The following is an 82009-nucleotide window of genomic DNA, read 5'->3' as shown; positions in this document are numbered from 1 at the left end:
GGCTCGTCCACACAGGTGGTCAGCAGCGTGGTCCGGGCACGGGCCGCGGTCAGCGAACTCCACGCCCGCTCACGCAGTACGTCGACGTCGAGATGCGGTGGAGTGGCGGTGTCCTCGGTGGCGTCGGTCATGGACGGCTCCTCCTTGGGTTCAGGGACCGGCGTGCGCCGTCGGGTGTGTCCAGCAGGTCGTCGGCAGGACACCGGCCCCGGCGGACGTAGCGCTCCAGGTACCCGGCGACGGTGTCCGCGACGTGTGTCGTGGCGCCGAGCCGGGGCAGGGCGGCGAGCGCCGCCTCGAAGCAGGTCACGGCCGCCTTGTGCAGGTCAGGGTCGGCCAGGGCGACACGCGCGGCGTCCCGGTACAGCGGGTTGTGCGGCGCGGGCAGCCCGAGGGTGCGCGCGGCCAGGGGTTCGACCGCGTGGCAGGCGGTCTCGGTGGCCTCCAGATCGTCGAACAATGCCGCCGTCACGGCCAGCGGCACGATCCAGCCGTCGTCACCGGGCTGCGCGTCGATCATCCGCAGCTCCAGATGGCCGCGCGGCCTGACCGGCGGGAACAGCGTGGTCAGGTGATAGCCGGTGTCGTCCCGCGTCGGTGGTCTCGGCGTCCGGTGCCGTGCCCACTGCCAAAAGGGCATGGGTTCGGGGACGTCCCACGGTCCGTGGTGCCGGCGTATGCACATCACCGGTGCGTCCAGGGCGTGCCGTGCCCAGGCGCCACGCGGATCGGAGGTGAGCGCGGGGCCGCCGGCCCGGCCGGGGCCGATCTGCATCCACCGCAGCTGCCGGGTGGAGCGCCAGCCGGTGGAACAGGCTTCGGCGAGCGGGGAGTTGGCGAACGCGGCCAGCAGGACCGCGCCGAGGTGATGGGCCAGCCACCACCGCCGCACATACCCCTGCGGGCCGGGTTCCTCGTACCCGGCGTCCACGCACACCTGCACCGAGGCCGAGCTGCACATCATGTAGCGTCCGCCGGGACCGGTGCGGTCGAGACACACCTCCATGGCGTCGTAGCGGGGCTGCCGCAGCAGGCGGCGAGGAGCATGCCAGGGGTCGTGACCGAGGCCCACGAGGGCGAGGTCGTGGTCGCGCAGGACCGCGCGGACGGCGTCGAGATCGGCGTGCACGACGTGGACACACTCCATCAGGGAAGCGGAGGGAGGGGAACTCAGCTCCAACTGGCCGCCGGGCTCGACGGTCAGCGCGGACGTCAGGGGCAGGGCCCGCAGGGCGGTCCAGGCCGCCGCGAGTCGTTCGGGGCTCACCGGACGCCGGGACGCCCGGATGTCGTGGACGAGCCATTCCACCTCGACGCCGATGCGTCCGGGCGGACCGGTCTTGAAGCAGATGCCCCGTATCAGTGCCTCGGCTTCGGCCTCGTCGACCGCGGCACGGGGCCGGGTGCCGGCAGGAACCGGATCAATCATCGACCCATCCCTTCTTTTCGTACGGCTTTTCACGGCTCTTCTCGTACGGCGTGCGCCGTACCACTCAACGAGGGCCGCGGGACGAGGAGTCGGCCGCAACCGGGGAGCACTGCCGGCGGGGTGCCGGACGGGGCGCGCAGGTGCTCGCGTGCTCTCGCACTTCGATGTCCCGCCCGGTCGAGCACGGCCGGGACGAGACATCCAGCTGCTCAGCGGCCGTACACCTCCAGCAGTCGCAGCCACACCTCGCTGATCGTGGGGAACGCCGGGACCGCGTGCCAGAGCCGGTCCAGCGGAACCTCCCCGGCGATCGCGACGGTCGCCGCGTGCAGCAGTTCCGCGACGTCCGGTCCGACGAGCGTGAAGCCCACGACGACCTTCCGGTCCTCGTCGACGACCATGCGGGCCTGCCCCTGGTAGCCGTCGGCGTGCAGGGCCGCCCCCGCGACCGCGCCCAGGTCGTAGTCGACGACGCGGATGGTGATCCCGGCGGCCTCGGCGGCGGCCGCGGTCAGCCCCACCGAGGCCACCTCCGGCTCGGTGAAGACCACCTGCGGCACGACGCGCTCGTCGGCCGTGGCCGTGTGCCGGCCCCACGGGCCGTCCTCGACCGGCTCGCCCTTGGCGCGCGCCACGATGGCGTCGCCCACGGCACGGGCCTGGTACTTGCCCTGATGGGTCAGCAGCACACGCCGGTTGACGTCGCCGACGGCGTACAGCCACCGTCCGGCCAGCGCCTCCGGGTCGCCGCCCACCACGCGCAGCGTGTCGTCCACGGTGAGCCAGCTGCCCGCGGTCAGGCCGACGGAGTCCAGTCCGATGTCCTGGGTGTTGGGTGTACGGCCGACGGCGACGAGCAGTTCGTCGGCTTCCACCTGCTCACCGCTGGTGAGCGTGATGTGCACCGTGCCCTCGCCGTCCCGCTTGACGGACCCGGCCTCCGCGCCGAGGAGGACCTGGACACCGGCCTTCCGCAGCGACTCGGTGACCCGTTGCCCGGCGAACGGCTCGGCGAGCGGCAGGACGCCGTCCCGGGCGAGCACGGTCACCGACGACCCCAGGGCGGCGAACGCCGTCGCCATCTCGGACGCCACCACACCGCCGCCTATGACGGCGAGCCGTTCGGGAACCGCCCGCGCGGCGGCCGCCTCGCGGCTGGTCCACGGCTTGGCCTGGAGCAGGCCGGGGACGTCGGGCAGCAGCGCGCTGCTTCCGGTCGCGACGACGACCGCGTGACGCGCGCTCAGGGTCGTCGTCCAGCCGTCCGGTGCGGACACCTCGACGACCCGGGGGGAGCCGATGCGTCCGTGCCCCCGGTACAGCGCGATGCCGGCCGACTGCAGCCAGGAGACCTGTCCGTCGTCCTCCCAGTGAGAGGAGAAGGAATCGCGGCGGGCGAGCACGGCGGCGGCGTCCAGACCGCGGGTGACGGCCTCGCGCGCTCCCGGCAGGTGGCGGGCGGCGCGGAGCGCGGCCTCGCTCCGCAGCAGCGCCTTGGTCGGCATGCAGGCCCAGTAGGAGCACTCGCCTCCGACGAGTTCCCGCTCGACGACGGCGGCGGTCAGGCCTTGCCGCACCACCCGGTCGGCGACGTTCTCCCCGACCGGCCCGGCCCCGATCACGACCACGTCATAGGTGGCGGTCCTCATGTCAGGCGCCCTTCGAGGTGCGGCCCAGACGCAGGGCCGAGAGGAGGAAGAAGACGGCGCCCGGGACGGCGTACCCGATGGCGCTGGTCAGCGCGGGCTGCTCGGCGCCGGCCGAGGCGATGAAGGACCCTCCGGCCAGGACCGAGATGCCGCCGCTGAGGATCATCGGCCACTGGCCGCCCATGCTGCGGCGGGGGACGGCCACGATCAGCTGCACCAGGCCGGCCACGATCGCCCAGGCTCCCCACACGCGCAGCACCGCGGGGACACCGGACGCGCAGGCGATGGCCACACCGACGGCCGTGGCGAGGCTGACCGCGATGTTGACGTACAGCAGTGCGGGTGAGCCCGTGCTGCGCGAGACCCTCGCGTCGTAGATGGCCGCACCGACGTCGAACAGCGGGTACAGGACCAGCAGCACGGCCCCGAGGGGGGTGATCCTGGAGGCCATCGTGAACATCACGAGAGCCCAGACGATCGCGAACGCGAAACGGATGAAGTACAGCCGCCGCAGAGCAGAGGCGGTCCCGGCGATGCCGGACGGGGCAGCGATGGTGGTGCTCACGATGATCCTTTCAATGGTCGAGAACAGAAGGCGTCGGGCGTCCCCGCGGTCACCTGCTTCGCGGGTGAAACGCGGGCCGGTCGGGTGGGCCCACCTCGCGACGATGGGCGAGGCCGTCGCTGCGGGACCTGATGTGTCTCGCCTGCGGGGCGCCTGCCGGGCGGTGCGGTGGCGACGTCCGCCTCGGAAGGGCGGCCCGGACACCGGGTGTTCCGGACCCGACCCCCGACAGAACGACCGTTCTGTCACATCAGCATGGCCTCCCGGGACCCGACTGTCAAGACGGAACGTTCTACCTACCGCGCATCGATACCGGGACTCGACACGCAGAGTCCGGGCCGTGCGGGATTGACAGGCCTCGCCCCCGTCGCCAGACTTCCAGGAGAAGGAACGTTCTCCCTATTGCTTGCGGCACCGGCCTGCCATCACCAGGGCATCACTCCGAGATCTCTTCCGCCGGCCCGTGCGGCCCGGCGGCGTGTGCCGATTGCCACGGCCGCCGCCGGTGATGCGGGCATGAGGCCGGCAGCGCCACGCCTCCCTGGAACAAGGCGGCCCGCCAGCGCACGAGACCGATCGTTCTACCGTTTGATAGGGTGGCACAACATGAGTCGGACAACTACCGAAGGCGTCAGCACATCCAAGGCGCGCACGCGCCTTCTGAACACGGCAACCCGGATCTTCTACACGGAAGGGATCCACTCGGTCGGCATCGACCGGATCATCGCCGAAGCACAGGTGACCCGGGCCACGCTGTACCGTCACTTCACCGGCAAGGAACAGCTCGTCCTCGCCTACCTGGAGCAGGCCGACCAGGCGATCCGCGCCCAGGTCGCCGCCGCGGCGGCGGACAACGCCACCCCTGCCGACCGGATCCGGGCCATCGCCGCGGGCATCGCCGACAACATCAAGTCCCCCGGTTTCCGCGGTTGTGCCTTCCTCAACGCCGCCGCGGAGTACCACGACCCCGCCCACCCGGTGCACCAGGCGGTCCTCACCCACCGGCAGTGGTTCCTCGACACCGTCACGGATCTGCTGGCGCAGGCGGGCGGCACACCCGCCGACGCGGCGGGCCGTCACTTCGTCATGCTCCGCGACGGTGCCATGGCGGCCGGCTGCCTTTTCGACCCGGAACTGATCACGCAGACCTTCCTCGACGGAGTCGAGGGAATGCTGAAGCTGCGCGGCGCCTCCGCGGCGCAGAAGTAACCGGCAGCACCTTCCCGGGGCGGGCAGGCCGAAGGCCGTGCCGGGCGCCCGCCTTCCGGTCCGTCCGCACCTGGCACAGGTCCACCGCGGCTCCGGGCTCTCGGCGGAAGACGGCGATCGCAGGACGGACTGGCGGCCATCGCTCATGCCGAGGCTCCTGCGTGCGGACGGAAGCTTCCACCCCCGTGCGGCGCGGTGGCACGCACGCGGACCCGGGAGCCGAACGGCACATCCTCACGGGGACGGCTCCCCGGCTCTCGGCGCCGCCCGGCTCGCGGCCGGTGCGCGGCACCGGATCGTCGCTCCGCATGGCTCGCCGGACTCCCGGCGAGCCATCGAACGTCACGACGACGACTTCTCCGTCTCCCACCGTGTCTCCGCCTCCCACAGCGGGTGTTCCCGCCGCGCCCAGCTGCGGGCGACCCACCCGGTGCGCATGCCGTGCCGGGCCTCCGGGTCCGCCATGGCCATACCGATGTGACCGGCGAGGACGACGCCGAGGGTGAGCGCCAGCCAGTCGTGGACAAATGTGGCGCCGACGCGCCACTGCAGCGGGACGAGGTGCGTCTGCCACATCATCAGCCCGGTGCCGAGCATGACGAGCGTGGCACCGGCGCTCCAGGAGGCGTACAGCTTCTGGCCGGCGTTGAACTTGTGCGCCGGGCGTGACGAGGGCCGCTTGTCCCGGCGCAGAGCGGCGGCCAGCCAGCGGCGGTCGTGCGGGCCGAATCGGTTCAGCAGGCCCAGGTCGGCGCGCAGGGCACGCGAACCCAGCGCGGCCAGGACGGGGACCGGCAGAGCGATGCCCGCCCATTCGTGGACGGTCACCACCAGCGTGCGCCGGCCGACGAGTTCGGCGAGCACAGGGACGTACAGGAAGGCCGCGGTCACGACGCACACACCCATCAGGGCGGCCGTCGAGCGGTGGGCCCAGCGTTCGGCCCGGCTGAACCGGTGCAGGTGTGCGCCGTCGGGCGAGACGTCAGGCCGTGGGCTCATCGTCCCGTCCGTTCGACCGGCCCACCCAGGCGTCGATGTCGTAGCCACGTTCCTCCCAGTAGCCGGGCTGGACCTTTTCCGTGACCGTGATGCCCAAGAGCCACTTGGCGGATTTGTAGAAGTACATGGGTGCCACGTAGAGGCGGACGGGACCGCCGTGGGTGTGGCCGATGTCCTTGTCCTGCATGCGCAGGGCGACCAGGACGTCCGCGCGGCGCGCCTGCTCCATGGTGAGGCTCTCCGTGTACGCCCCGTCGAAGCAGGTGAAGTGCACCGCGCCGGCCGACGGGTGCACTCCGGCGGCGTCCAGCAGGTGGGACAGGCGGACCCCTTCGAACGGAGTGCTCGGGACGCGCCAGCCGGTCACGCACTGGACGTCCCGGACCATGCGTGTCTGGGGCAGCGCCCTGAGGTCGGCCAGGGTGTAGCTCCGGGGACGGTCGACCAGCCCGTCGACGGTGAGACGGTAGGTGTTCTCGTCCTTGTGCGGCACGGAGGAGGTCACCGTGTAGTAACGGAAACCTCCTCCGTTCGGGAGCAGCCCGGTCAGGCCGGACGGGTCCAGCTCGGAGGCACCCCCCAGGAACGCCTCCACCCCCCGTTGCAGGTGGGGACCGGCCGCGACACCCACCGCACCGAGTGCGAGTGTGCCGAGAAACACACGCCGCCCCACGGGAGTGCCTCGCTCCTGGGGTGTTTCTGAGTTCACGCTCGACTCCTCCGCGTTCACCGGACCGGCCGCCGGCCCCCTGCGCACTCAGGCGCGTTCGTCGACAGCACGACCGAAAGAGGGAACGGACTGCTCGTCAGCATCGCAAAGACGCCCGGAAGAGTCAAGACAGAACGTTCTACCTTGGCCGGGTGGCCCGCGGGATGCTCCTGTGGATGTCAAGCGGCTTCAGTGAGGTCGCTTCGAGTGGTTTTGGCGGGGCATGAGGGTCTCGCCGTGCGTGCCGACGCCGCCTGTGACTTCCGGGCGCTGGTTCGTCATGCTGGTCACTGCCGTCCTCTCGCTGATCCCGGTGGGGCGGCACGCGCCGGCGGGCGGGGGGAATAAGACAGTGGCGGGGCTTCTCGACCAAGCTCCCACAAGGTCACGAACGCCCGTCCGGTCGCGTGCGAGGCGGCTCCTCCGCGGATCGACACATCCCGAACAAGACAGTCGAGACGTCGGTCAGTCCGTGAGTCAGACCCGTCGGAGAAGCCACGTCACATCCTCACTGTCAGTCCTCGGCAGCCGGGGGCCACCACCGCCGCACCGCCTCGACGGTCTTGTCCGGCCCCGTGTTGAAACAGAGCACGGACCGCGGGGAGTGGACCCGGGCGATGTTGATGAGCTGCTCGAACAGCGGTGTCAGCGACGGCTCGAGGCGCACCCCGGCGCCGATCACGATCACGGCATAGTGTTTCCGGGTCACGGCGGCGCGGAACGTCTCCGCCGCTGCGGCGCTCCGGTCGAGACGGCAGATCTCGAAGCCGAGTCCCATGCGCTCGAGCTCCTTCTCCGCCTGCGCGAGACCCGCTCGGACCTGGGCCGCGTCGACCTCAGGGAACGCCTCGCTCGGCGCCGCGGGGTCACCGACGACACGCGGGTCGAGTCCTACGCTGAGCACGGTTTCCATCTGAACTTCCTTTCGTGGCGTAGCGACACAGTGCGGACCGTTCGCATCGAGGGCTGGCCGGCTCCGGCGAACGTCCGGTGCAGTGGTGTCCTGGAGTGTGCGGCAGGCGCAGCGTGAGCCACCGGCCACGTACGCTCGGCGCGTCGTGCACCCGGATTCCCCACGGCGCGGTACGGCGAGGTGGGCGGTCCACCGTCACAACTCGCCGTGCCGCCTCATCGCCCGGCGAACCTCGCCACGGCAGCCGGAGTGACGGGGGTGAAGAAGTTGACCAGGTTGCCGTCCGGGTCACGGAACAGCAGGGAGCGGTTGCCCCACGGCATGGTGGCGGGACCGTTGACCCACTCGGTGACGACGTCGGCCAGTTCCTTGTGCACGCGGTCCACGTCGTCGACATGGAACTCGATCACGGCACTGTGGTTGGCCGCCGGACGGGCGGACCCCTCGGCGAACAGCGGGACGGTGCGCTCGGATGCGATGGCGAGGGTTCCGTGCGCGGTGACGAGTTCGGCGAAGTCATCGGTGGACCAGGTGGCCTCCACCCCTGTGACCCGCTCGTAGAACGCGACGAGGCGGGCGACGTCGGCGGTGATGATCCGGGTCGACATGAAATCCATGGGGCTCTCCTGCCTGTGGTGCGAGCTGCGTGCTGCACGTTAGGCGATATAGAGGACAGAACCGGTCCGGTATTTCGATTACGGTGTGGTCATGTCCCGACCGACTGGCCGCGTGCTGGCCCTCCTGGAACTGCTGCAGTCGGGTGGCACCCGGAGCATCGCCGAACTCGCCGACCGGCTCGGGGTCGAGGGACGCACCGTGCGGCGTTACGTGACCCACCTCATCGACCTCGGTGTCCCCGTGGAGTCGGTGCGCGGCCGCTACGGCGGCTACCGGCTCGCGCCCGGGTACCGTCTGCCCACCCTGATGTTCAACGACGACGAGGCGCTGGCCGTCCTGATCGGGCTGGCGACCGGCCGCACGGCAGGTCTGACACCACAGCAGCGCACCGCCGGCGAGACGGCGGCGGCCAAGATCCGCAGGGTGCTGCCCAGGCACCTCGCGGACAGGTTCGACACGCTGCTGCGATCCGTGACCTATACGCACCGGCCCGGCGCGCTCACCACCCCGAACCCGGAATCGTTCCTCACCCTCGCCGACGCGGCGCGGCACCGCCGGCCGGTCTCGATCCGCTACACCGACCGTCTGGGACGGCACAGCGAACGCGTGCTGCACCCGTACGGCATCGTCGGGCATGCCGGTCGCTGGTATGTCACCGGCCAGGACGCCGGGATCGGTCAGGACCGCATCTTCCGCCTCGACCGCATCGCGGACGCGCGCACGCTTCCCGGCTCGTTCGACGCACCCGACGGCCAGGATCCGGCCGCACGTCTGCTGTCCCATTTCGCCAGGGATGAGTTCCGCTACGCGGTGAAGCTGCGGATCCACGGGACGGTGCAGCAGATCCGCGCGTGGCTCCCGGCCGACGCGCCGATCACGGAGGTGCACGGCGCTCCGGCGGACGCGGACGTGATGACCGAACGATGGCTGCGGGTCGAGATACGCACCGACCGGCTCGACTGGCTGCCTCCCCTTCTCGCCGCCCTCGACCGGCCTTTCGCCATCGAGCATCCCGAAGAACTGCGCGATCTCGTCCTCGCACTAGCGCAACGTATCGGCAGCAGTGCCAGGCGGAGGTGATGTTCCTGCCCTGTCCTGTCCAGGTTGGCGGCGGCAGGGGACGGAAAGGCGACGGACGGCCGCAGGCCGCCGCGCCCCGCAGGCGATCAGCGGCCAGGCACAACACTCGATGTGCCTCGTCAGGCCGTCATCACCTTGCGCCAGATCTCGATGACGGTCGCGCTCGCCCGGCCCAGGTCCCCGTCCGGGGTGCCGGCGGCACGGTAGAAGGTGCGCTCCGTCATCCAGCACAGGGCGTCCGCCAGGGCCTGAGCACTGCCGGGGCCGTCGCCGTCGGGGAGGCCGGCGCTCTGCAGGACGTGCGTCATGGTCCGGGCGAACCGTTCGACCGTCTGCCTCCAGGCGTTGCTGATGACCGGGTGGAGCGCCGAGTACTCGACGGCGGCACGCATGACGGTGCTGTGCTCCCGCCACACCTGTTCGGTCGCGCGGACGGCTCGCTCCATGGCCTCGACCGGCGGCACGGACTCCTGCTGGTCCGTGGCGTCGGCGTACGCCCGGATCGTCCGCATGGTCCGCTCGACGAGGGCCGCCAGCACCTCGTGCTTGTTGCCGAAGTAGAAGTACAGGGATGCCCGGGAGATCCCGGCCTTCTGCGCGATCGCCTCGACGGTCAGGTTCTCCGGACTCGTGTGTGCGAGCAGCGCTTCGGCGGCATCCAGAAGAGCCTGCTCACGCAGGTCTCCCTTTCGGGGGGCATCACTGCGCCTTCCCACGGTCTTCTCCCCTGTGTTCGACTCCGCAGCACTTTACTTCGGCGGCGGGGCGGCCCGGCCACTGATCGCGGCACCGCCCGGGCCGTCCTGCCGACGGGCCCGGCCGGTGTGTCAGTTGCTCGTGATCTGCGCTCCGTCGGAGAAGTCCGTGGTGCGCGACAGGGCTTCCCAGGTACGGATGTCGTCGTCCACTGCCTTTCGGGCCTGCCGGACGAGTCGCAGGGCGTCCGAGCCCAGAACCAGGTGGGCGGGCGGCTCGGGCACGTCCAGGATGTGCAGCAGGGCCTCGGCGGCCTTCTGCGGGTTCCCCAGCTGGTTCCCGCTGGCCTTGAGGCGCGCGGCGCGGATCGGCTCGAACAGCTCGTCGTAGTCGGGGATCGATCGCTCGGCCCGGGTCATCGACCGGCCGGCCCAGTCGGTGCGGAACGAACCGGGCTCGATGGCCGTGACATGGATGCCGAAGCCCGCCACCTCCTTGCGCACGCTGTCGAGCATGCCTTCCAGGGCGAACTTGCTGGCGCAGTAGGCGGACATGCCCGGCACGGCCATGAGGCCGCCCATCGAGGTCACCGCCATCAGGTGTCCCGAACGGCGCGCGCGCATGTGGGGCAGGGCCGCCTGCAGCGTGGCAGCGGCACCGAACACGTTGGTCTCGAACTGGGCGCGGACTGCGCCCATGGGGGTCTCCTCGAAGACGCCCTCCAGGCCGTAGCCCGCGTTGGCTATCACCACGTCCAGCGGGCCGACGGCCGCCTCGGCGTCGTTGATCACGCTGAAGACGGCCTCGTCATCGGTCACGTCGAGAAGACGCCCGTGTGCCCTGCCCGGCGCCAGGGCCTCGAACGCGGTCAGGTCGGCGTCCTTGCGGACCGTGCCCACGACAGTGTGCCCGGCGTCCAGGGCTCCCTGGGCGAAGGCCCGGCCCAGTCCGCTGCTGACCCCGGTGATCAGGAAGGTTGTCACGCCACATTCACATCCTTTGTCCATGGCGGCGTGCCGCCATGACGGGTGTCCCGCCACGTCTTCGAATCTACACCATGTCGAGTTTTTTCAACGCTACGACGATTCTTCGCGTCGTCCTGCTGAGCGGTGTAGCCGCCGACGAGTGCGTCTGCTCCGGGGATCGCGTGCACCTCGGCGCGCAGCCGCTCGACGGCCCTCTTCGCCGCGTCGCTGTGCGCCGCGTCCTCCACTACGGCGTCGACGCGCACCCGGCCGTCGACGACCAGCGGCTCACCGCCGCCGGGCCGCCCGGAGGCGGAGACCGCGTCGGCCGAGTCCACGCCCCTCGCGCGGGCGACGGCCGTCACCTCGGCACGGCGGTCGGCGTCGGCGTGATGCCCGCCGGGTTGCCGGACCCGCCGGGGAAGTGCTCGCCGAGCGTCTGCTGTGCGGCGACCGAGGGCACGTCGTCGGCGAAGATGTCGTCGAGCGGTACGCCCGATCGCCGGCGAGCAGCGTCAGCGGGCCGAGTGCGGTGGCGGCGCCGGCGGTGACGGCACCGAAGGACCGGCGCACGGCGGCCCGGGCGGCCGCGAACCGGTCGATGAGCGGCTCCATGCCCCCGCACCACCCGTGCCGGAGGACTGCCCGACGGACCAGCGTCGTTCGCCGTTCAACTGCGGCGTATGAACAGCGAGTTCAATCGCATCGTCCAGGAGTTCGCTCAGGCGCACGGCCTGCATCTCACCGACATGCAGGCCCTGGTCGCGATCCTCGATACCGAGGCCCCGGACACACCCATGACCCACGGACGTCTGCGCAAGCAGCTCAACCTCACCTCGGGTGCGACGGTCGCCTGCCTGGTCCGGCTGGAGCGCGCGGTTCACATCCGGCGCGCCCGGGCGGCCGACGACCGCCACATGGTGCACCCAGCGTACGCGGACCGGGCGAAGGACCCCTGTCCCGTGGCCGTCGCATGGTGTGCGGCACGGATCGACGAACCGTCCGCGCGCACGGGGTGTACCCAGAGGGTGCGCGTCGCGCGACAAGGTCAGGAACGTGGGCGCGTCGCGTCGCGGACGAGGTCGGCCAGCACACGCCGGCGTACGAGGGGCCCTTCCTCGGCCGCCCGCCCCAGCATGAGTGCGGCCGTGGAGGGGACGGCCAGCCACCAGGCCGCGAGCGCACGGGCGAGATACAGCAGGTATCCGGGGCTCACATCGTCGCGCAGCGCCCCGGCTCGCTGGGCGCGCACCACGGCGGCGATGTCGTCCGCGTAGTGCGCCGCCCGCTCGGCAGCGGCCGCGACCGGACCCGGCTCGCCTCGTCCGGGGTGGGTCTCCAGCCCCTCCCACAGCAGCAGCCGCAGGTAGTGCGGGTAGGTGCGGTGGTAGTCGTAGACACGCCCCGCGAACTCCCCCAGGTCGTGCGCCTGCTCGCCCGTGAGCGGCACCGCGGCGGCGAGCTTGGTCATCTCCTGTTCCAGCACCGCGGCGAACAGCTTCTGTTTGCTGCCGAAGTACTGGTATATGCGCTCCTTGTTCACTCCGGCCCGCTCGGCGACCCGGTCGACGCGCGCCCCCAGCGGTCCGTGCTCGCTGTACTCGTGCACCGCGGCGTCCAGGAGCCGCTGTTTCGTCCGCTGGGTGTCCCATGCCATGAGGCCCATTGAAACAGATTCCAACTGACCGGTTGCGGTTGCGGACGGCCGGTGACAGACTCCAACTTGTCAGTTGGATATCTTGTGGAAGGACTCCCATGCCGCCCGACACACTCGAAGCCCGTCTGCGGGCGGTCGAGGACCGTCTGGAGATCTACAACCTGCTCGCCACGCACCCGCTCAGCGGCGACACGGGCGAGCGCGACCTCATCGAGGCCATCTACACCGACGACTTCGTCTTCGACCGCGGCCCGGAGCTCGACGGCGCCCGGGGGCGTGAGGCGATGGTGCAGCTCGTCCAGCGCGACGAGCACTGGACGGCCATCGCCGGCGGCCTGGCACACTTCGGCGGTCTGCCGCTCGTGGACATCGACGGCGACACGGCGGTCGCCGTCTCCTATCTCGCGCTGATCACTCCGGACCCCGGCGGCGAGACCCGGGAGCTGGCCAACCACGGCACGTCGCAGGGTTACCGCATCCACCGAGTGCTGGCCAACCGCTGGACGCTCGAACGCGGCCAGGACGGCTGGCGCGTCGCATCGCGCATCCTGATGCCGATGGACGGCTCGGGACCCGCCGTGGAGCTCCTGCGCGACGCGGGCAGGGCACATCTGCACCACGCCCGTCAGGGACAGGGGACCTGACCGGCGTCCCCGGCCGGCACGCAGAAGCGTGCCGCACACCTTGGCGAACCGGCCGAGAGGGCCTGCGGCCCTGCCGGTCACGACCGTTCGCCTCCAGTACGGCCGCTTCTGCACGTACGGTCGCGGCGGTTCAGGGGTGACCCGCGGGGTGCGTCGGCGACGCGGTGTCCAGGCCTGTGGTCAGGCGCCGGTAGGCGGCGCGGGCGTGGAGCAGGCGGGCGAGTGCCGTCCCCGTGAAGGCGGCGCCCAGCAGGCAGGAGAGCCACAGCAGGTCACGGGGCCCGGCCCAGGTGAGGGTGCCCGCGGGCGGGACGGCGAAGCCGTTCAGGAACAGCCAGCAGAGCACGGCCGTGCCGGGGGCGGCGGTGAAGCGGGCGCGCCGCCCCAGCAGGGCGGCGAGCAGGGCCAGGACGGTGAGGGCGAGCACGGGCCGGTTCGGGCCCACGAGGACGTTGAGGACGGCCACCAGCAGCAGCGCGCCGCCGGAGGCGGCGGCCCACACCAGCGGCGTGGCCACGGGCCTGGGAACGGGTCTGGCTCCGGCACCGAGTGACGTCCACTCAATCATGCTGTTTTCCTTCCGGTGCTCTCCGTCCCGGGACAGGCACGCGTCGACCACCAGGGTGGATCTTATGGCGGGGCGGCGGATCACGGCTCGCCGCCGGCCGGGGCGGGGACAGAGCAGGCGTGGCCGGGTGCCGGACGCCGTCACGCTAGGGTGTCATTAAAGATTGTCCAAAGAAAACACCCGAATCAGACAGGGAGAAAGCCGTGGGCGCTGCGCGTATGAGCAGTACGCCGTTGCCTGGGATCGGGGTCCGTTACGACCTGACCACGCGGGAACAGCGTCATCTGTCCGTGGTCGCGCACCGGGACGGATCTCGGACGTTGAGCGCGTACGGCCAGGACGACCCCGATGCGTGCGCTCTGTCGGTGCGGCTGTCCGCCGGGGAGGCGGAGGCGCTCATCGACGCGCTGATGCCCGCGCATCACAGTCCGAGTCTGCTGTCGACGACGGAGTTGGGGCTCGTGGCCGAGCGGATCGGACTGCCGGCCACGTCCTACTGGAACGGGCGGGTGCTGGGCGAGACCCGGATGCGCACCGAGACCGGTGTGTCGATCGTGGCCGTGCTGCGCCGGGCCGAGGCGATCCCCTCTCCGGGGCCGGACTTCCGGCTGGCCGGCGGTGACACCCTGATCGTGATCGGGACCCGCGAGGGCGTGGAGGCCGCGGCCGGGATACTCGGGCGAGAGTGACCGTTCCGTGCACTCGTCCGCCACCTTCCTGATCGAGTTCGGCGCGATCATCCTCTGTCTGGGACTCCTGGGCCGGCTCGCCGGACGCTTCCGGTTCTCCCCCATCCCCCTGTATCTGCTGGCGGGGCTGGCCTTCGGCCAGGGCGGCCTGCTGACCCTCGGCACGAGCGAGGAGTTCGTGGCGATCGGCGCCGAGATCGGCGTGATCCTGCTGCTGCTCATGCTGGGTCTGGAGTACACCGCCAGCGACCTGGTCTCCAACCTCAGGACCCAGTACCCGGCCGGTCTCGTCGACGCCGCGCTCAACGCTCTGCCCGGGGCCGCGGCGGCGCTTCTGCTGGGCTGGGGGCCGGTGGCCGCCGTCGTGCTGGCCGGCGTGACCTGGATCTCGTCGTCCGGAGTGATCGCTAAAGTCCTCGGTGACCTGGGGCGGCTCGGCAACCGGGAGACACCTGTGATCCTCAGCATCCTGGTGCTGGAGGATCTGTCCATGGCGGTCTATCTGCCGATCATCACCGCCCTGCTGGCCGGGACCGGGCTCGCGGCCGGCAGCGTGACGCTGGCGATCGCGCTCGGTGTGGCCGGTCTCGTGCTGCTGCTCGCGGTGCGCTACGGGCGGCACATCTCCCGGCTCGTCTCCAGCGACGACCCGGAGAAGCTGCTGCTGGTGGTGCTGGGCCTGACCCTGCTGGTGGCCGGCATCGCCCAGCAGCTCAAGGTTTCGGCCGCAGTGGGCGCCTTCCTGGTGGGCATCGCTCTGTCCGGTGAGGTCGCCGAGGGGGCGCACAACCTGCTCGCCCCCCTCAGGGATCTGTTCGCCGCCGTGTTCTTCGTCTTCTTCGGACTGCGCACGGATCCGTCCAGCATTCCGCCGGTGCTGCTGCCCGCCCTCGCGCTGGCTGTCGTCACCGCACTCACGAAGATCGCCACGGGTTACTGGGCGGCGAGGCGGGCCGGTGTCTCCCCCAAGGGCCGGTGGCGGGCGGGCGGCACGCTCGTGGCACGCGGCGAGTTCTCCATCGTGATCGCCGGGCTGGCGGTCACCGCGGGGATCGAGCCCTCGCTGGGCCCGCTGTCCACCGCGTACGTGCTCATCCTGGTGATCCTCGGTCCCCTGACGGCCCGTTTCACCGAGCCGGTGGCGCTGCGCCTGACCGCTCGGTGGGGCTCGTCGGGCAAGACGGCACCGCAGCCGCAAGCCCAGGACGCGGTGGTGGACCCGGAGACGGTCGGCTGAACGAGGGCGGCGGGGCGGCACCGGCCGGACGGGGCCTGTTCCCGCCCGCACCGCCCCGGCCGTCCGCCGACCGGGCCGTGTCCGTGACCTCGTGTCACCGGGTGTCCGCCCCGCCGCTCCGGCAGGGCTCTTCCCGGCGCAAAGGCGCGGCTGTCGCCGCGCGGTGACGTCCGCGGGCTCCCCCTCTCCTGCCGACGGGCTCATCCGGCGCGGGAGATGCCCTCGCGGCCTTCCGGCCGCCGAGCCGCAAACCGGCGTGCGTCGGGAGCACACGGGAGCGGCAGGCTCCGGCGACCGGCGGCAGATGCGGCAACAGCCCCCGGACACCTGAGGGCTGCCGTGCCTCAGACCAGCGTCGCCGTGGCCGCGCGCAGTTCCTCCAGCGCCGCCAGGGCGTAGGGCGCGAAACCTTCCGCGTCGTCACGGTCGCCCGCGCACCACCGTTCGTAGCCCCGCCTGAACGCGAGGACTCCCAGCTCACCCGCGAGATGAGCAGTCGTCTCCGCCACACCGCGGGCCATCAACGCATCCCTCATGGCGGTCGACAGACCGACGCTCTTGAGCGCGTCACGCTCCTGCAGTTCGGTGCTGGCGGCCACGGCGGCCTTGAGGCGGGGGCCGAGTCTGCGGTTCTCCGGGCCCATGGCGTCGGAAGCGCACCGCAGACCGGCCGCGACCGCCTCCAGCGGGCCGGCGTCGTCGGGCGCCTCGGCGATGCCCTGCGTCAGCAGCCTGCTCAGGGTCTCCTGGCCGGCGACCAGCACCTCGCGCTTGTCGGAGAAGTGCCGGAAGAACGTGCTCTTGGTCACGCCGGCGCGCTCGGCGATCTGCGCGACCGTGGTCGCGTCGTATCCCTGCTCGGTGAACAGGTCGACTGCCGCGACGACGAGACGTTCGGTCGCCCCCGGTTGCCATCTAGCCATGGCAGAAGGATAGGCGATGGGACTTTGGTCTCATGGTGGGCGAGTGATGGGACTCTTGTCCCATCACGGTGTACTGTCGGGTGACGGGACAAGAGTCCCATCACTGTGAGGAGAGCCATGCATGTTTTCATCACCGGCGGTACCGGCACCGTCGGCTCCGCCGTCGTCGCCGAACTGCTCGCCCATGGCCACACCGTGCTCGCGCTGGCCCGCTCGGACGCCTCGGCACGCACGCTGCGGGAGGCGGGTGCCGAGGTGCTGCGCGGAGACTTCGCGGATGCCGGTGTGCTGCGGTCCGGCGCCGCACGGTCCGACGGCGTGATCAATCTGGCGTTCGGACGCGACTACAGCAGTCCGGACGCGATCGCACGGTCCATCGCCGAGGAACGCGCCGCGCTCACCGCACTGAGCGAGGAACTGCTCGGCAGCGACCGCCCCCTCGTGACGTCCTCCGGCACCCCCGTGGCGTCGGGCCGTGCGTCCACCGAGAACGATCCGCCGGAGACGCGGGGAGTCGTCGGCGAGCGCGGCCGCAGCGTCCTGGCCCTGCTGGACATGGCCTCGCGCGGTCTGCGCAGCACGGCCGTCCGCCTGCCGCGCACGGTGCACGACCAGGGCCGGGGGGGATATGCCGGCATGCTGGCCGAGACGGCGCGCCGCACCGGGGTGGCGGGCTACCCGGGCGACGGCACCCAGCGCTGGCCGGCCGTGCATGCGCGCGACGCGGCCGCCCTGTTCCGGCTGGCCCTCGAGTCGGCGCCGGCCGGGACGTCCTGGCACGCCGTGGCCGACGAAGGAGTCCGGGTGCGGGACGTCGCAGACGTCATCGGCCGGCGCCTGGGCCTGCCGGTCGAGCAGGTCCCGCAGGAGGCCTTCGGCCCGTTCGGCCCGTTCTTCGCCACGGACCAGCCGTCGTCGAGCGCCCACACCCGCCATGCCCTCGGCTGGCAGCCCACCGGCCCGGGTCTCCTGGAGGACCTGGAGAACATCCGGCCCTGACCGGGCCTTTCACCGGAGGCTGCCCGGGCCGGCCCGGCGGGTCGCCGCCGGCGTGCGGGCACGCCGTCGGTGCGCGCACCGTGGCCGGGTCGCCCGGGTGCGGCCGGCGGGCGCCGGGCCGGAGGGAGACGACGGCAGGCGGCGCAGGTGCCGGGCCCGCGGCTCCTTCAGGGCCGCGCCGGTGTGCCGCCGGACGCGCTCCACGTCGTCGACCGGGCCCAACTGGCCGGCAGGGCAAAGCGTTCGGCGGTGGGCGAGCCCGGTTCGACCGTGGCCGGTCCGAGGGTCTGCCCGGGGTCGTCGACCGGGGTGAACGCCTCGTGGCCCAGCACCAGGTCACCGACGACCGGGTGGTGCGGGTGTGTGGTCCACCTCGCCGGCGCCGACGTCGAACTCGGCGACGACCTGCTCGACGCGATCGACGCCGTCGTTCCGCCCGGCGTCGACCTGCACTCCATGGACTTCTGCATCGAGCCCACCCCCGCCGTCACCGGAAGACGTCCGCGGCGCCGCTGGGAGCGGCGGCCGCCTCCGTGCGTGCGCGGTAGCGGCCCGGGGGCAGACCGAAGTGCCGTTTGAAGGCGTGGGCGAAGGCGAAGGGCGAGCCGTAGCCGACCTGCCGGGCGATCGAGGGCAGCGGCCGGTCGGTCTCCCTGAGCAGGTGGGCCGCGGTGATCATGCGCCACCAGGTCAGGTAGGCCATGGGCGGCTGTCCGGTGAGGGCCGTGAACCGCCGGGCGAGGGTCGCGCGCGACACCCCGACGTGGGCGGCCAGGTTCTCCAGCCGCCACGGGGCGGCCGGGTCGCCGTGCAGGGCCTGGAGAGCCGCGGCGACCTCGCTGTCGTGCAGCGCCCGGGGCCAGCCGGTCCCCGGGTGCTCGTCGAACCAGGCCCGGACCATGTACACCAGCAGCAGATCGAGCAGCCCGGGGATCACGCAGTCCCGGCCGGGCCGTTCGCCGGTCGTCTCACCGGCGAGCAGGTCGACGGCGGCCCGCAGGTCGGGGTGCCGCCCGAGGCGGCGCGGGAGGTGGACGACGTCGGGCAGCTCCGTCAGCAGCGGGTGCGTGCGCCCGCGGTCGATGCGGTACTTGCCGCACAGGAACTCGGTGCGGCCCTCCGGGTCGTCCACCGCGGCGTCGAAGGGCACCGCACCCCGGTCTCCGGGCGAGTCGGACAGCACATGGGCACTGCCGTGCGGCACCAGGACGACGTCCCCGGCGTCCAGCGGCACCGGTGCGCCGTGCTCCGGCACCAGCCAGCCGGTGCCGCGCAGCAGCACATGGAAGCCGGCGCCGTCGTAGCGGTCGAACCGGAAGCACCAGGGGCCGGACACCCGGGCCCGGCTGGCGGCCGGCCGGCCGGTGCGCATGGCGGTGATCACGTCGCTGAGCACGTCCATGCTCGTACTGTACGGCGCGCTCGCTGAGACGAACACGCATACAGATGACCCTGTCACGTATTGGTCTGCGCGGTGCCTGACCCTAGCGTGGTCGTATGCAGCGTTTTCAGCTCGGCAATGTCGAGATCACGAAGGTGGTCGAGTGGCAGGGGGAGATCGCCCCCGCCCGGTCGATCGTCCCGGACAGCACGGACCGGGTCTGGAAGGAGCACGAGTCCCTCCTCGTGCCGGATCACTACGATCCGCGGACCGGGATGTACCGCGGGGCCGCGCAGACCTGGGTGCTGCGCAGCGAGGGGAAGACCGTCCTCGTCGACACGGGTGTGGGCAACGACCGTCACCGGCCGCAGATGCCGCTGTTCGACCACCTGTCGACAAACTTCCTGGACCGGCTCGCCGAGGCCGGTGTCCGCCCGGAGCAGGTGGACGTCGTGATCAACACGCACATCCACTACGACCACGTGGGCTGGAACACCCGCCTGCGCGACGGCGTGTGGACGCCGGCGTTCCCGAACGCCACCTATCTGATCCCGAAGACCGACCAGATCTATTTCGATCCGCGCAACGCCCATCGTCGCCGCGCGCCCCGCGACGAGCACGAGCGGCGTCGCTTCGAGGGCAGCCGCTTCGTCTACGACGACAGCATCGCACCCGTCCTCGGCCAGGCAGTGCTCTGGGAGGGCGCCTACCGGATCGACGGCAACCTCAGTCTGGAGCCCGCGCCGGGTCACACCCCGGGCTCCTGCGTCGTGCGGCTGTCCTCCGGTTCCGACCGCGCCGTGTTCGTGGGCGATGTGCTGCACAGCCCGGTGCAGATCGTCGAGCCGGACTGGAACAGCTGCTTCTGCGAGGATCCACGTCAGGCCGCGGCGACCCGCCGCGCGCTGCTGGAACGCGCCGCGGACGCGCGCGAACTGGTGGTGCCCGCGCACTTCGGCGGTGCGGGGGCGGTGTGGGTTGGGCGTGAGGGCAGCCGGTACACCGTCGGCCCCTGGGCGCCCGCGGCCCTCTGACGGGTCCGGGCACGGGCCGGGGCCGGCGCACCGTGCCGGACGGACGTGTGACCCGCATCGACCCCGGGGCGCTGGGGCGATGCGGGTCACACGTGTTCAAGACGGCCGCCGCCGGTGTCGCGTCCGCGGCCGGTCACGCCGTCCGGGCCGGCCGGACGCGGCGCTCAGGAGTCCTCGGGCTCCGTCACGGACAGCACGAGCTTGCCGCGGGTGTGACCCTGGCTGTTCAGCCGCCAGGCCCGGGCCGCCTGTGCGAGCGGGAACACCCGGTCGACGAAGACGGTCAGCTTCCCGTCGGCGGCCAGCTCCGCCAGGTCCGTCAGGTCCGCCGAGTCGGGGCGGACCCAGACGTAGTGGCCGCCCTTCGCGGCGGCCCCGGGGTCGGCGATGGAGGCCAGCCGCTCCGGGCTGTGCACCAGCCCCAGCGAGACGTCCACGGCGTCCCCGCCGACGAAGTCGAGGACCGCGTCGACGCCCTCGGGGGCCAGCCGTGCAACGCGCTCGGCGAGTTTGTCGCCGTAGGCCACCGGCTCCGCGCCGAGCCTGAGCACGAAGTCGTGGTTGCGCGGGCTCGCCGTACCGATCACCCGGGCGCCGAGCGCGGCGGCGATCTGGACGCCCAGCGAGCCGACGCCGCCCGCGGCCGCGTGCACCAGGACGGTGTCACCGGCGCGGACGCCGACTCTCTTGACGGCCTGATAGGCGGTGAGTCCGGCGAGCGGGACGCCCGCGGCCTGTTCCCAGGACAGAGCGGCGGGTTTGCGGGCCAGCATGCGCACATGGGCGGAGACCAGTTCGGCGTAGGCACCGAGCTGGGCGGTGTCCTTGCGGATGTAGCCGAAGACCTCGTCGCCGGGCGCGAACTCCTCGACGTCGAAGCCGACCCGCTCGACCACCCCGGCCACGTCCCAGCCGGGGATCAGCGGGAAGCGCGTCTCCATGATCGCGTCCAGACGTCCTTCGGCGAGCTTCCAGTCCACCGGGTTGACGCCGGCCGCCTTCACCCGGATCAGTACCTCGCCGGGGGCCACCTTGGGGTCGGGGACCTCGGTCAGCCGCAGCGCGTCCGGGCCGCCGTATCCGTCGAGTGCGATCGCCTTCATGCCGCCATCACCACCGGTGCTCGCACGGCTTCCACGGCTCGCACCAGCGGGCGGAGCCGGGGGTCGCGAGCGGCCTGAGCGAGTGCTTCGCCCAGGGCCGCCTCGTTCACCGGGCGTGCCGCATCGAGAAGCTGCAGGCCCGCGTCGGTGACGTTGGTGTAGATGCCCCGCCGGTCGGTGGGGCACAGGTACCGCGAGAGCAGGCCGCGGTCCTCGAGGCGGCTGACGAGGCGGGTGGTGGCGCTCTGGCTGAGCACGACGGCGTCGGCGACCTGCTTCATCTGCAGATGGCCCCCTTCCCCGTCGTGCTGGCGGCTCAGCACGTCCAGCAGGGAGTACTCGCGCACGCTCAGACCGAACGCGGCCTGCAGCCGGCGCTCCAGGTGCGACTCGATCCTGTCGTGCAGCAGGGACAGCGCACACCAGCCATGAGCCAGGGCGGTGAGCGCCGGGTTGGTTGCGGTCATCGGGGCCTCCTTCGTCGGGCCGTTCCCCAATGATTGCACACGAAGGCAAACTCATCGCGCTTCTTTTGATTTTGACGTTAGACAGCGTGTGCAACTATTGTCGTCGGACGTAAGCGCCTCACGCAATCTTTTGAAGGGTGGCTCCCCATGCCTCTCGCGCTCCTGGCACTGGCCATCGGGGCCTTCGGGATCGGCACCACCGAATTCGTGATCATGGGCGTGCTGCCTCAGGTCGCGGACGACTTCGGCGTGTCCATCCCGGCGGCCGGCTGGCTGGTCTCCGGTTACGCCCTCGGCGTCGTCATCGGCGCGCCGCTGCTGACCGTGCTGGGCACCAAGGTGTCCCGCAAGAAGATGCTCATGTTCCTGATGGCGTTGTTCGTCGTCGGCAACGCGCTGTCGGCCCTGGCGCCCGTCTTCGGCCTCATGCTGACCGGCCGGGTCGTCGCCTCCCTCGCGCACGGCGCGTTCTTCGGCATCGGCTCGGTGGTCGCCGCCGACCTGGTGGCTCCGGAGAAGAAGGCCTCGGCCATCTCGCTGATGTTCATGGGCCTGACCGTGGCCAACATCGTCGGTGTCCCCGCGGGCACCTGGATCGGGCAGGTGGCCGGCTGGCGTGTCACCTTCCTCATCGTCGCCGCCCTGGGCGTCGTCGGCCTGCTCGGCGTGGCCGGGCTGGTGCCGGAGAAGGGACGGCCCAAGACCCCGGACGTGCGCAACGAGTTCGCCGCGTTCCGCAAGGTGCAGGTGTGGCTGGCCATGGCGATGACGGTGCTCGGCTACGGCGGTGTCTTCGCCGCGATCACCTACATCACCCCGATGATGACACAGGTCGCCGGCTACACCGAGTCCGCCGTGACCTGGCTGCTCGTCCTGTTCGGCATCGGAATGTTCCTGGGCAACCTGCTCGGCGGCAAGTTCGCCGACCGTGCCCTGATGCCGATGCTGTTCACCGCCCTGGGCGCCCTGGCGCTGGCCCTGCTGCTGTTCACCGTGACCGCCCACGACAAGGTGCCGGCCGCGATCACTCTCTGCCTGATCGGCGCGCTCGGCTTCGCGACCGTACCGCCGCTGCAGAAGTGGGTGCTCGACCAGGCCTCGGCGGCACCGACCCTGGCCTCCGCCGCCAACATCGGCGCGTTCAACCTGGGCAACGCCCTGGCCGCGTGGCTCGGTGGGGTCGTCATCGACGCGGGCCTGGGCTACACCTCCCCGAACTGGGTCGGCGCCCTGCTGTCCGGCACCGCCCTGCTCCTCGCCTTCCTCGCCGCACACCTCGACCGCCGCTCTCGCGCGGCCGGCCGTGTCGTCGCACGGTCCGCGGCGGACACGAGCACCCCGGCGGCCGCCCGGCACTGACCGCGCCCGCCGAGCACTCCGTTCCTGTTTGTCCCTCTGCTGTGAAGGAACCCGTGATGACCACATCCGCCGCCACCGCCGTCGCACCGCTGACCACCCAGGAGGCGGACATCCTCGTCACCGCCGCCCGCAGGGCCGCCGCGGCCGCCGGCATCGCCGTGAGCGTCACCGTGCTGGACGCCGGCGGGCACCTGCTGGCCTTCCGCCGGGACGACCGGGCCGTGTTGATCTCCGGCGAGACCAGCACCCGCAAGGCCTACACAGCCCTCCAGCTCGACACTCCGACCGCCGACCTGGTGGACCTGGTCAAGCCGGAGGGGCCGTTCCACAGCCTGCCCACCGCGCTCGACAAGCCGCTGCTGTTCATCGCCGGCGGTCTGCCGATCCACCGCGACGGCCGCCTCGTCGGCGCCATCGGCGTCGGCGGCGGCGCACCCGAGCAGGACCACACCGTGGCCGCCACCGCGCTCAGGGAGCTGTCCTGATCGCCCGTACATCCCAGCAGGTCGTCACCGACCAGGCATCCGCCGCGGCACCGCGCCGGATCCGAACCGACCGCACCGTGCGAAGGAGACACACACCATGACCACCATCCCCACCGTCCGGCTCAACAACGGCGTCGAGATCCCCCAGCTCGGCTTCGGCGTCTTCCAGGTACCCGACGACCAGACCACCGACGCGGTCACCGCCGCCCTCGAGGCCGGCTACCGCAGCATCGACACCGCCGCCGTCTACGGCAACGAGACCGGTGTCGGCCGTGCCCTCAGCGCCTCCGGCCTCCCCCGCGAGGAGCTGTTCGTCACCACGAAGCTGTGGAACACCGACCAGGGCTACGACGCCACGCTCAAGGCCTTCGACGCGAGCCTGAGCAAGCTGGGCCTGGACTACGTCGACCTGTACCTCATCCACTGGCCCACCCCGGCCCGCGACCTGTACCGCGAGTCGTGGAAGGCCATCGCCAAGCTGGCCGAGGAGGGGCGGATCAAGGCGGCGGGCGTGTCCAACTTCCAGCCGGCGCACCTCAGGCGCCTGCTTCAGGACAGCGACCTGGTGCCGGCCGTCAACCAGGTCGAACTGCACCCCGGCCTGCAGCAGAAGGAGCTGCGCGGCGTGCACGCCGAACTCGGCATCGCCACCGAGGCGTGGAGCCCGCTGGCGCAGGGTGCGGTGCTGAAGGACGAGGCGATCACCGCCATCGCCGAGCGGCACGGCAAGTCGCCCGCCCAGGTCGTCCTGCGCTGGCACCTGCAGCTCGGCAACATCGTCATCCCGAAGTCGGTGACGCCCGCCCGCATCCGGGAGAACATCGACGTCTTCGACTTCACCCTCTCCGACGACGAGACGGCCGCCATCGCCGCCCTGGACCGGGGCATGCGCACCGGCCCCGACCCGGACACCTTCAACTGAGTCCGTCCGGCGGATCACGTCGCCGCGCCCGCGCCCCGGCGCGGTGAGCGGGGTCCGGTGCGCGCGGCCGCACGGCGCGGCAGCGAACCGGCGCGAGGCGCCGGCGAGCGACGACGCCGCGGCCGGCGGCCGGGCCCCGCCCTTCACGCCGTGCTCCAAGACCGACCCGGCGAACGGCCCCGTACGCCCCCTGCGGCCCCGACGACCGCGCCGCATACCTGGTGACACCCCACCGAAAGGTGTGACAGCACATGTCCCCCGCCCCCACCGCCCTGGACCGGCTCGTGAGCCGCGCGCCCCTGCCGACCCTGGGCCTCGAACTGCCGCTGGACAACGACTGGGGCGGCACCCGGCTGCGTGCCGACCGGGCCGCCGGACGCCCCTTCGGCGTCCCGGACCTGACCCGCCACGCCGGCCTGGCCCGGCTCGCCGACGAGCTGGGTTTCGCGGCTCTGTGGGTGCGGGACGTGCCCCTGTACGACCCCGACCGGTTCGGGGACGCCGGTTCCGTCTTCGAGACGTTCACCCACCTCGGGCATCTCGCGGCCGTCACCGAGCGGACCGTGCTCGGCACCGCCGCGGTGGTGCTGCCGCTGCGGCAGCCGCTGCTGGTCGCCAAGGCGGCGGCCACGGTCGACGTCCTCTCCGGCGGCCGGTTCGTCCTGGGTCTGGCCAGCGGGGACCGGCCGGTGGAGTACCCCCTGTTCGGTGCGGACTTCCACAGCCGTGGCGCCCGGTTCCGGGAGGGCGTGGAGATCCTTCGGGCCGCGTGGGCCCACCGGCGAGCCGGCGAGGGCATGAGCCTTCCCGGCCTCGGGCTCGGCGCCGACCGTCATCTTGAGGTGCTGCCGAAGCCGACGGGGCCGTCCGTCCCGATCGCCGTCGCCGGGCACGCGCAGCAGTCCGCGGAGTGGATCGCGGAGAACGCCGACGCCTCCTTGAACTATCCCCGTCCCCTGGGGGCGCTCCGCCTGGCGACGCGCAGGTGGCAGGAGCTGACACAGGGGTCGGCCAAGCCGTATCTGACGCCCATGCAGCTGGACCTGACCGAGGCCCCGTCCGTCCCGGCCACCCCGATCCGGCTCGGCCTGCGGACAGGGCGTGAGGCGCTGGTGGAGCATCTGCGGCAGATGGGCGAGCTGGGTGTCGCCCATGTCTCCTTCAACCTCCGTCCCGGTGACCGCCCGGTCGAGGAGGTGCTGCACGAGCTGGCCGAGACGGTCCTGCCGCACTTCCCCTCCCCCGGCGCGGGGACCTGGGCGGGGGCGGACACCCTCGCCGCGTCCTGACCGCCGCGCCGCGGTGCGGCACCTCGACATCCGGCACCGCGCACACGCACGGTGCCGGACCGTTCACACAGTGACGTCCGCTCGTCCGGTGACCTGGTGTGCATGCCGGTCACCGCGAGCCGGGCGCCCGCCGTGTTCCGGGTCAGCGGGCCGGCGGCGGCACGGGGCGGTCACCGGCCCGCCCCTCACCGGCCGGTCCCCAGGTCCGCCCACACGACGTTCCCTCCCGCCCGGGTGGAACGGGCCGATCCCCAGCAGTCCGCGATCTGCTGCACGAGGAACAGGCCCCGTCCGTGCTCCTCACCGGGGTCGACCCGGCGCTCGGTGGGGTGCAGCGGTGTGTCGCCGTCGTCGTGGACCTCGATGTGCAGGCTCTCGCCGCCGGTCATGACGATGCCGCACAGGAAGTGGCCGCTGCGTGTGTGCCGTACGACGTTCGTCGTCAGCTCGGAGACGAGCAGCACGGCGTCGCAGCAGAGGTCGCCGGGTACGTCCCAGGCCACCAGCTGATCGCGCACCATGTCGCGAGCCGCCTTCACATGGGTGCGCAGAGCGGGAAGACCGAACCAGAATTCCCGGTCCGGCACGGTGGTGGCCAAGGCCTGGGCGGTGGTCGCGTGGGGGATCAAGGTGTCGCCTTCCAAGGGAGACGGTGCGCGGTGACAGGGGCGGGAGGCTGTCGGCCCGGATGGGGAGCGGCGCGCACGGGGGTCGGCCCGCGCGGTGTGGAGCCGTCCGGATCGTCAACCTCGTGCATTTTGCACGGAGTTGATGACCCACCCATCACAGATGTGGGCGCGAGTGCTCACAGGTCAACTATGCTCGCGACCGCGTTCATGCTGCAACCAGCTCCCTGATATTTTCAGCGCGACGGTATCGCTCTAGCGTGTTCATCAACTGGCTGCCAGAATCAGCCTGGTGACAGATCATCAGGAGGTAGGGCGTGAGTGAGGCCCGTTCCGGCTCCGGCACCAGCGCGCCCACGGTTCTGCGCATGATCCTCGGCCGCAGATTGCAGGACATGCGGCAGAACGTGGGCGCCTCCTTGGAGGAGGCCGCAAAGGCACTGCGCGTGACGCCTCTGACGATCCGCCGGCTGGAGAAGGCCGAGGTCGCGCTGAAGCCTCTGTATGTCGAGAAGCTTCTGCAGACCTATGGCGCGGATCAGCAGGAGATCGACGAATTCGTCGCCATGGCGGAAAGGGCGAACAAGCCCGGTTGGTGGCACGCCTACCGAGATGTCGTCCCCAGCTGGTTCACCGCTTATGTGAGCCTGGAGACGGGCGCCAAGACCCTGCGCACCTATGAACCGCACTATGTCACGGGACTTCTGCAGACCCGCGACTATGCGCGGTGTGTGCTGCGCGGCGGCTTCCCCAACGACAGCGAGGAGGAGCTGGAGCGCCGCGTGGAACTGCGGCTGCGCCGCCAGAGCCTGCTGGAGAGAACGGACGCGCCCACGCTGTGGGTGGTCATGGAGGAAGCCGTGCTGCACCGGGCGGTGGGCGGTCCGGATGTGATGCGCGAGCAGATCGACCGGCTCCTGGAGGCGAGTGAACTCGATCACGTCAGCCTCGACATCGTTCCGTTCTCGGCGGGCGCGCACGTCGGGGCGTGTGCGCCCTTCACCTACTTCCGGTTCGAGGAGCCGGAGCTGCCCGACATCGTCTACAGCGAACTCCTGACCGCTTCCGTCTACCTGGACGATCGCGCGGACGTGGTCGCTCACCTCGAGGCGCACTCCCGCATGGCACTGCTGACGTCGTCCCAGGAGAGCAAGGCGATCTTGACCCGCATGCGCAAGGAGTACTCATGACCGACGTACGCGTCTACAACGGCATGCCCGCCTCCGATCTCGGGGAGCAGGGCTGGGAGCGGCCCTGGAGCGGCCCCAACGGCGGTCAGTGCGTGGAGACGAAGCAGCTCGCCGACGGCCGTGTGGCCGTGCGGCAGTCGACCGATCCCACCGGACCCGCGCTGATCTACACACCCGAAGAGATCACCGCCTTCGTCCGCGGGGTCAAACAGGGACTGGCCGACCATCTCACGGCCGGGTGACACCGACGGCAGCCGGGCGGACCTGACCGGTCCCGCTCCCGGCCTGCGGGCACACAGTTCAACACCTTCGAAGGGGACAGCATGACCAACAGCCAGGCCGGCCGGGATCTCGACACGAGCCGGCCGCACTCGGCCCGGATGTACGACTACTACCTCGGTGGCAAGGACCACTTCGAAGTCGACAAGCAGGCAGCCGCCGCCGTCGCGGACGCCTATCCCGGCATCTTCGTGTGCGCCCGTGAGAACCGTGCGTTCATGCACCGGGCCACCCGGGTCCTGGCCCAGGAGTACGGCATCCGGCAGTGGCTGGACATCGGCACCGGCATCCCGACCGAGCCGAACCTGCACCAGGTCGCCCAGGCCGTGGCGCCCGAGGCCCGGATCGTCTACGCCGACAACGATCCGCTGGTCCTCAAGTACGCCGAGCGCCTGATGCGCAGCACGCCACAGGGGCGCACCACGTACATCGAGGCCGACGTCAACGAGCCCGAGGCGCTGCTGGAGGCCGTGGAGGCGTCGGGGGTCCTGGACTTCGGCCGCCCTGTCGCGCTGTCCCTGAACGCGCTGATGCACTTCATCACCGACGAGCAGGACCCGTACGGCATCGTCGCCCGGCTCCTCGCCCCGTTCCCCGCGGGCAGCGCCCTCGCCCTGAGCCACTGCACACCTGATTTCGACCCGGACACCTGGGACAAGGTCACCGCGATCTACACCGATGGCGGCACTCCGGTGCAGCTCCGTGCGCAGAAGGACGTGGCGCGGTTCTTCGACGGGCTCGAACTGATCGACCCGGGTGTCTGCCTGGGTCACCGCTGGCGGCCGGACACCCGCGCCGACGAGGGCCCGGAGCCCACGGACGCCGAGGTCAGCCTGTGGGCGGGCGTGGGCATCAAGCGCTGATCCGTTCGCCGGCACACGCGGGTGCCGCCGCAGGGCGTGTGCGGGCACCCGCGTCGTGCTCCACGGCCTGGTGTGCCCCGGGTGCGCCGGGGAGACCTTCGAGGGTGGGCGGCACATGTGCCCGCGGGTGCCGTCCACCCGCCGGGGCGGGGGCAGGTGTCGGCGGGTGTCACCGGAGGCGGGGCACCTGCCGGGTTTCGTGGTGTCCGGCACGACGTGCCTACAGTGGGAGGAGATCCGGGTCGGTCACCGTCCTGAACCGGCACCCGCCCGTCCCCGCCGTCTCCTTCCTCCGGAGCCCTCATGACCCGACGGTCCGCCGCACCGGCCGACGGCTCCGACGCCCTGTTCGGCCTGGAGGCGCTGCACGCGCCGGACCAGCAGGGTGCCCCCACCCCCGCCACGGACCATGCGCCCGGCGACACGTTCCGTGACAGCGACACGGCCCGGCGGCTGCTGCCCGTGCGGCACATCTACGCCGAACCGGCCGCCGCCGCGTCGCCGCGCGGCCGGCAGATCCTGCGGCGTTTCCCGGACGCACAGGTGACCGAGGTCCCCTCGCACTGGGGGATCCCCGGCCTGCACGGCAACGAGGGCAATGTGGAGCGCTGGGTGCGCATCAAGGGCGAGACCCTGGTGCTCGGGGTGCGGAAGAACCTCACCGCACGTCCCAACGGCCGGTCCGCGGACTGGATCGCCCCGGGCCCGTCCAACGGGTGCGCGCTGTCCTGCGCCTACTGCTACGTGCCGCGCCGCAAGGGGTACGCCAACCCCATCACCGTCTTCACCAACATCGACCGGATCATCGGCTACCTGGGCCGGCACATCGCACGCCAGGGCACCAAGCCGGAGCCCAACCAGTGCGACGACACGGCGTGGGTGTACGACATCGGGGAGAACGGCGACTGCTCGGTGGACGCCCTGATCTGCGACAACACCGCGGATCTGGTGCACGCCTTCCGGCACTGGCCCACGGCCAAGGCGTCCTTCGCCACCAAGTTCGTCAACCCCGACCTGCTGGGCTACGACCCGGGCGGCCGCACCCGCATCCGGTTCTCCCTCATGCCCCCTCAGGACGCACGCCTGCTCGACCTGCGCACCTCGCCGGTCGCCGAGCGCATCGCGGCCGCCGCCGACTTCCTGGACGCGGGATACGAGGTCCACTTCAACCTCTCCCCCGTCGTGCTGCGTCCCGGCTGGCGCGCGGCGTGGGCCGAGCTGCTCCGGCACCTGGACGACGTGCTGCCGGAGCAGGTCAAACGCCAGGCCGCCGCCGAGGTGATCATGCTGACCCACAACCGGGGCCTGCACGAGGTCAATCTCGGCTGGCATCCCACGGCGGAGGAGGTGCTGTGGCGCCCGGACATCCAGCAGGCCAAACGCTCGCAGAACGGTGCGGTCAACGTCCGCTACCGCAACCGCGTCAAGGGCGAGGCCGTGGAGGAGGTGCGCCGGCTGATCGCCGCGCATGCGCCCTGGCTGCGCATCCGGTACGCCTTCTGATCCGCCCGGCCGGGCCGGCCGGACGTCTCACCGCTCGGGCCGGTGTGCCGCCCATGCCGCGTCGGGCACCTCGCGGGCGGCCCAGGCCGCGAAGCCGGTGGCCGGGCGTCCCAGGACCTGTGTGACGCCGTCGGAGAGGTAGGCGTCGGCTCCGGTGCGGACGGCGTCCAGCATCGCCATCCGCCACCGCACATATCCCTCGGGTGTGCCGGCCGCCCGCAGCCGGGCCGCGTGCGCCTCCGGTTCCTCGGGCCGGAAACGGACCGGGACACCGGAAGCGGCCGTCAGTGCGTCCGCCGCCTGTGCGAAGGTCAGCGCGGCCGGGCCCGACAAGGCGATCCTCTCTCCGGTGAACGTCCGGTCGGCCAGCACCCTCGCGGCGACCTCGGCGATGTCGAGCACGTCGACGAACGGCACGGCTCCCGCGTCCACCGGCGCGCTGATCACCCCGTCGACCGGGACGAACATCGCCTCGGTGAAATTCTGGGCGAAGTGCGTGGGGCGCAGCACCGTCCACGGGACCGGTCCCGCCTCCAGTGCCCGCTCGGCGAGGCCGACCGCGCCGCCGGGAAGGAACTCCACGGCCCGTGCCGACAGCAGGACCGCGTGTCCTACCCCTTCCGCCGCGGCGACGTCGAGAAAGGCGGCCAGCGCGTCGCTCCAGTCGCGCGCGGATCCGGGGCCGACGACGAACACCCCGTCCGCTCCCGTGACCGTCTGCCGCCAGGTCGAGGTGTCCTGCCAGTCGAACCGGCAGACCGAACGCCGCCCGGCCGGCACCGCCTGGTGTCCGTGCCGCTCCAGCGTCCGGGTGAGACGCCGGCCGACTTTTCCGCTGCCGCCGAGAATCACAAAACGTGCCATGCCGTCGACACTAGGAGGGGAGGCGCCGAGAATCGATGAGCGTTCGGACAGGACCTATTCGCCATCGTCCAGGGCTCGGTCCGCACGGCAGGCCCTACCCTGACGAGATGGATGTGCTCAGCTATCAGCTCACCCGGGCCCGGGCACGCGGTGCCGTGTTCTCCTCACTGCGGCGTGTCGCCCCTTGGGGTCTGGCGTTCACCGGGCTGCGTCCCCTGACCGCGCACATCCTCCTCGACGGCTCCGCCTGGCTCACCACCGCCGGGCAGGAACCGCTCCGGCTCGCCGCCGGCGACGTCGTCCTCGTCAAGGCCGGGGAGCCGTACCGGATCGTCAGCGAGGCCGGCGCGAGCAGCGAGACCATCACCGAGGCCCGCCGGCGGGGCAGCGACCAGGGGCCGGGCGAGGCCGCCCATGTGCTGTGCGGCGCGTATGTGCTCCAGGGCAGCGTCGGCAGGGACCTGCTGGACTCGCTGCCCCGCGTCGTCCGCGTCCCGGCCCACGCCCAGAGCGCCTCGCACCGCGGTGCGATCGGTCTGCTGGCAGCGGAGGCGGACGGGACGCGGACGGGGCAGCAGGTGCTGCTGGACCGGCTGCTGGACCTCAACCTGGTCTACGCGCTGCGCGCCTGGTGGCAGCTGGACGAGGACCGGGCGCCGGGCTGGTACCGGGCCCTGGGGCATCCCGGTCTCGCACGGGTGATCCAGGCCGTCCATGAACGGCCGGAGCACCCGTGGACGGTGGAGACCATGGCGCGGACCGCGGGCATGTCCCGGGCCGGTTTCAGCGCCTCCTTCAAGGAGGTCGTCGGGCAGAGCCCGGGCGCCTATCTGACCGGGCTCAGGATGGGGCACGCCGAGGACCTGCTGCTGCGCACCGACGCCACCCTCGCCGCTGTCGCCGCCCAGGTCGGTTACGGCAACCAGTTCGCGTTCGCCACTGCCTTCCGCCGTGCCCACGGTCTCCCGCCCGGCCGGTGGCGGGACGCCCACCGTCGGGTGTCCCGCACCGAGCCGGCCGGCACCTCCACATGAGCGGGCACGCACGCCACGGCGGGGGGCGGCGGCTTCGTCACGGCGTGCCGCCGTGCCGCATCGCTCGGAGCCACCGGCGGGCGGAGGCTCACTCGGCGAATCCGGTGAGGGTGGTCTTGCCGATGGCGGTGCCGGACTCCTGGATGCGGTGTGCCTCGCGCAGGCTGGCCGCGGTGACCGGGCCGAGGTCGCGCGTGGCGGTGGTGGTGAGGATGCCGGCGTCGGCCAGACGGGCGACCTGGGTGAGGATGTGATGCTGCACCGCCTGGTCGGCCGTGCGGAACATGGAGCGGGTGAACATGAACTCCCAGTGGAAGGAGATGCTCTTCGGTTTGAGCAGGCCGACCGGCAGGGAGTCGAAGTCGTCGATGGCGACGATGCGCCCGAAGGGCTTCAGCGCTTCGGCGTAGGCGGCCATGTTGCGGTCGGTGCCGGTGGTGGAGAAGACGTAGTCCAGACCGCCGGGTGCCACCTCGGCGAGCTGCGGGGCGAGCGGCTTGTGGTGGTCGACGACGTACCGCACCCCCATCCGGCGGGCGAATTCCTCGGTCTCGGGGCGCGATGCGGTGCCGATCACGGTCAGGCTGGTCAGGGCTCGCGCCAGCTGGGCGGTCATGGAGCCGACGCCGCCCGCGGCGGCCGTGATCAGCAGGGCGCCGGTCTGTTCCAGGGCGCCGGTGTGCAGGCCGAGCCGCTCGAAGAGGCCCTCCCAGGCGGTGAGCGCGGTCAGCGGAAGCGCCGCGGCCTCGGTGAAGGACAGGGAGGCCGGTTTGCGGGCCACCAGCCGTTCGTCGACCACGTGGTACCGGGAGTCGGCACCGGGCCGGTTCAGATCTCCGGCGTAGTACACCTCGTCGCCCTCGGAGAACAGCGTGACCTCGTCGCCGGCGGCGACGACGACACCGGAGGCGTCCCAGCCGAGCACGCGGGGCTCACCGCCCGGGTCGGCGTTCTTGCGGATCTTGTAGTCCACCGGGTTGACGGCCACGGCCTCGACGCGGACCAGGACGTCCCGGGGGCCGGGCCGGGGCACGGGCAGTTCGAGGTCGACGAGGCTCTCGGGATCCTCGATCGGAAGGCTCTTGCGGTAGGCGACGGCGGGCATCGTCCTGGGGATGTCGGTCATGGATGCTCCTCGCAGTGCTGTGGATGCCGAGGGACGCAGGAACCGTACGCATCGGATACCGGTTACCCGCAAGGACCATTGGTACCCGACGGATACCATGACCGCATGGCGACTTCCTCCGCGCCCGCCGGCGCCTGCGACGACCGGAAGAGCGTCTACCTCGCGGCCTGCCCCTGCCGCGAGATGCTCGACCTGCTCGCCAACAAGTGGAGCGCGCTCACGCTCGGCGCCCTGGAGGACGGGCCGCAGCGGTTCGGGGCGCTGCGCGCGCGTCTGCAGGGAGTGAGCCCGAAGGTGCTCACCCAGACGCTGCGGCGCCTGGAGGAGCACGGTCTCGTCCATCGTGAGGTCTTCGCCGAGGTCCCGCCTCGTGTCGAGTACAGCCTCACCGAACTCGGTGCGGACGCCTGCGTTCCCCTGGCGCACCTGCGCAGCTGGGTCGAGCAGAACATCGACCGCTTTCCCTGACACGACGCGGCCGAGGCCCGACCGGACCCGGGTTCCGGTCAGGCGTCGACGTGTGCGGACTCGGTCACCTCCTCGTCTGCGGGGGCGGCGGTCCGCTCCGCGGGCCGGCGCATGAGGAGGCGGGCCAGCGGTTCGGTGCAGCGCGCGGCCAGCGGGCCGAGGATCACGAGGATCAGGACGTAGGCGGTGGCCAGCGGCCCGATGCGGGGCTCGACACCGACGGCGAGACCGGCGATGACGATGGAGAACTCGCCGCGGGCCACCAGGGTGCCGCCGGCCCGCCAGCGGCCCGCGCCGTGGATCCCGGCGCGACGGGCGGCGAACCAGCCGGTGGCCACCTTGGTGAGGGAGGTGACGAGGGCGATCAGCAGGGCGGGGACGAGGACCGGCGGGATGTCGGCGGGGTCCGTGGACAGGCCGAAGAAGACGAAGAAGACGGCGGCGAACAGGTCCCGCAGCGGGGTGAGGAGGTTGCTGGCGCCTTCGGCGACCTCGCCGGACAGGGCGATGCCGACGAGGAAGGCGCCGACGGCCGCCGAGACCTGCAGTTCCTGTGCGATGCCGGCGACGAGCAGGGTGAGGCCGAGGACGACGAGCAGCAGCATCTCGGCGTTGTCGGAGGAGACGGCGCGGCTGATCAGCCGTCCGTGCCGCAGGGCGACGTACAGGACGGCACCGACCGTGCCCAGGGAGATCAGCAGGGTGACCGCGCCGCCCGCCAGGCTGACGCCGGCCAGCAGGGCGGTGAGGATCGGCAGGTAGACGGCCATCGCCAGGTCCTCGATCACGAGCACGCCGAGGACGACGGGGGTTTCGCGGTTGCCGAGGCGGCGCAGGTCGCCGAGGATCTTGGCGATCACCCCGGAGGAGGAGATCCAGGTGACGCCGGCCAGTGCCACGGCCGCGACCGGTCCCCAGCCGAGGACGAGTGCCGCGACGCCCCCGGGAACGGCGTTGAGGACGAAGTCCACCGCGCCGGAGAGGTACTGGGTCTTGAGGTTGGTGACCAGTTCGGAGGCGCTGTACTCCAGGCCGAGCAGAAGCAGCAGGAGGATGACGCCGATCTCGGCGCCGGTGGCGACGAACTCCTCGCTGGCCTGCAGGGGCAGGATGCCTCCCCGGCCGAAGGCGAGTCCGGCCAGCAGGTAGAGGGGTATCGGTGAGGAGCCCACGCGTCCTGCGAGGCGGCCCAGCAGGCCCAGGGCGAGGATGATGGCGCCGAGTTCGATGAGCATGGCTGTGGTGTCGTGCACGGGCGTCGGTCCTCCGGTTCGGTGACGGCGGTTGCGCCTTCGCGGCGGGTGACGTTCGGTTACGGGTGGTGAGGCCGGCGATGCGGGCGGGCGTACGGACGTGCTGGGTCAGGTCGGTGTGCGGTCGTGCGCAACCAGGCAGAGGCGCGTCGGCGTGCAGCCGAGGACAGCGGACGGTGGCCGCCGGTGTTCAGCCCCGCACCCGTGAACCGGGCCGCCCGGTCATGACGGGGCAGCGTGCGCGGGAGAGAATCGCTGGTGCGTGCGGTCGCTCAGCAGATCAGAGGCCGGAAGCGGTGGTGCCAGGATCAGGAACGTGGTCACGAGCCGTGTTGTCGATGCGGACAGGTCGTTCCATGTCACGTCCCTCCCATCGCACCTAGATCCGGCAGCACCGCACACGCAGTCCCCACACAATGAGCAATGAGCCGCTCAATGGAGCATTTAGGCTCGGTAAAGAAGTTTAGCGCACGATAAAAGACACTTATGCCGCATTCAAGGGCTTACGGGGGTGAACAAAGTATCGAGTGACGGCACGTCACCTGTGTGCGCACCGGGCCCGCCGACCGCGACGGACAGCGCGACAGCGACAGGAGGCGACCGGCAGCACCCCCTTGCGGCCCATCACCGGCCGTCGACCGGCACCCGGCCGTGACCTGCGTGATTGCTGTCTTCTGAGGCCGTGTCAACGGCTCCGGCACGGCGTGTCCGCCGACAGGTGCACCCCCTCAGGGGTGATTCCGTTCGCCCGTCGCGGTGGCACCTTCGCTGCCACCGCGCCGCCGTCCGGCCCGGCCTCGTCGGCGCGGCGGAAGGCCGCGACGGGTGATGAACGACACATGATCAGGTGCGTGTGCGACATCGGCCGGCCGGGTGGTGCACGGCGGCCCTCGGCGCAGGTGCGACCACCGGCATGTACCCCCCACCTGACGGCTCGTACGCCGGCACCGGGCCGGCGGTTCGGCAGCGCCGGGACCGGACGCGCGAGGGCCGCCGGCGGACGCGCACACCTGCGCCCTGTGCCCGTCCCGGTCCGGCGGCATCTCCCCCGGCCCGGCGGCCGCCCGCGCCGCCGGCCGTCCTCCGGCACGTCAGGTGCGGTGCAGCAGCGCGGTCAGCCGGTGGTTGGTCTCGGTCACCGCGTCGGTGAGGTCCCGGTAGGGCTCGTCCCAGGGGTCCTTCAGCCCGAAGCCCCGGTGCGGGTTCTCCAGCCAGCTGCACCAGTGCCAGCCCAGACACCACGGCCGGGCGGCGAACGCCTCGGCCGAGGCGACGTATCCGGCGCCGCGTTCGCGTTGGTCACGGGCCGAACCGGTGCGCCGGGGGTTCATGACGGTGGGGCACCAGTTGCCGGTGTCGGCGATCAGCACGGGCCGTCCGGTGCGCCGGTGCCAGCGCTCGATCAGGCCGAGGGCCGCGTCCAGGCGCGCCGGGTCGGGGCCCGGGAAGGTCTGCACCGACAGCACGTCGACGTGGGGCGCCATCGCGTCGAGCACCGCGTCGGGCACGCCGGTGCGGGTGCCGTAGCGGTCGCCCAGGATCAGGTGGTGCGGGTCGTGCCGTCGGACAGCCTCGGCGGCGACCCGGTAGTAGGCCTCCGCGATCTCCGGGAGGTCCTCGGGCGGGTAGCCGGCTCCCGTCGGGTGCCGGTCCCAGCAGGGCACGTCCACGAGGAAGTAGCCGAGCAGGCGGGGGTCGTCCGGGCGGCACAGCGTTCTGGCCAGATGGTCGCACCACTCGGCGAAGGCGGGTGTCCGCGGGTCGCGGTAGGCCGGGACGCCGTTCCAGTGCTCGATCTCGGCGACACGCAGCGACAGCGTGTACGGGATGCCGGCCGCCGCGAGATCGTCGGGCGGCAGCCCCTCCGAGTGCCCCAGGTCGACGACGCCGCCGTCCGTGGCCAGACCGGTGCCGCTGACGTATTCGGAGGTCCAGCCGAGGGTGTTGAAGCCCCAGGAGGTCATCTCCGGCACCAGCCCTTCGCTCAGCCAGCGCCGGCGCGAGCCCCCGTACCGCTGCCGGTAGACGCCGATGTTGTGCGGGTAGCGCAGGTTGGTGTCGTCGGCGTGCACGACGCCCACGGAGAGGAACGGGCTGCCGTCGGGTGCGCGGAACAGCCATCGGCCGTCGTCGTGACCGACGGTGAAAGCGGGGCCGGCGGGGCGTGCCATGGTGGGGCTCCTTACCGACGAGACACGGTGCCTCGTCACGGCCCTCCAGGTAACCACCGAGCACCCTCGCGGGCAAGACGAGGCATCTCGTCTCGGCACTCGGGTACGCTGGCACCCATGCTCGCCCCCGATCCCGCCCGCCGCAGCCAGGAGTCCTGGCGCGCCATCCTGGACGCCGCCTTCGCCATCCTCGACGAGGAGGGGTACCAGGCCGTCACCATGAGCCGTATCGCCGCCCGCGCCGGGGTGGGGCGGCAGACCCTGTACCGGTGGTGGCCCTCCAAGGCCGCGGTGGTCTTCGAGGCTTTTCTCGACAAGGTGAACACCGGGCCCTTCCCCGAGGAGGGTGCCTCCTTCCCCGAGCGGCTGCGTGCCCACGTCCACGGGTTCCTCGCCCTGTACGTGGACGGCAGCGGCGGGCACCGGCTCCGGGAGCTGATCGGCGCGGCCCAGACCGATCCCGAACTGGCGCGTGCGCTGAGCGAGCAGTGGTTCGAGCCTCGCCGGGCCCCCGTCCGGCAGGCGCTGCTCGACGCCCAGCGCGCCGGGGACGTCCGTGCGGACGTGGACCCCGACACGGCGCTCGACCTCGTCTTCGCGCCGCTGCACTACCGGCTGCTGGTCTCGGGGGAACCGGTCGACGCCGCCTATGTCGACACCGTGGTCGACCTCTGTCTGGCCGCGCTGGCTTCCTGACAGGTTCCTCGTGCGGCGGCCGGCCGTGCGCACCGCCCGGCCGGCCGCGCGGATGCCGCCCCGCCACGGATGTGCCCCGCGCTGCGTGGGCCGGGCGTACCGGTGCGCACGGTCAGCCGGCCCGCAGCGGGGCGGTGGCGAACTGCGTCATGCCCTCCGCGAAGGAGACCTGCGCTTTCCACCCGAGTTCGTCGCGCAGCCGGTGCGAGGAGGCGGTGATGTGGCGGACGTCGCCGAGCCGGTACTCTCCCGTGACGACCGGCCGGGGCCCGCCGTACGCCTCGGCCAGGGCGGCGGCCATCTCCCCCACCGTGTGCGGTTCGCCGCTGCCCACGTTGTAGGCGCGTCCGGTCCCCTCCGCGAGGCCGGCCAGTCCGCGCAGCGCCGCCACGTTGGCCTGGGCGACGTCCTCGACGTGCACGAAGTCGCGGCGCTGGCCGCCGTCTTCGAACACACGCGGTGCCTCCCCGCGCTCCAGTGCGGACCGGAAGAGGGAGGCGACACCGGCGTACGGGGTGTCGCGCGGCATCCCGGGACCGTACACGTTGTGGTAGCGCAACGTGGCCACCCGCCCGCCGGTCGCCCGCGCCCACGCGGCGGAGAGGTGTTCCTGGGCGAGCTTGGTGGCGGCGTACACGTTGCGCGGGTCCACGGGGGCGTCCTCGGCCACCAGGCCGGGGACGAGTGCCGCACCGCAGTGCGGGCAGGGCGGCTCGAAGCGTCCGGCCTCCAGATCCGCGACCCGGCGCGGACCCGGGCGGACGACGCCGTGGGAGGGGCACTCGTAACGGCCCTCCCCGTACACCACCATGGAGCCGGCCAGGACCAGCCGCCGGACCCCGGCCTCGGCCATGCCGGCGAGCAAAACCGCGGTGCCCAGGTCGTTGCATCCCACGTAGTCGGGGGCGTCGGCGAAGTCCTTGCCGAGGCCCACCATGGCGGCCTGGTGGCAGACCGCGTCCACACCGCGCAGCGCCTCGGCCACGCCGGCCGCCTCCCGCAGGTCCGTCCGGTGGAACTCCACCCCCTCGGGGACCGGGGGGTCGGTGCGGTGGGCGGCGGGCAGCAGCGCGTCGAGGATGCGTACGTCGTGCCCGGCGTCGGTGAGGGCGGTGACGATGTGCGAGCCGATGAAGCCCGCACCTCCGGTGACCAGGATCAACATGATCCCGACCGTACGGGAGCCGCCCCGGCCGGCGGCCGTACGGCGCCCGGACGTCAGGAATCGGTAACCCGGGCACCCCCGTCGGCCGCGCGCCGGACGCCGTGACGGCCGGTTCGCCGCCACGGCGGGAATGAGAGGGAAAGAGCGGACGGCAGGCCGGTCATCGCCCGTCACCGTGCATCCCACGGGCCGCACGACCCGGACGGACCCTGCGACGGCCGTGGCCGCCGGCACCGCACGCGGCCTCCCGGGTGCCGGCCCTCCCTCCCGGGCGGCGGCGGACGTCAGCACTCCGTAAGATGACGAAGTCCCTTATGCGCCTTTTGTTCTCGTAGGGTGAATGGGGTGATCGAAACGACCTCCTCCTCCACCGTGCCTGTCGACGTGGTGCTGCCCTGCCTGAACGAGGCCGAAGCGCTGCCGTGGGTGCTCGAGCGCATTCCCGCGGGCTGGCGGGCGATCGTCGTGGACAACGGATCGACCGACGGTTCGGCCGAGATCGCCCGCGAGCTGGGTGCGCAGGTGGTCCACGAGGCACGGCGCGGCTTCGGGGCCGCCTGCCATGCGGGACTGACCGCCGCCACCGGCGACGTGGTGTGCTTCTGCGACTGCGACGCCTCCCTCGACCCGTCCCTGCTGCCGCGGGTCGCCGAGCCCGTCCTCGCCGGCACGGCCGACCTGGTGCTGGGGCGCCGCCGGCCCGTCAGCCGGCGCGCCTGGCCCCTGCACGCCCGCGTGGCCAACTGGGAGCTGTCCCGTCTGATCCGCCGGCGCACCGGGGTGCGTCTGCACGACCTCGGCCCGATGCGCGCCGCCCGCCGCGCGTCCCTGCTCGCCCTGGACCTGACGGACCGCCGGTCCGGCTATCCGCTGCAGATGGTGGTCCGTGCGGCGGACGCCGGCTGGCGGGTGGCGGAGACGGATGTGCCGTACCGTCCGCGCGCCGGCCGCTCCAAGGTCACCGGCACCTGGCGCGGCACCTGGCAGGCGGTACGGGACATGCGTGCCGTCCTCACCGAACCGCCCGCGGCGGACCGGAGGCAGACGGCCGGTGCCTCGGGAGGCGGACGGTGAGCGCCGCATCCGCGGCCACGTTGCTGGTCATCGCGAAGCAACCCGTGCCCGGGCGGGTCAAGACCCGGCTCACGCCCCACTACACGCCCGAGGAGGCGGCCGCTCTGGCCGAGGCCGCGCTGCAGGACACCCTGCACACCGTCGCACGGGCACCCGCGCGGCGGCGCGTGCTGGTGCTGGACGGTGTTCCGGGGGCGTGGCTGCCCCCGGGTTTCGACGTCGTCCCGCAGGTGTCCGGCGGGCTGGACGAGCGGATCGCGGCCGCCTTCGGCCTCTGCGACCGGGGACCTGCGTTCCTGGTGGGCATGGACACCCCGCAGCTGACCGCCGACGTCGTCGCGGACGCCGTCCGGGAGCCCCACGACGCCTGGTTCGGGCCGGCCGCGGACGGGGGGTTCTGGGCGCTGGGCCTCGCCGACCCGGCCTGTGCTGCGGCGCTCGTGCGCGGCGTGCCGATGTCCACCGGCCGCACCGGCGCCGTCCAGCGCCGCCGTCTGGTCGAGGCGGGACTGGACGTGAGGGATCTGCCGGTGCTGCGGGACGTGGACACCCCCGCCGACGCGCGGGAGGTGGCCGCCTGCTGCCCGCCCGGCTCGCGTTTCGCCGCCGCCGTCTCCTCGCTCGCCCGGGCCGGGCGGTGAACCGCCGGGTGCGGTGATCCGCCGGGGGAGGGCGCCGCATCCGTCCGGCAGCCGGTGACACCGGCCTCGGCCTCCCGCCGCATCGGAGGTGTCGCGCATCGCGTCCCGCGGCACGGGCGCGGCACACCGCGGCCGCCGTCGCGCACCCGGCCGTGCGGCGTCCGCATGTCTTACGATTCCCTTTCCCCTGCCACCAGGAGCGACGCCGGCCTCGGGCCGGTGCGACACTCGGTCGGTGTGAAACGTGTACTCGTCGTGGACGACGACCCGACCGTCGCCGAAGTGGTCGCCGGATACCTGGGCCGGGCCGGCTTCGCCGTGGACGTGGCCGCGGACGGTCCCACCGCCCTGGCCACGGCCACGAAACAGCAGCCCGACCTGGTGGTACTGGACCTGATGCTGCCCGGGATGGACGGACTCGAGGTGTGCCGCCGCATCCATGAGCAGGGCCCCCTGCCCGTCATCATGCTGACCGCACGCGGTGACGAGGAGGACCGCATTCTCGGCCTCGAGGTGGGCGCCGACGACTACGTCACCAAACCCTTCAGTCCCCGGGAACTGGTCCTGCGGGTCGAGTCGGTGCTGCGCCGGGCGGCTTCCGCGGCGCGGGAGGCGCCGGCCGGGCAACTGCGCGCAGGCCCCCTCACCCTGGACCGCACCGCCCGCCGCGTGACCCACCGCGGCCGTGAACTCTCCCTGACCCTACGGGAGTTCGACCTGCTGGAATACTTCCTGCGCAACCCGGGACGGGCCACCAGCCGTGAGGAACTGATGCGGCGCGTGTGGGGCTGGGAGTTCGGCGACCTGTCCACCGTCACCGTCCATGTGCGGCGGCTGCGCGAGAAGATCGAGGACGATCCGGCACGGCCCCGTCTGATCAGCACCGTGTGGGGCGTGGGGTACCGGTTCGACATGCCGGTGGAGGACGGAGCCGCCGGTGCTGCGTGACACCCTGCTGATCGTTCTGTACGCGGCCGTCGGCGCCGCCGCTGCCGGGGTGCTCGGCACGGCGGCCCTGAGACTGCTGCGCGACCGCTCGGTCACGCTGTCCCTGGCCGTGGTCGCGGGCGTCACGGTGGCGGCGATGCTCGCCGGGACGATGCTGGTGTGCTGGGCGATGCTGCTGTCCGACCACGATCTGTGGGTCGTGACGACGGTCTGTCTCATCTCGGCGGTCGTGTCGCTGCTGGTCGCGTTCGTGCTGGGGCGGAGCGTCGTCCAGGGCAGCCGGGCGCTGGCGGCGGCCACCCGGGCGCTCGGTGACGACGGCACGTTCACTCCTCCTCCGTCCGCACCCACCGCGGAACTCGCGGCGCTGACCCGCGAACTGACGGAGACAAGTGCCAAGCTGGCGGCGTCACGGGAGAGGGAGAGAGCCCTGGAGGAGTCCCGCCGGGAACTCGTCGCCTGGATCTCCCACGATCTGCGGACCCCGCTGGCCGGGCTGCAGGCGATGACCGAGGCCCTGGAGGACGGTGTGGTCAGCGATCCGAGCGTGTACCACGCCCGTATCCGTGCCGAGGTGGAACGTCTGGGGGAGATGGTCAGCGACCTGTTCGAACTCTCCCGTATCCAGGCGGGTGTGCTCGCCCTGAACACCGCCCGGATGTCCGTGTACGACCTGGTGGGCGACGCCATCGCCGGGGCGGGTGCGCTGGCCAGGGAACGGGGGGTACGGCTCGTCGGCGACGGGGTCGAGCCGGTGCCGGTCGAGGTCGACGGCCGCGAGATGTCCCGGGTTCTGGCGAACCTCCTGGTCAACGCCATCCACCGGACGCCGGCCGACGGCACCGTGGCCGTGTCCGCGCGGCGGGAGGAGGACAGCGTGGTGGTGTCGGTGACCGACGAGTGCGGCGGCATCCCGCCCGAGGACCTGCCGCGTGTCTTCGACACCGGGTGGCGCGGCACCGACGCCCGTACCCCGCCCGCCGGGGCGGGGCTGGGCCTGGCCATCGTGCGGGGCATCGTCGAGGCCCACCAGGGTCGCGCCGCCGTCTGCAACGTTCCCGGCGGCTGCCGGTTCGACATCCGCCTGCCCGCGGCGGCTTGAGCGGTTCACGGCCGGTGTGCGGGCGGAGCCCGGGCTTTGTACACCGGGCGCGCCACGCACCGGGTGTGCTTCCGGCCTCCGGACGCCGCCGTGGGTGACGGACCGGCGGTACACCCGGGGTGCCCGGGCGGCCGCGGAACGCCGGCCGCCGACGGTCGGGGGCCGAACCCCCCGCGCGGCGGGCCGATTCCGCCGCCCCGCCTGGTGTCCCGCAGGCGCCGGGCGAGGACCTCGGGGAACGGTCCTCGCCGGGCGCGGACGCCTGCACGGCAGGCAGTGGCTCAGGACGCCGGCATCCGGCGCCGTCGGGCGCGGCGGACCGCCCGCGCGGCGGCGTACACCACGGTGACCGCGGCCACCGCCGCCAGGGTGATCAGCCAGTTGCGCGGATAGTCCAGCGGCAGCACCGAGGGGTTGGCGCGGGGGCCCGGACGCAGCAGAGGCGGCAGGGCGACCAGGGTCAGCGCGCCGGCGACCAGCAGAGCGCCGCGCACCGGGCCCCGCAGGCCGCCGCGGACCAGCAGCCGGCCGATCAGCAGCACCAGCGGGGCGATCAGGGCGTCGTGCAGGGCGACCGCCCCGGCCAGCCACACCAGCACGTCCCCCGGGCCGGGCACGTCCCGCAGCAGGGACACCCCCTGGCCCAGCAGCGCCAGACCGGCCGCGCCCGCCACCATGCGGAACACCGTCACACCCGCGCTCACGACAGCACCTCCAGCCGGCCGACCCACTTCGTCTGCAGCGCGCCCGGCCGGTTCGGGGCGATCAGGCGCACCGGGTAGCCGTGGTCGGGGCTGAGTTCCTCGCCGTTCAGCGTGAGAGCGAGCAGCGTCAGCGGGTCGCGGGCGTGTTCCCGGCCCAGCTCCGACACCCGGTAGCCGCCGCGGGTCTGCAGGGAGACCACCCGGACCCGGGCGTGGGCCGGGGCGTTCGCCCGCTCCAGCAGGTCGGCCACCCGCACACCGGTCCAGTGGGCCGTCTTGCTCCAGCCCTCCACGCAGGCGATGGGCAACCGGGCCTCGTGCTGGGGCAGGGTGCGCAGGTCGTCCAGGGTGAGGGTGAAGGACCGCGGACCGGTGACCGTCAGACGGTACCGCTCGGGACGGATCGTTCCCACCGCGGCCGCGGCGGCGGTCCGGTTGACCGGCAGACCCTGGGGACCGTGGTCCGGGCTGCGCGGTGCGAGCAGGGCGAGATCCTTCAGCGGGGTGAAGGACTGCCCGACCGTGGTCAGGGTCACCGCGCCGGTCGCGGCCGCCACCGCGGTCAGCAGCGAGCGCCGGTCGGTGCCGTCCGCCGCCGGAAGCGTGAGGGTGCCCGGCGAGCGCCGGCTCCAGTGGTCCCGTATCTGCGGAGCCTTGACGGCGATGTGCAGGATCAGCGCGCCGGTGACCAGCCAGGCCACGGCGTAGTGCACCGGCACGAAGGAGAACGGCCACGGGTACCACTGCGCGATGTTGAGCAAGCCGGTGGCGACCTCGAAGACGGCGCCCGCCACGAGGAGGGCCACCGACAGCCGTTCCAGCCCGTGCCGCACCGAACGCACCGGCGGCCAGGTGAACAGCCGGGGGTACACCGCCCACAGCTTGGCCGTCAGCAGCGGGATCGCGGCGATGCCGGAGGCGACGTGCAGTCCCTGGGTGAGCCGGTAGCCCCACACCGGACGGCTCGGGATGCCGTCGGCGAGCCACCCCGGCGGATGCTGCATGACGTGACTGATCAGGCCGGTGACGAAACAGACCGCGAAGGCCGGTCCCAGCCACCGCCCGATCACGGTGGCCGTGCGGGCGTCGTGCAGTCCGCCCGAGAACCCGGGCGGAAGGAGACGTGATCTCATGACGTCCATCCCACCGCCGGGAAGCCCGCGGCGGAACATGCCGGCCCCTTACGAAACACGTACATGAGCGGTGGACGGCCCGCGGCGACGGCGGGTGCGGGTGTGTCCGCCGGGGTGGCCGGGGTGGGTGCCGTGGGCACACACCCGGCGGCCCGCGCCGAGGCGGCACCTCGGATCGGGCCGTGGCCGGCGGGGCACGGGAGCGGTCCGGGCCGGGGGCGGCCCGGACCGCGTGCGTGGTGATGTGCGGCTTCTCGCCGGCCGTACACCCCCGTGCGTCACGCCCGCGCCCGGAAGGCGCCGGTGTACCGTCCCAGGAACCGCCGGGCCGGCTCGGCGCGCAGGACGGCGCCGACGACGACGCACGCCGCGGCCACGCCGTACGACAACGCCTGGACGGGGATGCCGTGCGGCCGCGGGCCGCACAGGTAGAGCACGGTGCCGGCCAGTATGACGGTGAGCCATTCCCAGCGGCCGTCTAGGGCGACGAGGCCCACGAGGAGCAGCGCGTACCACGGGTAGTTGGGGGAGATCAGCAGCAGGGCGGTGCCGGTCAGCAGCAGGGCGCCTCGCCACGGGCGGGCGGGGTCGCCGCGCCAGAACACGTACAGGGCCGTCAGCGCGAGCAGCACCACGACCGTCACCTCGGCCGCGGAGTCCGGCAGCACCAACCGGACCAGGGCGAAGCGGTGCACGTCGCCGGGTGAGTACCCCTCCTCGTGGAGGTAACCGGGCAGGTATCCCAGGACGCCCGCACCGGAGGCGACGACGTAGGGCACGTAGACGAGGGCCACCACGGCGAGCAGGGCCGGCACCACCCGCGCCACCCGTGCGGGGCCGCGCACACCGGACAGCGCACCGGGCAACGCCAGCACGGGCAGCAGTTTGACCGCGACCGCCGCACCCAGCAGCGCACCGCGGCGCACACCCGCGGTGGCCGTGCCGAGCGCCAGCACGGTCAGCAGGACACCGAGCGTGTCGACATGTGCGTTGTTGACCGCCTCGACCGGAACGGCGGGGCACCACCCCCACAGGGCGGCGCGGCCCGCGGCCCGGTCGGGGTCACCGCGGCGGCGCCCCACGGCGAGCAGGGCGGCCGTGGTCCCGACAGCCAGGACGGCGCCGCCGGCCTGGAGCGGCTTGTGGCGGCTGTCCGCCGGCGACAGGAGGTGGACCGCGAAGAACCAGCCTTCGGCGACGGGCGGGTAGATGGTGGGCACGCCGGGGCGGTTGATGCGTGTGCACTGGCCGCGGTCCGTCCGGGTCAGTCCCCAGCCCCGGCAGTCCCCGTTGTCCGGGAACAGCCACTCGTCGCGCAGCCGGTCCAGCTGCGGTGCCGCGGGAGGGTACGCGTACGGGGAGATCCCGGCGGCCTGGACGCGGCCGTCCCAGGCGTAGCGGAACATGTCGGTGCTGGTGCGGGGCGGCGCGGCGAGCGCGGCCACGGCCACGGCGGCCGAGCCGGCGAGGACCAGCGCGGTCGCCGCCCGTCGCGGTGCCCTGCGCACGGCCCGCACCGCGGTGGCGAACAGCAGCCAGGCGATGCCGTAGCCGGTCAGCAGCGGGCCCAGGCGGGAGCTGTCGTCGCCGGTCCGTACGGTGACCGCGACGACGGCGGTGAGGGCGGTGAGCAGGAGCGCCGTGACGATCACTGCGGAACGGGCCGTGGTGCGGCGCGACGGCGCGGCGGGGCGTTCGGTGCCGGAGCGCGCCGAGCCGGACCGGCGCTGCGGGAAGGCCGTGTCGCTCATGGGTGCGTGCTCCTTCCGGTGGCCGCCGGGTGACCGCCGGGCGGGGTGGTGGCCTGCTGCCGCAGTTCCACGAACCGGCGCCCCCCGGCCTGCCAGTGCTCGACGGGTGCCCATCCCGCTTGCTCGGCGGCCCGGAGCAGCGCCGTGGTGCCGACGCGGGCCCAGGGGAAGGGTCGTCCGTGCCGGCCGTGGGCGTCCTCGAGGCGGACCATGAGACGTTCGTCCACGTCCGCGCGGAACGCCTCCGCCAGCAGGCGGCTGCCGGGCGCAGCGGCCGCGCGCAGACGGCGCAGGAGGGCGACCGGGTCGCCGCCGATGCCGATGTTTCCGTCCATCAGCAGCACGGTGACCCACCGGCCTTCGCCCGGCAGGCGCTCGAAGACCGAGCGGCGCAGCGCACTGCCGCCGCGCCGCCGGGTCAGGGCGACCGCGGCCGGGCTGACGTCCACGCCGAGGCAGCGCACCCCCCTGGCGGCCAGGGCCCCCACCAGACGGCCCGGTCCACAGCCGACGTCCAGGACGGGCCCGCAGCAGCGGTCCAGGACGTCGAGGTCGACGGCGTCGGCGGCGGCGCACCAGCGCTCGATGTCCAGCGTCAGCAGGTCGCCGTCCTTGTCGGCCGTGTCCCCGTGCGCCGCGGGCGTCAGGCGGCGCAGGTACAGGGGGCCGTGGCCGAAGAGCAGGGCGTCGGCGTAAGGGTCGGCCAGCCACGGGTCGACGGTCCCGCGCCGGGCGGAGCGGCCCGTGCGCCGCTCGGGGCCGGCGGGCCGGGGCAGCGAAGGGAGCGTGTCCGGCAGGGCCGCGGTCCGCGGCCACGGAGCGGATGCGATGCCGGTTCCGTCCGCCATGCCGGTCACCGCCCGGACCGGGCGAGCGTGCCGCCTGCGGCGGTACGGGCACCGGACGGATGACACGGCGCCGCCTGCGCCGGATCGCCGGCCGGGTCCTCGTCGTGCACGGCGGGCGGGTGCGTCACGTTCCGTCCCGCCTCGGCGTCGAGCAGCCGCCCTCGTGTGCGCCGGCGGATCGGACGGGCCTGCTCCGGGGCGGCCGGGCGGTGGTGCGAGGGCCGGGCGCGGCGCAGGGCCTCGCGACGGGCCGGTGCCGCGTCCAGGGACACGGAGGGAGAGGAGGTCGTTGCGATCACCCGTCTCACCCTACGGAGATGAACCGGACATAAGGGGTTCAGTCACCTTACGGAGTGCTGACATCCCCGCCCGGCGGCGCTCCCCCACGACCCGCCGGCCGTGAGCACCTCGCACGTTCTCAGCCTGGAGGCGCTCGCGCGCCGAAGGGCCGTGCGGGGTGCCCGTTCACCCGTCCGCCCGGCGGAGGACACCCGCACGCACGCCTGGGGCGGAACACAGATGCGATACGTGCCACCGTGGATCCGGGTTGCCGGGCCGGGAGGTGACGGCATGCCATGCAGGCGCCGTGGCACGGCAGGACGCATCCACCACAGCGCAGGAGGTGCCGATGGACGGCGACGGCAGCCCGTCGCCCGCGGGTCCCGCCGGCCCGGGACGCCCGGACCACAAGGGCGGGTCCCGCGGGCGGCCCGCGCACGGCATCCTTTCCGGGCTGTCCTCCCGGGCCCGGTATCTCGTGCGACGGGCCGAGCACACTCCCCCGCCGCCCGGTCCGTTCCGGCCCGGTTTCTGGCGCAGTCCCTTGCGCGGGCCGTGGCTGACGTCCGTGTTCGGGCTGGTGCTGCTGATCGGCATCCCGCTGATGTTCGTCACCGGGATGCTCTCCTACGCGTCCTACAACCCGGACCTGGGGCGCCTCAACGACCAGACCCCGGACAAGGGGGCGCTGGGTTTCTACCTCTTCGCCTGGCCCACCCACCCGTACTGGCTGTACCGGCTGACCCAGGGTGTGCATGTGACGCTCGGCGTGGTCCTGGTGCCCGTGCTGCTGGCCAAGCTGTGGTCGGTGATCCCGAAGCTGTTCGCCTGGCCGCCGGCCCGCGGCCTCGCCCACGCGCTGGAACGGCTGTCGCTGCTCCTGCTGGTCGGCGGGGTGATCTTCGAGTTCGTCACCGGCATCCTCAACATCCAGCTGTTCTACGTGTTCCCGGGCTCCTTCTACACCCTGCACTTCTACGGCGCCTGGGTCTTCATCGCGGCCTTCGCCGTCCACGTGTGCCTCAAGCTCGGCCGGATGGTCAGCGCCCTGCGCTCCCGCAGTCTGACCGCCGAACTGCGCACGTCCCTCGCGCACACCCGGCCCGAACCGCCCGACCCCGACGGCCTGGTCCCGGCCGGCCCCGCGCCGCCGACGATGACCCGGCGCGGCGTGCTCGCCATGGTGGGCGGCGGATCGCTGCTGCTCCTGCTGGTCACGGCGGGGCAGAGCATCGGCGGCCTGCTGCGCGGCACCGCCCTTCTCGCGCCCCGCGGCCGGGAGCCGGGCAGCGGCCCGAACGGCTTCCAGATCAACAAGACCGCCGCGTCCGTCGGTGTCACCCCCGCACGTGTGGGCCCCGGCTGGCGGCTGGAGATCCACGGGGCGGGGCCCGCGCACGTGTTCACCCGCGCACAGCTCCTCGCGATGCCTCAGCACACCGCCTCCCTGCCGATCGCCTGCGTGGAAGGGTGGTCCACGCCGGACCAGCTGTGGAGCGGCCTGCGGCTGGCCGATCTCGCCGCCCTGGCCGGACTTCCGGACGCCGGCAGTGTGCTGGTCGAGTCCGTCCAGCCGCCCGGCCCCTACGCGTCCGTGCTGCTGCGCGGCAATCAGATCCGCGACCCCCGGTCGCTGCTCGCCCTGCGGGTCAACGGCGCGGACCTGTCGCTCGACCACGGCTATCCGGCCCGCGTCATCGTCCCGGCCAACCCGGGTGTGAACAACACCAAGTGGGTCCACCGGCTCACCTTCAGGAGGTGACCATGGGCCGTTTCGTCCGCTGGTACGGCTCCGGCCCGCTGCATCTGCTCGTGCTGATCGCCTCGTTCGCGCTGACCGGCTACGCCATGGTGCGCCTGTTCGCCCTGCGCCCGCTGGGGGTCGTGATCTGGTTCGTCGGCGCGGCGGTCGTGCACGATCTGATCCTGCTGCCGCTGTACTCGCTCGCCGACCGGTCGGCGCAGGCGGTGCTGCGGCACCGGGCCACCCGTATGCCGCACCCGCCGTGGATCAACCACCTCCGCGTGCCCGCCTTCCTCTCCGGTGTGCTGCTGCTCGTGTGGTTCCCTCTCGTCTTCGCCCTGTCCAGGCCCTATCCGGGTGCCACCGGGCTGTCCATCGACGTCTACCTGGGCCGGTGGCTGGCCATCACGGCCGTGCTCTTCCTGGCGTCCGCCGTCGCGTTCGCCGTCCGGCTCCGCCGCCTGCGGCGCGCCCACCGCGCGGGTGGGGAGCGGCCCGCGCCGGATCACGGTGCCGGGCCATGACGACCGACGGACACCGATCGTCCCGCGCGAGCGACGATCCCTACGCCTTCGCCCTGCGGGCCGGCCACGGGCCGGTGTACCTGAGGCTGGCGGAGGGAAGGCGGATCGCCATGCCCGTGCACCGCTGGTTCGCGCATCCGACCGTGGCCGACGAATCGGTGCTCGACCGCTGTGTCGGCCCCGTTCTCGACGTCGGCTGCGGACCGGGCCGGCTGTGCCGGGCGCTGCTGCGCCGCGGAGTGTTCGCGCTCGGCGTCGACGTGACCCCTCGCGCGGCGGCGCACACCGTCGCGCTCGGCGGAATGGCGCTGTGCCGGTCGGTGTTCGACCGGCTGCCGGCCGAGGGAGGCTGGCAGACCCTTCTGCTCATCGACGGCAACATCGGCATCGGCGGCGACCCGCGCGCCCTGCTGCGCCGATGCGTCCAGCTCACCGCCCCCACGGGGCTGCTGCTCGTCGAGGCCGACCCGGAGGACGTCGAGGAACACGGCACCGCCCGGTTCGAGGACGCCCACGGGCACGAGGGCCCGCCGTTCCCGTGGGCGCGTCTGGGAGCGCCGGCGCTCCACCGCATCGCGGAGGATCTCGCCCTGGGTGTCACCGATCAGTGGGTGCACGGCCACCGGCGCTTCCTCGTCCTCGGTCGCCGCGGCCCGGCGCGGTGCGGGTGACCGTGCTGCCGTCGGGGTGGTGACGGCGGTGACCTCGGTCAGGTGGGCGACCCGCCGGGCGAAGACGATCATGCCGTTGATCGTGCCGACGACGACCCCGATGGAGAGGTTGCCGGTGGCGACGACGATGACGGTCACGGCCATGACGGCGGTCTCACCGACCGGCATGCGCGTGAGCGTGGCGGGCTTGACCGAATGCCAGTCGAAGGTGCCGACGCGACCAGGACCATCACGGCCACGAGCGCGGCCATGGGGATCCGGGAGACGACCGGGCCCAGGGCGATGCACAGCACGAGCAGGAAGAAGCCGGCGAGGAAGGTCGACAGACGGGTCCGTGCCCCGTTCTTGCCGTCGATCATGGTCTGGCCGATCATCGCGCAGCCGCCCATGCCGCCGAAGACACCGGCGGCGATGCCGGCGATGCCCTGGCCGACGGCCTCCCGGGTCTCGTCTAAGCGGGTGTCGGGGCTCTCGTCGGCGAGCTTGGCGGTCATCATCGTCTCCATCAGCCCGACCAGCGCCATGGCCAGGGCGTAGGGGGCGATGACCGTCAGGGTGTGCATGTCGAGGGGCACGTCGGGCAGGCCGGGGACGGGCAGGGAGGACGGCAGCCTGCCCTTGTCGCCGACGGTGCGGACCGCGATCCCGGCGGCGACGGTGATCACGGTGAGGACGACGATGGACACCAGCGGTGCGGGCACCTCCTTGGTGATCCTGGTCGCCGCGCGCCGTACTGCCGATGTTCCACTGCGCCCACCGGCCTGCGGACGGACATGCGGAAGGCCCGCCCCCCGGTGATCAGCGGATCAGCGGGGCGCGGGCCCTGAACGGGCAGCCCACCGCCCGGTGTGCCGTGCGCCTGCCTTCTGCCTGTGCCGGGATCCGGCCGGTGCGGCCGTGACGGAGACCCGCGTCACAGTGCTCCGGCCGGACCTCAGCCTCGGACGGCGACGGGTGCGGGTCCGCCCGACGCGGCGGCGGGCGCCCCGGTGGCCATGTGCAGGTCCTCGCCGCGCAGCCGGCCGGTCGCCCACACGCTCACCAGACCCGTCAGCGCGAGGTAGCCGCAGGCCCACCAGGGGCTGCCGGACCCGGCGGCGAGCAGCGCGGTCATGATCAGCGGGGTGATGCCGGACGCGAAGATGCCGGACACCTGGTAGACGAACGACATGCCCGTGTACCGGACCGGGGTGGCGAACAGCGCGGCGAACAGGGTGCCCTGCGCGCCGTAGAACCAGGCGTGCACGATGCCCAGGGTGACCACGAGGGCCGCGGCGAACGCCGCCGTCCCGCCGGTGCCGAACAGCCAGAACGCGGGGAAGACCGAGCAGGCGAAGGCCGTCATCCCGGCGCGGTAGACCCGGCGGGCTCCGCGGCGGTCGACCGCGGCTCCGCTCACCGGTATCAGCACGGCCATCACCAGCGCCGCAGCCGTGACCGCGAGCAGCACCGGTGTGCGGTGCAGACGCAGGGTGTCGGTGGCGTAGGTGATGGCGAAGACGCCCCAGGTGTTGAAGGCGGCTCCCTCTCCCCACCTGGCCAGCATGCCGAGCAGCAGGTGACGGCGTGCCACGGGCTCCCGCACCAGCTCCACCAGCGGTGCCGAGCGGGGCAGCTCCCGCAGCCGGCGCACGGCACGGAAGGCCGGGGTCTCCTCGATCCTCAGCCGGACGGTGAGTCCGACGACGACGAGGACGAGGCTGACGAGGAAGGCGATCCGCCATCCGTAGTCGACGAACGCCGCTTCGCTGAGCGCGTCGCTGAGCAGCGCGAACACGCCGGTGCCCAGCGCCAGCCCGAGGGCGAGCCCGATCTGCGGGTAGCTGCCGAACCGGCCCTTGCGGCCCGAGGGCCCGTACTCCACGGCCAGCAGGACCGCCCCGGCCCACTCCCCGCCGAGCGCCACGCCCTGGGCGACCCGCAGGACGAGGAGCAGCGCGGGGGCGAGGACGCCGACCTGGTCGTAGGTGGGCAGCAGGCCGATGAGCGCGGTGGACAGCCCCATCATGCCCATGGTGAAGGCGAGGGTGTGTTTGCGGCCGATGCGGTCGCCGATGTGTCCGAAGAGCAGGCCGCCCACGGGGCGGGCGACGAAGCCGACGGCGAACGTCGCGAACGACAGCATCGTGCCCACGGTGCCGTTGGCCGTGGGGAAGAACAGCTTGTTGAAGACCAGGCCCGCGGCGGTGCTGTAGAGGAAGAAGTCGTACCACTCCACCGTGGTGCCCAGCAGGCTGGCGAGCACGACGGTTCTCAGCTGCCGCTGGTCGACCGGCTCCGGTGCGGGCGTGTGGACCGTGGCCTGCGAGGGGGCGGACGCGGCGCTCATCGGGCGGCGAACGGGACGGTGCCCGCCTCGACGGTGCGCGGACCGGCCGGGTGCTGCCACAGCCCGCGCTTCTCCAGGACCGGCAGGACGCCCTCCCCGAACCAGTACGCCTCCTCCAGGTGCGGCACCCCGGACAGCACGAACTCCTCGATGCCGAGGCGGTGGTACTCCTCGATCAGGTCGGCGACCTCGGTGTGGCTGCCCACCATGGCCGTGCCCGCGCCGCCGCGGACGAGGCCGATGCCCGCCCACAGGTTGGGGTAGACCTCCAGGTTGCTGGTGTCGCCGCTGTTGTGCAGCTCGCGCATCCGCCGCTGGCCCTCGGACTCGCTGGTCGCCAGGCCCTGCTGCACCGCCTTGATGCGCTCGGGGTCCATGGCCTTCAGCAGCCGCTCCGCCTCGGCCCAGGCCTGCTCGGAGGTGTCCCGGCTGATGGTGTGCAGGCGGATGCCGAAACGGACCTCGCGGCCGTGGGCGGCGGCCAGGGAGCGGATCCACTCGATCTTCTGCTTCACCTGCTGCGGCGGCTCGCCCCAGGTCAGGTAGACGTCCGTGCAACGCGCCGCGACTTCGCCGGCCGCGGGCGAGGAGCCGCCGAAGTAGATCCGCGGTGTGGGATCGGGCAGCCGGTTCAGCCTGGCCTTCTCGACCCGCAGGTGTTCGCCGTGGTGGTCGACCGTCTCACCGGCCCACAGCCGCCGCACGATGTCGAGGAACTCCCCGGTGCGAGCGTAGCGCTGGTCCTTGTCGAGGAAGTCGCCGTAGGCGCGCTGCTCGGCGGACTCGCCGCCGGTGACCACGTTCAGCAGCAGCCGCCCCTGGGACTGCCGTTGGTAGGTGGCGGCCATCTGCGCCGACAGGGTCGGGCTGATCTGGCCGGGGCGGAAGGCGACCAAAAACTTCAGCCGCTCGGTGACCTGCGTGAGCATGGCGGTGGTCACCCACGCGTCCTCGCACCAGGCGCCGGTGGGGGTGAGGGCCGCGACGAAGCCGAGTTGTTCGGCGCTGCGGGCGATCTGGCCGAGGTATGCGATGGAGGCCGGGCGGTCGGCCGCGGCGGCGCCGGGCTGGGAGCCGTGGCCGCCGCCGACGACGTGCCGGCTGTCTCCGGTCGTGGGCAGGAACCAGTGGAAGGTGAGGGCAGACATGTGTTGCTCCGGGGTGAGTGGGGACGTTCGGCTGCCGGGCGTGCCGGGTGTCGGGCGGCAGGCGGGACTTTCCGGGGGCACGGCCTGGGCGCGGAAACCTTGTGGCGTGCGTTCAGAGCAGGCCGTGGCGTGGTGGTCTGGTGCCGTTGAGGACGTACCGTCCGATGTGCTGGATCTTCCAGCGTGTCGGATCGTGCAGGGTGTGGGTGCGGGCGTCGCGCCAGTACCGGTGCAGGTTCAGCGACCGCAGGGCCGACCGGGTGCCGGCCGCTTCGAACAGGGCGCTGGAGACCTCCACGGCCGCCTTCGCCGCTGTCACCTTGGCGGCGGCGACCGCGATGGACGCCGCGGCCGCGGAGTCGTCGGTGAGGTCGTCGCGGGCCGCGTCGACGGTGCGGGCGGCCTCCCGCAGCAGTGCCTCGGCGGCCCTGACCTGGAGGGCGAGTTCGCCGAACCGCTGGATGAGCAGCGGGTCCTCGGCGGCGGTCTCGACCCCGGCCTCGAACCAGGGCCTGCTCCTGGTCCGGACGAACGCGGCCGCCTCGTCGAGGGCCGCGGCGGCGAGGCCCGCGTCGATGGCCGCGTGCAGCACCTGGGCGAACGCGCCGTGCAGTTGCGGTCCGCGGAAGGTGAGGTGGTGCGGCAGGACCCGGTCGGCGGGGACCACGACGTCGGTGAGGCGGACGGTGCCGCTGGCGGTGGTCCGCTGGCCCATTCCGTCCCAGTCGTCGACGACCTCCACGCCGGGAGCGTCCCGCGGGACGTAGGCCGCGTGCAGGGTGCCGTCCTCGGCGCGGGCCAGCACGGGGATCCAGTGGGCGAACAGGGCGCCGGTGCTGTAGTGCTTGACGCCGTTGAGCAGGTACGAGCCGTCGGGACGGCGTTCCAGGCGGGTGCGGATGTCCTGGACGTGCCGGGTGCCGGCTTCCGACTGGGCGTTGCCGAAGCGGCGCCCGGCCAGCAGCTCGGCGAAGAAGAACTTCTGCTGCTCGGGTGTGCCGTGGCGGCGTATGACGCCCACGTACACGAAGTGGCTCTGCGGGATCTGGGCGAGGCTGCCGTCGGCCGTGGCGAGCAGGCGGAAGATCTCCGCGAGGGTCTCGGTGCGCACGTCGGCGCCGCCGTGGTCCGCGGGCACGGTGACGCCCAGGAGACCGGAGGCGGACAGCCGGTCCAGTTCGGCGCGGGGCAGGGTGCGTTCCGCGTCCCGCCGGGAGGCGTGTACGCGGAACTCTCCGGCCAGGTCGGCGGCGACGGCGAGGGCCTCGGCGTCGTCGGTGATCACATGGGCGGTCATGGGGTCAGCTCGCAGCGGCCAGGAGCGGGGCGGAGCCGAGCGCGGCCGAGAACTGGTCGACGACGCGGGCCAGTGCCTCCTCGGCTGCGGGGGCGACGGTGAGGGAGCCGTCGTCGTCCACCGTCAGGTCCTTGTCCAGGGTGAACCAGCCCTGGACGATGTGCGCGGCGCCCATCGAGGTCAGCACCGGGCGCAGCGCGTAGTCGATGGCCAGGACGTGCGCCAGGCTGCCGCCGGTGGCCAGCGGCAGCACGGTCTTGCCGCTGAGGGCGTACTGCGGCAGCAGGTCCAACAGCGCCTTGAGCACGCCGGAGTACGCGGCCTTGTAGACCGGTGAGCCGACGACGACGCCGTCGGCGCGGGCGAACAGCTCGGTGACCTCGACGATGGCCGGGTGCCGGAAGTCCGCGCCGAGCAGGGCCTCGGCGGGGACGGTGCGCACGTCGAGCGGCACCACGTGGTGGCCGTGCGCGACGAGCCGTTCGTCCAGGTGGCGCAGCAGGCGGTTGGTGCGCGAGGAGGCGGAGGGACTGCCGGAGACGGACAGTACGGTGGCCATGGGGTTCCCTTTCGGCCTCGGGGGGGCGCCTCGGGTGACAGGCGCCCGTGTCGGGTGGGGGGTGGTCAGGAGTACCAGGTGGGTTCGGGCAGTTCGCCTTCCAGCACCCAGCGCCCGACCTCACGCCGCTTGTAGGCGACCGGGTCGTGCAGGGTGTGCGTGCGCACGTTGCGCCAGAAACGGTCCAGGCCCAGGGCGCTCGCCGTGGCACGGGCGCCGGTGACCTCGAAGATGCGGTTGGTGACCTCCAGAGCGACGTCGGTGGCGCGTGCCTTGATGGCGGCCACCCGTACCTCGAAGTCGCCGCGAGCCTGCTCGGTCACCGCGTCGGGGTCGTCGTGCAGCTTCTGTCCCTCGTCGGCGACGGCGTCGGCGAGCGCCTCGGCCGCCCAGAGTTTGGCGGTGAGGTCGCCGTAGGTGTCCACGATGTACGGCTCGTCGACGGCGCGCTCGTGGCCGCCGTGCAGCCAGGGACGGGTCTTGGTGCGGGTGTAGGCGGCGGCCGTCTCCAGCGCGCCGCTCGCGATGCCGAGGTAGAGGTTGACGAAGACGAGTTGGATGGTGGGGACGTTGAGCGTGTTGTAGACACGCGGCTGGAACTGCTTGTTCACATAGCCTGCCGCCGAGGACCAGGGGGTGCGGACGCCGTCGATGGTGACGCTGCCGCTCTCGGTGAGCCGCTGGCCGATGTTGTCCCAGTCGTCGTGGAAGGTCAGGCCCTCGCTGTCGGAGGGGACGATGGCGAAGACGTGCCGGTCGGTGCCTTCGAAGACGCCTTCCAGGACGGTGACGTCGGAGACCTTGCTGCCGGTGGAGAAGGTCTTGCGGCCGGTGAAGACCAGGTCGTCGCCGTCCTCGGTGACGACCACGTCCTTGTCGCGCGGGTTGACCGCGCCGCCGAAGAACCAGCTCTTGCGGGCGGCCTCGGCCTCGATGTGCTCCCACTGTTCCCGGGTGCCGACCAGGCGGGCGGCCCAGTTCCACAGGTAGTGGTAGCCGAGGAGCTGGCCGATGGAGCCGTCGGCCTTGGAGATCTCGCGGACGACCCGGTAGGCGGTGCGCCAGTCCTGTCCGGCGCCGCCGTGGGCGACGGGGCCGAGCAGGGTGACCAGCCCGGAGTCCTTCAGCAGCTGCACTTCGGCGTAGGGGGTGGCGCCGGCCCGGTCGCGTTCGACGGCGTCGGTGGCGAGGACCGCGGCGACCTCGGTGGCGCGGGCGATCCAGTCGGCGGCGGTGCGCGGGGTGGGGCGGGTGGTGAAGTCGGTGGGCGTGGCGGTGCTCATGCGGGAATGACCTCTCTCACGGTGCGGTGCGTCGGGCGGGCACGGTCAGGCGTGAGCGGGGACGGGTTCGTCCTCGGCGGGCAGCTGGGCCTCCAGCTCCCGCACGAGGGGCAGCACACGTGTGCCGAAGTACTCGACCTCTTCCTTGTAGTGGAGGAACCCGAGCAGGAAGAGGTCGACGCCGAGCTTCTTGTAGGCGACGATGCGTTCGGCGATCTGCTCGGGGGTGCCGATCAGGCCGGTGCGGAAGCCGTCGTTGTACTGGACGAGGTCCTCGAAGGTGGAGTCCTCCCACATGCCTTTGCCGTCCGCGGTGGACCGGCCGGCCTGCTCGACCGCGGCACCGAAACCCTCGACGGCCCGGGTGTCGGCGCGGGCGACGATCTCCCGGAGGGTGTCCCGGGCCTCGGCCTCGGTGTCGCGGGCGATGAGGAAGCCGTTGAGGCCGAACTTCGGCGGCATCCGCCCGGCCTCGGCCGCGGAGGCGCGGATGTCCTCGATCTGCTCGGTCACTCCGTCGAAGTCCCGGCCGTTGGAGAAGTACCAGTCGGACACCCGGCCCGCCATGCGCCGGGCGGCGGTGGAGTTGCCGCCCTGGAAGATCTCCGGATGCGGCCGGCCGGGGCTCCGCACGGGCTTGGGTTTGAGGGAGAAGTCGCGCAGCCGGTAGAAGTCACCGGCCAGTTCGGCGTGGTCCTCGGTCCAGATGCGGCGCAGCGCGGTGATGAACTCCTCGCTGCGCCGGTAGCGTTCGTCGTGTTCCAGCCAGGGTTCGCCGAGAGCGGTGAACTCCTGCTTGAACCAGCCGCTGACCACGTTGACGGCGAAACGGCCGTGGGACAGGTGGTCGGCGGTGGCGCCGAACTTGGCGAGGACTCCGGGGTGCCACAGTCCCGGGTGGACGGCGGCGATCACCTTCAGGCGCTCGGTGGCCAGCAGCAGGGCCAGGCTGAAGCTGGTGGACTCGTGCTGGTACTCGGCGCCGTAACTGGCCATGTACCGGACCTGGGTGAGGGCGTACTCGAAGCCGTTGTTCTCGGCGAGACGGGCCAGTTCGCGGTTGTAGTCGTACCCCCAGTCGGTGCGCTGTTCGATCGTGCTGGTGACCAGTCCCCCGCTGACGTTGGGGACCCAGTAGGCGAAGTGCAGGGGCTTCGCGGGGTGCGCGGGCATGCGGAACTCCTGTTGCGGAAACGGGCGGGTGTGCCCCGGCACCGCGGGCTCAGGGCATGCCGGGACTCCCGGCGGACGCAGGCGGTGCGGGGATGCGCGGCACACACCCGTGCGTCGACGGGCGCGGCGTGGGAGGAAAGCGGCGGATCAGGTGTCAGGCCGCGAGACAACAGGAGGCGCTGGAGACGCGGGCGAGGTCGACGTGGCGTCGCCGCGTGAGGTCCAGTCGCATCTTCATGACGATGATGCTGACAGCCTCCCTGCGCAGCCGTCAAGGTAAACCCGACCGGTCTCGTATCCCGGACCACTGTTTTTAGCGAAGGTGTGACAGGGAAACCCTTGAACGCGCCGCCCGGAACGCCGCAGCCTGCGGGGGTGCGAACTGAACAACTGGAGTACATCGCGGCCGTCACCCGGCTCGGTTCGCTGCGCCGGGCCGCCGAGGAACTCAGGCTGTCGCAGCCCGCGTTGAGCGAGACCGTGCGCAATCTGGAGCGGGAGCTGGGAGTCGAGCTGCTGGAGCGCAAGCGCACCGGGGCCACGATGAGCGCCGCGGGCCGGGAACTGCTCCCCCATGTCCTCGGCGTGCTGGAGGCGGTCGACCGGCTGCGGGCGGCGGCGGGCGAGCAGCACCGCATCAGCCGCATGGTGCGGGTCGGCACGGTGAACGCGGCGACCGTGCCGCTGCTCATACCGGTCGTGCGGGCCTTTCGCGCCGTGCATCCGCTCACCCAGGTCGAGGTGGTGGGCGCGCAGCAGTCCGACATCCACCGGGCGCTGTCGGAGGGCGGCTTCGACCTGGGTCTGGTCAACCATCTGGAAGGGGACGACATCCCCGCCGACTTCGAGTCCACCGAGCTGCTGCGGGGCCGGCCCGTGGTGTGTGTCCGCCCCGACAGCCCGCTCGCCTCCCGCCCGGCGGTGACGGTGGAGGAGCTCCTCACCGCGCCGTTGATCGCCATGCGCACCGGGTATGTGATGCACCGCTATGTGCACCGGCTGCTGGGCGGTCGTGCGGCGTCGTTCTCGTACTCGACCGACGGGGCGGAGATGGGCAAGCTGATGGTCGCCGAGGGTCTGGGGGTGACGGTGCTGCCGGACTTCAGCGTGTCCGGTGATCCCCTGGAGCGCGAGGGCCTGATCACGTACCGGCCGGTCGCCGGGGACACCACGCAGGTGCTGCTGATGCTGCAGCGCCGCAAGTCGGGGTCGGTGCCGCAGGCCGCCCGGGATCTGCACGAGGTGTTCGTGCGCACGGCCCGGGACCTGGGCGGCTCGCTCTCCGGCGACGGCACCTGACCGGGCCGGGTCGTGCCCGCGGCCGTGACCGGAGCTGCCGGGCCGGGGAATGATCAAAAGGCCGGTGCGCTGCGCGCGACGGTCGGGGACGGATGTCGCCGGCCCCGCGGGTCGTCGCCACGGAACGCGGCGCAGCCGCACCGTGGGGACGGTGCGGCTGCGCGAGGATCCCCGGACGGCCGTTCAGGCGCGGCCGTTGTAGTAGGTCACGTCCCAGTGGTTGCCCTCACGGGCGTAGACGTTGCCCGACGGGGACGTGTAGAGCTTCGCGCCGTCACTGCGGGTGCCGGCCTTCTTGAAGTGGCGCGTGATGTACCGGTCCAGGCAGCCGCCCCTCGTGGACATGTCCACCTTGTAGCCGTTGCGGTGGGAGTACTTGCCCGAGGCGTGGCCGACCTCCGTTCCTGCGGTGATCACCACGGGGCACTTGCTCAGCTTCTTGAAGGCGATGACACCTGCCACGGTCGTCCTGTTGATGTTCGTGAAGGAGGTGCAGCCCCGCTTGTTCCAGTCGGAGCAGCCCTTGCTCGACACCCAGGAGATGCCCGCCTTGCGGAACTGGGCCGCCGCTTCGCTGTGCCGGTACTTGGCGGGTGCCGCGTCCGCCACACCGGACAGCAGGACCGTACTCATCGCCGCGACGGCCAGGGCACACCTGATCTTCTTCATCCGACATCCTCACGGGTGTGCTGCGCGGTTGCGCAGACTGTGCGATCACGTGGCAATCGAGTGTTGTCATAGGCGCATGAGCAGAGAATCCCCCGCACGTGTGAGGATCAGCAGAGCAACGTTTCAGCTGTTGACGGTGTCACTCGTGTGGGTAACTCAGGGTCGTGAGACGGCCGAGGCGCGGACGTCGTCGAGGGCTGCCCGTCCGTCGAGGCGGTCGACGACGATCATCGCCGCGTCGTCCCGCAGACGATGGTCCGTGTGGACGATCAGACGGCGGTGCAGCTGTTCCAGGAAGTCCCGCGGCGGGCCGGCGTGCCCGATCGCTTCCATGTGGTCCGGCAGGGGGAAGAACTCGTCGTGCTCGTCGCGGGCCTCGACGACTCCGTCCGTGTGCAGCAGCAGACGGTCACCCGGCAGGAACGGATAGCTGTCCGGCTGGGCGGGCGGGGCGGCGACGAGATCCTCCAGGCCCAGGGGCGGCTGCGGCGACGCGGGCTCCAGGGCCTGCGCCGTGCCCCGGCGCATCAGCATCGGCGGCGGATGGCCCCGGTTGACGACCTGGACCACGTGGTCGTCCGGGACCTGGGCCACCAGTGCGGTCACGAAGCACTCCGCCTCCTCAAGCGGGTCGGACGCCTCCGCGGCCGTGGACTCCCTGCGCAGTGCGGCCGCGCAGTGGTTCATGACCTCCGTCAGGTTGTGGTCGTAGTGGGCGGACTCACGAAACGCGCCCAGCACCGCCGCGGCCGAGCGCACGGCGGGGAGTCCGTTGCCCCGCACGTCCCCGACGATCATGCGGACCCCGAACCGGGTGTGCACCGCCTCGTAGAGGTCGCCGCCGATCTGTGCTCCGGTCTCGGCCGCGAGATACAGGCTCGCGGCCCGCACCGGACCCAGCCGGGCGGGCACCGGGCGCAGCAGCACGCTCTGCGCCGCGGCGGCGATCCGGCGGATCTGGTCCAGTTCGCGCTGTCTGCGGCTGTGCATCGCCCTGCTGGTGGTGACGCTGGCCAGGGAGACCACGAGGATGCCCAGGATGTTGCTGTAGACCGCCTCGCCCCGCCATCCTCCGTGCAGCGTGGCGGTGATCAAGGTGACGGCGAGGGCTCCGGCCGCCGCGGCCAGGGTGCCCCTGGGCCCCATCGTCAGGGAGGCCAGGGCAGGCATCGCGGTCAGCAGGGGCCCGGTGTACATCTCGTGCAGGGGCGAGAGCTCGATGGCGAGCCCGATCAGCACGATCGCGAACGGCACGCACCGGGCGAGCCCGAGAAGGACCACCGAGTGACCGCCCGGTCCGCGTTCCTGGGCTGATCCGGAGAGCGACCGCATGGATACAGCCTGCCTCGCCGACGGGCGATGCTCCACTCAAGGCCCCGCGGCGGCCCCGGGCGGTCACCGTGACCGGTTCGTGGTCCGTTCCTGCCTGCGGTAGTGGTCGAGGACGTCCTGGCGCAGCAGTGCGCCGACGCCGGCGGACTCCCGGCGCAGACCCAGCTGCCACTCGCGCCAGGTAGCCCTCCACCGCCAGGTGGACGCCGGCACAGTGCTGCCGGTCGTCGTCCCGGCGCCGGACGGCCGCGCGGCGCCGGCGCAGTCCCGCCGTGGCGACGGGCACGAAGGTGCCGTCGGCGGAGAGCTGGGTGCCGTGGGCGGCCGCCGGTGTGCCGTCGTCCGTCCAGGTGGCGACGATTCCGTGCGGGACGGAGAAGACACCGGTCCGGTCTCGCCGGGATCGGCCACGTCCAGGTGGAGCCGCACGCGCAGGCGGACGTCGCGTCTCAGTCCCGCGGGCGGCGGCATGCCCCTGACAGAGCACGCCAGGCGCCGTCCAGGGATGTGACGAGCCGTCCGGGGGCCGGGCGCCGGCCGTCGCGCACGGTCGGTCGCGGCACGTGTCACGAAGACGGCTCGGTGTGTCGTGGCGGCGTGCCGGGCCCGGGACGGCGTGCAGGCCGTCCGGGCCCGGTGCCGGATGTGCGGGCGGCGAGGAGCGTCCGCGTCACCCCTTGCCCATGGCCTTGCGCGCGGCGTCCTTGGCGCGGTCCATCAGAGCGGCGAGGGGACCGAGCGCCACGTTGGCCCCGGCGGACTCGACACCGGGGTGCGGGCGGGTGGGTGCGATGGCCTCGGCGGCCTTGACGGCCCGGGCCATGGCGGCGAGAGCGTCGGCGTCGGCGTGCCGGCGGATGTGGGTGAACTCGTAGCGCTCCTCCGCCCGTGCGTGCTGCTGCACCGCGGTGCGCAGCCTGCGCAGTTCCGGCAGGAAACGCTGGTCGTCGATGTCCATCTCGTCCAGTGCGGAGAGGGTCTCCTTGGCCTCCTTCTCCTCGGCGAGTCGGTCCTTGACGACGCCCTCGCCGCCCGGCACGGAACGGCGGGCCCACGGGTGGACGACCTCCTCCTCGGCGGTCTCGTGCACGGCCAGCAGCCGTACCAGGCGGCGGAAGGCGTCGCGGCGTTCCTCGCCCGAAGTCTGCTCGACCTCGTCGAAGAGGTTGCGGATGTCGCCGTGCTGGCGGATCAGCAGGGCCACCACATCGGTGTCGGCGGCCCGGTCGTCACCGGCGTGCGGGGTGTAGGTGTCGGACATCGCTGCTCCCCCTCAGATCTCGCGCATCGCGGGGTCGGGGTGCTCGCCCTCCGACACCACCCGGTACTCCCGGCCGAACATGTCGTCGTGTTCGGCCATGACACGGTCGCTGGGGGGTGCCTCGCCGCCGTGGATCTTCTCCTGCATCTTCTCGAACCGCTCGTGCGCGTCGCGCACATAGCCGGCGCCGAGGGTGGTCAGGTCCATCTGGGTGGCCAGCAGTTCCCGCAGATACTGCTTGTTCGGCTCGAAGGTGAGCACGTTCGGCAGCTCGGGAGCGAGGATCTCCTGCGGATCGCGGCCGTCGTGGCGGCGCATCAGGTCGCAGGCGGTGTGCAGGTGCTCCAGCTCCATGTTCAGGTGCAGCTCCCAGATGGCCTTCACCTTGGGATCGCTCTCCTGCTCCAAGAAGGAGTAGTACAGGTAGCACTCGTTGTACTCGTGGTTGACCAGCTGCTCCCACCAGGTCTCGCCCGGGTCGACGAGGGACTCGTAGTGAGTGACGTGCTCCTCCTCGATCAGACCGATCTCCTGGTAGAGCTGCCGGGCGATCGGCTCCATGTAGGTGGGGCCGGTGTTGATGTAGAAGTTCATGGTCTGCTGCTCGGCGGCCATGATGGTCAGCGCGTGCAGCTTCGACAGCGGATTGACCGTGGTGCGGTCGTAGGGGTCGCGGACGTTGTCGTAGGGGTCGCGGTGGTGGTACCGGGTGGGCCGGCCCGGCATGACCTCGGTGAGATTGTCGACGATCGACTCCGCCTTGCGGTGTTCGATCATCTCGTACAGGTTCGCGTACCGGTACAAGTGATCGAAGTCCTCCAGCACCCCGAACTGGTACGCCTGCTGCAGATACGGGTCGGGCTCCATGCGCGCCACCCAGGCCGTCAGGTCCACCGCGACCTGCTCGTAGGCGATCGTGGTCTCCAGCACCGATGACACACCCGGCAGCAGCCAGTTCACCGCCTTCTGCTGCTGCGCCTCGATGTACCGGGTGCGCGCGAGCTGGCGTTTGATCTCCGGGTCGTGGGTGTGGCGGGCGAGGTGGTGACTGAAGAGGACCGCCTCCACCTCGATGCCGTTCATCGTGATGATCCGGCAGCGGGTGTACGGGTCGCATCGGTCCGGGTCGATCGGTTCCACGTTCAGCTCACGCCAGTTGCGCAACTGGCGGTCCAGCGGGATGCCCCGCTGCTCCAGCGGATTGAAGGGCATGGAGGAGCGCTCCTCTCGTGATGTCGGCCGGCCTGGGTGCCCACGGGCCGGCACGGCCGCGGGCAGGGCACCTCCCGGTCATCTTTCGGTCGCCCCGGCGGCCCGGCCACCGCACACGCCCGATCGCCCGCCCACTTCCTCCGTTCGCGCGGCCCTGTGGGCTGTTCGGCCCCGCACGCGGCGGACGAGGAGGTATCTCCTTCCGGGTGAAACGGGCGCGGACCGGCCGCCGGGCCGTGCCGGGCACCCGCCGGGGGACGGCTCGCCGGCCACGGCCGGAAATCCGTCGCGCCCCGCCCGTCGGACCCGCTACGGTCACCGACGGGTACGCACCGTCGGGGGATCCGTCCACTGGGGCGTGCTCGGTGCAGCCGTCCCCGAGTGAAAGCAGGTGCTGTCCATGGCATGCCGTGTCAGCGAACTGGTCCTGGAATGCCGTGACCCCGAGGCCCTGGCCAGGTTCTGGTGCCAGGTCCTGGACTTCGTCGTGCTGGACCGGGAGGAGGGCGCGGTGGAGATCGGCCCGCGCGAGGGGTTCGGCGGCCCGCAGCCGACGATCGTCTTCAGCCGCAGCGAGTCGCCGCGGCCGGGCACGTCGCGGCTGCACATCGACGTCAACCCCACCGACCGTGACCAGGATGCCGAGCTGGAACGTCTGCTGAAGCTGGGGGCGCGCCCGGCCGACATCGGCCAGACCGGCGAGGAGCCCTGGCACGTCCTCGCCGATGTGGAGGGCAACGAGTTCTGCCTGCTGAGGTCCCGTATCGCCCCGGTGTGACGACGACGCGACGCGGCCTTGAGCATCGTGGCGCCCGCACCGGCGGTCGCCCGCCCGGGCGGGGCTCCGGCGCGTCGGGTGTGCGGATCGGCACGTCCGCGGTGCGCCTCGCGTAAGGAGTCAGGCATGTACGCCTCCGAGTGTCACGGCTCTGCGTGCCGGTGGCTGCCTCACCCCGGCGGTACCTGTCCGGCTCCGCGGCCCCGCCCTGCGGGGACCCGCCGGTGACCCGGGTGTTCCGGCGGCCCGCACGGGGGCGGCTGCTGCGTTTCGAGGGGTGGATCGCGGGCCTGGGCACGTCCTCCGGGACGCGTATCGTGCTCGGCCACTGGCAGCGGTCGCCGTACGGCCCGTTCAGCGACGTGATGCTGGAACGGCCCGACGGCGAGCGGCTGCTGCTGGCCCCCACCCGGCCGGTCGCCGAGTTCATCGCCGCCACCTACACCTTCGACACCGTGCGTGTCGCACCCGTGCGGGTCACGGTGGCGCACCGCACGTGGACGGTCGTCGCCGGGCCGCTGCGGCTGCGGTTCGTCACGCTGCGGCGCGGGCCGCTGGGCCTGTGTCTGCGGGCGGTGCCCGGCGTGCTCGCCCGGCAGCCCCTGTGGAGCGCGCTCACCGACCGGCCGGCCCGTCTGCTGCTGCCCGGCGTACGGACCCGGGGCAGCGCCGGCGGAGGACGCCGTGAGTGGTACGGCACCCGGGATCTGCGGCCCGTGCGTCTGGTCTCGGCGTCGTTCGACGGCACCGATCTCGGCGCCCCGGCACGGGTGCGGCCGCCCGTGCATTTCGGATTCGGGTCGGTGCCGGCGAAGCCTTCGCTGGTCCGTGTCACGACGACGGTGGCGCTCGGGCTCGAGTGACGCACGCGGCAGGTCTCCCGTCGTTCCCGGGGGCCTCGATGCCCGGGTCGCGCAGCGGGCCTCATGCTCACGACTGCGTGCCGTCACCACCGCGGCCGCCCGGTTCCGGGAGGCCGCGGGGGCGGGGATGCCGCCGGCGGATCTGCGCGCACCCACGACCCTGGCTCTGTGAAGCGGGCGGCGCGGGCTTCCCGCGGGTTGCCGTCGGAGCGTCAGGGCCGGACACGTCCAGACGTCGCAGGGTCTCCTGCCGCCAGGCCTCGGTCTTTGCGACCTCGTTGAAGGTGAAGACGTGGAACGTGCTCAGCGGGCTCGTGGGCGAGTCGACGTCACGGCGCAGCCCGTTCATGATCCGGTCGGAGTTGTAGCCGCCCGGTACGAAGAAGCGGTACAGCAAGTCGCGCTGCTTGCGCAGGAAGCGGGCCGAGTTGCCGATGCCGATGTTCGCCGTGACCCGCAGCAGCTTCTCGCGGCTGACCGCGCCGGGGATGCCCACGCGGACCGGCAGGGTGATCCCGCTGCGGGACAGGGCGTCGGCCCACCGGGAGATCGCGCCGGGCGAGAAGCAGATCTGCGTGACGATGTAGTCGGCGTAGGCGGCCTTTTCGGCAAGGGCGCGGCTGAGCGCCTCGTCGTCGATCAGGGCGTGTCCTTCGGGGTAGCCGCCGATGCCCACGGCGTCGAACTCGAAACCGATGTCACGTATGTCCCGCAGCAGTGACAGGGCGTCGCCGTAGGGGCCGGCCTGCTGAGCGTCTCCGCCGACGACGAAGACCGAGTTCACCGGCGAGTCGGCGAGCCGTGCCCCGATCTCCTTCAGCTCCGCCTGGCCCGGCACCATGCGCGCGGCCAGGTGCGGCGTCACGGAGTATCCCTTTTCCGCGAGCGCGATGGCGAGGTCCACGGTGGTGCTGATCGTCTTCCCCGGGGACGCCGTGACCGACAGCGGGACGGAGGTCGGGACGAACGAGGTCACCTTGTCGACGGTGGACTTGAACGGCAGGACCTCGTAGCCCATGGTCCTGAGGGCCTGCGCGTAACCCGCGCGTGCGGTCGGCGATGTCTCATCGACACTCACGGAAATCCTCCTGGAGGCGGTAGAGGCCGGGGGCCGGGGCGAGGGTACGGCCTCGCCCCGGCCCCCCACATGATCAGGCCATCGGCGAGCGGGTGGTCACCGTGGCACGCGCCCGGATTAGGGTGTGCGGTGCGGTCGAGGGCCGCGAGGCCCCGCCGTCCGCCTCGCCCCGGAGGATCCCGGCCTGCTTGCGGTCGGCCGCGGCGTCCCTGTCGAGCCGGGCGAGGACGACGACCTCACCGATGTCTACGGTGGAGCCGTGCAGCAGGGCGGTGCCGATGCGGCGGTCGCCGTCGTGCACGGCGTCGAACTCGACCTTCGACGTCGGCAGCGCGCGGTGGAGCCGACCGTCGTACGGTCAGGCTCCACCGCTCCTCGGTATGTGTCCGAGAGGTATGTGTCTCAGGCGTAGGCGGGGATGTTGTGTGCCGCCCAGTCGGCAAGAGCGCGGGCGCACTCCCCCACGGTCTCCCGCCAGGTCCTGGCGGCCGACTCGTCGGCGTCGTCGCTGACGTGCTTGACGATGCGTATCGGCACTTTGGCCCTGTGCGCGGCCGCCGCCAGGGCGTAGCCCTCCATGTCGACCAGCGACGCGTGCTCGGCCAGGCGCAGCCGGTCGGCTTCGTCGGCTATGAAGGAGTCCCCGGTGGCCAGGACGGTTCCGTCCGGGTCGCCTGTCGTCAGGGGCGCGCCGTAGGTTTCGCCGGTCAGGGTGCGCAGGGTGTCGCTGTCCAGGTCGTGCTGCACGACCGTACCGACGAGGTGTGTCCCGTGCCAGCCGGGGCGCAGCGCACCTGCGGTACCGAGGTTCACGACCTCGCTGGGCAACGGTCCACCAGCCAGTGCCGCGGCGAGGGCGGTCGCGGCGTTGACCTTGCCCATGCCGGTCAGCAGGACGGGCAGGGTCGTGTCGAGGTGCTGCGCCTCTTCCGCGACCGCCAGAACGAGCAGGGGACGGTCACTGGTGATGTTTCCCGTGAGTTGCATGTGGCCAGGGTACGGGGGTGGCGGAGGGCCGCTGTCCGTGGGAGGGGAAGCACAGGCGACTGGGTGCGGGAAGCGGCGGCACGGACAGTTCGACCGCATGCCCAGGTGCCTCGTGGAGCGTGAACGCCACGGCCGTGTCAGCGGGCAAAGGTGCGCCGGTAGGCGGTGGGGGTGGTGTCGAGGCTGCGCCGGAAGTGCAGGCGCAGGTTCGCCGCGGTACCGAGACCGCAGGCCCTGGCCACCTGCTCCACCGAGTCGTCCGTGGTCTCCAGCAGTTCGCGCGCTTTGCCGAGGCGGGCGCTCAGCAGCCACTGCAGGGGCGTGGTTCCTGTCTCCGCGGCGAAGCGCCGCATGAAGGTGCGGGGTGAGACACCCGCGTGCCGGGCGAGCATGCGCAGGGTGATGGGCTCGTCGAGGTGGTGCAGCGCCCAGTCCCGGGTCTCGGAGAGGGACGTCTGCCCCGCCGTGGTGACCGGCGCCGGTATGTACTGAGCCTGCCCGCCGTCGCGGTGGGGCGCGGCCACCAGACCGCGGGCGATGCGGTTCGCCACGGCCGCCCCCAGGTCACGCCGCACGAGGTGCAGGCACAGATCGATGCCGCAGCACACTCCGGCCGAGGTGAGCACGTCCCCCTCGTCGACGTAGAGCACGTCGCGTTCGAGCGTGACGGACGGGAAGTCGCGTGCGAGCTCGTCGATGTGCAGCCAGTGGGTCGTGGCCCGCAGGCCGTCCAGAATGCCCGCCGCGGCCAGCACGAAGGCTCCCGTGCAGATCGACACCACGCGCCCGCCCCGCTCACGTGTCTCGACCAGGGCGTCGAGCACCTCGTCCGGCGGTGTGGCCGGCGGATCGCCGCCCGGCTCGTATCCCGGGACGATCACGGTGTCGGCGGTGCGCACCCGGTCCAGGCCGCCCCCGGTCGTCAGGGAGAAGCCACCGCTGGTCGCCACCATGTCGCCGAGCCCGCACACGGTGGTCTCGTACGGGGTCTCCGGGCGGGTCTTGAAGATCTGCGCGGGGATCGACAGGTCGAGCGGCGTCACACCGTCCAGAGCGAGGATCGCGACACGGTGTTCCGGTGCGGCAGACATGGCAATATTCTAACGACACTCGGCAATGTTGCCTCTCACCTGGTCAAAGGCGTGGGTGCCAGCCTGGTGGACATGACGGAACCCATCCCCGGCCAGGTGGACCCCGAGGTGGCCACCGGCCTGATCGCACTGCCGGGCACGCCCCTGACCGATGCTGTCGTCCAGCTCGTCGAGCCGGCGCTCTCGCCCTCCCTGTTCAACCACAGCATGCGCACCTACCTGTTCGCTCGCCTCGTGGCGGCACACCTCCGGCTGAGCGCCGGCCAGGACTACGACGACGAGCTGCTGTTCACTGCATGTGCGATGCACGACATGGGCGTGGCCGCGGACGGCCCGCACACCCAGCGGTTCGAGGTCGAGGGCGCCGACCGGGCCGCCGCGTTCCTCGTCGGACACGGACGGTCCGCGGCGGACGCCGACGAGGTCTGGCAGGCCATCGCCCTGCACACCTCCTCGGGGATCGCGGAGCGCCGCGGCACGCTGTGCCTGCTCGTCCGCGAGGGCGTCGCGCTGGACTTCGGCGGACCGATGGGCAACACCTACGCCGACGCCCTCGGTGACGCACAGGCCGGCATCGTCCACGCCGCCTATCCGCGGCTGGACATGATCCGCACCCTCACCGACGCGATCGTCGCGCAAGCCGCCAAGAGCCCGAAGAACGCCCCGCGTTACTCGGTCCCCGGTGAGTTTCTGCGTGAGAGGCAGACCTACGGCCGGACCCGGATGGAGCACGCCTTCCGCTCCTCCCGGTGGGGCAACTGACCCGCGCCGTCCGGTCCGCCGACGCCGTGGACCCGAAGCAACAGACACCAGAGAACAGGACGGATCACCACCATGGCCATCCATCACATAGAGGTCCCCGACGGGTCACCGGTCTTCGGTGACACCACGAGCGCCTTCGCACGTTTCGGTCACGCTCCAGCGGTCCGTGCGAACGGGCTGCTGTTCATCTCCGGGCAGATCGGCCGCCGCCCCGACGGCGTCCCCGGAGAGACCGCCGAGGAGCAGACCGAACTCGCCCTGCGGCGCCTGGAGGAGATCCTTCGCCTGGAGAACCTCACCTTCGCCGACCTGGTCGACGTGACGAGCTACCACGTCGGCATCCGGGAGAACATGGCCGGCTTCCTCGCCGCCAAGCAGCGCCTCGTCAAGGCTCCCCATCCCGCTTGGACGATCATCGGCGTCAGCGGCCTCGCCAGCCCCGAAATCCTCGTCGAGATCCAGGCGACCGCCGCCTACCCCGGCCACTGAGGGCGTCGGTGAAACCGCTGAGGGGCCCGGGGTCCGCGGTCACGCACGCCCCGGGCCCCTCGGCACTGGCCTGGGGTGCCGCGGCAGCACGACGCCGTTGCCCGGCGTCGACGGGTGTGCCGACGGAGCCGGGCCGATGCCGCGGGCGATGCGAGCGGTTCGTGTGCGCGGTGCGCTGCGGCTGAAGGGTCCTGCTCGTCGACGACCGCCCGCAGTGCGCCGCCAGGCCGTGTCCGGAGCGTCCCGTCTGCCGGCGGGTGCTCAGGCACGCACGAGCCGCAGCACCTCGTCGCGCAGCGCCCGCACGGTCTGCGCGTCGCGGGCCTCGACGTTGAGGCGGAGAAGCGGCTCGGTGTTGGACGGGCGCAGGTTGAACCACCCGTCGGGGCCGCTGACGGTCAGGCCGTCCAGGTCGTCGACCGTGACGCCGGGGCGGTCCTGCCAGGCCGCGCGGACGGCGGCGAGCCGTGCCGTCGGGTCGTCGACGGAGGAGTTGATCTCTCCGGAGGCGGCGTACCGGGTGAAGCGGCGGGTGAGAGCCGACAACGGCTCCTGCTGCGCGCCGAGTTCGGCCAGGACGTGCAGGGCCGCGAGCATGCCGGTGTCGGCGTTCCAGAAGTCGGCGAAGTAGTAGTGCGCGGAGTGCTCTCCGCCGAACACGGCGCCGGTGCGGGCCATCTCGGCCTTGATGAAGGAGTGGCCGACGCGGGTGCGCACGGGGGTGCCGCCGGCCTCGCGGATGATCTCCGGTACGGCGCGTGAGGTGATCAGGTTGTGCAGGACGGTGGCGCCCGGCCGGCGGCGCAGTTCGCGCAGGGCGACGAGTGCGGTGATCGCGGAGGGGGACACGGGTTCCCCGCGTTCGTCGACGACGAAGCACCGGTCGGCGTCCCCGTCGAAGGCGAGCCCGAGGTCGGCGCCCTCCGCCCGGACGCGCTGCTGGAGGTCCACGATGTTCGCCGGGTCGAGCGGGTTGGCCTCGTGGTTCGGGAAGGTGCCGTCCAGCTCGAAGTACAGGGGCACGATGTCCAGCGGCAGGCCGGCCAGGACGGTGGGCACGGTGTGGCCCGCCATGCCGTTGCCCGCGTCGACGACGACCTTGAGCGGGCGGATGCCGGTCAGGTCCACGAGGGTACGCAGGTGGGCGGCGTAGTCGGGCAGGGTGTCGCGGTGGGTGACCGTGCCGGTGCGTGCGGCGGGCGCGGGCGGTCCGCCGGCGTCGGTCCACTGCTCGGCGAGGGTGCGGATGTCCGCCAGTCCGCTGTCCTGGCCGATGGGCACGGCTCCGGCCCGGCACATCTTGATGCCGTTGTAGCGGGCCGGGTTGTGGGAGGCGGTGAACATGGCACCCGGCAGGCCGAGTGCGCCGGAGGCGTAGTACAGCTGGTCGGTGGAGCACAGGCCGGTGGCGACGACATCCGCGCCCTGGGCCGTGGCTCCGCGTGCGAAGGCTCGTGCCAGGTCCGGGGAGGAGGCCCGCATGTCGTGACCGGTGACGAGCGCGTGTGCGCCGGTGATCTGGACGAACGCGGCCCCGAACAGTTCAGCCGTGCCGGCGTCCCACTGGTCGGGCACGGTGCCGCGCACGTCGTAGGCCTTGACGAGGGCGGACAGGTCGGTGCGCGGGGCGCGGTCATCGGGGGCGGTCATGGCTGTCTCTTTCGTGATGCTGTGCAGCGGGCGTGTCCGCCAGCCACAGGGCGGTGTCGGGCGGCAGCCGGTCGCCGTCGGTGGGCCCGCTGGCCAGGACGGGGCGGCCCGTCAGGCCGAGGGCGGTCCAGCGCAGGGGCCGTTCGCCGAGGTTGACGACGCAGGTCAGCCTGCCGCGGCGGAAGGCGAGATGGTTGTCGCCGGGAGCCGAGTACCAGTGGGGCGGGGCCGTCGGATCGGGCGCGGGGTGGGCGCGCCGCAGCCGGAGGGCGGCGCGGTACAGGGCGAGGGTCGAGTCGGGGTCCTGACTCTGGGCGGACACGGTGTGCGGGGCCCAGCCGTCGGGTTGCGGCAGCCAGGTGTCGTCGGGACCGGCCGTGGTGAAGCCGTACGGGGGACGGTCGCCGGACCAGGGCAGGGGCACCCGGGAGCCGTCGCGGCCCCGGTCGGTGTGTCCGGAACGTTCCCACAGCGGGTCACGGATGCGGTCGTCGGGGACGCGGGCCTGCGGCAGGCCGAGTTCCTCGCCCTGGTAGACGTAGGCGGAGCCGGGCAGCGCGAGCATGAGCAGGGCGGCTGCCCGGGCCCTCGCGGCCGAGCCGAGGCGGGTGACCGGGCGGACCGCGTCATGGCTGGACAGCAGCCAGGTGACTGCTCCCCCGCCCGGCGCGGACAGGGACGTGTCGATGACCTCACGCAGCGCCACCGCATCCCAAGGTGCCTCCAGAAACGCGAAGTTGAACGCCTGGTGCATCTCATCGGGGCGGGTGTACCGGGCGAGCCGGGCCGGGTCGAACACGGCGGCCTCGGCGACCATCACCCGCTCCCTGGGCGGCGCCGCGCCGGGCGGTGCCGGATGGGTGTCCAGCAGGGTGCGCCACTCGCGGTACAGCGGGTGCAGTTCCTCCTGGTCGTAGTACGGCATGAGGTGGTTGCGCAGCGGGTCGGTGTGCTGCCCGGGTCCGGCGTCGGGCAGGCCTTCGGCCTTGAACAGGGCGTGGGCGACGTCGACGCGGAAGCCGTCCACACCCCGGTCCAGCCAGTGCCGCAGGATGCCGGCGAAGGACGAACGCACCTGCGGATCGCGCCAGTTGAGGTCGGGTTGTTCGGGAGCGTGGAGGTGGCAGTACCACTCGCCGTCGGCCACCCGGGTCCAGGCGGGGCCGCCGAACGCCGACTGCCAGTCGTTGGGCGGCAGTTCGCCGTTGCGGCCGCGTCCGGGCCGGAACAGGTAGCGCGCCCGTTCCGGCGATCCGGGCCCGGCCTTCAAGGCCTGCTGGAACCAGGGGTGCTGGTCGGAGGTGTGGTTGGGTACGAGGTCGACGATGAGCTTCAGGCCGAGGGCGTGGGCACGAGCGGCCAGCCGGTCGAAGTCCGCGTCCGTACCGAGGTCGGCGGCGACACCGGTGTGGTCGCTGATGTCGTAGCCGCCGTCGGCCAGCGGCGACGGGTAGAACGGCGTGATCCATACGGCGTCGGCGCCCAACTCGGCGATGTGGTCGAGCCGTCCGGCGGCTCCCGCGAGGTCTCCGATGCCGTCGCCGTCGAAGTCCGCGAAGGCGCGCGGGTACAGCTCGTAGCACACCGCGTCCTGCCACCAGCTCACGCCGGCTCCTTCGTGCGGAAGCCGGGCACGGTCTGTTCGGCGCCGGTGTCGGCGGCCAGCGTGGCGGCCTCGGCGACGGCGACGGAGGTGAGGCCGGCGAGCGCACCGGCGACCGGGGTGCCGCCATCGCGGGCGACACGGAGCAGATCGGCGGCGGCCGCCCGCACGCTCTCCCGGTAGACGTACGGTTTGCGCGCCTCGCCGCCGAGATCGAGCACGGCGCGCACCCGGTGCGGCACGGCGCGCAGCTCACCGCGTCCGCGCGCCGGGTCGGGGCTTGCGGCATTGCGTTCCACGGTGACGGTGACGCGCTCGCCGCCGTGCGGGCGGAAGCCGTCCACGTGCAGCAGGGCGCCGGTCCGCTCGGGCAGCCGCTCCCAGGCGCGGGCGCCTTCGTCGTCGGTCCAGACCGTGATCTCGGCGTGGACCGGGATCCAGCCCTCGATCCTGGTTTCGGCGAAGCCGTGGTCCAGGCGCATCAGCTGGCGTTCGCAGCGGTGGGCGTGGGTGAAGGAGTGGAGGTGGGAGGCGAGGACACCGCCCGGGTGAAGCACGTCCGCGCTGACCATGTCGACGAGGTCGCCGCCGGGCCGGCGCACGGCGGTCGCGCGCACGCTGACCGGGTCGGAGCCCAGCAGGGCGCGCGCCGCGTCGAAGAAGTGCACGCCGTGCTCGACGAAGATGCCGCCGCTGTGCTCGCGGTCCCAGAACCAGTGGTCCGGGCCGAGGTCCTCGTCGGAGGCGTCGTTCTCGAACAGGAAGCGGCACGGGCGCGCCAGCAGTCCTTCGCCGGTGAGGCGTTCCACGGCCCGCAGCAGCGGGTTGTAGCGCAGCACATGGTCGACGACGAGGGCCCGGCCCGACCGCTCGGCCTCGCCGGCCACGGCGGCGGCGTCCCGCGCCGTGGTGGCCAGCGGCTTCTCGCACAGCACGTGGCGGCCGGCGCGCAGTGCCGCGGTGGCCATCGCGGCGTGCGCGGCCGGCGGGGCGGCGATGGCCACCACGTCCACGTCCTCGCGGGCGAGCAGGTCGTCCAGGCCGGCGAGGGCGAGGACGGCGTGGCGCTGTCCGAGTGCCCTGGCCCGCTCCGGGTCTGGGTCCGCGACGGCGACCGGGCGCAGTCCCGGCAGGCCGGCCACGGCGTCCAGGAGGAACGCGCCGAAGCCGCCGCAGCCGACGAGGCCGAGACCGAGGGGGGTGGTCGCCCCGGTCATGCGGTGCGCTCCAGCAGGGCGACACCGATGTGGGCGTCGGCCATGCCGTAGAACACGTACAGCCGGCCGTCGATCGCCTCGATGGCGGTCGGGAAGACGACGTTGGGGACCGTGCCGGCCCGCTCCTGCTCGGTCTCGGGCGCCATCAGCGGCTCCTCGGTGCGGGCGAGGACCTTCGCGGGGTCGGCCGGGTCGAGGAGCATGGCGCCGGCCGCGTAGGAGACCCGCTGGTTCTGCTCGAAGGGGTCCTCGATGTGCCCGGAGACACCGTGGTGCAGCAGCAGCCAGCCCTCGGGTACGCGGATGGGGGCGGGGCCGGCGCCGATCTTCAGCGCCTCCCACGGGTGTGCGGACAGGGCGACGAGCCGGTGGTCGCGCGGCCGGGTCAGGGCCCGGATGTCGGCCTGCGCCTCGGCGACGGGGACGTAGGAGATCCAGATGCCGGGCCGTTCGTCGTCGAGGCCGGCGGGCAGGTGGACGCCTTCGCCGGGCCGGAACCAGCCCAGGTCCCACATCGGGCGGTGCAGCATGGCGTAGGCGGGTTCGCCGTCGGGTCCGGGCACCGGCTCGGGGAAGTGGACGACGTCCTTGTTCGGGAAGAGGTTCAGGTCGGTGTCGAGGTCGGGCTGGTAGGCGAACTGGACGGGGCCGAGCCGGGTCCAGTCGGTGAGGTTGTCGGAGACGGCGAGGGCCGGCTTGGGGCCGAGCGGGCCGTAGGCGACGTACGACATGACGTGCTTGCCGAGGGAGGGGATCCAGGTGATGCGCGGGTCCTCCACGCCGGCGTTGTTCTTGCCGCGTTCCCAGCCGGCGTCGGGCGCGAGGACGACGCCGCGCCGCTCCACACCGCTGGGGACGCCGTCGGTGAAGGTGACCTCGGCGAGGCCGACGCGGGAGACATTGCCCTCGGCGACGAGGCGGGGCAGCAGGTGCAGGCGGCCGTCGGGGGTGCGTCCGGAGGCGGGGTTGAGGACGCCTTCCGCCTCGTTCGGTTCGCCGGGCAGCGGCGACATGACCACACCCTTGCGAACCAGGCGGTAGGGGATGCGCGCAGCGGCGCCGGTGGTGCTCATGAAGGGAATCAGCCCTTTACTCCGGAGTCGATGTCGGTCGAGGTGAAGTGGCGTTGGAACAGAAGGAACAGCGCCACCGCGGGGGCGGCCAGCACACAGGCGCCGGCCAGCAGGGCCCCGGTCGGGTTGGGGACCGTGCCCTGAAGATTGGACAGGAAGCTCGCCAGGGAGACGGCCAGCGGCTGCATGCCGGCGTCCTTGGTGACCAGGAACGGCCACAGGAACTCGTTCCACGGACCGATGAAGGTCAGCAGCATCGCGGTGAGCACGGCCGGGCGTGCCATGGGCAGCGCGACCTGCCATAGGATGCGCAGCTCGCTCGCCCCGTCGAGGCGGGCGGCCTCGAACAGGGACCGCGGCATCTGCAGGAAGAACTGCCGGAACAGGAAGACGGCCGTGGAGTTGACCGCGAACGGCAGGATCATGCCGAGGTAGCTGTCGCCGAGACCGTAGTCGCGGACCACCAGGACGTACAGCGGCAGGGTCAGCAGCTGGAACGGCACCGTCTGCACCAGCAGCAGCGTGGCGAACACAGTACCGCGTCCGCGGAAGTGCAGCTGGGCCAGGGCGTATCCGGCGAGCAGGCCGAAGACCAGGGTGCACAGCAGGACACCGATGGTCACGATCCCGGAGTTCAGCAGGGAACGCCCGAGCGAGATGGCGCCGTTGACGGCGGTGTAGTTGGAGCCGGTGATCCCGCGGGGCACGGCGGAGGACAGGTCTCCGGTGGTCGTCTTCCGCAGGGAGCCGACGAGCATGTAGAAGAAGGGGAACAGGAAGGCGACCGCGCCGAGGGCGAGCAGCAGGTAGGTGACGGCCGTCGCCCAGGGGTTGCGGCGGCGGGCCGTGCGGGGCCCGTCCGCGGTGTGCCCGGGGGTGCCGCTCGGGGCGGGGGTGGAGACGCTCATGTCAGTTGCCCCTCTCGGTGAGCTTGCGGGCCGCCAGCGAGATCACCAGGACGAAGCAGACCAGCACCACGCCGAGCGCGGCGGCGAAGTCCGGGTGTCCCTGCTCGATGCCCTTCTGGTACATCAGCAGCACGGGCGAGACGGAGGCGTGGTCGGGTCCACCGCCGCCGGTCAGCAGGTAGGGCTCGCTGAACAGGTTGGCGCCGGTGATGATCGCGTAGATGACGACGAGGGTGGTCGCCGGCCGTACCCCGGGCACGGTGACCGAGAAGAACTGCCGGATGCGGCCCGCCCCGTCGACCGCGGCGGCCTCGTACAGCTCCTTGCTGACGTTCTGCAGGGCGGCGAGGTACAGCATCACGAAAAAGCCGAGCTGCTTCCAGGTGACGAAAAACGCGATCATCGGCATCGCAAGGTGCGAGTTGACCAGCCACGAGGGGTCCGGCGCCAGCGAGCCGAGGGCGTGGTTGACGAATCCGTCCGTGCCGAACAGGAACTGCCAGACCGCGACCAGGGCGACACTCGCCGTGATGTACGGCAGGTAGTAGGCGGCGCGGAAGAAGCTACGGAAACGTATCTTCGCGTTGAGCGCGGAGGCCAGCACCAGCGAAAGGATCACCGTGAGGGGCACGTTGATCACGAGGAAGACCGCGATGTTCACGAAGGCGCGGCCCACCACCGGATCGGTGAACACGTCCCGGTAGTTCGCCAGCCCCACCCACGGGGCGTCGACGTGGGTGCCGGGGGCGGTGAAGTAGAAGCGGTGGACGGAGATCCACACCGTGTACACCAGTGGAACGGCGAACACGGCGAACACGAACAGCACGTACGGCGAGACGAACAGCATGCCGGTCAGGGAGCGGATCCGGCCGAGGCGGGCGGCCGCGCCCTTGCGGGAGGTGCGACCGCCGTCGGCGGTGGGGGTGAGGTGTGTCATGCCGGGTCCCCGTACTCGTCGAGCAGCTTGCCGATCCTGTCGGAGGCCTTGCGCAGCGCGGTGCCGGTGGACTCCTCGCCGAAGACGACGGACTTGGTCCACGCGTCACGGAAGGCCTGCCAGATGTCGATGGATCCCGGCACGTTGGGAACCTCGACGATGTGCTCGGCCTGCAGGGCGAACGGCTTGTAGAGCGGGTGCTTCGCGAAGAAGTCCGGGTAGCTCGCGAGCAGGTTCTCGCGCAGGGGCATCTGCCCGGTCTCGTCGAGGAATGCCTCGTCCTGCTGCCCGGAGGTGGCGAACTTCAGCAGGTCCCAGGCGGTGGCCCGGTTGCGGCAGGCGCTGAACATGGCCACCGACTTCTCGTCGCTGAAGGAGTAGGTGTCCTGCGGCGGCGTGCCGTGAGAGGTGGGCACCGGGACCACCCCGATGTCGACGCTGTCCTTGTAGGCGGCGACGGCCCACGGACCGACGGTGGCCATGGCGGCCTTCCCGTCGTTGAGCGCGTCACCCGGGTACGTCTCCTGCGGGGCGAGCTTCTCGGCGTACAGGGTGCGCCAGAACGCGGCGGCCTTGCGGCCGGCCGGCGAGTCGAACTGCGGCGTGCCGTTCTCGACGAGCTGCTTGCCGCCGCTCTCCGCGGCGAAGGCCGGGTAGAAGTCGAACCAGGACTGGAAGAACTCGCTGCTGGGCGCCGGCCAGATCGCGGCCTTGGCGGCGCCGCTGTGCACCAGGGTGCGGGCGGTCTCCAGGAACTGGTCGTAGGTCGCCAGCCGGGGGTGCTCCGGATCGAGCCCGGCCTGTTCGAAGATCTTCTTGTTGTAGAGGATCATCACCGGGTTGCTCTTCCACGGCAGCTGGTAGAACGTGCCGTCCGGGGAGCGGTACTGGTCGGTGAGGGCGCCGCCGCGCGCCGTGATGTAGGCGTCGCCGTCGGGGAAGTCGCTGAGCGGCACGAGGCCGTTCTGCTTCTGGAAGGTCGGCACCGACGCCGGTGAGGTGTTGAAGACCAGGCACGCGGTGCTGCCCGCGATGATCGAGGCGCTGATGGCCTCCTCGGAGGTCTTGCCCGCGGGGATCTGCTGGGCTGTGACGTGCTCGTCGGGGTGGCGTTCGTTCCAGGCGGCGATCATCTTCTTCCCCCAGGCCACCTCCTGGGCGTTGTTCGACAGCCACACCGTGATGGGACCGCGGCTCGATGCGGCGACCTCGGCATCCGGGGCCGCCCGGCCGCACGCCGTCGCGGCACCCGCGACGGCGAGGACCAGCAGTGTGTACGCCGTTCTCCTCAGCATGAAGATCTCCGTACTGTGCACACCCGGCCTCGTCGCCGGGCGGAACATCGGTGCCACGCCCTCGGGCGTGGTCCCCGTCCTCAGGGACGGGGCGCCGGGCCGATCGAGGCACGGGGGACGAACTCGGCCGGCGGCAGCACCACATGTGCCACCTCCTCACCGGCGAGGACCCCGTCCAGGGCCCGTGCCGCCGCCTGTCCCCAGGCCCGCGCATCGGCACGGGCGGAGGACAGCGGCGGATGGGTGTAGCGGGTGAGCGGCGTGTCGTCGTAGCCGATCACCGACAGGCGTTCCGGTACCGGAACACCGAGTTCTTGGGCCACGGACAGACCCGCCGTGGCGGCCAGGTCGTTGCCGTAGACGATCGCGGTGGGCGGCTCGGCCAGGCCCAGCAGTTCGCGGGTGGCCCGCGCACCGCCCTCTGCGGTGAACCCCCCCGGGAGCACGGGGCCCACCGGCAGTCCGAGGTCGCGCAGGGTTTCTTCCCAGGCCATGCGGCGCCGGTGTGCGTGGCGGAAGGTCCGGGGGCCTTCGACGTGTGCGATACGGCGGTGGCCGAGTTCGGCCAGGCGGCGTACCGCCGCGACGTAGGCGGGACGGTCGTCCAGGCTCACCGAGGTCAGCCCGTCGCCCCACTCGCTCTGGCCGACCACGACCGCCGGCAGCCCGAGCCGGCGCACCAGGCCCGGGCGGGGGTCGTCGTGGCGCAGGTCGGTCAGCAGCACTCCGTCCACCCGGCGGTCCGCGGCGAGCCGTTCGTAGACGGCCTGCTCCCGGTCCGGGGTGGTGACGTGCACCATGAGCCCGTCGCCCCGCTCGCCGAGGGCCGCCTCGACCCCCGCGATGAACGCCGGGAAGAACGGGTCGGCCCCGATGTCCTCCGGTTCACGGGTGAGCACCAGCCCGAAGGCTCCCGCCTTGCCCAGGGACAGGGCGCGGGCGGGACGGCTCGGCTTCCAGCCCAGTTCCGCGGCCGCGGCGAGGATGCGCTGCTTGGTCTCCTCGGCGATCCCCGGACGGTTGTTCAGCGCGAAGGAGACGGACGTGCGTGAGACACCTGCGAGCCGCGCGACATCGGCGATGGTGGGCTGCTTGCGGACCATGACGCAATTCCGTTCTCCGCGGGCCCGAGGAGGCCGCACGGCCGTTCAAACCGGTTTAGGCGACCGGATCGACGTCTACTGAACCGGTTCACCCGGAGGGCGTCAATGGCTGGATGCGTGTGCTCTGCGTCACAAGCGGAGACAGATGGTCCGCATACGGTCCCCTCCTCCGCTGCCGTGACACCTGCCGGAGCCCTTCCGCACGTCGCCCGAGCAGCCACCGCCGCACCCGCACCGCAGCGGGTGTGACCAGCCCGTTCGCCGATGCCCGCGCACCTGGTTCCGGATGCCGGCGGGTGGGTGCAGCACACCCACGCCCCGGCGTGCGACAGCGCCTAGCGTGGTGTGCGCGAGGCGGGACCGCGATGCCCGCACCGCGCCGGCGCCGTCCGCCCAGCTCCGCCCGACAACGCTCCTCCGCGTCCGAGAAAGCCGAGAAAGCTCCGCGACCATGATTCTTCCGTTCGACGAGGCCGGCCAGGGACAGCCGGTCGTCCTGCTGCACGCCCGGCCCACCGACCGCACCATGTGGCGGGCCCATCTCCCGCTGCTCGCCGCAGCCGGCGTCCGGGCCGTCGCACCGGACCTGCCGGGCCACGGCGACGCCGCCACACCCCGGCACGACGAGGCGGCCCCGTGGGCCGATGTCCCCCGGACATCTCGCCCCGCTGGAACGCCCCGAGGCCTTCTGCGCGCTGCTGCTGGATTTCATGCGCCGCCTTCCCGCCGAACAGTTTCCCAGCCACGCCTGAACCGGCTCCGCCCGGCCAGAGGAAGACCGGCCGTTCCGGGTGAAGAAAGCCGGGCGAAGAAAGATGGTGAAGAGTGCCGGATACAGAAAGCCGGACGAAGAGAGCTGGACGAGGAAGCCGGACGAAGAGAGCTGGAGAAGAACGCCGGATGAAGTAGGAAAGCACACAACGACGACGACTGTCTTCGTGGCCTACCCCTCGACCGGCGCGCCCTACCGCTTCGATCGTGACTACTACGTCTCCCGTCACCTCCCACTGTTCGCAGGACCGGGGAGCCGTACGGCCTTGAATCGATCACCGCACTGTTCCCGCCGGACGGCGGGACCACCGTGGCCGCCGCGGTGTGCGAGTTCCGTGACGAGGATTCCGCGAGAGCGTCGTTCGGCGCACCGGAGAGCGGGGGGGGTGATGCGTGACGTCGGCCGTTACTCCGACCTCTCCCCCGTCCAACTGCTCAATGCTCCCTTGGGGTCGGATTCCGGCGCACCGCACTCCTGAGCCGAGCTTCACCCCCTCGACGATCCGCACCCGTGAGCAGCCTCCTGCGGGTAGCTTGAGAAAAGGCCGCCGACGCCGACGGCCACCAGGGATTGCTCTGTCGTCGCCCTTGTGAACGGGATACGGATGCCGACCGAAAAGCCTGGAGAGGAAACCGACACCGCAGATCTTCCGGCACGGCTGCGGCACGTCTACTGGATCGGGGGTGGAAGCGGCGCGGGCAAGTCGACGGTCGCGCGCCGCCTGGCCGACCGTCACGGCTGGGGTCTGTATGCGACCGATGACGTGATGCACGAGCACGCACGGCGGACCACCCGCGAAGAGGCGCCGCTGCTGCACGAGTTCATGGCCATGGACATGGACGAGCGGTGGGTGAACCGGAGTCCCGAGGTCATGCTCGAAACCTTCCCCTGGTTCCACGGCGAGGCCTTCGGACTGATCGTCCAGGACCTTCTTCGCCTGCCGGCGAAGCCGTGCACCGTCGTCGAGGGATTCCGGCTGCTGCCCCGCCTCGTCGAGCCTCTGCTCGCCGCGCCCGAGCGTGCCGTCTGGCTGCTCCCCACACCCGCTTTCCGCCAGGCGGTCTTCGACCGTCGTTCGGCTTCAGGGGAAGGGTTCGTCCGGAAGACCAGCAACCCTTCACGGGCGGCCCGCAACCTCGCCGAACGCGACCGCATGTTCACCGAACGCGTCGAGAAGGAAGCCGGACGCCTCCGACTGCGCACCGTGCTGGTCGAGACGTCGATGACGGAGGACGACCTCGTCGAGCAGGTGAGCACGGCGTTCCGTCTGCGCCGGTACGGACGCCCGGCGACGTGACGTCCCGTGAGGGTCACAAGGGCCACACGGATGAGATAGAACGATCGGTTTGACACGAAGCGCGGAGGAGTCTCCAATGAGGAGTACCGATCGTTCTATCTCATGGAGCGGGGCGGCCCCGTAACGGGCTGCCCGACCGCTCCTGCCCGCTGACCGAACAGGACACCTCATGCGCATTCCTCTCTCGCGTCGTGTCGCACTCGTCGCCGGCGCCCTGACCCTTCTGGGAGCCGCCACCGCTCCGGCCGTGGCCACGGGGAAGACCGACCAGACCGCCTCCCCGAAGCCGACCGTCGTG

82 protein-coding genes and 6 pseudogenes (1 of these 88 only partly in view) are annotated in these 82009 nt (G+C 72.1%); 34 read left to right on the top strand and 54 right to left on the bottom strand.

Going from position 1 to position 82009, the window contains the following annotated elements:
• Positions 1-127: 127 nt before the first annotated feature.
• The 3 genes from egtA to IE286_RS17120 all read right to left on the bottom strand — a co-directional run bounded on the left by egtA (position 128) and on the right by IE286_RS17120 (position 3643).
• Positions 128-1429, bottom strand: a complete 1302-nt coding sequence (egtA, locus tag IE286_RS17130) for an ergothioneine biosynthesis glutamate--cysteine ligase EgtA (protein WP_189797615.1) — start codon at positions 1427-1429, stop codon at positions 128-130.
• A gap of 209 nt (positions 1430-1638) precedes the next feature.
• On the bottom strand, positions 1639-3078 hold the full coding sequence (locus IE286_RS17125; RefSeq protein WP_189797614.1) for a dihydrolipoyl dehydrogenase family protein: 1440 nt from the start codon (positions 3076-3078) through the stop codon (positions 1639-1641).
• Position 3079: 1 nt separating this feature from the next.
• The gene (locus tag IE286_RS17120; protein ID WP_189797613.1) at positions 3080-3643 is read right to left on the bottom strand and encodes a hypothetical protein; all 564 of its coding nucleotides are present in this window, start codon (positions 3641-3643) and stop codon (positions 3080-3082) included.
• Positions 3644-4249: 606 nt separating this feature from the next.
• On the opposite strand from IE286_RS17120, the gene IE286_RS17115 reads away from it, so the two are divergent.
• Positions 4250-4852 carry a TetR/AcrR family transcriptional regulator gene (locus IE286_RS17115; RefSeq protein ID WP_189797612.1) on the top strand — a complete coding sequence of 201 codons (603 nt, stop codon included), beginning with the start codon at positions 4250-4252 and terminating at the stop codon, positions 4850-4852.
• 342 nt (positions 4853-5194) lie between these two features.
• On the opposite strand, the gene IE286_RS17110 is transcribed toward IE286_RS17115, so the two are convergent.
• The 4 genes from IE286_RS17110 to IE286_RS17095 all read right to left on the bottom strand — a co-directional run bounded on the left by IE286_RS17110 (position 5195) and on the right by IE286_RS17095 (position 8090).
• Positions 5195-5851, bottom strand: a complete 657-nt coding sequence (locus tag IE286_RS17110) for a cytochrome b/b6 domain-containing protein (RefSeq protein ID WP_189797611.1) — start codon at positions 5849-5851, stop codon at positions 5195-5197.
• Positions 5835-6560, bottom strand: a complete 726-nt coding sequence (locus tag IE286_RS17105; RefSeq protein WP_189797610.1) for a molybdopterin-dependent oxidoreductase — start codon at positions 6558-6560, stop codon at positions 5835-5837. The genes IE286_RS17110 and IE286_RS17105 overlap by 17 nt, the downstream gene beginning before the upstream one ends.
• A gap of 514 nt (positions 6561-7074) precedes the next feature.
• The gene (locus IE286_RS17100; RefSeq protein ID WP_189797609.1) at positions 7075-7473 is read right to left on the bottom strand and encodes a hypothetical protein; all 399 of its coding nucleotides are present in this window, start codon (positions 7471-7473) and stop codon (positions 7075-7077) included.
• Positions 7474-7688: 215 nt separating this feature from the next.
• The gene (locus IE286_RS17095) at positions 7689-8090 is read right to left on the bottom strand and encodes a VOC family protein (RefSeq protein ID WP_189797608.1); all 402 of its coding nucleotides are present in this window, start codon (positions 8088-8090) and stop codon (positions 7689-7691) included.
• 91 nt (positions 8091-8181) lie between these two features.
• Between IE286_RS17095 and IE286_RS17090 the strand changes: the two genes are divergently transcribed.
• Entirely contained in the window at positions 8182-9171 is a 990-nt protein-coding gene (locus tag IE286_RS17090) for a helix-turn-helix transcriptional regulator (protein ID WP_189797607.1), read from the top strand.
• Positions 9172-9290: 119 nt separating this feature from the next.
• Here IE286_RS17090 and IE286_RS17085 read toward each other — a convergent pair whose 3' ends face one another.
• The 3 genes and pseudogenes from IE286_RS17085 to IE286_RS17075 all read right to left on the bottom strand — a co-directional run.
• Positions 9291-9887, bottom strand: a complete 597-nt coding sequence (locus IE286_RS17085; RefSeq protein ID WP_189797606.1) for a TetR/AcrR family transcriptional regulator — start codon at positions 9885-9887, stop codon at positions 9291-9293.
• Positions 9888-9998: 111 nt separating this feature from the next.
• Positions 9999-10850: an oxidoreductase gene (locus tag IE286_RS17080; protein ID WP_229863002.1), complete on the bottom strand. Its 852-nt coding sequence runs from the start codon at positions 10848-10850 to the stop codon at positions 9999-10001.
• An 80-nt stretch (positions 10851-10930) separates the two neighbouring features.
• Positions 10931-11328: pseudogene (locus tag IE286_RS17075) on the bottom strand (MMPL family transporter); the annotation flags it as partial.
• A gap of 187 nt (positions 11329-11515) precedes the next feature.
• Between IE286_RS17075 and IE286_RS27225 the strand changes: the two are divergent.
• Positions 11516-11782 (top strand): annotated as a pseudogene (locus IE286_RS27225) (winged helix DNA-binding protein); the annotation flags it as partial.
• A gap of 98 nt (positions 11783-11880) precedes the next feature.
• Here the strand turns inward: IE286_RS27225 and IE286_RS17070 are convergent.
• Positions 11881-12489 (bottom strand): TetR/AcrR family transcriptional regulator, encoded by a 609-nt coding sequence (locus tag IE286_RS17070; RefSeq protein WP_189797604.1) that lies wholly within the window; start codon positions 12487-12489, stop codon positions 11881-11883.
• A 98-nt stretch (positions 12490-12587) separates the two neighbouring features.
• Here IE286_RS17070 and IE286_RS17065 point away from each other — a divergent pair, with 98 nt between their 5' ends.
• On the top strand, positions 12588-13133 hold the full coding sequence (locus tag IE286_RS17065) for a nuclear transport factor 2 family protein (RefSeq protein ID WP_189797603.1): 546 nt from the start codon (positions 12588-12590) through the stop codon (positions 13131-13133).
• Positions 13134-13263: 130 nt separating this feature from the next.
• Here the strand turns inward: IE286_RS17065 and IE286_RS17060 are convergent, their stop codons facing one another.
• The gene (locus tag IE286_RS17060; protein ID WP_189797602.1) at positions 13264-13701 is read right to left on the bottom strand and encodes a hypothetical protein; all 438 of its coding nucleotides are present in this window, start codon (positions 13699-13701) and stop codon (positions 13264-13266) included.
• Positions 13702-13919: 218 nt separating this feature from the next.
• Between IE286_RS17060 and IE286_RS17055 the strand changes: the two genes are divergently transcribed.
• Positions 13920-14390 (top strand): cation:proton antiporter regulatory subunit, encoded by a 471-nt coding sequence (locus IE286_RS17055; RefSeq protein WP_189797626.1) that lies wholly within the window; start codon positions 13920-13922, stop codon positions 14388-14390.
• Positions 14391-14397: 7 nt separating this feature from the next.
• A complete protein-coding gene (locus IE286_RS17050) occupies positions 14398-15627 on the top strand; it encodes a cation:proton antiporter (protein ID WP_189797601.1) in 1230 nt (409 codons plus the stop codon).
• Between the two features lie 344 nt (positions 15628-15971).
• On the opposite strand, the gene IE286_RS17045 is transcribed toward IE286_RS17050, so the two are convergent.
• Positions 15972-16550 carry a TetR/AcrR family transcriptional regulator gene (locus tag IE286_RS17045; RefSeq protein ID WP_189797600.1) on the bottom strand — a complete coding sequence of 193 codons (579 nt, stop codon included), beginning with the start codon at positions 16548-16550 and terminating at the stop codon, positions 15972-15974.
• Positions 16551-16667: 117 nt separating this feature from the next.
• On the opposite strand from IE286_RS17045, the gene IE286_RS17040 reads away from it, so the two are divergent.
• Positions 16668-17549, top strand: a complete 882-nt coding sequence (locus IE286_RS17040) for an SDR family oxidoreductase (protein WP_189797599.1) — start codon at positions 16668-16670, stop codon at positions 17547-17549.
• Between the two features lie 167 nt (positions 17550-17716).
• Here the strand turns inward: IE286_RS17040 and IE286_RS17035 are convergent, their stop codons facing one another.
• Both IE286_RS17035 and IE286_RS17030 read right to left on the bottom strand, forming a co-directional pair.
• Entirely contained in the window at positions 17717-18019 is a 303-nt protein-coding gene (locus tag IE286_RS17035; RefSeq protein ID WP_189797598.1) for an MmyB family transcriptional regulator, read from the bottom strand.
• A 17-nt stretch (positions 18020-18036) separates the two neighbouring features.
• The gene (locus IE286_RS17030; RefSeq protein WP_189797597.1) at positions 18037-18951 is read right to left on the bottom strand and encodes an AraC family transcriptional regulator; all 915 of its coding nucleotides are present in this window, start codon (positions 18949-18951) and stop codon (positions 18037-18039) included.
• Between the two features lie 95 nt (positions 18952-19046).
• Between IE286_RS17030 and IE286_RS17025 the strand changes: the two genes are divergently transcribed.
• On the top strand, positions 19047-19964 hold the full coding sequence (locus tag IE286_RS17025; protein WP_189797596.1) for an MBL fold metallo-hydrolase: 918 nt from the start codon (positions 19047-19049) through the stop codon (positions 19962-19964).
• A gap of 164 nt (positions 19965-20128) precedes the next feature.
• Here IE286_RS17025 and IE286_RS17020 read toward each other — a convergent pair whose 3' ends face one another.
• Together IE286_RS17020 and IE286_RS17015 are read right to left on the bottom strand one after the other, a co-directional pair.
• The gene (locus tag IE286_RS17020) at positions 20129-21067 is read right to left on the bottom strand and encodes an NADP-dependent oxidoreductase (RefSeq protein WP_189797595.1); all 939 of its coding nucleotides are present in this window, start codon (positions 21065-21067) and stop codon (positions 20129-20131) included.
• Positions 21064-21534 (bottom strand): MarR family winged helix-turn-helix transcriptional regulator, encoded by a 471-nt coding sequence (locus IE286_RS17015; RefSeq protein WP_189797594.1) that lies wholly within the window; start codon positions 21532-21534, stop codon positions 21064-21066. Before IE286_RS17015 ends, IE286_RS17020 begins: the two co-directional genes overlap by 4 nt.
• A 147-nt stretch (positions 21535-21681) precedes the next feature.
• Between IE286_RS17015 and IE286_RS17010 the strand changes: the two genes are divergently transcribed.
• From IE286_RS17010 to IE286_RS16995, 4 genes are all read left to right on the top strand, one after another.
• Positions 21682-22893 carry an MFS transporter gene (locus IE286_RS17010; RefSeq protein WP_189797593.1) on the top strand — a complete coding sequence of 404 codons (1212 nt, stop codon included), beginning with the start codon at positions 21682-21684 and terminating at the stop codon, positions 22891-22893.
• Between the two features lie 56 nt (positions 22894-22949).
• Positions 22950-23378 (top strand): GlcG/HbpS family heme-binding protein, encoded by a 429-nt coding sequence (locus tag IE286_RS17005; RefSeq protein ID WP_189797592.1) that lies wholly within the window; start codon positions 22950-22952, stop codon positions 23376-23378.
• A gap of 97 nt (positions 23379-23475) precedes the next feature.
• On the top strand, positions 23476-24300 hold the full coding sequence (locus IE286_RS17000) for an aldo/keto reductase (RefSeq protein WP_189797591.1): 825 nt from the start codon (positions 23476-23478) through the stop codon (positions 24298-24300).
• A gap of 251 nt (positions 24301-24551) precedes the next feature.
• Positions 24552-25589 carry a TIGR03571 family LLM class oxidoreductase gene (locus IE286_RS16995; RefSeq protein WP_189797590.1) on the top strand — a complete coding sequence of 346 codons (1038 nt, stop codon included), beginning with the start codon at positions 24552-24554 and terminating at the stop codon, positions 25587-25589.
• A 185-nt stretch (positions 25590-25774) separates the two neighbouring features.
• On the opposite strand, the gene IE286_RS16990 is transcribed toward IE286_RS16995, so the two are convergent.
• Entirely contained in the window at positions 25775-26218 is a 444-nt protein-coding gene (locus IE286_RS16990; protein ID WP_229862999.1) for an ATP-binding protein, read from the bottom strand.
• A 314-nt stretch (positions 26219-26532) separates the two neighbouring features.
• On the opposite strand from IE286_RS16990, the gene IE286_RS16985 reads away from it, so the two are divergent.
• The 4 genes from IE286_RS16985 to IE286_RS16970 all read left to right on the top strand — a co-directional run bounded on the left by IE286_RS16985 (position 26533) and on the right by IE286_RS16970 (position 30050).
• A complete protein-coding gene (locus IE286_RS16985; protein ID WP_189797589.1) occupies positions 26533-27405 on the top strand; it encodes a Sco1979 family transcriptional regulator in 873 nt (290 codons plus the stop codon).
• Positions 27402-27647, top strand: a complete 246-nt coding sequence (locus IE286_RS16980) for a DUF397 domain-containing protein (protein WP_125498131.1) — start codon at positions 27402-27404, stop codon at positions 27645-27647. Before IE286_RS16985 ends, IE286_RS16980 begins: the two co-directional genes overlap by 4 nt.
• Before the next feature lie 81 nt (positions 27648-27728).
• The gene (locus tag IE286_RS16975) at positions 27729-28547 is read left to right on the top strand and encodes an SAM-dependent methyltransferase (protein ID WP_189797588.1); all 819 of its coding nucleotides are present in this window, start codon (positions 27729-27731) and stop codon (positions 28545-28547) included.
• Positions 28548-28850: 303 nt separating this feature from the next.
• Positions 28851-30050 (top strand): spore photoproduct lyase family protein, encoded by a 1200-nt coding sequence (locus tag IE286_RS16970; protein WP_189797587.1) that lies wholly within the window; start codon positions 28851-28853, stop codon positions 30048-30050.
• A 27-nt stretch (positions 30051-30077) separates the two neighbouring features.
• Here the strand turns inward: IE286_RS16970 and IE286_RS16965 are convergent, their stop codons facing one another.
• On the bottom strand, positions 30078-30914 hold the full coding sequence (locus IE286_RS16965; protein ID WP_189797586.1) for an NAD(P)H-binding protein: 837 nt from the start codon (positions 30912-30914) through the stop codon (positions 30078-30080).
• Between the two features lie 107 nt (positions 30915-31021).
• On the opposite strand from IE286_RS16965, the gene IE286_RS16960 reads away from it, so the two are divergent.
• Positions 31022-31948: an AraC family transcriptional regulator gene (locus tag IE286_RS16960; protein ID WP_189797585.1), complete on the top strand. Its 927-nt coding sequence runs from the start codon at positions 31022-31024 to the stop codon at positions 31946-31948.
• A gap of 88 nt (positions 31949-32036) precedes the next feature.
• On the opposite strand, the gene IE286_RS16955 is transcribed toward IE286_RS16960, so the two are convergent.
• On the bottom strand, positions 32037-33074 hold the full coding sequence (locus tag IE286_RS16955; protein ID WP_189797584.1) for a zinc-binding alcohol dehydrogenase family protein: 1038 nt from the start codon (positions 33072-33074) through the stop codon (positions 32037-32039).
• 105 nt (positions 33075-33179) lie between these two features.
• On the opposite strand from IE286_RS16955, the gene IE286_RS16950 reads away from it, so the two are divergent.
• The gene (locus IE286_RS16950) at positions 33180-33542 is read left to right on the top strand and encodes a winged helix-turn-helix transcriptional regulator (protein WP_229862989.1); all 363 of its coding nucleotides are present in this window, start codon (positions 33180-33182) and stop codon (positions 33540-33542) included.
• A gap of 38 nt (positions 33543-33580) precedes the next feature.
• On the opposite strand, the gene IE286_RS16945 is transcribed toward IE286_RS16950, so the two are convergent.
• On the bottom strand, positions 33581-34795 hold the full coding sequence (locus tag IE286_RS16945) for a cation:proton antiporter (RefSeq protein ID WP_189797583.1): 1215 nt from the start codon (positions 34793-34795) through the stop codon (positions 33581-33583).
• 1091 nt (positions 34796-35886) lie between these two features.
• Entirely contained in the window at positions 35887-36966 is a 1080-nt protein-coding gene (locus tag IE286_RS16940; protein WP_189797582.1) for a glycoside hydrolase family 113 protein, read from the bottom strand.
• Positions 36967-37083: 117 nt separating this feature from the next.
• Here IE286_RS16940 and IE286_RS16935 point away from each other — a divergent pair, with 117 nt between their 5' ends.
• Positions 37084-37662, top strand: a complete 579-nt coding sequence (locus IE286_RS16935) for a TetR/AcrR family transcriptional regulator (RefSeq protein WP_189797581.1) — start codon at positions 37084-37086, stop codon at positions 37660-37662.
• A gap of 112 nt (positions 37663-37774) precedes the next feature.
• Here the strand turns inward: IE286_RS16935 and IE286_RS16930 are convergent, their stop codons facing one another.
• The gene (locus IE286_RS16930) at positions 37775-38827 is read right to left on the bottom strand and encodes an NAD-dependent epimerase/dehydratase family protein (protein ID WP_189797580.1); all 1053 of its coding nucleotides are present in this window, start codon (positions 38825-38827) and stop codon (positions 37775-37777) included.
• Between the two features lie 345 nt (positions 38828-39172).
• Here IE286_RS16930 and IE286_RS16925 point away from each other — a divergent pair, with 345 nt between their 5' ends.
• From IE286_RS16925 to IE286_RS16910, 4 genes are all read left to right on the top strand, one after another.
• The gene (locus tag IE286_RS16925; protein WP_189797579.1) at positions 39173-39901 is read left to right on the top strand and encodes a glycosyltransferase family 2 protein; all 729 of its coding nucleotides are present in this window, start codon (positions 39173-39175) and stop codon (positions 39899-39901) included.
• A complete protein-coding gene (locus IE286_RS16920) occupies positions 39898-40542 on the top strand; it encodes a TIGR04282 family arsenosugar biosynthesis glycosyltransferase (protein ID WP_189797578.1) in 645 nt (214 codons plus the stop codon). The genes IE286_RS16925 and IE286_RS16920 overlap by 4 nt, the downstream gene beginning before the upstream one ends.
• 237 nt (positions 40543-40779) lie before the next feature.
• Entirely contained in the window at positions 40780-41490 is a 711-nt protein-coding gene (locus IE286_RS16915) for a response regulator transcription factor (RefSeq protein ID WP_229862985.1), read from the top strand.
• Positions 41480-42592, top strand: coding sequence for a sensor histidine kinase (locus IE286_RS16910; RefSeq protein ID WP_189797576.1), 1113 nt, complete (start codon positions 41480-41482; stop codon positions 42590-42592). The genes IE286_RS16915 and IE286_RS16910 overlap by 11 nt, the downstream gene beginning before the upstream one ends.
• A 281-nt stretch (positions 42593-42873) precedes the next feature.
• Here IE286_RS16910 and IE286_RS16905 read toward each other — a convergent pair whose 3' ends face one another.
• From IE286_RS16905 to IE286_RS16885, 5 genes are all read right to left on the bottom strand, one after another.
• Positions 42874-43269 (bottom strand): hypothetical protein, encoded by a 396-nt coding sequence (locus tag IE286_RS16905; RefSeq protein WP_267969859.1) that lies wholly within the window; start codon positions 43267-43269, stop codon positions 42874-42876.
• A gap of 23 nt (positions 43270-43292) precedes the next feature.
• Positions 43293-44429, bottom strand: coding sequence for a molybdopterin-dependent oxidoreductase (locus tag IE286_RS16900; protein WP_372462560.1), 1137 nt, complete (start codon positions 44427-44429; stop codon positions 43293-43295).
• A gap of 278 nt (positions 44430-44707) precedes the next feature.
• Positions 44708-46180 carry a glycosyltransferase family 87 protein gene (locus IE286_RS16895; RefSeq protein ID WP_189797574.1) on the bottom strand — a complete coding sequence of 491 codons (1473 nt, stop codon included), beginning with the start codon at positions 46178-46180 and terminating at the stop codon, positions 44708-44710.
• Entirely contained in the window at positions 46177-47028 is an 852-nt protein-coding gene (locus tag IE286_RS16890) for a class I SAM-dependent methyltransferase (RefSeq protein WP_189797573.1), read from the bottom strand. Before IE286_RS16890 ends, IE286_RS16895 begins: the two co-directional genes overlap by 4 nt.
• 5 nt (positions 47029-47033) lie before the next feature.
• Positions 47034-47327 carry a hypothetical protein gene (locus IE286_RS16885; RefSeq protein WP_189797572.1) on the bottom strand — a complete coding sequence of 98 codons (294 nt, stop codon included), beginning with the start codon at positions 47325-47327 and terminating at the stop codon, positions 47034-47036.
• A gap of 287 nt (positions 47328-47614) precedes the next feature.
• Here IE286_RS16885 and IE286_RS16880 point away from each other — a divergent pair, with 287 nt between their 5' ends.
• The 3 genes from IE286_RS16880 to IE286_RS16870 are packed head-to-tail and all read left to right on the top strand — an operon-like array spanning position 47615 to position 50246.
• The gene (locus IE286_RS16880; RefSeq protein ID WP_229862982.1) at positions 47615-49069 is read left to right on the top strand and encodes a molybdopterin-dependent oxidoreductase; all 1455 of its coding nucleotides are present in this window, start codon (positions 47615-47617) and stop codon (positions 49067-49069) included.
• 2 nt (positions 49070-49071) lie between these two features.
• On the top strand, positions 49072-49575 hold the full coding sequence (locus tag IE286_RS16875) for a hypothetical protein (RefSeq protein WP_189797571.1): 504 nt from the start codon (positions 49072-49074) through the stop codon (positions 49573-49575).
• Positions 49572-50246, top strand: a complete 675-nt coding sequence (locus tag IE286_RS16870; protein WP_189797570.1) for a class I SAM-dependent methyltransferase — start codon at positions 49572-49574, stop codon at positions 50244-50246. The genes IE286_RS16875 and IE286_RS16870 overlap by 4 nt, the downstream gene beginning before the upstream one ends.
• Before the next feature lie 12 nt (positions 50247-50258).
• On the opposite strand, the pseudogene IE286_RS16865 reads toward IE286_RS16870, so the two are convergent.
• The 8 genes and pseudogenes from IE286_RS16865 to IE286_RS27930 all read right to left on the bottom strand — a co-directional run.
• Positions 50259-50962 (bottom strand): annotated as a pseudogene (locus IE286_RS16865) (SulP family inorganic anion transporter); the annotation flags it as partial.
• A gap of 218 nt (positions 50963-51180) precedes the next feature.
• Complete coding sequence (locus tag IE286_RS16860; protein WP_189797569.1) at positions 51181-52575, bottom strand: MFS transporter; 1395 nt, start codon at positions 52573-52575, stop codon at positions 51181-51183.
• Entirely contained in the window at positions 52572-53723 is a 1152-nt protein-coding gene (locus IE286_RS16855) for an LLM class flavin-dependent oxidoreductase (RefSeq protein ID WP_189797568.1), read from the bottom strand. Before IE286_RS16855 ends, IE286_RS16860 begins: the two co-directional genes overlap by 4 nt.
• A gap of 112 nt (positions 53724-53835) precedes the next feature.
• The gene (locus IE286_RS16850; RefSeq protein WP_189797567.1) at positions 53836-55020 is read right to left on the bottom strand and encodes an SfnB family sulfur acquisition oxidoreductase; all 1185 of its coding nucleotides are present in this window, start codon (positions 55018-55020) and stop codon (positions 53836-53838) included.
• Between the two features lie 4 nt (positions 55021-55024).
• Complete coding sequence (gene ssuE, locus IE286_RS16845) at positions 55025-55579, bottom strand: NADPH-dependent FMN reductase (protein ID WP_189797566.1); 555 nt, start codon at positions 55577-55579, stop codon at positions 55025-55027.
• A gap of 65 nt (positions 55580-55644) precedes the next feature.
• Positions 55645-56862: an acyl-CoA dehydrogenase family protein gene (locus IE286_RS16840; protein ID WP_189797565.1), complete on the bottom strand. Its 1218-nt coding sequence runs from the start codon at positions 56860-56862 to the stop codon at positions 55645-55647.
• A 45-nt stretch (positions 56863-56907) separates the two neighbouring features.
• The gene (gene sfnG, locus IE286_RS16835; protein WP_189797564.1) at positions 56908-58035 is read right to left on the bottom strand and encodes a dimethylsulfone monooxygenase SfnG; all 1128 of its coding nucleotides are present in this window, start codon (positions 58033-58035) and stop codon (positions 56908-56910) included.
• Positions 58036-58189: 154 nt separating this feature from the next.
• Positions 58190-58267, bottom strand: coding sequence for a putative leader peptide (locus IE286_RS27930; RefSeq protein ID WP_368861482.1), 78 nt, complete (start codon positions 58265-58267; stop codon positions 58190-58192).
• A gap of 143 nt (positions 58268-58410) precedes the next feature.
• On the opposite strand from IE286_RS27930, the gene IE286_RS16830 reads away from it, so the two are divergent.
• Positions 58411-59334, top strand: a complete 924-nt coding sequence (locus IE286_RS16830) for a LysR family transcriptional regulator (protein WP_189797563.1) — start codon at positions 58411-58413, stop codon at positions 59332-59334.
• Positions 59335-59517: 183 nt separating this feature from the next.
• On the opposite strand, the gene IE286_RS16825 is transcribed toward IE286_RS16830, so the two are convergent.
• From IE286_RS16825 to IE286_RS16805, 6 genes and pseudogenes are all read right to left on the bottom strand, one after another.
• Positions 59518-60003 (bottom strand): hypothetical protein, encoded by a 486-nt coding sequence (locus IE286_RS16825; RefSeq protein WP_189797562.1) that lies wholly within the window; start codon positions 60001-60003, stop codon positions 59518-59520.
• Between the two features lie 156 nt (positions 60004-60159).
• A complete protein-coding gene (locus IE286_RS16820; protein ID WP_189797561.1) occupies positions 60160-61335 on the bottom strand; it encodes a PP2C family protein-serine/threonine phosphatase in 1176 nt (391 codons plus the stop codon).
• Between the two features lie 63 nt (positions 61336-61398).
• On the bottom strand, positions 61399-61548 hold the full coding sequence (locus IE286_RS16815) for a hypothetical protein (RefSeq protein WP_189797560.1): 150 nt from the start codon (positions 61546-61548) through the stop codon (positions 61399-61401).
• 13 nt (positions 61549-61561) lie between these two features.
• Positions 61562-61822, bottom strand: a pseudogene (locus IE286_RS27925) (ARPP-2 domain-containing protein); the annotation flags it as partial.
• Positions 61823-62005: 183 nt separating this feature from the next.
• The gene (locus IE286_RS16810) at positions 62006-62596 is read right to left on the bottom strand and encodes a hemerythrin domain-containing protein (protein ID WP_189797559.1); all 591 of its coding nucleotides are present in this window, start codon (positions 62594-62596) and stop codon (positions 62006-62008) included.
• Positions 62597-62608: 12 nt separating this feature from the next.
• Complete coding sequence (locus IE286_RS16805) at positions 62609-63808, bottom strand: hypothetical protein (protein WP_189797558.1); 1200 nt, start codon at positions 63806-63808, stop codon at positions 62609-62611.
• Positions 63809-64208: 400 nt separating this feature from the next.
• Between IE286_RS16805 and IE286_RS16800 the strand changes: the two genes are divergently transcribed.
• Entirely contained in the window at positions 64209-64586 is a 378-nt protein-coding gene (locus tag IE286_RS16800) for a VOC family protein (RefSeq protein WP_189797557.1), read from the top strand.
• Between the two features lie 224 nt (positions 64587-64810).
• Entirely contained in the window at positions 64811-65449 is a 639-nt protein-coding gene (locus IE286_RS16795) for a hypothetical protein (protein ID WP_229862973.1), read from the top strand.
• A gap of 67 nt (positions 65450-65516) precedes the next feature.
• Here the strand turns inward: IE286_RS16795 and IE286_RS16790 are convergent, their stop codons facing one another.
• From IE286_RS16790 to IE286_RS16775, 4 genes are all read right to left on the bottom strand, one after another.
• Complete coding sequence (locus tag IE286_RS16790; RefSeq protein ID WP_229862971.1) at positions 65517-66527, bottom strand: methylenetetrahydrofolate reductase; 1011 nt, start codon at positions 66525-66527, stop codon at positions 65517-65519.
• A 73-nt stretch (positions 66528-66600) separates the two neighbouring features.
• Complete coding sequence (locus IE286_RS16785; protein WP_189797556.1) at positions 66601-66828, bottom strand: hypothetical protein; 228 nt, start codon at positions 66826-66828, stop codon at positions 66601-66603.
• Between the two features lie 101 nt (positions 66829-66929).
• Positions 66930-67514 carry a nucleosidase gene (locus IE286_RS16780; RefSeq protein WP_189797555.1) on the bottom strand — a complete coding sequence of 195 codons (585 nt, stop codon included), beginning with the start codon at positions 67512-67514 and terminating at the stop codon, positions 66930-66932.
• A gap of 137 nt (positions 67515-67651) precedes the next feature.
• On the bottom strand, positions 67652-68605 hold the full coding sequence (locus tag IE286_RS16775) for a GlxA family transcriptional regulator (RefSeq protein WP_189797554.1): 954 nt from the start codon (positions 68603-68605) through the stop codon (positions 67652-67654).
• A 72-nt stretch (positions 68606-68677) separates the two neighbouring features.
• Between IE286_RS16775 and IE286_RS16770 the strand changes: the two genes are divergently transcribed.
• Both IE286_RS16770 and IE286_RS16765 read left to right on the top strand, forming a co-directional pair.
• Entirely contained in the window at positions 68678-69367 is a 690-nt protein-coding gene (locus IE286_RS16770; protein WP_189797553.1) for an HD domain-containing protein, read from the top strand.
• Between the two features lie 72 nt (positions 69368-69439).
• A complete protein-coding gene (locus IE286_RS16765; protein ID WP_189797552.1) occupies positions 69440-69856 on the top strand; it encodes a RidA family protein in 417 nt (138 codons plus the stop codon).
• Positions 69857-70117: 261 nt separating this feature from the next.
• Here IE286_RS16765 and IE286_RS16760 read toward each other — a convergent pair whose 3' ends face one another.
• The 8 genes from IE286_RS16760 to IE286_RS16725 all read right to left on the bottom strand — a co-directional run bounded on the left by IE286_RS16760 (position 70118) and on the right by IE286_RS16725 (position 79642).
• Positions 70118-71506, bottom strand: coding sequence for a phosphomannomutase/phosphoglucomutase (locus tag IE286_RS16760; protein WP_189797551.1), 1389 nt, complete (start codon positions 71504-71506; stop codon positions 70118-70120).
• Positions 71490-73112, bottom strand: coding sequence for a glycoside hydrolase family 13 protein (locus IE286_RS16755; protein ID WP_189797550.1), 1623 nt, complete (start codon positions 73110-73112; stop codon positions 71490-71492). Before IE286_RS16755 ends, IE286_RS16760 begins: the two co-directional genes overlap by 17 nt.
• Positions 73109-74326, bottom strand: coding sequence for a Gfo/Idh/MocA family protein (locus IE286_RS16750; protein ID WP_189797549.1), 1218 nt, complete (start codon positions 74324-74326; stop codon positions 73109-73111). Before IE286_RS16750 ends, IE286_RS16755 begins: the two co-directional genes overlap by 4 nt.
• A complete protein-coding gene (locus IE286_RS16745) occupies positions 74323-75399 on the bottom strand; it encodes a glycoside hydrolase family 130 protein (RefSeq protein ID WP_189797548.1) in 1077 nt (358 codons plus the stop codon). Before IE286_RS16745 ends, IE286_RS16750 begins: the two co-directional genes overlap by 4 nt.
• A gap of 8 nt (positions 75400-75407) precedes the next feature.
• Positions 75408-76307: a carbohydrate ABC transporter permease gene (locus IE286_RS16740; protein ID WP_189797547.1), complete on the bottom strand. Its 900-nt coding sequence runs from the start codon at positions 76305-76307 to the stop codon at positions 75408-75410.
• A 1-nt stretch (position 76308) separates the two neighbouring features.
• Positions 76309-77244, bottom strand: a complete 936-nt coding sequence (locus IE286_RS16735; protein WP_189797546.1) for a carbohydrate ABC transporter permease — start codon at positions 77242-77244, stop codon at positions 76309-76311.
• Complete coding sequence (locus tag IE286_RS16730; protein ID WP_189797545.1) at positions 77241-78539, bottom strand: extracellular solute-binding protein; 1299 nt, start codon at positions 78537-78539, stop codon at positions 77241-77243. The genes IE286_RS16735 and IE286_RS16730 overlap by 4 nt, the downstream gene beginning before the upstream one ends.
• An 80-nt stretch (positions 78540-78619) precedes the next feature.
• Complete coding sequence (locus tag IE286_RS16725) at positions 78620-79642, bottom strand: LacI family DNA-binding transcriptional regulator (protein WP_189797544.1); 1023 nt, start codon at positions 79640-79642, stop codon at positions 78620-78622.
• Positions 79643-79928: 286 nt separating this feature from the next.
• Between IE286_RS16725 and IE286_RS27920 the strand changes: the two are divergent.
• The 3 genes and pseudogenes from IE286_RS27920 to IE286_RS27915 all read left to right on the top strand — a co-directional run.
• Positions 79929-80231: pseudogene (locus tag IE286_RS27920) on the top strand (hypothetical protein); the annotation flags it as partial.
• A gap of 787 nt (positions 80232-81018) precedes the next feature.
• Complete coding sequence (locus IE286_RS16715; protein ID WP_189797543.1) at positions 81019-81711, top strand: P-loop NTPase family protein; 693 nt, start codon at positions 81019-81021, stop codon at positions 81709-81711.
• 169 nt (positions 81712-81880) lie between these two features.
• Positions 81881-82009 (top strand): annotated as a pseudogene (locus tag IE286_RS27915) (alpha/beta hydrolase) (it continues 669 nt past the right edge of the window).

Source organism: Streptomyces thermodiastaticus (genome assembly GCF_014656135.1).
GTDB lineage: Bacteria > Actinomycetota > Actinomycetes > Streptomycetales > Streptomycetaceae > Streptomyces > Streptomyces thermodiastaticus.
This window is presented reverse-complemented; position numbering and strand designations above follow the sequence as displayed.

What these genes read in the sequence shown, in the direction of transcription:
- IE286_RS16745 (WP_189797548.1), bottom strand. Translation starts at nt 75,399, where the DNA reads ATGAGCACCACCGGCGCCGCTGCGCGCATCCCCTACCGCCTGGTTCGC.
- IE286_RS17000 (WP_189797591.1), top strand. Translation starts at nt 23,476, where the DNA reads ATGACCACCATCCCCACCGTCCGGCTCAACAACGGCGTCGAGATCCCC.
- IE286_RS17065 (WP_189797603.1), top strand. Translation starts at nt 12,588, where the DNA reads ATGCCGCCCGACACACTCGAAGCCCGTCTGCGGGCGGTCGAGGACCGT.
- IE286_RS16800 (WP_189797557.1), top strand. Translation starts at nt 64,209, where the DNA reads ATGGCATGCCGTGTCAGCGAACTGGTCCTGGAATGCCGTGACCCCGAG.
- IE286_RS16975 (WP_189797588.1), top strand. Translation starts at nt 27,729, where the DNA reads ATGACCAACAGCCAGGCCGGCCGGGATCTCGACACGAGCCGGCCGCAC.
- IE286_RS16905 (WP_267969859.1), bottom strand. Translation starts at nt 43,269, where the DNA reads ATGGTGGCGGGCGCGGCCGGTCTGGCGCTGCTGGGCCAGGGGGTGTCC.
- IE286_RS16980 (WP_125498131.1), top strand. Translation starts at nt 27,402, where the DNA reads ATGACCGACGTACGCGTCTACAACGGCATGCCCGCCTCCGATCTCGGG.
- IE286_RS16770 (WP_189797553.1), top strand. Translation starts at nt 68,678, where the DNA reads ATGACGGAACCCATCCCCGGCCAGGTGGACCCCGAGGTGGCCACCGGC.
- IE286_RS16875 (WP_189797571.1), top strand. Translation starts at nt 49,072, where the DNA reads ATGGGCCGTTTCGTCCGCTGGTACGGCTCCGGCCCGCTGCATCTGCTC.
- IE286_RS17070 (WP_189797604.1), bottom strand. Translation starts at nt 12,489, where the DNA reads ATGGCATGGGACACCCAGCGGACGAAACAGCGGCTCCTGGACGCCGCG.
- IE286_RS17055 (WP_189797626.1), top strand. Translation starts at nt 13,920, where the DNA reads ATGAGCAGTACGCCGTTGCCTGGGATCGGGGTCCGTTACGACCTGACC.
- IE286_RS17125 (WP_189797614.1), bottom strand. Translation starts at nt 3,078, where the DNA reads ATGAGGACCGCCACCTATGACGTGGTCGTGATCGGGGCCGGGCCGGTC.
- IE286_RS17030 (WP_189797597.1), bottom strand. Translation starts at nt 18,951, where the DNA reads ATGGACGTGCTCAGCGACGTGATCACCGCCATGCGCACCGGCCGGCCG.
- IE286_RS16930 (WP_189797580.1), bottom strand. Translation starts at nt 38,827, where the DNA reads ATGTTGATCCTGGTCACCGGAGGTGCGGGCTTCATCGGCTCGCACATC.
- IE286_RS17010 (WP_189797593.1), top strand. Translation starts at nt 21,682, where the DNA reads ATGCCTCTCGCGCTCCTGGCACTGGCCATCGGGGCCTTCGGGATCGGC.
- IE286_RS16870 (WP_189797570.1), top strand. Translation starts at nt 49,572, where the DNA reads ATGACGACCGACGGACACCGATCGTCCCGCGCGAGCGACGATCCCTAC.
- IE286_RS16725 (WP_189797544.1), bottom strand. Translation starts at nt 79,642, where the DNA reads ATGGTCCGCAAGCAGCCCACCATCGCCGATGTCGCGCGGCTCGCAGGT.
- IE286_RS17115 (WP_189797612.1), top strand. Translation starts at nt 4,250, where the DNA reads ATGAGTCGGACAACTACCGAAGGCGTCAGCACATCCAAGGCGCGCACG.
- IE286_RS27930 (WP_368861482.1), bottom strand. Translation starts at nt 58,267, where the DNA reads ATGCGACTGGACCTCACGCGGCGACGCCACGTCGACCTCGCCCGCGTC.
- IE286_RS16850 (WP_189797567.1), bottom strand. Translation starts at nt 55,020, where the DNA reads ATGACCGCCCATGTGATCACCGACGACGCCGAGGCCCTCGCCGTCGCC.
- IE286_RS17040 (WP_189797599.1), top strand. Translation starts at nt 16,668, where the DNA reads ATGCATGTTTTCATCACCGGCGGTACCGGCACCGTCGGCTCCGCCGTC.
- IE286_RS16935 (WP_189797581.1), top strand. Translation starts at nt 37,084, where the DNA reads ATGCTCGCCCCCGATCCCGCCCGCCGCAGCCAGGAGTCCTGGCGCGCC.
- sfnG (WP_189797564.1), bottom strand. Translation starts at nt 58,035, where the DNA reads ATGCCCGCGCACCCCGCGAAGCCCCTGCACTTCGCCTACTGGGTCCCC.
- IE286_RS17095 (WP_189797608.1), bottom strand. Translation starts at nt 8,090, where the DNA reads ATGGATTTCATGTCGACCCGGATCATCACCGCCGACGTCGCCCGCCTC.
- IE286_RS17015 (WP_189797594.1), bottom strand. Translation starts at nt 21,534, where the DNA reads ATGACCGCAACCAACCCGGCGCTCACCGCCCTGGCTCATGGCTGGTGT.
- IE286_RS16840 (WP_189797565.1), bottom strand. Translation starts at nt 56,862, where the DNA reads ATGAGCACCGCCACGCCCACCGACTTCACCACCCGCCCCACCCCGCGC.
- IE286_RS16860 (WP_189797569.1), bottom strand. Translation starts at nt 52,575, where the DNA reads ATGAGCGCCGCGTCCGCCCCCTCGCAGGCCACGGTCCACACGCCCGCA.
- IE286_RS16715 (WP_189797543.1), top strand. Translation starts at nt 81,019, where the DNA reads ATGCCGACCGAAAAGCCTGGAGAGGAAACCGACACCGCAGATCTTCCG.
- IE286_RS16740 (WP_189797547.1), bottom strand. Translation starts at nt 76,307, where the DNA reads ATGAGCGTCTCCACCCCCGCCCCGAGCGGCACCCCCGGGCACACCGCG.
- IE286_RS17020 (WP_189797595.1), bottom strand. Translation starts at nt 21,067, where the DNA reads ATGAAGGCGATCGCACTCGACGGATACGGCGGCCCGGACGCGCTGCGG.
- IE286_RS16895 (WP_189797574.1), bottom strand. Translation starts at nt 46,180, where the DNA reads ATGAGCGACACGGCCTTCCCGCAGCGCCGGTCCGGCTCGGCGCGCTCC.
- ssuE (WP_189797566.1), bottom strand. Translation starts at nt 55,579, where the DNA reads ATGGCCACCGTACTGTCCGTCTCCGGCAGTCCCTCCGCCTCCTCGCGC.
- IE286_RS16950 (WP_229862989.1), top strand. Translation starts at nt 33,180, where the DNA reads ATGGCGACTTCCTCCGCGCCCGCCGGCGCCTGCGACGACCGGAAGAGC.
- IE286_RS17005 (WP_189797592.1), top strand. Translation starts at nt 22,950, where the DNA reads ATGACCACATCCGCCGCCACCGCCGTCGCACCGCTGACCACCCAGGAG.
- IE286_RS17100 (WP_189797609.1), bottom strand. Translation starts at nt 7,473, where the DNA reads ATGGAAACCGTGCTCAGCGTAGGACTCGACCCGCGTGTCGTCGGTGAC.
- IE286_RS16955 (WP_189797584.1), bottom strand. Translation starts at nt 33,074, where the DNA reads ATGACCGACATCCCCAGGACGATGCCCGCCGTCGCCTACCGCAAGAGC.
- IE286_RS16750 (WP_189797549.1), bottom strand. Translation starts at nt 74,326, where the DNA reads ATGACCGGGGCGACCACCCCCCTCGGTCTCGGCCTCGTCGGCTGCGGC.
- IE286_RS17035 (WP_189797598.1), bottom strand. Translation starts at nt 18,019, where the DNA reads ATGCAGAAGTCCATGGAGTGCAGGTCGACGCCGGGCGGAACGACGGCG.
- IE286_RS17090 (WP_189797607.1), top strand. Translation starts at nt 8,182, where the DNA reads ATGTCCCGACCGACTGGCCGCGTGCTGGCCCTCCTGGAACTGCTGCAG.
- IE286_RS16760 (WP_189797551.1), bottom strand. Translation starts at nt 71,506, where the DNA reads ATGACCGCCCCCGATGACCGCGCCCCGCGCACCGACCTGTCCGCCCTC.
- IE286_RS16820 (WP_189797561.1), bottom strand. Translation starts at nt 61,335, where the DNA reads ATGCGGTCGCTCTCCGGATCAGCCCAGGAACGCGGACCGGGCGGTCAC.
- IE286_RS16805 (WP_189797558.1), bottom strand. Translation starts at nt 63,808, where the DNA reads ATGCCCTTCAATCCGCTGGAGCAGCGGGGCATCCCGCTGGACCGCCAG.
- IE286_RS16730 (WP_189797545.1), bottom strand. Translation starts at nt 78,539, where the DNA reads ATGCTGAGGAGAACGGCGTACACACTGCTGGTCCTCGCCGTCGCGGGT.
- IE286_RS16900 (WP_372462560.1), bottom strand. Translation starts at nt 44,429, where the DNA reads ATGAGATCACGTCTCCTTCCGCCCGGGTTCTCGGGCGGACTGCACGAC.
- IE286_RS16810 (WP_189797559.1), bottom strand. Translation starts at nt 62,596, where the DNA reads ATGTCCGACACCTACACCCCGCACGCCGGTGACGACCGGGCCGCCGAC.
- IE286_RS16965 (WP_189797586.1), bottom strand. Translation starts at nt 30,914, where the DNA reads ATGGCACGTTTTGTGATTCTCGGCGGCAGCGGAAAAGTCGGCCGGCGT.
- IE286_RS16940 (WP_189797582.1), bottom strand. Translation starts at nt 36,966, where the DNA reads ATGGCACGCCCCGCCGGCCCCGCTTTCACCGTCGGTCACGACGACGGC.
- IE286_RS16855 (WP_189797568.1), bottom strand. Translation starts at nt 53,723, where the DNA reads ATGTCTGCCCTCACCTTCCACTGGTTCCTGCCCACGACCGGAGACAGC.
- egtA (WP_189797615.1), bottom strand. Translation starts at nt 1,429, where the DNA reads ATGATTGATCCGGTTCCTGCCGGCACCCGGCCCCGTGCCGCGGTCGAC.
- IE286_RS16780 (WP_189797555.1), bottom strand. Translation starts at nt 67,514, where the DNA reads ATGCAACTCACGGGAAACATCACCAGTGACCGTCCCCTGCTCGTTCTG.
- IE286_RS16890 (WP_189797573.1), bottom strand. Translation starts at nt 47,028, where the DNA reads ATGGCGGACGGAACCGGCATCGCATCCGCTCCGTGGCCGCGGACCGCG.
- IE286_RS16995 (WP_189797590.1), top strand. Translation starts at nt 24,552, where the DNA reads ATGTCCCCCGCCCCCACCGCCCTGGACCGGCTCGTGAGCCGCGCGCCC.
- IE286_RS16765 (WP_189797552.1), top strand. Translation starts at nt 69,440, where the DNA reads ATGGCCATCCATCACATAGAGGTCCCCGACGGGTCACCGGTCTTCGGT.
- IE286_RS17060 (WP_189797602.1), bottom strand. Translation starts at nt 13,701, where the DNA reads ATGATTGAGTGGACGTCACTCGGTGCCGGAGCCAGACCCGTTCCCAGG.
- IE286_RS16775 (WP_189797554.1), bottom strand. Translation starts at nt 68,605, where the DNA reads ATGTCTGCCGCACCGGAACACCGTGTCGCGATCCTCGCTCTGGACGGT.
- IE286_RS16970 (WP_189797587.1), top strand. Translation starts at nt 28,851, where the DNA reads ATGACCCGACGGTCCGCCGCACCGGCCGACGGCTCCGACGCCCTGTTC.
- IE286_RS16825 (WP_189797562.1), bottom strand. Translation starts at nt 60,003, where the DNA reads ATGAAGAAGATCAGGTGTGCCCTGGCCGTCGCGGCGATGAGTACGGTC.
- IE286_RS16960 (WP_189797585.1), top strand. Translation starts at nt 31,022, where the DNA reads ATGGATGTGCTCAGCTATCAGCTCACCCGGGCCCGGGCACGCGGTGCC.
- IE286_RS17045 (WP_189797600.1), bottom strand. Translation starts at nt 16,550, where the DNA reads ATGGCTAGATGGCAACCGGGGGCGACCGAACGTCTCGTCGTCGCGGCA.
- IE286_RS17110 (WP_189797611.1), bottom strand. Translation starts at nt 5,851, where the DNA reads ATGAGCCCACGGCCTGACGTCTCGCCCGACGGCGCACACCTGCACCGG.
- IE286_RS16735 (WP_189797546.1), bottom strand. Translation starts at nt 77,244, where the DNA reads ATGACACACCTCACCCCCACCGCCGACGGCGGTCGCACCTCCCGCAAG.
- IE286_RS17025 (WP_189797596.1), top strand. Translation starts at nt 19,047, where the DNA reads ATGCAGCGTTTTCAGCTCGGCAATGTCGAGATCACGAAGGTGGTCGAG.